Raw genomic sequence first — 104,838 nt, 5'->3', positions numbered from 1 at the left:
TCCGGAACCAGTGATTGGTTCCGGATTGTCCTACAGCAGAAGGATCGGTCAATGGATCCTTAACTGATCAGCATTGCACCGAGCAGCGGGCCTGCGATGCTGGAGACCGCATAGACCGCCGAGATATACCCCTGATACTTGCCCACCTCCCGTGGCGGAATACAGTCGGCGATGACGGTGAAGGCGAGCGCGATCAGCCCCCCGCCCCCCAACCCTCGCAGCACGCGGGCGGCCAGCAGGGTCGGCAGATCCTGGGCCAGGGCGCAGGCCACGGATCCAGCCAGAAACAGGCCGATACCGATGTTGAGCATGCGTACTCGGCCGAACATGTCGCTCAACTTGCCATAGATGGGCAGGGCCGCAGTGGCCGCCAGTAGATAGGCGGTCACGACCCAGGTGAGGGCGGCACCGGCGTTCAGCTCAACCCCTATGATGGGCAAGGGCGTGGTGACGATGCTCTTTTCCAGTGAGCCCAGGGCGATCACCAGGGCCACGCTCGAGAAGACGGTTTTGGGGGACATAGGCAGGCTCGCTCATGTGAGATATCGGCACAGGGGGTGCAAGACACATTATTGTCTCATAAATCATTAGCCGATGGTCAAAACCACTGCCAACCATGATGAAGGTCGCGACATCTGCGCGCCGGATCTGCTAGGGTAAGTCTTTGCCGAAGAGGACGCCCCCCATGCCCCACTCATCCCCCTGCGATCATCACCAGAGTGAACAGCCCCGATTCGACGAGTACGACGCCCTGATCTTCGACATGGATGGCCCCCTGGTGGACTCCATGCCTCTGCACCTGGATGCCTGGGAAATCACCAGTGCCGAGTTCGGCCTGCCGTTTGATCGGGCACAGCTCAACGAGTACGGCGGCATCCCCACCCGCAAGATAGTGACCATGCTGGCAGAGCAGCACGGGATGACCATCGACGTGGAAGCCTTTGCCCGGCGCAAGGTCGCCCTCTACCTGGCACGGATCGACGACGTCCGGGTGTTTCCCGCCATGTGGGAGCTGGTCAGGCAGTACCACGGCAAGGTGCCCATGGGCATAGGCACCGGCTCAACCCGGGAACATGCTGCGTACATCCTGCGTCAGACCGGGCTCGATGCCTTCATCTCCGTGCTGGTGAGTGCCGATGATGTGGTCAATCACAAGCCCCACCCGGACACCTTCCTGAAAGTGGCCGAACAGCTCGGCGCCAACCCGGCCAACTGCCTGGTGTTTGAAGACACCCGGATAGGCATTCAGGCGGGCAAGGCCGCCGGCATGACCACCTTGCTGGCCACCGAAGGGACGCTGCAACGGGTGTGAGCGGTGCGGGCCCATCCTAACCGACGGGCCCGCACCAGCTTACTCGGCCTCATTCTCCCCCTCCTTCCCACCTGCCGGTACCGGGCCGTCCGGCCGCTCAAATCCCAGATCTGACATGCAGTTGTCAAATTCCGACTCCCCCGGTTTGCCATGCTCCTTGCAGTTCTCAAACGCCGCTTTCATCTCGACCGACAGCTCGTGCGGAGGCTTGGGCGGGGTACGGCTGCCCTGATCGCCCGCTGCGGCGGTCAGAGTAGTGAGGGAAAACAGCAAAGGCAGAACAATCTTCATGGCATGACTCCAAAACGGGTGGCATACACCGGCACGGTGCGGCGATGGCCCACGGCAGCGGGCGGCATCATGCTAGCGAATCGCCGCGAACTGATGGGTCAAGGGGAGGTAAAGAGGGTGTCAGGTCGGCGTAAATCCATAAAAAAACGCCCCAGGCGGGGCGTTGTTTTCATGGCGGCCATTACATGGCGTTGGTGGATTCGAAGATCTTGTCGGCCGACGCTTCGACGAAGCCAGGGTAGAGCACGCCGTCGGCCTGCGGGTAGCGCAGGGCAAACTCGTAGAAGCAGCTCGGGATGGTGCGCACGCCGTCGCTGAAGGGCACCTCGGCCTTGTCTGCCATGGTGGAGGATTGCTCCAGCATCACCTCGGGATCGCCCTTCACCTCGCCGCCAACGGTGTTGAGCACGAAGCCTGCCGCCTTGAGCGCCGCATTCACCTGCTGGATGGTGTCGAAGTCCTTCAGGCGGTTGATGTTGACGGTGAAGTGGTTGGCACGATAACCCCAGGCGGCCATCCAGGCGGCATACTCGCTCTCTGCCAGCAGGGTCTGGTAGTCGGTGTGAGAGACCTGCCAGGGCACGCCGGCGTAGAGGAAAGCCGGGGTGTCGGTGAGGTGATCGGGTACCTGATCCACCAGCTTGTGGATGATGGCCTGGGCACCTTCGGAGAGCTCTTCCACCTTCAGCTCGCTGATGAACACCTTGGGCGCATCAGGATCTTTATGCTCGAAGTGTTTGGCATAGAGCTTCTTGGCCTTGAACACATACTCGCCCTTCTCTTCGTACCCCAGGGCACGGAAATGGGCCGCCAGTTTCTCGAGACCGAGCTTGGGCAGGTTGTAGGTCCGAAACGCCACGTGATCGTTGATGATGGGGGCACCGCCGCCCAGCAGTTGATGAACCTTGTGAGCACTGGGGGTGACCTGAATGTAGTTGTCCCACAGATGGCCAAACAGGGTGTCGATATCCTTTTGCATCTCTCTTTCCTTTGATTGCGGGTACAGACAGGGGCACCTGTTCAGTGCCCCTCTTTTATTTTCTTGATATCAGAAGGTCAGACCGGGAGACAGCTGATCCGGCATAGCAGCCTTGCTGTCTTCGACGGAGGCGACCGGGTAAGCACAGTAGTCGGCGGCGTAGTAGGCGCTCGCCCTGTGGTTGCCGGAGGCACCGATGCCGCCGAAGGGGGCGGCACTGGAGGCGCCGGTGATGGGCTTGTTCCAGTTGACGATACCGGCACGGATCCGCTTGAAGAAGTGGTTCCAGTCCGCTTCGTTGTCACCGAGCAGACCGGCCGAGAGACCGAAACTGGTGGCGTTCGCCTTCTCGATGGCCACATCGAAGTCGTCGTAGCGAATGAGCTGCAGCAGCGGGCCGAAGTACTCTTCATCCGGCAGCGCGCTGACCGCGGTCACGTCTATGATGCCCGGGGAGACAAAGCCGGTGCCCACTTCCAGGTGCTTGAGGGCAAGCAGGCTTTCACCACCTAGGCGCTGCAGGTTGGCTTGCGCCTCGACCATGCCGAGTGCGGCCTTCTCGCTGATCATGGCGCCCATGAACGGCTGCTCGGCGGCGTCATAGAGGCCGACCTTGATCTGGCCGACCACCTCCACCAGGCGCTTGACCAGGGCATCGCCCCGCTCGCCGCGCTCGACAAACAGACGGCGCGAGCAGGTGCAACGCTGGCCGGAGGTAATGAAGGCGGACTGCACGATGGCATGGACGGCGCCGTCGATGTCGCTCACATCTTTCACGATCAGCGGGTTGTTGCCACCCATCTCCAGTGCCAGGATCTTGCCCGGCTGGCCGGCAAACTGCTGATGCAGGAAGTGGCCGGTACGGGAGGAGCCGGTGAAGAAGAGGCCGTCGATGTCCGGGTTGCCGGCCAGCGCCTTGCCGGTGTCGACCTCCCCCTGCACCAGGTTGAGCACCCCCTTGGGCAGCCCCGCCTCCTGCCACACCTTGACCATGGCTTCAGCCACCATGGGGGTCAGCTCGGAAGGCTTGAACACGACCGCATTGCCGGCGATGAGCGCCGGCACAATGTGGGCGTTGGGCAGGTGGCCCGGGAAGTTGTAGGGGCCGAACACGGCCACGACGCCATGGGGCTTGTGGCGCACGAACGCCTTGGCGCCCGGCATGGGGTTTTCCACCGTGCCGGTACGCTCGTCATGGGCGCGGATGGAGATGGCAATCTTGCCCTGCATGGCCGCCACTTCGGTGCGGGTCTCCCACAGCGGCTTGCCGGTTTCACGGGCGATGGTCAGGGCCAGCGCCTCCTTGTGCTCGCCGAGCAGGTCGGCATAGCGGCGCACGATGGCAAGGCGCTCTTCAAGGGCCAGATCGGACCAATGGTAGAAGGCCGTGCGGGCCGCCTTGACGGCCGCATCCACCTGGGACTGGCTTGCCGCCTCACCACGCCAGATCACCTCGTTTTTGGCCGGGTCGATGGATTCGAACGGCTTGCCTTCACCGGCCAGCCACTGGCCATCGATAAACTGGACTAAAGACATCATCAATTCACTCCCTGTGGGTACGCAGGCCGCTTCGGCAGCCTGTCTCAATGCTGTGCTGCGGGGCGGGTCAATCCAGATCGACGACGCGCACCATGTCGCCATTTTCCACCTTGAGGGCGGCCGCCATCTTGGGCGGAATGATGGCTTCGTGCTTGTCCAGATCGACCCGGATGTTGCCGTAGCAGGCGCGGTATTGCTCGAACCTGGCGTTGCAGATGAGGTAGGTATGGCCGCCGATGGGCTCACCCACCAGCACCGCCAGCTTCTGGCTGCGGCGCACGCTGCGAATGTTCTTCACCTCGCATTCGACGGTGGGGCCGGCGTCGAAGATATCGACATAACCGCGATTCACGAACCCCTCATCCTGCAGCATCTTGAGGGCAGGCCGGGTCTTTTCGTGGGTCTTGCCGATGACGGCGCGCGCCTCGTTGCTCAGCAGATTGACGTAGATGGGGTACTTGGGCATCAGCTCGGCGATGAAGCGCTTCTTGCCGATGCCGGTGAGATAGTCGACGGTGGGAAAATCCATCGAGAAGAAATGTTTTTGCAGCCACTCGTAGAAGGGGCTGTGGCCGTTGCCATCGGAGACACCACGCATCTCGGCAAAGACGGTACTGTCAAACAGCTCGGGGTGTTCGGCCATGAACAGGAAACGGTGCTTGGAGAGCAGACGGCCGTTGAGCCCCTCGCGGGCGCATTCACGCAGAAACAGGGTGCAGAGCTCGGAATTGCCGGTGTAGTCGTTGGAGAGGGTGAGGGTTTCCACGACATTGTAGATGCCGAGCTTGGGAGAGGAGTGCACCACCTTGCCGATGTGATAGTTGTAGAACGCCTGGGACAGGCCGACCGCCGCGTCGATGGCGCAGGTACCGACCATCTCACCGGTCTCCAGATCCTCGGCCACGAAGAAATAGAGGCACTCGCCCTTGCCGGCGGGCTTGTCCAGGAAGGTCTGGGTCGAGGCATCGATCTTGCGTTGCAGCAGCTCGTCGTTGACCGGCAAGGATGTCATGCCGGTGCCGGATTCGATGGCACAGGTCTTGAGGCCGGCGAAGTCGCGCTGCTCGATAGGACGGATAACCAACATAAATGACAACTCCCTTTCATTGACGACAGGTGGGGTCCCGGCTCCTGCCGGGAGGGCTCCCCACCTCAATTTGGATCAGGCGTTGACCACCTGAGCGACAGCTTTCTCGAACCGGGCCAGCCCTTCCTTGATGTCCGCTTCCGGGATCACCAGGGAGGGAGCAAAACGCACCACGTTGGTACCGGCAACCAGCGCCATCAGACCCTGATCGATGGAGGCCAGCAGGAAGTCGCGGGAGCGGCCCTTGAAGTCATCGTTGAGCACGGCGCCCAGCAGCAGGCCCTTGCCGCGCACTTCGCTGAAGCAGTGGTACTTGGCGTTGATGGCTTCCAGCCCTTCGCGGAACAGCTGCTCGCGCTGCTTGATGCCGCTCAGCACTGCCGGGGTGTTGACCACGTCAATCACCGCCTCGGCCACGGCACACGCCAGCGGGTTGCCGCCGTAGGTGGAGCCGTGAGTGCCCACTTTCAGGTGGGAGGCGATCTCGGTGGTGGTCAGCATGGCCCCGATGGGGAAGCCGCCGCCCAGCGCCTTGGCGCTGGTGAGGATGTCCGGGGTGATGCCCAGGCCCATATAGGCAAACAGCTCGCCGGTTCGACCGACACCGGATTGCACCTCGTCATAAACCAGCAGGGCGTTGTGCTTGTCGCACAACTCGCGCACACCCTTGGCAAACTCGTCGGTGGGGCTGATGATGCCACCCTCGCCCTGCAGCGGCTCCATCACCACGGCGCAGGTGTTGTCGGAGATGACGGCAGCCAGCTCCTCCAGGTTGTTGTAGGCGACGTGGGTGATGTCGGCAGGCTTGGGACCGAAGCCATCGGAGTAGGCAGCCTGGCCGCCGACGCTGACGGTAAAGAAGGTACGGCCGTGGAAGCCCTGGTGGAAGGCGATGATCTGGGTCTTGTGGGCTCCGAACTTCTCGATGGCGTAGCGGCGGGCCAGCTTGAGGGCCGCTTCGTTTGCTTCGGCACCGGAGTTGCAAAAATAGACCTTCTCGGCGAAGGTGGCGGCGACCAGTTTCTTGGCCAGGCGCAGGGCCGGCTCGTTGGTCATCACGTTGGAGAGGTGCCACAGCTTCTCACCCTGGGATTTCAGGGCCTCGACCAGTTTGGGATGGCAATGGCCCAGGCCATTGACCGCGATCCCGCCCGCGAAATCCACATACTCGCGGCCTTCCTGATCCCAGACACGTGACCCCTCGCCGCGCACCGGGATGATTTTGGCCGGCGCATAGTTGGGAACCATCACTTCATCAAACACTTCACGTGTCACTGCCAACAACTCTGACATATTGCTCTCCTGCTATCTCGCGGCAGAATAATCCACCGCCCAAAAGTTAAATCCGTGTAAACGTGGCGGAATTATCACAGAAAAAAAGTAAAAAGTCTGTAACTTAACCGCCTATAAGGAACAATGTTCGATTGCCTTTGAGATTTTAGGCAACCGCATTGCATAACGGCTCAGGGGGTGTTGGCAAGAGATAATTTGGACAGGGAGGAGGGTGAATAAAGTCTCAGTGAAATTTTTTTTTGCCTCATGACGGTTTTGAGACAGACATCGCAATTTTTTCAGGAAACGGCCAAAAAGTTGGCCAGCAACTGGTGCCCCTGTTCGCTCAGAATACTCTCCGGATGGAACTGCACTCCCTCCAGCGCCAGCGTTTTATGCCGCAGCCCCATGATCTCGTCCTGGCTGCCGTCGGCATGTTCGCTCCAGGCGGTGACCTCGAAACAGTCGGGCAGCGACGCCGCCTCCACCACCAGTGAATGATAGCGGGTCACCCGCAGCGGGTTGTTGAGCCCCTTGAACACCCCCTCCCCTTTGTGACGGATGAGAGATGTCTTGCCGTGCATCACCTGACGGGCACGCACCACCCGGGCACCAAAGGCCTGTGCCAGCGACTGATGGCCGAGACAGACGCCGAGGATGGGGATCTCGCCGGCAAAACGGGAGATGGCGGCCAAAGAGATGCCCGCCTCGTTTGGCGTGCAGGGGCCGGGAGAGATCACCAGATAGCGGGGTGCAAGCAGGGCTATCTCCTCCAGGCTCAGCTCATCGTTGCGCCTGACCACCACCTCTTGCCCCAGGGCGCCGAAGTATTGCACCAGGTTCCAGGTAAAGGAGTCGTAGTTGTCGATGAGTAGCAGCATGCAAACACCCTGGGAATAAGACAGAGACGGTGATCGGACAACCCGTTGCGAGGACGGGCAGACAAACGCCGCGCATTCTGGCATGTCTCTTTGCGTTAATAAACCGGCGATCACCTCACCTGCTGTGCAGTCTGTCCGCTCTTCAATGGCGATCCGGGCCTGTCGACCCCACCCGGCGGTGGGCCTGTCCCCGACCGGGCAGCATCAGCCGCTCCATGTCAGGATGGCAAGGTAAAAGAGACGGGAGGCGACCGGGAAAAGAGCACAGGACGTGACAGGCAGATGGGAAGGAGTCACCTTGGCAAGGGCTGGCAACGGACCTCAGCGGTCCAGATAGCGGCCCTGTTCCAGTTCCCGTTCCCGCTGGCACTCGGCCAGATAGATGGCAGCCGCGATGGCCGGGGTCTTGTGGTGCTTGTCGATGGCGTTGGAGACCATCAACTGCAAGGTATTGAGGCTCTTGGCCTTGCGAAACTTGCGCAGCCAGTGACCCTTGTCACCCAACTCTTCACTCAGGGTTTGTGATTCGACAGACATGCGTTCTCTTGGGGCAAAGCCCGTGTTTGACATTGGGGAGGTTGCGACAAACCGGAAGGTGTAAAACAAAGAAAGCCAGGCATCCACCCAGCTCTCTTCTACTACACCTTCCCAGTATGTCAGGCTCGAGGAACGAAGCCGACGACATCATATACGCTGATCAGGGTTTTTTCAGCCCTTTCACGCGCCTTTTGTGCGCCAGCCGCCAAAATGGCCTGCAGATGGGCCTCATCCTGACGCAGCTCGCGGAAGCGCGCCTGGATGGGTTCCAGCAAGGCGACCACGGCATCGGCCGTTTCACTCTTGAGGTGGCCGTACATCTTGCCTTCGAAGTGCTGCTCCAGCTCCGGGATAGAGCGGCCGGTCACACCGGACATCAGGGTCAGCAGATTGGAGACCCCCGGCTTGTTTTCGGGATCAAAACGCACCACGGCCGGCTCGTCGGAGTCGGTCATCGCCCGCTTGATCTTCTTGACGATCTGCTTGGGATCTTCCAGCAAGCCGATGAAGTTGGCCTCGTTGTCGTCGGACTTGGACATCTTCTTGGTCGGGTCCTGCAGGCTCATCACCCGGGCCCCTTCGGTCGGAATGAAGGGTTCCGGCAGGGTGAAGACTTCGCCATAGAGGTTGTTGAAGCGGGTGCAAATGTCGCGGGTCAGCTCCAGATGCTGCTTCTGGTCATTGCCAACCGGCACCTGATTGGCCTGATAAAGCAGAATGTCGGCCGCCATCAGCACCGGATAACCGAACAGGCCGACGTTGACGTTGTTCTCGAAACGGGCGGACTTGTCCTTGAACTGGGTCATGCGCGACAGCTCGCCCATCTGGGTGTAGCAGTTCAGGATCCAGCCGAGCTCGGCGTGCTGGGGCACGTGGGACTGGATGAAGACGGTGCTCTTGGCCGGGTCGATGCCCACCGCCAGATAGAGGGCGGCTGCGTCGAGGCACGCCTTGCGCAAGGCGGCCGGATCCTGGCGGGTGGTGATGGCGTGCAGATCGACGATGCAATAGAGGCAGTCGAAGTCATCCTGCATGCTGACCCACTGACGCAGGGCGCCCATGTAGTTGCCGATGGTCAGCTGGCCCGAGGGTTGGGCACCGCTCAATACGATTGGTTTAGTCATCAGAGTAGTAATCCTTGTTATCCGCCAGCCCGATCTGTATCAGACCAGCAGGGCGTCGAGTTCGGCAAACTGCTCGCAAACCCAGTCGGGGCGGGAGTCTGCGATAGGGCGGCCATAGTTGTAGCCATAGGTGAGCCCCACCACCTTCATGCCGGCGGCCTGGGCGGCCAGCACGTCATTTTCGGAATCCCCCACCATCAGGGTGCGGGACGGGCTGACACCCAGCTCGTGGCAGGCGTGCAACAGCGGCTCCGGGCTCGGTTTCTTGACGGGTACGCAGTTGCCCCCGAGCCAGAGTGCGAAACAGTCGCTGATGCCGAGGGCCTCCAGAATGGGCTGCACGAAGTGACTCGGTTTGTTGGTCACCACGGCCTGCTGGTAACCCAGCCCCTGCAGACGGCGCAGGCTCCGGGCCACTCCGTCATACATGGCCAGGCCTTCCAGCAGACAGGCCTGATAGTGACGGTCGAACAGGGGACGGGCCTTGGCAAACTGCTCCGGGGCGTCGCGGTAATCGAGAGCCCGCTGGATCAGCTTGTCGGCGCCGTTGCCGACCCAGGTACGCACCACGGACTCGTCGGCCTCGGCCAACCCCAGCTCCGCCAAGGTACGGTTGACCGCCAGCGCCAGTTGCGGGGCGCTGTCAATCAGCGTGCCATCCAGATCGAACAGCACCAGGTCAAAGGGGCGATCAGTGACGGACATGGGCAAGCTCCGCGCGCATCTGGTCGATCACCGCCTTGTAATCCGGCTTGCCGAAGATGGCAGAGCCCGCCACGAACATGTCGGCACCCGCCTCGGCAATCTCGCGAATGTTGTCGACCTTGACCCCGCCATCGATTTCCAGGCGAATGTCGCGGCCGCTCTCGTCGATCAGGCGGCGCACCTGGCGCAGCTTGTCGAGGGTGCCGGGGATGAAGCTCTGACCGCCAAAGCCCGGATTGACCGACATCAGCAGGATCACGTCCAGCTTGTCCATCACGTACTCCAGGCAGGTGAGCGGGGTCGCGGGGTTCAGCACCAGACCGGCCTGGCAACCCTGCTCCTTGATGAGGCCCAGGGTGCGATCCACGTGATCGGAGGCTTCCGGGTGGAAGGTGATCAAGCTGGCACCGGCCTTGGCAAAATCAGGCACGATGCGATCCACCGGCTTGACCATCAGGTGCACGTCGATGAGCGCTTCGATGCCGTAATCGCGCAGCGCCTGACAGACCATGGGGCCTATGGTCAGGTTGGGGACATAATGGTTGTCCATCACATCGAAATGGACCACGTCGGCCCCGGCGGCCAGCACCTTGGCCACATCCTCACCCAGACGGGCAAAGTCGGCGGAGAGGATAGAGGGGGCAATCAGAAAGTCTTTCATCAGCGTCATCCATTGGCAGCGTGGCAGAAAAAACGGCGCAATTTTATCGCAAAAGGGCGATGAAAACGACCCGCATCTACAGAACACGCCGCTCCGGCACCATGGCTGGCACACGATGCCAGGCGCGGCTCACGGAATACCAGCGGCAGCATCAGAAATGACAACGGCCCCCTCAGGGACCGTTGTTCACTCAGCCGACGGCAACCAGCTCCGCCTCACCGGGATAATAGCCCTGTTCGGGCTCGATGCCGGGCGGATAGAGCGCCAGCAGCTCGGCCACCTTGTTGCGACCACCGCCGTTACGGCTGATGGTACGCTTGACCAGGATTTCGTCGAGCCGGGCGCCGCGATAGAGTTCGCGGGTCAACTCGATGTCATGGTTGCTGATGAGCACGGGCACCCCTTTATGGGCGGCGGTGTGGCGAGCCAGCCTGGCCAGCAGCGCCTGATCGTCCAGGGTGAAACCGCCTGCCGAATAGGTGGTAAAACTCGCCGTGGTGGAGAGGGGGGCATAGGGCGGATCGCAGTAGATCACCCAGTCTTCCTCTGCACGGGCCATGGCGTCGGCATAGCTTTCGCAGATGAACGTCGCCTTCTGCGCCTTCTCGGCAAACGCCCACAGCTCTTTCTCCGGGAAGTAGGGCTTCTTGTAGGAACCGAAGGGAACGTTGAATCCCCCCTTCTTGTTGTAACGGCACAAGCCGTTGAAACCATGGCGATTCAAAAACAGGAACAACTGAGCCCGTTCAAAACCGGCCGCGGTCTGGTTGAACTGGGTACGGAGCCGATAATAGGCGGTCTTGTGGTTGTGCTCGGCCACGAACAGCTTGCGGGCCTCGCTGATGAAGCTGTCCGGCTGCTGCTTGAGGTGGTTGTAGAGGCCAATGAGATCCGGATTGATGTCGTTGAGCACATAGGCGTCGTAATCCGTGTTGAGAAACACGGATCCCGCCCCGACGAAGGGCTCCAGCAACACACGCCCGGCCGGCAAACGCTCGGCGATCTCTTCGACCAGGGAGTATTTTCCCCCGGCCCATTTTAAAAACGCGCGTGTTTTTTTCATGGAAGTCCGGTGTTGACAAGGCTATGCCCAAAAAAGGGGGTGATTCTACCCCCTTCATCGGGTGGCTGGCTATTGCTTCAATTCTTTTTGTATCTGGGCGAATGACTTGGGCCAGGGTTGTCCCTTGAGCAAGGCAGGCGACAGCTTGCGAATGGCCGCCTTGGCCTGGGCACTGCTGGCGTAGTCTCCCTGCACCACTACATACCAGGGACTGCCACGGAAACGGGTCTTGTAAACCCACACCTTGCCCGCCAAGCCATGCTCGGCCACAAAGCTGTCTACCGCCTTGGTGTTGCTCGCCCCCATCAACTGGATGCTGTAGTGATTCTTCGGCTTCTTGTTGAGAGTCGCCACCGGCGTCAACGCCACCTTGGCCGCTGGGGCCGCGACCAGCGCTGTCTGCGCGCCACTGGCCGGTTGAGCCTCTGTCCGGGCCGGGACACTGTTCGGGGCCGGATTCTTGACCTGGGCCGTCGTTCCGGTCGGGACCGCACGGGAACCGCTCCCCACCAGCTCATCCACCACGTCCGTGGGCAAGGCGCCGCTGACGTTCGGCTGGTTCATCAATTTCTCGACCACTTCGTCGGAGATGACGACCCGGCGCCCCTCATAGTTGGTTGACTCCGTGGTGACCGTCTCGCTCTCGACCTTCTTGGGCAAGGGCTTGGCATCGGACTGCCAATCGCGGGCAACCTGATTCCCTGACGGGATGGCAGCGGCGCCACTGTTCGCCTGAGTACCCAAAGCCCCGCTCGCCGCACCGACGTTCACAGGATCGCTTGAGACGGGATCGGGCAACGCCATCCCCTGGGACGGAGCCTGGGCGGGGTCCTGGCCTGCACTGTCGAACAGGGGCAGATAGCTCAGGGCCAGCAACCCGCCCGCCACCAGGGCAAGCACGATCGCTATCTTCTTGACGGGCAACTCGGCCTGACGTTTCTTGGGCCTTCTGTCGGTCATGGTATCCTCCAGTAACTGCATGATGGCTGACGGATGTCCGCCCGCCCCATTCAGGATCTCTTCCACTTTCGGCTTGGGCAAGAGGGCAGTCGGGATCTTGAGCTCTTTGGCCTTCTCATACAAGAAGATACGTTGCTCAGGAGCGCTCAGTGGCGCGACTTCCAGCTCGAGGGCTGGCATGGCTCGTCCCTTGAGGAGCGCCTTCTGGTTGCGACACCAGGCGTCATCACCCGAGAGCAGGATGGCCAGTTTATGAGGAGATGCCAGGGTATCGTTGTGACGACAGAGCGCCCACAACTCCCCCACTAGCTCGGCAGGCAAGGTATCGGCACGTTCGATGATGAGCAGCAGTCTGGCAGGCTTGTCACCCACCATGCGAAAGAAGCTGTCCGCCAGGGCATCCTGCGCGTTGAACAGGGGACGTGCCACCACCTGCTGCAACAGCAACTGGCGCACATCCGCCATCTTCATGGACGGGCTGCCGATGAGGCTGGCCACCCGCACCGCATCGGGCAGTTGGGCAAGCAGCGACTCGCACAGTGTGCCACGGCCACTGCCTGGCTTGCCGGAGAGAAAAACAAAGGGGTGGTTGAACTCGATCAGGTGCAGCAGCCGGTCAACCAACTGCCGCTGAGAAGGCAGTTTGAGCAATTTATTAGTGGTCACGACCAGACTCGATCACCGCCATCAATTGCTCGTCTGTCACATCGGCCACGACCTGGGCCTGTCCGATCCCGATCGGCAGCACCAGCCTCAGTTTGCCTTCCAGCACCTTCTTGTCACGGCGCATATGGCGAATGAAGGCGGCAAAATCCATATCGGACGGTGCCTTGACCGGCAAATCGGCGGCCAACAGCAGATCGCGGATTCGTGCCACCTCTTGCGCCGTCATGTCGCCACGGGCCAGGGCCGTCTCGGCCGCCAGCATGGTTCCCGCCGCCACGGCTTCACCGTGCAGCCAGTTGCCGTAACCCTTCTCCGCCTCGATGGCATGGCCGAAGGTATGTCCCAGGTTCAGCAAGGCGCGCACGCCGTGCTCGGTCTCGTCCTGACCGACCACATCGGCCTTGATCTCGCAGCAGCGGCGAATGGCATAGGATAGTGCATCACCGTCGAGGCGCTGCAGGCGGGTCATGTTGGTTTCAAGCCAGGAGAAGAAGGCGGCATCCCAGATGATGCCGTATTTGATCACCTCGGCCATGCCGGCGGCAAATTCCCGGGCAGGCAGGGTCTTGAGGCAGTCGGTATCGATGATCACATGCTTGGGCTGATAGAAGGCACCCACCATGTTCTTGCCGAGGGGATGGTTGACGGCGGTCTTGCCGCCGACGGAAGAGTCAACCTGGGAGAGCAGCGTGGTAGGCACCTGAATAAACGGAATGCCTCGCTGGTAGCTTGCCGCAGCAAAGCCGACAACATCGCCTATCACACCGCCCCCCAGAGCGATCAGAGTGGTATCACGACCATGGCTGGTTTCCAGCAGAGCAGACATGATCCGCTCGAAGGTCGCCAGGGTTTTGTAGGCCTCGCCATCGGGCAGGATCAGGTGTTCCACCTGAAAACCGGACAGCAACTGAATGATCTGTTCAAGATACAGGGGCGCGACCACGGTATTGGTCACTATCATGACCCGCTTGCCCTTGATCGTCTGCGCCAGTACCTCGGGGCGTTGCAGCAGACCGGCAGCTATCTCTATCGGGTAGCTGCGTTCACCCAGTTCGACCTTCAACCTTTCCATGGACGTCCTCTAATGAATTACATACCAATCAACTTGACGATTTGATTAGCGACAACTTTGGCACTCTGGTCATCCGTCTGGATGACAAAATCGGCAACCTCTTCGTACAGGGCGTTGCGCTCTTGCGCAAGACGCTCAAGCACTTCACGGGGCGGCTCTTCGGTTTGCAGCAAGGGACGACGCTTGTCTCTCTGGGTTCGCGCCAATTGCTTTTCAATGGTGGTTTCGAGGTAGACCACGATGCCGCGTGCGGAGAGTTTGTTGCGGGTTTCACGGCTCTTGATGGCACCGCCACCCGTTGCCAGCACGATACCCTGCTGTTCGGCGAGCTCACCGATCACCTTCTCTTCGCGGATCCGGAAACCTTCTTCGCCTTCAACATCGAACACCCAGCCGATATCGGCACCACTGCGGCGCTCAATCTCATGATCTGAGTCGAAAAACTCCATGTGCAGTTGTTCTGCCAGATGTCTACCTATGGTGCTCTTGCCCGCACCCATGGGACCTATCAGGAAAATATTGCGTTTCTCAGCCATGTCTTTTCGTTAGTAATTACAAACTGTATGGCCCCGGTAAACACTCGACCGGGGTACCTATGAACCTTATCTTGCGTTGGATCAGGAGGGGGATTATCTCAGTAGAAACCAGGACTGGCAACCGCAGCCCTTACGCCCCAGCCTCATCGGGGCGTAAGGTTATATGTGTTTTACTCTCACAAGTAAAGTTTTCAGAGGGCGTCGGTCACTATCCTCGGGGTCACGAAGATCAGCAGTTCACGCTTCTTGTTTTCACTGGTGGTTTTCTTGAACAGATAGCCCAACCCGGGGATATCCCCCAGCAGCGGCACCTTGCTGACATCGCTCTTGATGGTCTGTTGATAGATGCCGCCAAGCACCAGAGTTTCACCGTTGTTGACCAACACCTGGGTGGTGATGGACTGGGCGTTGATGGACACCGCATCCCCGGTCCCGGTCGGCACGGTTTCCCCCTTGGTATCCTGAGTCACGGTCAAGTCCAGGATCACCCTGTTGTCCGGGGTGATCTGCGGCGTGACCTTGAGGCTCAGCACCGCCTTCTTGAAGGTGACCGAGGTCGCCCCGCTGGAAGAGGACTCCACATAGGGGATCTCGGTCCCCTGCTCGATCAGGGCCGGCTTCTGGTTGGCCGTGGTGACACGCGGACTGGCGATGATCTCGGCCTTGCTCTCCTTTTCCAGCGCTGAGAGTTCAAGATCCAAAAGGGTGCCATTGGCAAGACGGGCAACCTGGAACGCCAGCGTGCCGGCCGCGTTGGTCACCGGCAGGTTAACGTTGAGTCTGTCTTCTACGTTGGGGCGAGTGATGGTGGAACTGCCATCATTGTTTCCGGCGCCATCATTACCCTCTATGGTGCCCGAGGTGCCGTTGCCATGACCGTCTGTCTTGGTCACCCCCCAGCGCACCCCCAGAGCCTCATCGAAGCCATCATCAATGGTCACCATGCGCGCCTCGATCACCACCTGCTTGACCGGGATATCGAGGATATCCAGCATCCGCTTGACGTTGCTGATGACATCCGCCGTGTCCTTGACCACCAGCACGTTGGTACGTTCATCCACGCTGACCGCCCCTCTGGGGGAGAGCAGCTTGGTACTCTCGGAGGAGAGCAGGGCCGCCACTTCCGATGCCTTGGCATAGTTGATCTGCAGATACTCGGTGTAGAGGGGAGCGAGATCCGCCACCTGGTTGCGGCTCTCCATCTGCTGTTTCTCGCGAGCGGCAATCTCGTCCGCCGGCGCCACCAGCAGGATGTTGTTGTCCAGCCGTTTGTCCAGCCCTCTGACCTTGAGGATGATGTCCAGCGCCTGCTCCCAGGGCACGCCATCGAGACGCAGCGTGATGTTGCCGGAGACCGAGTCCGTGGTCACCAGATTCAGATTGTTGAAATCGGCGATGATCTGCAACACGGTACGAACAGGAATATCCTGGAAGTTCAATGAGATGGGCTTGCCTTGGTACTGCTTCGCCGCCGTGGTGGCCACCCGTTTTTTCACCTCGATGATGAACATCTTGTCGGCCTGATCGTAACGGTAGTCAAACTGGCCGTTCACCGAGAGCTCGAACAGGGTGTCATTGCCCTGGCGGAACACCTCCACCTGGGAGACCGGGGTAGCAAAGTCCTGCACATTGATGAGGTTGAGCTGATCATCAGGCACCCGGGTACCGTGGAACTTGGCCAGCACTTTCTGACCACGGCTGCTGACATCCACCGCCGCCGAACTGTTGTCCAGCGTCACGAGGAACTCCCCCTGCCCTTCCTTGCCACGACGAAAATCCACGCCCTTGACCGAGTTGAAGTAGGCGCCACCCATGTTTGCCTGAGACACGGACAACACCGGCTTGCCGGGGGCAACGGGCGAAGGAGCCACAGTAGGCGTAGAAGCCATGGCAGGCTGAGCCTGATACTGGGACTGGTTCTGGGCAACTCGCTGGGTGTCAATCAATGCAGACTGAGTCACCGGCTGGCTTCTGACGAGCGCAGACTGGCTGGCTGCAACAGGCGCCGCCGAGGAAGCGACCGGCTGCCCTGCCTTGTCTCCCAGCGCCACCAGCAATTTATTGCCCTGCTGATGGACCTGATAGGGGGTGAGCTGATCGAGGGCGATCTTGATGTCGAGCCCCTGCCCCTTCCCCTCCACCAGGAGGTTGTTCACCCCTTGCTGCTTGATGGGCAGGGGATTGACCGTCAGGGCACCGATGGCCCCGGGTACGTGCAGCAGAAGCTGATTGGGTTCATAGGTCAACCTGTCCGTAAAACCGCTGACCGGTTCGCTGAAGCTGAGCTCCAGCAGGAGTTGATCGGCCAGCAGGGGATTCACCTTGACCTCCTGCAACGCGGGTACTGCCCACACCTGAGTGCATCCGCCCAGCCACAGCAGCGCCACACCGGTCATCCTTCTTATTGTTGTTCTCATCTCTGCTCATCCCTGATCATAGTTTTGCGTCGAGATTGGCCATGGCCAGCTGGGTTTCTCGGGTGACCCAGCATCCTTTGCCATCCGGTACCGTCTCCATCAAGTCAACATGCGTGTTCGTTATCTTGATGACCCTGCCCTGATCCAGCCCCATGTGCTGATTGAGCCCGACGCGCACGGCTTGCCCGTCCGGGGTTTTGATCAATGCCCACAACTGCCCCTGCTTGCCGATGGAGCCTTTCATGCTCAGGCTGGCAAGCGAGTAGCGTTCCAGCACCTCCTTTTCCCGATTGGCCACTATCTGGGCACAGTCCGGCTTGGCCTTGGCGTCCAGCCTGGAACTGGTTTCCGGCTGGGGTGCAATGAACGGACTGCGCTGATCGCTGCGTTGATAGACCATGGGAGAGAAGGGCTTTATCTCCGGCAAAGGTTCGATCGGTACCGGCTTTCTGGCCTTGGTCTGTTTGACATACTCATCCATGTCCTCCTGTCCCCCACAGGCCGTCAACAGCAGCGCCGACAAGAGAAGTACGCCCGCTCTCATGCTCATGGCTTTTTCTCCACGGTTTTGCCGTTGTACTTGTAGGTCTTGGCCTGCATGGACATACCGATCAGCTCACCCCCCTTCCCCTGGCTGAGCTGGAAAGAATCCAGGATCACGATGCGGGGCAGGGCAGCCATGTCCGCCGTGAACTTGCCAAGTTCGTGATAGGTGCCCACGACCTCGATGCGCATGGGCAGCTCGGTGGAGAACTCGTGTTTCACCTCTGGCTCCCAGTTGATCCTGTTCAATGTCAAACCGTTGTCGGTGGCAATGAAGCTGATGTCATCCAGCAAACCGGCGACTTCGTGGGTGTTGGGCAGCTGCTTGAGCTGGGTGTCGACCAGATGTTCCAGCTGGACCATCTGCTTTCTGTATGCTTCCAGGTTCGCGGCCAGCATGGCCTTGCTCTCGAATTGTCCCTTGAGCTCGGTCTCTTTTGCGGCTTCACGACCCAGGGCCGCCAGGGAATTGGCAATCACGTAGTAATAGAGTGCCCCGCCAAGCAGAGCACAGCAGAAGAAGACAAAGATGCCCTTGGCGATCGGCGGCCAGCGGGCAATGTCATTGAGATCCAGGTCGTTGAGTTGTTGCAGGTTCATTTTTGCCCCTTAGCCACGTTGGGTAGCGCCGTGGCAATCTGGAACATCATGGAGAACTGGCTCAGGGCGATGGGGGCCACCTCGGCCGTGAAAATGGTGCTGAGCTGGGATTGTGTCAGCCAGCCGGAACCGTCGATTCGGCGCATCATGCTGGCAACCCTGCCATAGGCTTCGGTCTTTCCCTTCACGTCTATCTTGTTGTTTTGCAGAGCAAGGCTATCAAGATACACCCCGTTGGGGACCAGCACCGGCAGCTGATTGAACAGACGCACAGGGATGTTGCGGCGCATCTGCAACTGCTCGATGAGTTGCATGCGGTCAATCAACTCCTTGCGCCGCTCCTTGAGAAGCCTGATCTCCCCAAGCTGGGTGTCCAGGGTTGCCATCTCCTGCTGCAACCGCTGATTGCGCTGCTGCTGGTAACCGATCTGCTGCTGCACCAGCCAGTCTGCGGCAAAGGCGATGGCTGCCGTCCCCGCCAGGAACAGACCGAACAGGATGCCGAATTGTTTCTTCTGACGCTGCGCCCGAGCCTGCCGCCAGGGCAGAAGGTTTATATTTGACATGGTGTGAAGCTCCTCAGTGCCAGCCCGAGCGCCGTCATGTACTTGGCCCCATGAGTCAGCCCCCCCTCTCCCTGCGGCTTGCCAAAGAGTGCAAAGGGATCGGGGTGCAGCACCTCGCAGTTGAGCTCGCTGCCGATTTGTCCGGCCAGCCCCGGCAGCAGGCTCCCCCCTCCGGTCAGCACCAGCCTGGAGAGCTCCTTGTTCCCCGAGGAGCTGCAAAACAGCTGCACGTTGCGCCGTATCTGCAACACCAGGGTGCTGAGGTGAGGCAACAGGACATCCACCTCATGATCCGCAGGCAAGGAGCCCTGGAGCTTGGCCAGTTCCGCCTCTTCCATACTCATGCTGTAAAAAGAGGCCAATGCCTGGCTGTATTGATCACCACCAAAATTCTGCAACCGGGAATAGATGACCTGGCCCCGTAGCAGGGCGGCGAAAGTCAGGGCGCTGGCACCGATGTCGACGATGCCAACCGGTTTCTCCGAGGTTTGCAGGTCGGGCAAGCAAGCCAGCACGGCGCGTCCGAGCGCATGGGCCCCCACATCCACCACCATGGTCGTCATGCCTGCCTCCGTCAGGGCACTGACCCGGCCACTGACGCTCTCGGTCCGCGCGGCACTGAGCAGGACCTCCTGACGCCCGTTGTCGCTCGCCATGCCGAGGATTTCAAAATCCAGGCTCACTTCGTCGAGGGGAAAGGGGATGAGCTGCTCTGCCTCCAGGTGAACCTGGTTCTCCAGCTCGTTCTCGTTGATGTTGGTATCGACCTGAATGATCTTGGTGATGACGTTGGAACCGGTCACGGCCGTGGCCACGTTCTGGCAATCCCCTTGCACGAGCCGCTTGAGCGACTTGAGGGACTGACTGACCCGTTCAATGTCCTGAAGTTGATAGTCGACCAGCGTTCCTCTTGGCATGGGGATCTCGGCAACCGAACCGAGGTGCACCTTGCCGGGACGTCCGCTGATGGTGACGGCCTTGATGGTTTGACTGCCAAAATCAATGCCCGCCATGGAGACGAGGGATCCCTTACTTAATAGCCCAAACATATACACATCCATGCGTTATTGGGTTTTCGGACTTATTGTAGGACAGCGCGTCATGATGTGACGGCTTAACTCAATATAATGCTCTATCTATCAATGTCATAAAGTTTGTGTCAAAAGTTGACGCCCCTCTCCTTTCGGCCTTGATTGCGGCCCCCTTGGTAATTGTGCCCTGGAGTGCTACCCTCCCGCCTCTTCTCGGGGTCGCCTGTTTGCGGACAGGAAAACCTCGAATCCGCGAGGGTAAAAAGGCTATACTCTGCGCCCGTTGGCTAATTTTAAGACGATTGGTAGTTCTTCCATGCTGAAATGGCTCGTTCGCCTGTTTATTGTCATGATGCTGGGTGCTGTGCTGGGCGTTGCCAGCCTCATCGGCATCTACTTCTACATCAAGCCCCAGTTGCCGGACGTCAGCGCCCTGCGCGATGTCAAACTGGCTACCCCCATGAAGGTCTACAGCCGGGACGGGGAATTGATCTCCCAGTTTGGCGAAATTCGTCGCATCCCCCTGCGGCTGGACGAAATTCCCCAGTCCATGATCGATGCCGTACTCGCCACCGAAGATGCCCGCTTCTATGAGCACCCGGGCATAGACCCCATCGGCATCATCCGTGCCGCCACCGTCTGGGCCGTCTCCGGCCAGGCGCGTCAGGGCGCCAGTACCATTACCCAGCAGGTGGCCCGCAACTTCTTCCTGAGCAACGAGAAGACCCTGGTACGCAAGATCAAGGAAGTGTTCCTCGCCTGGCGCATCGAGCAGAACCTCTCCAAGGACGAGATCCTCACCCTCTATCTCAACAAGATCCCCCTCGGCTACCGGGCATTCGGGGTCGGCGCGGCCGCCCAGGTCTACTTCGGCAAGGAGGTCAAGGATCTGACCCTGGACGAGATCGCCATCATCGCGGGTCTCCCCAAGGCCCCCTCCATGCTGAACCCGATCCGCTCCCCGGAGCGCGCCTTCGCTCGCCGCAACGTGGTACTGGGTCGCATGCTGGAAACCGGCAAGATCACCCAGGCTCAGTATGACGAAGCCTCCAAGATGCCGGTCAAGGCCCGTTTTCACGGTGCCGAAACTACGCTGAACGCCCCCCATCTGAGCGAGATGGTGCGCCAGAAGATGGTGGAGCAGTTTGGTGAAGATGCCTACACCATGGGGCTGCACGTCTACACCACCGTCACCGCCAAGCGTCAGCGCGCCGCCCATCAGGCGCTGCTGGACGGTGTCTTCGACTACGACACCCGCCACGGCTACCGTGGCCCGACCGCCTTGCTGTGGAAAGCCGGTGAAACGGCCTGGGACTACGAGCAGATCATGGCCCATCTGGCCAAGCAGCCGACCTATCAGCCCCTGATGGCCGCCGTGGTCACCCAGCTCGGCGACAAGAGCGCCACCCTGGTGCTCAAGAATGGCAAACAGGCCGAACTGGGCTGGAATGGCATCAAGTGGGCGCGTGCCTTCATCACCGACGATCGCCAGGGCTTTGCCCCGAAATCGGCGCGGGATGTACTCAAAGTCGGCGCCCAGATCTGGGTCAGGGAGAAAGGGGAAGAGTTACTGCTCTCCCAGATCCCCGACGTCAACGCCGCCCTGGTGGCCATGAACCCGCAAGACGGCGCCATCGAGGCCCTGGTCGGCGGCTTCAGCTTCGAGCTCTCCAAGTTCAACCGGGTCGATCAGGCCCGTCGTCAGGTCGGCTCCAACATCAAACCGTTCCTCTATGCCACCGCGCTGGAGCAGGGCTATACCCTGGCGTCCCTCATCAACGATGCACCGATCAACCAGTGGGATCCTGCCAAGGGCCCCATGTGGCAGCCCAAGAACTCGCCCGCCATCTATGAAGGGCCGACCACCTTGCGCCTCGGCCTTGCCAAGTCCAAGAACGTGATGTCGGTCCGGCTGATGCGCGCCATCGGGCTGGATACCTATATCGACGGCCTGACCCGCTTCGGCTTCGCCCGTGATCACATTTCCGCCAACGAATCCCTGGCGCTGGGTGCGGCGGAGTTTACCCCGCTGGAAGTGGTGCGCGGCTACTCGGTGCTGGCCAATGGCGGCTTCCAGGTCACCCCCTACTTCATCACCGAGGTGACCGACAGCTTCGGCACCCCCCTGTTTGAGGCCAACCCGGCCGCCGCCTGCCGCGACTGCGGCGTGCTGGCCGCCGCCGGTCTCGACAGCGCGGATGCCTATGCCAATACCACGGCAGACTGGAAGGCCCAGTGCCCCATCGATCCTGTCGTGCCCAACAACATGGCACCGCAGACCATCAGTGCCCAGAGCGCCTTCCTCATCACCGACACCCTGACCACCGCCATCTGGGGTGGCAATGGCTGGCGTGGTACCGGCTGGCGGGCAGCCCGTGACCTCAAGCGTCACGACATCTCGGGCAAGACGGGGACCACCAACGAATCCCGGGATGCCTGGTTCTCCGGCTATACCCCAAATCTGGTGGCCACCTCCTGGATCGGTTTTGACAACCACCAGCGCGGTCTGGGCCGGGCCGAGTTTGGCGGTGGTGCCGCCCAGCCCATCTGGATTGACTTCATGAAGACGGCTCTGCAACAGGTGCCCGAGCGCAAGATGCCGGTCCCCGAAGGGATCATGCAGGTCCGCATCGATCGTGAAACCGGTCTGCTGACCAATCGCGCCGATGGCAGTACCACGGAGGAGTTCTTCAAAGAGGGCACAGAGCCCACCCGCTACGCGAGCCAGATCTCCGATGGCAACCAGGTGTATGGCGGTGACGATGCGACCACAGACGGTCCCGTCTCCACCGACGACATCTTCTAGGTCCCCCTGGAAACAACAAAAACCGGCGCCCAGGCGCCGGTTTTTGTTTCGGGATGACGAGCGGGCTGCGTCAGCCCAGCAGGGCTTTCATCAGACTCGAGATGCGGGCCGCCAGCTCATTGAAGCAGGGGCGGCGAACCGAGTAGTGACGATAGAGCAGGGAGATGGTGCGCCCCGGCACGGGGTTGATTACCGGACGATAGCTGACGCCCCCCTCCTCCGGGTTGGCGGGCACGGCGAGCCTGGGCACCAGCGTCATGCCGCTGCCGGCGGCGACCATGTTGCGCAAGGTCTCCAGACTGGTGCCCTTGAAGCGCTGATCCTCACCGATGCCCGCGGCAAAACAGAAACCCATCGCCTGATCCCGCAGGCAGTGACCGTCGGCCAGCATCAGCAATTTCTTGCCCTTGAGATTGTGCAGGGGCACCGCCTTGGCGCTCGCCTCCGGGTGATGCTGAGGCACGGCCAGCCACATGGGCTCCTGATAGAGGGGGATGGCGCCAAACCCCTCCATCCCTTCCAGCTCCGCCAGCACGAGGCAATCCAGCTCCCCCTCCTCCAGCCGTTTGAGCAGCACTTGGGTCTGATCTTCGTAGAGGTAGAACTCCAGCTTGGGGAAGTGTTCACGCAGATCCTGGATGATGTGGGGCAGCAGGTAGGGGCCCACGGTGGGAATGAAACCGATGTGGATCTCGCCGGACATGGGCTCGGCGAAGTGCTGGCCTATGCTCTTGAGCTCTCGCGCCTCTTTGAGCACCTTGCGCGCCTGACGGGCCATGGCATCGCCGGCGGGCGTGAACAGCACCTTGCGGGAGGTGCGCTCGATGAGGATCACTCCCAGTTCATCTTCCAGCTTGCGCAGCTGGCCACTCAGGGTCGGCTGGCTGACAAAGCAGCGCTCCGCTGCCTTGCGAAAGTGTTTCTCCTCTTCCAGCGCTACCAGATATTCGAGATCGCGAAGGTTCATAGGTACTGCATCCTGCCGTTCAATGAGGCCGATAGCATGCACAAGAACAGTGCGGGGGACAAGGGAGGCGCGCAGACGGGTCTGCCCTCTCCCTCTCCTTTGACAAGCCGCAGGCGATGGGCGAGAGACTCACCCCATCAGAGAGGTGATGTGATCCGCGAACGCCGCTGGCTCTCCCAGATAGGAGGAGACAGGCAGCTCAACGACGCGCTCCCCTTGCATCAATCCCAGGGTCGGGAACCCCTGCCCGCCGAGGCGGCGCAGCCACGCCTGGCTTGTGGCCAGATGGCCCACAAGATCGACCCGACCAAAGGCCAGGGCGAATGCTTCCGGTGTCAGCCCCTGCTCCCGCGCGAGCGCCGCCAGCCGTGTCGGGGAACCGACCCATTCCCCATCCCGGTAGTGGGTTTCCTGGATGCGGTGCAACAAGGCAAGGCCGTCGCCGCCAAGCTCGCTCACCGCCAGAACGGCGCGTATGGGCGGCTCGGAGTCGAGGAGCAGTGACTCGTTGAGCAGAAGCTCGTTGAAGTAGCGCTCACCAAAGCGCTGTCCGGTGAGGGCGTGGATGCGCTCGTCATGGGGGCGCACATAGTCCCGCAGGGGCTGTCCCATGGCCTGGCGCCTGGTGCCCATCCAGAGGCCCCCCCCATGCAGTTCGATGCGAAGGCCCGGGATCTCGGCAGCGGCTTTCAGCAGGGGGGCGGCGCCATAGCACCAGCCACAGAGGGGGTCATAGACATAATGGAGGGTTGTTTGCGCTTCGTTCATCATCATTCTCGCTTCAATGCTGGATAAAAAACCGGGCCCTCGGGCCCGGAAAAAAACACAGGGATGTAGGCGTCAGGGAGTTACCACTTCATCTCGCCGGTATTGACCTTGGCACCGATGGCCAGGCCATCATCGACCGGCAGGGAGGGGTAAACCTTCTTCAGCGCTTCAATCAGCTGGCCGGAGTGCTTGGTCTTGGCCAGCGCTTGCTCAAAGCGCTGCACGTAGTCACGGGTGAAGGTCACGGCTTCGGTACCCTTGGGCGCAGTCCCCAGGAAGTGACCCGGCACCACGCGCTCAGGTTTCAGCGCCAGCAGATTGTTCAGCGCCTTGACCCAGTGGCTGCGAGCGGCCTTGGACTGGCTGTCCGCCATCCAGACGTGTACACCGCTGTAGACCGGCACACCACCAAAGGCCGTCTTGATGGAAGGGGCCCAGAGGTAAGCATTCGGGGTGTTCATCTCTTTGATGTCAATCTTCTCGCCATCCAGCGTCAGGTGGCTGGCCGTCATCACTTGCGGCACGGTCAGGCTCTTGGGTGCATCCTTGCCCAGGATCGGGCCCCAGTAGCTCAGCTTGGCATCCTTGGTCTGCTTGATATGGTCGACCACATGCTGGTCGGCCAGCACCTTGACATCCGGGAACGCAGCCATGACGGGTTCCAGACCGAAGTAGAAGTCGGGGTCACCGGCACTGATATAGACAGTGGTCAGCTTCTTGCCGCTCTTCTTGATCATGTCCACCAGCGCCTGACCATGTTGCACATCGAACTGGGCATCGATCAGGATGGCCTCTTTGTCACCGGTTACCAGTGAGGAGGAGACGGGGAAGATGGCCTTCTCGCCGGGGTTGTAGACGGTCACGGTCAGGGGGGCCGCCAGGGCGGAACCCGTCATCAGGAGGCTGGTCAGGGTCAGGGTACGCAGTGTGTTGTTCATCAGATAACGCTCATCGGTGTGGATTAATGGAATGAGCGCAGTTTATTGCATCACCATCGATACAAATACCGCATAATAGGCGCATCACTGTTGCACAAATCGAGCATATAGGGGCACAAGATGGATAGGCTGACCGCATTGCGGGTCTTTGTCTGCGTAGTGGAACAGGGCAGCCTAAGCGGCGCCGGGGAGAAACTGGAGATGTCCCGTGCCATGGTGTCGCGCTACCTGGCCGAGCTGGAACGCTGGATGGGGGCCAGATTGCTGCACCGCACCACCCGCCGGCTGAGCCTGACCGGGCCAGGAGAAGAGGCGCTGAACCGGGCCAGAGCCATGCTGGCCCTGGGGGAAGAGATGGAACACCTGGCCATCCGCCATGACGAGGCCCCCAAGGGGCAACTGCGCATCACCTGCAGCTACTCTCTCTCCGAAGCCCTGCTGGTCGGGGCGGCGAACGACTACCTGGCCCGTTACCCCGGCACGGCGATCGACATCCTGCTGCTGGACCGGACAGTCAATCTGGTGGAGGAGCGAATCGATCTCGCCCTGCGCATCACCAACGACCTCGATCCCAACCTGGTGGCCCGCAGGCTCGGCACCTGCCACTCGGTGGTGTGCGCCAGTCCCGCCTACCTGGCCCGCCATGCTCCGCCGCAGCAGGTGCAGGATCTGGCACTGCACAACTGCCTCACCTACACCTATTTCGGCAAGAGCCTGTGGGAGTTTCTGGGGCCCGATGGTCCCGAATCCGTCCCGGTGAGCGGCAACCTCAGCGCCAACATCTCCAACCTGCTGCTGGCCGCCACCCTGGAAGGGGCGGGGATCAGCCTGCAACCCGCCTACTCGGTTCACCCCCATCTGGCAAGCGGCGCCCTGGTCCCCCTGCTCACCCCGTGGCAGCCCAAGCGCCTCGGCGTCTATGCCGTTTATGGCACCCGCAAACAGATGTCCCCCCTGCTGCGCAGCTTCCTCGACTTTCTCGTGGAGCGGATGGCGGACGATCCCCTGTGGCAGGAAGCCCCTCCCTCTCTCTGATCCCTGCGAGCCGCACAAAAAAGGGGCCTCGCGGCCCCTCTTTGCTCCATCCTGTGCCGGTCAGGCTTCGAAACCGAATGCCTTGACCGGGGTCTCTCCCTCCTCGGCCTCCTGATCCTCCAGATAGATGTCGTGATAGGCGGCATAGATGGAGTAGTTGATGGCAGGCAGCACCACCAGCAGGCCCACCAGCATCAGGAGTGCGCCAAAGAAGATCAGCACGGCCCCGAGCAGCCCCCACCAGAGGAAGGGCCACATGTTGCGCAGACATCCCTTGAAGCTGAGCCTGGCTGCCTGCCAGACCCCGACCTGATGGAAGAGGATAAGGGCGGGGGCGAAGGTGATGGCCATCAGCACGGGAACGAACAGTGCCAATCCCACCAGGGCGCAGACGAGGAAGCCCTGTGCCTGCTCCGGGGTCAGCGCCAGGGAGCCCGGATCCGCGGACAACAGGCCGGTGAGTCCCCACTGGTGCAGCAGGAACACGCAGATCATCAGGATCCCCATGATGAGGCCGAGCACCATCAGGCCCCCCAGCATCAAGGGGGTCAACCGATGGCGGAAACCGGCAAAGAAGTCGCCAAACTGCAGCGCCTCCCCATGGTGCCCCCGCCGCGCCACCGCCACCCAGCCAGCCCCCCACACCATGTAGAGCAACTGGGAGATCAAGCCCCCCGCCGGCAGCTGATCCAGCACGATGCCCACCACAAACCAGAGCACTATCATGGCCACGCTGGCACCCATCCCCTTGTTGAAGATGTCGAATCCGGTGCGGATCCAGATCCAGCCCTGTCCTATGCCATGGCGTTTGGGTTCGTGGCGCAGGGCCCTGTCACTGTTCATCATTGACCTCGTCGAAAAATAGGGGCGAAGCGGCGTCTCCTCAGGGCACGCTCACCGTGACCATGATGGTGCCGGTGTAGGGACCGGTGCGTACTACCTGGCCCGGCAGCCGGGTCGGGTAGAGCCTCACCTTGTAGTCGGTGACCTGGGTCGCCGCCGAGTAGGGTACCGCGATGGCGGTATCGAATGGAATAGGGGTCAGGGCCCCTGTCCGGCCATGCCCACCGCGACCCGGCCTGGCTGGTGGTGAAGCTGTTGTCGCTCGCGAGCGCCCCCAAGATGCGGTAGCGCAGCGGCCCATGCTCAGGCTGGCAAGGTCGAAGGGAAGGCGGGCACCCGCAACCAGAGCATTCACCTCGCTGCAATGGCGTGTCCGTTGCGTCTTTCTGGGCCGCAGCCGACGAGTTTATCGGCCACGGTTGACGGACAGCACCGCCAGAATGTGGCATCATCTCCCCCCTCTTGCTTTCCCCCTGATCCGATGGAGCCATCATGCGCCGCCTCTTCTTTCTTCTCCTGCTGCTCGGCAGCCCTGCGCTTCACGCCGAACCGGGGTTTATCAGCCGCCTGCTCAACCACCCGGTGCCGGGGGGCGTGGCCGTGGTACCACTGGGAAGCGGGGCCAAGGCGCCCGCAGTGCGCTATCAGGACAAGCCTGTGCTGGTGGTACAGGAAGACGGGAAGACGTGGATCGCCATCGTCGGCATCCCGCTCAAGAGCGCGCCCGGCCCCCATCAGGTGACCACCAGCGATGGCCGCACCTTGAGTTTCAAAGTCGGCACCAAGCACTACCGTGAGCAGCACATCAAGCTCAAGAACAGCCGCCAGGTCAATCCGCTGGCCGAAGACATGACCCGCATCAACCGGGAGCTTGCCGAACAGACCCGCGCCTACCAGACCTTCAGCCCGGCTCAGCCGAGCAACCTGCTGTTTGACAAGCCGGTCCAGGGCCCGCTCTCCAGCCCCTTCGGGCTGCGCCGCTTCTTCAACGGCGAGGAGCGCAACCCCCACTCCGGCCTCGACTTCGCGGTCGGAGCCGGCACTCCCATCAAGGCACCAGCCGCTGGCAAGGTCATCCTCATCGGCAACTACTTCTTCAACGGCAATACGGTGTTCGTCGACCACGGCCAGGGCCTCATCAGCATGTTCTGTCACATGTCGAAGGTGGACGTGAAGCTGGGCCAGAGCCTGCCCCGCGGCGGCATCGTCGGCCGGGTCGGCGCCACCGGCCGCGCCACCGGTCCCCACATGCACTGGAACGTCAGCCTCAACGACGCCCGCGTCGACCCCGCCATCTTTATCGGCGCCTTCAAGCCCTGAGGCCGGCGACCTGCCGCCCACAGGCAGGGGCACTCAAAATGAAAAAGGCAGCCGAGGCTGCCTTTTTCATGGACGCATGACCACATCTCAGGCAGCGCTGTGCTGGCGCCCCTCCCTGTTCATCGCCCGCCACATCACCAGGACCAGCAGAGTGCTGCAAGTGGGCAGCGCCAGCCAGACACCGGCCACTCCCCACAGGGAGGAGAAGCCCCACAGGAAACCGCCGATCAGCACCAACTTGCCGCCGGTGAGCAGGGAAGCGATGCGGGCCCGGTTGATGGCCTGGAAATAGGTGGCCCCCACCAGCAGCAAGCCTTCCATGGGCAGCCCCCAGAAGTAGAGCCAGATACCGAGGGTCGCCACCGGCAACAGGGCAGCATTGTCCCCCGCAAACAGATAAACCACTGCCTCCGGCCACAGATACAGCGGGATCATCCCGCACAGTGCCACCGCCATGGTCACTCCCAATGCCAGGTTGCGTACCCGCAGCACCCGTGCCCAGTTGCCCGCCCCGGCATTGAAGCTGGCGATAGGCTGGATGCCCATGGCGATCCCCTCGAAGATGAGATAGAAGAAGGCCTCGCTGTAGCTGATGACCCCATAGGCGGCCACGTGCAGCGAAGTACCCACCGAGAGCAGCGCCTTGTTGTGCAGCGCCAGCACCACCGAGAGGTAGAGGTACATCAGAAAACTCGACACCCCGAGTCGCAATGTCTCCCCCATCAGCCGCCAGTCGGGCACCAGGGTATCCCAGCGAATGCGCAACTGGCTACGGGGGGTGAAGAAGTGCCACAGGCACAGGCCCCCGGTGACCGCCTGGGAGAGCATGGTCGCGATGGCGGCCCCCGCCAGCCCCCAGGGGATCACCGCCATCAGCAGGTAGTCGAGCAGCACGTTGAGCACGCCGCCCCCCACCAGGATCCAGGTGGTGAGGCCGGGTCGCCCGTCGTTGCGCAGCAGGGCGGTAAAGGCCATGGAGAGCACCGCGAACACCCCGAGCCAGGCGTACCACTGCAGATAGGCGAAGCCTGCGTCGAAGATGACCCCCTGCGCCCCCATCCAGACAAGCATGGCCTTGCCGTAACGAATGCCAATGAAGGCGAGCAGCGCGGAGGCGATGAGCACCATCACCAGGGCATTGCCGACGATGTGGCGCGCCCTGGCCTGCTCCCCCTTGCCCAGATAGAAGGAGGCCAGCGACGAGGATCCCATGCCGATCAGGGCCCCCACCGCGTAGAGCACGGCGCAGATGGGGTACGCCAGCATCATGCCGGCCAGCCCGTCCTGGCCCAGGATATGGCCGACGAAGATGCCGTCTATGGTGACATAGATGCCGGTGACCAGCATGGCGGCCACCGTGGGGGTGACGTAACGCAAGAAGAGGCGGGAAAGGGGGGCCGTGCCCAGATCGACGGAGGACATAAATTGCTCAATGAAGGGGAACGGCCAGAATAATAGCCAAACAAGACCCGGATCACCCGTTATTTGTGCCGTGGATCATTCATCTTGAGGGCTTTACCCGCCCCGGCCCCTGCTTTAGGCTAGGGCGACTTCTCCTGAACGGAAACGTGCGCCATGTTGCAACGCCTGCTCTGTCTGATGCTCTGTCTCAGCCTGTTCCCCTTCTCCGCTGTCCAGGCCGATGATGCCATCACTCAGGTAGAGGAGCTGCTGCAAAGCGTCCCCAAGACGGATACCCCGGAAAACCAGCAACTGCGGGAGAGCTACCAGCAGGCGCTGCAATATGCCCGGGATGCCCAGCGCTACCGGGAACAGGGCAAGGCCTACCAGCAGATCCTCATCGACTACCCCAAGGAGTCCGCCCGTCTCAAGGAGGGGCTGCACAACTATCAGCCCCAGTCCCGCCCGTCCCTCTCCTCCCTCAAGGAGGATGCCCTTCGCCAGGCCATCAGCCTGAGCAGCAACCGCCAGCTCAACCTGCGCAAGGAGCGTCAGGCGGTGACCGACAGCCTCAACCAGCTTGAGAGCACGGGGCAGGAATATCACCTGCGGGTCGACGAGTTGCGCAAGCAGTTGCTCCAGACCCGCTCCCTGCTCGATCGCCTGAGCTTCAGCAACGAGTCGGACAGGTTGCAGGAGGCCCAGCAACTGGCCACCCGACTCAAAGAGCAGAGCCTCTCCGACCGGATCCAGATGCTGGAGCTGGAGCAGCTCTCCGCCCAGCAGCGCAACGATCTGGGCAAGCTCAAGCTGCAGGAGCTCAACCTCGCCATCACCGACGAGGATGAGTGGCAGACCAGTCTGCTTGCCCAGCAGAACCAGCTGCGCCGGGACAAGACCGAGCAGGCCCTGGCCGAGAGCGAACGCCTGCGCCGCCAGCTCACCTCTGACCTCCCCCTCTTGCAGGAGCAACAGCAGCAAAACCAGGCCCTCTCCCTCCAACTGGGGGCTCTCGAGGACCAGATTGAACGGGTGCAGGACGAGCAACGGGGGGTGGACACCTCCCTCTCCGGGCTCAACGAGCTGGTCAATTCGGTGCGCGAACAGCTGGAGTGGTTGCAGATAAGCAACGCCTACGGCGAGAACCTGCGCAGCAAGCTGGCCGATCTGCCCGCCTACTTCCCGCTGGAGCGGCTGGAGTCCGCCATCGTCAAGGCGCGCATGGCCAAATACCAGTACGAGACCGAGCAGGATGCCCTGAAGGATCCGGTGCAACTGCGCAACAGCCTGCTCAGTGGAGACGACATCACCCTGGACAGGGCCCAGCGCGCCGTGCTGGATAACCTGCTCAAGGCGAGGCGACAACTGCTGACCCGGCTCAACGATGCCTCCGACACCCTCATTCAGGAGCAGACCCGCCTCAAGCTGCTCTACAGCCGCCAGAACAGCAAGATCGACGAGATCCGCGAACTCAGCGCCAGCCATCTGTTCTGGATGCCGGACGTGCGCCCCCTGAGCCCGGCGGTGCTGCTCGGCGTCCCGGCCGCCCTCGGCCTTGCCTTCAACCCGGCCAACTGGCTGCAACTGCCCAGGGCCATCGCCGAGAACAACCCCCTGAGCCTGACCCTGGCTGGCCTCGGGCTGCTGGGGCTGGCCTGGTGCTGGTTGAAACTGGCCCGCCACCTCCTTCAATACAGCCACTACATTGCCCCGCGCATCGGCAAGGTAACCCAGGACAAGTTCAGCCTCACCAGCCGGTTGCTGGTGCGCTCCGTGCTCGCCGCCCTGCCGCTGCCCGCCATGGTGCTCATGGTGCACGGCCTGCTGGACGGCGCCTGGCAATATCCCTTCGCGGTGGCGGTGGCCCGGGGCCTGGGTGAAATCTGGTTCCTGCTGCTGGCCCTGCTGGTGGCGCGCCACCTCACTCTGGAGAAGGGGATCCTCATCCTCCACTTCCGCTGGCAGAAGGAGCGGGTGCAGCGAGTATGGGGACAATTTCGTACCTTGCTGCTGGTGCTGATCCCGAGCTTCTTCGTGCAGGGCATGGCGAGCAGCTATCAGGAGCACGCCTTCTACGACTCCCTGGGACGCCTCGCCTTCATCATCGGGGCCCTCTGGCTGCTGCTCTTCTTTGCCCGCCTCAACCGGGAAAAACTGCCCCTCACCTGGGGTCAGGCAGACATGACCAAGCCCCATCTGCTGCACCACTTCATCTGGAACAGCCTGATGCTGGCCCCGCTGCTGGCGGTGCTGGGCGCCCTGTTCGGCTACTTCTACACCTCCCGCACCCTGCTGCGCCAGCTGGAGCTGAGCCTGCTGGCGGGGCTCGGCTGCCTGCTCGTCTACTATCTGGCCCACCGCTGGATGCTGATCCAGCGCCGCCGACTCGCCTTCGATCGCGCCAAGCAGAAGCGGGCCGAGATCCTGGCGCAGCGGGAGCGGGAAGAGGACGATCTCAGCTCCGAGATCCCCGATGTGGTGGAGGAGCCCGAGCTGGATCTGGATACCATCAGCGCTCAGTCCCTCGGCCTGGTGCGCACCCTGCTGATGCTGGGCTTCACCATGCTGGTGGTGGTGCAATGGTCGGATCTCAACTCGGCATTCAGCTTCCTCAGCAGCATCGAGGTGTGGCAGGTGAGCAGCAAGGTGGCCGGCATCGAGCAGCTCTCCGCCATCACCCTGCAGGATCTGATGCTGACCGTCTTCGCCTTCATCCTGACGGTGGTCACCGCCCGCAACCTGCCAGGGTTGATGGAGCTCACCCTGCTCCAGCATCTGAGCCTCTCCCCAGGCACCGGCTTCGCCCTCACCACGGTGAGCAAGTACCTGGTACTGCTGATTGGCGCCCTCACCGGCTTCTCCATGCTCGGCATCGACTGGTCCAAAACCCAGTGGCTGGTGGCAGCACTCTCCGTGGGGCTGGGCTTCGGGTTGCAGGAGATCTTCGCCAACTTCGTCTCCGGCCTCATCATCCTGTTCGAAAAACCGATCCGCCTGGGTGACACCGTCACCATCCGGGATCTCACCGGCACCGTCACCAAGATCAAAACCCGCGCCACCACCATAGTGGACTGGGACAGGAAAGAGATCATCGTCCCCAACAAGGCCTTCATCACCGAGCAGTTCATCAACTGGTCCCTGTCCGATGCCATCACCCGGGTCCGCTTGCGCATTCGCATCGGCCTGACCCAGAATCCCAAGCAGGTACAGCAACTGCTGGAGCAGAGCGTGCGCGAGTCCACCCTGGTGCTGGATACGCCCGCCCCGGAGGTGTTCCTCATCGAGTTCACCGACTCGGCCCTCATCTACGAGATCCGGCTCTACGTCAACAACATGGATCACCGGATGCCCATTACACACGAGGTGCATTCCCTGATCCTGGAGAAACTCGGCCAGGTCGGCATGCATCTGCCACATCAGCAGATCGACATCCGGATGAGCCGGGGATGAAGCCCCCAAAGACGACAACAGGAGCCATCATGCAGATCATTGCCCATCGCGGTGCCAGCGGCCTGGCCCCGGAGAATACCCTCAAGGCGATGAGCCTGGCGCTGGATCTGGGTGCCAAAGCCATCGAGCTGGACGTGCAGTGGGCCGACGGAGAGCTCTGGGTCTTCCACGACCGGCGACTGGAGCGCTGCACCAACGGCCAGGGTGTGCTGACCGGGCAATCCCGGGAGTACCTGGCGAGCCTGGATGCGGGGGACGAGGAGCGGATCCCGACCCTGTGGCAGGTGATGGCACTGGTGGCGGGGCGCTGCGAACTGCACATCGAGCTAAAGGGCGCCCACACCGCCGAGCCGGTGGCCGCCCTGACCAGGCGGGCCGAGGCCGAGCTTGGCTTTACCCAGGCGCACTGGATCGTTTCCTCCTTTCATCATCCCGAGCTGTTACGCTTCAAGGGACTGCGACCGGAAATCAGGATCGGCGCCCTCACGGCCAGCCTGCCCCTCGACGGCGCCGCCTTCGCCGAGACGCTGGGGGCCTGGTCACTTAACTGCGACGTGGATTTCGTCGACGAGACCCTGGTGGCGGATGCCCATCGCCGGGGGCTCAAGATCCTGGTCTATACAGTCGACGAAGTGAGTGATGGGATCGCCCTCGCCAGCATGGGTGTCGATGGCATCTTCACCAACCGGCCAGATCGATTCAGCTGAGTATCGGCGCGCCCTGGCAGGCCACAAGGAGGTGAAAAGAATTGAAAAAATGCGGTGCACCGGGATACATAAAGTCCATAGCCAGCCGATACAGAGTTGGCTCATAACAATAACAAACACCATGGATCTCTGACTGACGCTCACAAGGATGTAAACATGAACCTATCCATCAAGAACAAGCTGGTCCTCTCCATCGGGGCCATCATTCTGGTCATCACCGGCCTGCAGGTCTGGTACAACACCTCCCAGTTGCGCAGTGAAACCCAGCGGCTGATCTGGAGCTTCATCGACGACAGCTCGGTCGCCAACGTCAAGGGGATCTCCCGCTGGCTCGACGCCCGCATCAATCTCGTCACCGCCACCAAGGAAGCCTTCGCCAAGGAAGACGAGCCCCTCAGCCACCTGGCCCAGTCCATGAATGCGGGCAACTTCGATCTCGTCTACGTGGGCACCAAGGATGGCCGGATGATCCAGAGCAAGCCGACCGATCTGCCGGCCGGCTATGATCCGCGCCAGCGCCCCTGGTACAAGGACGCCATGGCCGCCGGCAAGCTCGCCATCACGGCCCCCTATGCCGACATCACCACCGGCCAGCTCATCATCACCATCGCCGAGCCCTTCAGTCGCGGCAACACCGACGGCGTCATCGCCGGTGACGTCTCCATCGACGGTCTGGTGAAAGACGTGCTCGCCATGAACTCGGAAGGCACCTATGCCATTCTGGTGGACAGCAACGGCACCATCATCGCCCACCCGGACAAGGATCTGACCCTCAAACCCGCCACCGCCATCTCCCCGGAACTGACGGCAGCCAAGGTCAACGAGCTGGCCCATGACAACACCATCTCCGAGATGGATATCAGCGGCAAGGCGAGCGTATTCGACCTCACCGAGATCCCCAACACCAACTGGTATTTCGGCATCGTGGTGGATGAAGCAGTCGCCTACCAGTCCGTCTCCCGCATGGTCACCTCCGACCTTATTCAGGGATTGCTGACCATCCTCATCGTGGCGGGCTTCTCCTATGTCGCCATCAACGGCTCCCTGGCGCCGCGGAAAACCCTGGGCGAGGCGATTGTCGATCTCTCCCGCGGCAACGGCGATCTCACCCGTCGCATCAAAATCGAGCGTGAAGACGAGGTCGGTACCGTCGCCAAGCACGTCAACACCTTCATCGAGCGCATCCACGTCATGGTGCAGGACATCTCCAACTCCTCCACCCAGCTCAACCAGCAGGCCAGGTCTTCCCACGACATGGCGGAGAAATCCAACCAGGGGCTGGCCCGCCAGCAAAACGAGATCTCCCAGATTGCGACCGCAGTGCACGAGATGTCCGCCACCGCCGTCGAAGTGGCCAGCAATGCCGAGCAGACCGCGGAAGCGGCCCGCAGCTCCTCCAGCAGTTGCGAGCACGGCAAGCAGGTGATTGCCCGCAACCAGCGCTCCATCACGGATCTCGCCACCCAGGTCAAGCAGGCCTCCGGCATCATTCAGGAACTGGAGAAGAACGCCCAGGAGATCAACACCATCCTCTCCACCATCCAGGGCATCGCCGAGCAGACCAACCTGCTGGCGCTCAACGCCGCCATCGAGGCCGCCCGGGCTGGCGAGCAGGGACGCGGCTTTGCCGTGGTGGCCGACGAGGTGCGGGTGCTTTCCCAGCGCACCCACAGCTCCACCGTCGAGATCCGCAGCATGATCGAGACCCTGCAGCGCAACACCCAGGGCGCCGTCAGTACCATGCACGAGGGTCAGTTGCTGGCCCAGAACAGCGTGGAAGATGCCAACGATGCGACCCAGGCGCTGGAGCAGATCACCACCTCCATCAACCAGATCTCCGACATGGCGACCCAGATCTCCAGCGCCGCCGAGGAACAGCGTGCCGTCACCGACGAGGTGAGCCGCAACATCCAGGCGGTCAAGGATGTCTCGGACGAGCTGGCAGTGGATGCGGACAGCTCCCGCAATCTGTCGGCCCAGCTTAAAAATATTTCAGGTGAATTGAATAATCAGGTCGGCATGTTCCGCATCTGATCGACCATGGGAAGAAAGGGGTCGTTCAGGCCCCTTTTTTTTATAAACCCTTTTTGTTTCAACGGTTATAATCCCCTTTCGAGACCCTAAACCCTGTGATCGACATCTCCTTTTGCCCATGTGTGGGAGACGGGCCCAGTCTGTCATGGCTATATTCGCATTACTTTTTTGATGCCTAATCTCGATATGTCATCGTGATAATAGTTATCATTAAACTGTTTTGATAAAAAACTTAAAAACTTTATGGGTAATACCCAAAAAGAGAGGCATTTCTCATTTTTTTGAAAGAAAACTACGTATAATCTTGGAGTTAAAATCACCAGAGTAGCGAGTACGGCTGATCCAGATCACTGATGGATGGCGATAATGACGGCATTTTCATCCAAGGAATGGGGTGGTTGTAATAAAAATCACCGTTGCCAAGCACTAAAACAAAGCAGTTTGACTTGCATCAAGCCTGAATTTTTTTCATAGAGCAAAATCGTGCCCAGCAAATCTATCCCTAAGGAGGCAGATGTGGATATTATCAAGACCGATGTTGCCATCATCGGTGCCGGTGGCGGTGGCCTGCGTGCCGCAATCGCCATTGCAGAAGCCCACCCGGAGCTGGAAATCGCCCTGATTTCCAAGGTCTATCCGATGCGCAGCCACACAGTGGCCGCCGAAGGTGGCGCCGCAGGCGTCGTCCGCGATGACGACTCCCCGGAAAACCACTTCAACGACACCGTCTCCGGTGGTGACTGGTTGTGTGAGCAGGACGTAGTCGAGTACTTCGTCAACAACGCCACCAACGAGATGATCCAGCTGGAGCACTGGGGTTGCCCCTGGAGCCGCAAACCGGACGGCAAGGCCAACGTGCGCCGTTTCGGCGGGATGAAGATCCCCCGCACCTGGTTCGCCGCCGACAAGTCCGGCTTCCACATCCTGCACACCCTGTTCCAGACCTCCATCAAGTACCCGACCATCAAGCGCTTCGACGAGCACTTCTGTCTGGATCTCATCGTGGAAGATGGCCGTGTCCAGGGTGTCGTCACCTTTGACATCCAGAACGGCATCACCCGCTTCATCCAGGCCAAGTCCGTGGTGCTGGCCACCGGCGGCGCAGGTCGTGTCTATCGCTACAACACCAACGGTGGCATCGTCACCGGTGACGGCATGGCCCTGGCCTACCGCCACGGCGTACCGCTGCGGGACATGGAGTTCGTCCAGTATCACCCGACCGGTCTGCCGGGCACCGGCATCCTGATGACCGAAGGTTGTCGTGGTGAGGGTGGCATCCTGCTGAACAAGGATGGCTATCGCTACCTGCAAGATTACGGTCTGGGCCCGGAAACCCCCGTCGGCCAGCCGAAGAACAAGCACATGGAGCTGGGTCCGCGCGACCGTCTCTCCCAGGCCTTCTGGCAGGAGCAGCAAAAAGGCCGCGTTATCCAGGGCCCCATGGGCGACGTGGTTCACCTCGACCTGCGCCACCTTGGCGAGAAGTACCTGAAAGAGCGTCTGCCCTTCATTTGCGAACTGGCCAAGGCCTATGTGGGTGTGGATCCGGTGAAAGAGCCGATTCCGGTACGTCCGACCGCCCACTACACCATGGGTGGCATCGAAACCGACGGCAAGTGCGCCACTCGTCTGGCCGGTCTCTATGCCGCTGGCGAATGTGCCTCCGTCGGTCTGCACGGCGCCAACCGTCTGGGTTCCAACTCCCTGTCCGAGATCGTGGTTTTCGGCAAGGTGGCCGGTGAGCAGGCAGCCGAGTTTGCCGCCACCCAGCAACACGGCAACACCCAGGCGCTGGTCGCCAAGGCCGAGGCGCTCATCAAGCAGCACCTCTCCCTGCTGGACATCGACGGCACCGAAAACCCGGCGGATATCCGCAACGAACTGGGCATGTCCATGGAAGCTGGTGTCGGTATCTACCGTACCGAAGAGCTGATGCAGGGCACCATCGACAAGATCAACGAGCTGAAAGCCCGTTACAAGAAGATCAAGATCAACGACAAGTCCTCGGTCTTCAACACCGACCTGCTGTACGCCATCGAGCTGGGCTACATGCTGGACGTGGCGGAAGCCATGGCGCACTCCGCCATCAACCGCAAAGAGTCCCGCGGTTCCCACCAGCGTCTGGACGGTTACGAGGAGCGCGATGACGTCAACTTCCTCAAGCACACTCTCTCCTTCTACAACGGCGAAGGGGCCCCGACCATCGACTATTCCGATGTGAAGATCACTAAATCCCAACCGGCCAAGCGCGTGTACGGTTCCGAGGGTGAGAAACAAGACGAGGCTAAGAAGAATGGCTGAGATGATCGAAATTGAAATCCTGCGCTACCGTCCCGAGCAGGATAACGAGCCCTGGATGCAGACCTTCCAGGTGCCCTACCTCAAAGAGATGTCCCTGCTGGATGCGCTGCAATACATCAAGGATCATCTGGACTCTACCCTGAGCTTCCGCTGGTCCTGCCGGATGGCGATCTGCGGCTCCTGCGGCATGATGGTCAACGGCATTCCGAAACTCGGTTGCAAGACCTTCCTGCGGGATTACCTGCCGGGCAAGATGACTATCGAGCCGCTCAACAACTTCCCCATCGAGTGCGATCTGGTGGTCGACATGTCCGACTTCATCGAGAAGCTGGAGAGCATCAAGCCCTACATCATCCCGTCCGAGCCGCGCAGCCTGTGCGACGGCGAGTACACCCAGACGCCGGCTGACATGGCGAAGTATCACCAGTTCTCCATGTGCATCAACTGCGGTCTGTGCTACGCGGCCTGCCCGCAATATGGCATCAACAAGAAGTTCACCGGTCCGGCGGCCCTGGCACTGGCCTATCGCTACAACGCCGACAACCGCGACAGCGCGTCCAGGGAGCGGATGAAGATCATCAGCCAGGACGAGGGCGTCTGGGGTTGCACCTTCGTGGGCTACTGCTCCGAAGTGTGCCCGAAAGGCGTGGATCCGGCCGCCGCCATCCAGCTTGGCAAGGTCGAGAGCGCCAAGGACTACATGATCGCCATGTTCAAGCCGGACTGAGACCAGGAGTGAGACCATGAACAACACTGAGAGCAAACGTAAGCCTTACGTGCGCGAGATGAAAAAAGACTGGTGGCTGAAGAATGCCTTCTACACCGGTTACATGATCCGCGAAGGCACCAGCATCTTCGTCTCCATCTACGCCGTCGTGCTGATGTGGGGTCTGCTGCGGCTGGTACAGGGTCAGGAGGCATTCAACGGCTGGCTGGAATCCCTGCAGAGCCCCATTGCCATCCTGTTCCACGTCATCGCCCTGGCAGCCTGCCTGTTCCACGCCAAGACCTGGTTCGCCCTGGCACCGAAAGCCATGCGCATCTTCCGTGGCGAAGACCTGGTGCCGGAGAAGCCGATCGTCATCGCCCAGTATGTGGCGCTGGCGGCGGTATCCCTGCTTGTCCTGATCATCGTGGCCTGAGGAGAAAACCATAAGACGTTCTGACGAACCCGGTTATTGGTGTCTGTTTGGTACCGGGCTCTCACTCAGAAACGTTGGCCACGATCACTCAATCATGATTTGAGGAAAAAATATGAGACGTTCTGACGAGCCAATTTACTGGGGTCTGTTTGGTGCGGGTGGCATGGTGGTTGCCATGCTGCTGCCGGTCATTGTCCTCATCACAGGTCTGCTGGTGCCCATGGGCATCATGGACGTGGAGACCATGAGCTACGAGCGCGTGCTGGCATTCGCCAGCTCCTGGTGGGGTGCCTGCATCCTGCTGGTGATCATCGCCCTGCCCATCTGGCACGGCATGCACCGCATCTACCACGGCCTGCATGATCTGGGGATCCACACCACCAAGCTGCACCACTATGTGTTCTATGGCTTCGCCTTCCTGGTGTCCGCCATCACCGTCGGCCTGCTGATGGTGCTGGTGCTCCAGTAAGCACATCCTGACTGCATGACAAACCGGGCCCAGTGCCCGGTTTTTTTATGACCATCTTCCGCGGTTCATCTCCATCCGGCAGCTGGCCTGCACGCTCGTTCGGCATCCGTCACCAGAGTCGCGGTGCCGGTTCACGACCGTTTTCCGCGTAGTAGAGCGACGGCAGAAACTGCGCCAGATAGCTGAACTCGCTGTAGCAGTGGCGCATCAGGTTGAAACCTACCTCGTCCGGCACCTCGTCAAACGGATTGGCGCAGGCCTTGCCCAGCAGAAAACGACTGCGCAGCACACAGCCATAGGGGGTATCGCGCGCCAGGTGCAGCATCTCGCCATCCAGTGGCGCCCCCTGCTCATCCAGCGCCACCTCGTCGCCAAAGCCGATACGGGCGCAGATGGCGGCAGAGAGAGCCTGCGTCTCCCGCGCCTCGTGTAGAGATTGCGGGGCGAACACCTCTTCGGCACCGTGGAACTTGAGGCGAGCTGCCACCGGCGGCAGCTCGGCAAGCCACTCCACCGCCTCTATGCTGGCTCCCACGAAGCGCTCCCCTTTTTTCCAGTGATGATCCCAGCCCCGGTGCTCGACATGATCGTGGGGGTGCCACCACCTGATGTGCTGGGTCGTCTCGAAGAAGGTGAACCACCAATCCAGCATGCGCCCCTTGCAGCCGTGCAGATCGGTGCGGATGGCGACCGTCAGCAGGCCGTCGGTGCTGCGGGTCAGACCCATTTCCAGGCGAAGGGGTTGCGGACTGAGCAACTCATTGATGTCATTGACGCCCCAGGGGGCAAACAGGGCAGAAGGATGCATGATATGACTCCCATAAATTTAGGAAACGATGCTCGTTTCCTAAATTACGCTATGCCTGTATGCTTAGTCTGTCAATGCTTTCCAGGAGCCCATATGTCGCACCAGAACGATGAAGAAACACGCTCACGAGGCCGTCCGGTCACCCCAGAAGCCGACCTTCGCGCCGCCCTCGCCGAGGCGACGCTGACCTTGTTGCTCAAGGGGGGCTACAGCGCTGCGACCGTGGATGCGGTGGCCAAAGAGGCGGGGGTTGCCAAGAAGACCCTCTACCGCTTCGCCGCCAATCGCGACGAGCTGGTGGCGCAGGCGGTGCGCAGCTGGACCGATGCCTTCCAGCCGGCCTTCGAGCAGGATGCCGCTCATCCAGGCGCGCTGGGGGAGATGCTGGTGCTGGGCTTGCAGACCATAGCGGGACAGGTGCTGAGCGCACCGGCGGTGGGCATGTTCCGGCTGCTGCAGCATGAGTTCGCGGGGCGCGATGCCCTGCTGGCGGCCTATCAGGAGAACGGTATTGCCCGCGGCAGGGCGACGCTGGCGGCGTGGCTACAGCGCCAGCAGCAACTGGGCTGGCTGCGGGAGCTGGACACCGCCCAGACCAGCGATCTGCTGCTGGCGATGACCATGGCGGAGCCGCTGCGCCAGATGGCGCTCGGCTTGCTGGCGCCGGGCAGCGACATTCGCGCGCGCATCACCGCGGCCGTTGCGCTGGTGCTGCCCGGCTTGATGCGAGGGTAGGCGTCCTTCCTCAGCGTGCCACCTCCTGCCATTGAGCCAACAAGGGAGCAGGAACGTTGCCATAACGCAGCAGCGGGGTCTGGTGCCACTCCGCCAGCTTCTGGATGGCCTTGCCCAGATCCTGGGCCAGGCTCTGGGTGATCCTGACCCCTTGCTCCAGATAGAGGCTCTTGACCTCGAACACCCCCTCCTTGCGATGGGCCTTGGCGTCCATCCTGCCCACCAGCTTGCCGCGATGCAGCAACGGCAGCACGAAATAACCGTACTGGCGCTTGGGGGCCGGGGTATAGCACTCGATGCGATAGTCAAAGCCAAACAACTCGCTGGCCCGCTTGCGATCCCACACCAGCGGGTCAAAGGGCGAGAGCACGGCGGTGTGGCTCGCCTTGAGGGAGCCCGCCTGGGCCCGGACCAGTTCATCGGCCAGGGAGGCGTGAACGAAGGCTCCGTGCTGCCACCCCTCCACTCGTACCGGCAACAGCTCCCCCTCGTCCGCCAGCTGGTGGAGCAGGGCGTCGTATTTCCCCCGTTTAAGGCGATAGTAATCCGCCACCCAGCCGGTCTTGACCAGCCCCAGCGCCCGGCAACTGGCTCGCACCATGTCCCGCCGGGCGAGATCAGGACTCGGCAGATCCCGCTCGTCATTCCACTCCGGCATGACCCGCTCGGCGAGATCGTAGACCCGCTGGAAATTGCGCCGCTCGCGCACCATCAGCTGACCTGCGGTAAACAGCACCTCCAGGTGGCGCTTTTCGGGCTTCCAGTCCCACCAGCCGTTGCCCTTGCCCCCCTTGCGCTCGAAGTCTGCCGCCCGCACCGGGCCATCCTGGCGAATGCGCTCCACTATCTGCGCGATCTCGCCGCCGTGGGTCTTGAGCCACTGGGCGGAGAACTTCCAGCCCATGGCGGCGGGATCCAGCATGCGATGGCGCAGCAGCCGGTAATCTTCCCGGGGGACGAAACAGGCCTCGTGGGCCCAGTATTCGAAGAGGTCACCATCAGCCAGCAGTTGTTCCAGCCAGCGCGGATCGTAATGGCCGAGACGGCTGAACAGCACCAGATAGGGGCTGCGGGCCACCACGGAGATGGTGTCTATCTGCAGCAACGCCATGCGTCTGATGCAGGCAAGCAGATCGGCGGGGGTTGCTCTGGCGCGGCGCGGGGTCAGCAGCCCCTGAGCCGCCAGTTGCAGGTGGCAAGCGTCTTGCAATGAGAGGTGGGGGATCAACATGGAGATAGGGGCATCCGTTCCTGGGGTTCAGGCCACCAGCATGCCCAACTCATGGCCAAATGAAAACGCCCGGCTCAGGGTTTGGTGAACACCGCCACATCCGCATGAGGAAACTCGACCTCTGCCTGCCAGCGGACCGCCAGGGCACGGAATGAGGCCTCGGCGAAGAAGACGATATGGGTGGGATCGTGGCGATAGCGCCAGGTCTTGAAGCGATCGTCCCCCAGTACCCGCTGGGTCTGCAACACCAGCACCCCGCCGGGCTTGAGGCAGCCCCAGAGCGTGTCCAGCACGGCGCGGGGGGTGGCGATGTGCTCTATCACCTCGGTGCTGGTGATGAAGTCGTATTGCCTTGTCAGGCACTCTGGGTCGTCGGCATAGAACTTGTCGTAGCCCGCCATCTCGAAGCCCGCCTCCCGCCCCATGGCGATGAGGGCAGGCCCGGGGCCGCAGCCAAAATCGAGGCCGCTGGCAGGAGGCGACACCCGGGCCAGCACCTCGCCAAAGGCACGCATCAGAAAGGCCCGGTAGCGGGGATCGTCCACCCGGTTGTCGTGCCCGTCATAGACCGCCTTCTCGGCCCCCTCGTCCAGGTGGTCCGCCTCGTCCATCCAGACCAGCTCGCACGCCAGGCAGCGGTAATAGCCCTTGCCCGCCACCGGCAGGGCATGGTGCCGAGGGGAGAGACACAGGGGACAGTGAACAGGGGATGACATGGCAGCTCCTCGGGTGGCGACAGCGGGGCAGATTGCCTGCCACGCCCGCTGCTGGCAACTGTTTTGTCTGGAGCCCCCATCGACCCCCGTTCACCCCCCGCCAGTTTTTTTCGTCTTTTTTTGCGACTTAAGGGTTTCTTAAGTTTGCCCTTTTACTCTCATCCCATCGCAAGAGAAGGAGCCAACCATGACCATCGAGATCCAAGCCCCCTACCGGTTGATCCTGGCCGAATCCCCGCAGCAGGTCATGGCGCTGCAAACCTATATCCAGGCCGCCTATACCCTCGAGTTCAACGCCCGCATTCCCCATTTCCTGCCCTGCCTGCTCGGGCTCTACCGGGCAGATGGCGTGCTGGTCGGTGCCTGCGGCCTTAACCAGGCCTGCCATGGCGAGCACGAGCAACCGCTCTATCTGGAGCAATATCTGGAGCAGCCTGTCGAGGCCGCCATCGAGACCCGTCTCGGGGTCCGTCCGGCCCGCCACCGCATCATCGAAGTGGGCAATCTTGCCTGCAGCGAACCGGGTCACGCCCGCCTGATGTTTGCCGCGCTGTGCCGTCTGCTGTGTGACAACGCCCTGGACTACGTGGTGTTCACCGGCACCGCCAAGCTGCGCAACAGCTTTACCCGCCTGCGTCTCAACCCGGTGGAGCTGGCCCCCGCCCAGGCCCATCAGGTGGGGGAGGATGCCAGCGCCTGGGGCGAATACTACCGCTGCCAGCCCAAGGTGATGGCAGGCGACATCAACCAGGGGCGCGAGGTGCTCGCACAGAGCAGCCTGCTGCTCAACCTGCTGGGGCCCATGCCCCGCCTTTTTAACCATGCCGACATCGACAGGAGGTGCGCGCAATGACGCTGTTCGACACCATCGCCCACCATGCCAGCCAGACCCCGCACCAGCCTGCGCTGCTAGGCAGCCAGGGTGAGCTGGATTACCAGAGCCTGTGGCAGCAGATCCAGCAACTGGCAGGCGTGCTGCAAGGGGCCGGCATCCGCCGCCTGGCCCTGCAACTCGACAACGGCCTGCCCTGGGCACTGATCGATCTCGCCTGCACCTGGGCCGGCATCGTGGTCATCCCGGTTCCCCACTTCTTCAGTCCGGCGCAGCAGACGTGGCTGCTTGAAAGCAGCGGAGCAGACGCCCTGGTCGGCCCGGAGCACCAGGGGTGGCAAGCCGCCTCACCCCTCGTGCTCATGGCAGGCAGGCCCGATGAGCAGGCCGTGCCCCTGTGGCGCCGCATCCCGGCCCGCCTCCCCGAGCTGCCTGCGGGCACCGCCAAGATCACCTATACCTCGGGCACCACGGGGCAACCCAAGGGCGTCTGCCTGTCGCTGGAACAGATGACGGCGGTCTGCGGATCCCTTGCCCTGCGGGTGGCCCCTGCCCGGGTTGAGAAACACCTGACCCTGCTGCCCCTCACCACCTTGCTGGAGAACCTGACCGGCTTGTATGTACCGCTGCTGACCGGCGCCTGCAGCCGCATCCCCTCCCTGGGGGAACTCGGCTTCTCGGGCTCCAGCAAGCTGGATCCTGCGGCCCTGGCCCAGGCACTGCTGCGCTGGCCCAGCCACAGCCTGGTGCTGGTCCCCGAGTTGCTGCGCCTGCTGCTGGCCCTGTGCCTCAATACCCCTGCCCTGGCAACACAGCTCGGCACCCTGCGCTTCGTCGCCGTGGGCGGCGGCAAGGTCGCCCCCGAACTCATCGCTCACGCCCGTGCGGCGGGGCTGCCGGTCTATGAGGGATACGGTCTCTCCGAATGCGGCTCCGTGGTCGCCCTGAACGGCCCCCACGGGGATCGTCCCGGCAGCGTCGGCCTGCCCCTGCCCCACTGCCAGGTGTCGATCGCCGCAGACGGCGAAGTCATGGTCAGCGGCAGCGCCATGCTGGGCTACCTGGGGGAAGAGGGCGAGACGGGCAGCCAGATCGCCACAGGGGATCTGGGTCGGATCGACGAGGAGGGCTATCTCCATATCACGGGGCGCAAGAAGAACGTGCAGATCACCGCCTTTGGCCGCAACTTCTCCCCGGAGTGGGTGGAAGCCCAGGCCCAGCTCTGCCCGGCCATCGCCCGCATCGTCATCTTCGGTGATGGTCAGCCCGCCAACGTGGCCCTTATCCAGCCGCTGCCGGGCAGCCAGTCCCAATTGCCAGAGCAGATTGCCCGGCTCAACCAGCAGTTGCCCGATTACGCCCGCATCCATCACTGGTTGCCGGTCGCCCTGGATCAGCTCCCTGGCCTGCTGACGGCCAACGGGCGCCCCCGTCGCAACGAGATTTATCACCATTTTTCCCGGCAGATCAGCCAATGCCTCACAGGAGAGACCTCATGAGCTTCTACCAGACCCTGCAACAAGCCACCGCCTGCGAGCGCGAACGCCTGTTCAACGCCCCCATCATCGAGGCCTGCCGCCGCGGCGACATCAGCCGTGACACCTACCTCGCCTTCCTGGCACAGGCCTACTACCACGTGCGCCACACGGTGCCGCTCCTGATGGCCACCGGCGGCAAACTGGGGCAGGAGTACGAATGGGTGCGTGGCGCCATCAGGGAGTACATTGACGAGGAGTACGGCCATCAGGAGTGGATCCTGAACGACATCCGTGCCTGCGGCGGTGATGCCGAGGCGGTGCGCCACGGCCAGCCGGGCCTGCCCATCGAGCTGATGGTGGCCTTCCTCTACGACCAGATCCAGCGCGGCAATCCCATGGGCTTCTTCGGCATGGTGCAGGTGCTGGAAGGCACCAGCGTCGCCATCGCCCTGACCGTCGCCGACCAGCTCAAGAGCGGTCTGGGTCTGCCGCCCCAGGCCATGAGCTACCTGAGCTCCCACGGGGCCCTGGACCAGGAGCACCTCAAGTTCTTCGAATCCCTGATGAACCGGGTGGAAGATGCTGCCGATCAGGCCGCCATCATTCACGCCGCCAAGGTGGTCTACCGCCTCTATGGCGACATGCTCTATCAGCTCACGGGATCCTGCCAATGAAGCTTGAAGGCAAACGCATACTGCTGACTGGCGCCAGTGGCGGCATTGGTGAAGCCCTGGCCCATGAACTGGCGGCCCAGGGTGCCCATCTGCTGCTGCACGGTCGTCGGGCCAGCGCCCTGGAGCGCCTGCGCCGGGAGCTGCCTCATCCGGATCGCCACCAGACGGTGACGGCCGATCTCGGCTCTCCCCATGAGCGGGCGCAGCTGCTGCAACATCCGGCCCTGGACGAGGGGCTGGACGTGCTCATCAACAGTGCGGGCTGCAACCAGTTCGCCTGGCTGGAAGATCAGAGCAGCGAGCAGGTGACACGCCAGTTGCTGCTCAACGTCGAGGCGCCCATCCAGCTCACCCGGGCCCTGCTGCCCCGGCTGCGCAAGCCCGCCATCATCATGAACATCGGCTCCAGCCTCGGGGCCATCGGTTTTGCCGGCTACAGCGTCTATTGCGCCAGCAAGTTCGCCATGCGCGGCTTCAGCGAGTCCCTGGGGCGGGAGCTGGAGGGAACCGGCATCAAGGTGCTGCACTTTGCCCCCCGCGCCACCCGCACCCACCTCAACTCCGAGGCGGCCTATGCCATGAATGCCGAGCTCGGCACCCGGACCGACAGCCCACAGGACGTGGCCGAGGAGGCCGTCATCGCCCTGTGCAACGAGACACGCCGCCGCTGGCTCGGCTGGCCGGAAAAGCTCTTTGTGCGGCTCAACGGCCTGCTGCCCGCCTTGGTGGACATGGCCCTGGCCAAGCAGCGCCCGATCATCGAGCGCCACGCCCGCCGCACCGCCTCCCCAGCCCCCGATCACAGGAGCGATCCCGCCTGTGCGACAAACGAGAAGGAACATTGAGATGAAGCACACCACTTTCCGTCCCCGATTTGGTCACGGCCCCCTGTTGCTCGCCCTGGGAGGCCTGCTGGCAAGCGGTCTGGCCCAGGCCGCCGATGCCCTGCCCACCATTCAGCAGGAGTGGGCCCACTGCCAGTACCAGCAGACCGGAAAAGCCAAGGAGAGCTGCCTGGAGAGCCTGAGTGCCAAGGCCGATGAGGCGAGCGCCAAGGAGGCATTTCGCACCGATCTGCTGATCTGGTCCGCCATCGTCAAGAGCACCTGGGCGGGGGCCAAGGGCGGCCTCGGCGCCCTTGGCCTGGTGAAGGAGGCCAAGGCCAAGCTCGAGATCGCCATCAAGCAGGATCCCAAGGCGCTGGAAGGCTCGGCCTACACCAGCCTGGGATCCCTCTACTACCAGGTACCCGGCTGGCCGGTGGGTTTTGGAGACGACGAGAAGGCGGAGAAGCTGCTCAAGCAAGCGCTGGCCATCAATCCCAACGGCATCGACCCCAACTTCTTCTACGGCGACTTCCTGCTGGATCAGGGTGACAAGGCACAGGCGAAGGTCTATCTGGACAAGGCCCTGGCCGCCCCGGCCCGCCCTGGCCGCGAGGTGGCGGACGAGGGCCGCAGAATGGAAATTCGCGAGCGTCTCGCCAAGCTGTAAACACAAGCAGCACAGTGTGCTATTTCAACTCTGCCCACCAGCTTGCATACTGGTGGGCAGTGTCGTTTGAGGGAGAGAACAATGCGGATCCTGTTGGTGGAAGATGATGTGATGCTGGGAGACGGCATGGTGGATGCCCTGCGCAGCAGCGGCTACACGGTGGACTGGCTCCAGCAGGGGATGCCGGCCCTCTCGGCGCTCAAGAGCGAGGAGTTTGCCGCCCTTGTCCTGGATCTCAACCTGCCGGACATCGACGGCATCAGCCTGCTGCGCAAGTTGCGCCGGGAAGGGCAGACCCTGCCCGTGCTCATCCTGACCGCCCGTGATGCCCTGGACGACCGGGTACTGGGGCTGGATGCAGGCTCCGACGACTACATGGTCAAACCCTTCGCCCTGCAGGAGCTCAACGCCCGGCTGCGCGCCCTGGTGCGGCGCAGCAAGGGGCAGGCCCAGGCGGTGCTGGAGTACGGGGAGCTGCAGCTCTTCCCCGCGTCACAACAGGTCACCTATCGGGGCGAGCCGGTCAAGCTCACCCCCCACGAGTACAAGCTGTTGCAGGAGCTCATCACCCAGAGCGGCCGGGTATTGAGCCGGGATCAACTGCAACAGAGCCTCTACGGCTGGGACGAGGGGGCAGAGAGCAACGCGGTGGAGGTGCACATTCACCATCTGCGCAAGAAATTCTTCCCCGAGCTCATCCGCAACATTCGCGGCGTCGGTTACATCGTGCCCCAGCTCGACGTCCAGGGCGCAAGAGGAGCCTCAGCCCCATGAGCCGTGTCCGTTCCATCCGCCGTTTCCTGCTCTCCGGCATCCTGGCCCTGGTCAGCCTCAGCCTCGCCATCAGCGGCCTTATCGGCTACCTGCAGGCCAACCACGAAATGGAAGAGCTGTTTGATGCCCGTCTCGCCCAGTCCGCCCGCATCACCAACCAGTTGCTCAGCCGCTATCTCAAGCAGAGCGGCGAGCTGCCGCGCAACGGCACCGTGTACCAGGAGTGGGTGCAGGCCGTCCCCGAGACGCCCCACATCGAGAAGGGCGGCTTCTTCCCGTTCGGTCAGGACAACGAGTTCACCCCCTATGGCCATGAATTCGAACACAACCTCTACTTCCAGTTGCTGAGCGAGCAGGGCGCCGTGCTGCTGCGCTCGCCCAATGCCCCGGCCCAACCGTTGACCACCCTGGAGCGGGGCTTCAACAGCGAGACCAAGGATCACCACGAGTGGCGCACCTTTACCCTCTACAACGAAGGTGAACAGACCTGGCTCATCGTGGCGGAGCGGGATGACGAACGCAGCGAGCTGGCCAGCAAGATGGCCACCCTCACCATGCTGCCCCTCTTCATCACCCTGCCCTTCCTGCTCGGTCTGCTGTGGTGGCTGATCACCCGGGGGCTGTCACCGCTGCACCAGCTGGCGCAAGCCATCGGCGAGCGTCATCCCGCCAACCTGAGCCCCCTCAATCTTGCCATCAAGGCCGAGGAGCTGACGCCGCTGGTGGGGGAGATCAACCGGCTGATGCACGCCCTCGCTGACACCCTGGATCGGGAGAAACAGTTCACCAACGAGGCCGCCCACGAGCTGCGCACGCCCCTCGCGGTGCTGCGCATCCACAGCGAGAACGCCATGACGGCCGAGGATGATCAGAGCCGGGAGCAGGCCCTGCGCAAGATGCTCTTGGCCCTCGATCGCAGCGACCGGCTGATCCGCCAGTTGCTGACCCAGGCCCGCATCGACAACCAGCAGAGCCCGGCCCTCACCGCCCTCCCCCTGTTCCCCCTGTTGCAGGGCACCCTGGCGACCCTGGCCCCCATCGCCCTGAAAAAGGATCAGCAGCTGTCCCTGGAGGGCGCCGAACAGGTGCAGGTAATGGGACAGGCAATGTTGCTGGAGCTGATGTTCGGCAACCTCATCGACAATGCGCTGCGCTACACCCAGGTGGGCGGCGAAGTCGCCGTGGTGGTGAGCCAGGTGGGCAACCGGATCCGGGTGGATGTGCGGGACAACGGCCCCGGCATCCCCACCGCCGCCCTCTCCCGGCTGTGCGAGCGCTTCTTCCGGGTCAATCCCCAGCAGGGGGATGGCGTGGGCCTTGGCATGGCCATCGTCTCGCGCATCGCCCAGCTTCACGGAGCGGATCTCGACATCCACAATCGACCTGAAGGGGGGCTCGAAGTGAGCGTGCTGCTGCCCGCCTCGCGCCAGGCATGAGGGGTCAGCCTTTGCGCACGCCATGAAAAACGGGGGCCAGGCCCCCGTTTTTCATGGCTGCACCACCCTAGTCGCAGGTGGGCTGTACCGTGAAGGTCCGGCTCGAATCCACCGGTCCCAGCTCCGCCAGCAGACGGCGCCCCAGCAGCACCGGGTAGATCATCTTGCTGCGATCCCGCAGGGTGAACCACTCCTTGTAGACCTGGTCCCCGACGCAGACGGACATGGTCACCGTCGGGCGCTGCTCCATGCCGCCCGCCCCGCGCACCGTCACGCTGCGCTCCACAGGTCGCTCCACGCTCCGGCGCACCACCTTGTCGGTATTGGCATCGGTCAGCACCAGGTTGAAGCGCACCCAGGGCTTGCCATCCTTCTTGAAATGCTTCAGGTCGCGGGCATCCAGCGACGAAGTGAGGGCACCGGTATCGAGCTTCATCTTGACCGCCACTCCGTAGGGCATCAGCACCCCCTTCTCGATCCAACCATAGCTGGTCTGGGCCGCCATCGCGCTGCCGCACAGCGCCCACATCATGGCCGCCGCCACCATTCTCTTGCCCATCTTGCTCTCTCGCCTTGTCAGTCTTGCGCCCAGATGTATCACAGCCAACTGCCGGGTCAACCGGATTCTGGCGCGCAGGGGAGTCGGCTCTGGACGTGGTGCCAACAGGCGACAATCCATGCCGGGCACGGCGCGTGAGTGGGGAATGCAGCAGGAAAACGAGGGGATAACAGGGTGCTGGATGACGCTGGCGGCCATCCTCAGGTTGTGACGCCAAAGGCTACCACAGCGGTGCGTGAATTATCAGTCTTGTTCTGACGGGATTTTTGCCTACACTGCTGTAAACCGGAGGGCCTGAAAACCACCGGTTTTTTTGCGCCTGCCGAAAAGTTGCCACTGCAAAGTGAGCTCTCACACAAGGCTCAATAAGGAATTCGCAATGCGTATCGAAGAAGACTTGAAGCTCGGTTTCAAGGATGTCCTGTTTCGCCCCAAGCGCTCTACTCTCAAGAGCCGTTCCCAAGTCAGCCTGACCCGCCAGTTCACCTTCAAGCACACCCAGACCCAATGGCAGGGCGTGCCCGTCATCGCCGCCAACATGGATACCGTCGGCAGCTTCGCCATGGCGCGTACCCTGGCCAGCTTCGAGATGATGACGGCGGTGCACAAGCACTACAGCCTTGCGCAGTGGCAAACCTTCGTCAATGAGACCGACCCGGCCCTGCTGGGCCACGTAATGGTCTCCACCGGCACCTCGGAGGAGGACTTCACCAAGACCCGCCAGATCCTCGCGATGTCCAGCGCCCTGCGCTTCATCTGCGTGGACGTGGCCAACGGCTACTCCCAGCACTTCGTCGAGTTTTTGCGCAAGATCCGCGAGGCCTGCCCGAACCACGTCATCCTGGCGGGCAACGTGGTGACCGGCGAGATGGTGGAGGAGCTGATCCTCTCCGGCGCCGACATCGTCAAGGTGGGCATAGGCCCGGGCTCGGTCTGCACCACCCGGGTCAAGACCGGGGTCGGCTACCCGCAGCTCTCCGCCATCATCGAGTGTGCCGATGCGGCCCACGGCCTGGGTGGCCAGATCGTCGGTGACGGCGGCTGCACCTGCCCGGGGGATGTGGCCAAGGCATTTGGCGGCGGCGCCGACTTCGTGATGCTGGGGGGCATGCTGGCCGCTCACGAAGAGTGCGGCGGTGAAATCGTCGAGGTCGATGGCGAGCCCTTCATGAAGTTCTACGGCATGAGCTCGGCCAGCGCCATGGACAAGCACGCTGGCGGCGTCGCCGAGTATCGCGCCTCCGAAGGCAAAACCGTGCTGCTGCCCTACCGCGGCCCGGTGGAGAACACGGTGCGCGACATCCTGGGCGGGGTGCGATCCACCTGCACCTATGTGGGTGCCAGCCAGTTGAAAGAGCTCACCAAACGCACCACCTTCATCCGGGTGCGCGAGCAGGAGAACAACGTCTACGGCAAGGAGTAAGTTCCTCCTTCGGCCCCGAGCCGACCGTTAGAAGCCAGCCAACCGGTGTGCTACCCTGCGCACCGGTTTTTTTGCATCTGGGACCCTGCGCCATGACAAGCCCTCTCCCCCCCTTCGACTGGGACATCTTCTGCTGTGTCGTCGACAACTTCGGTGACATCGGCGTCACCTGGCGACTCGCCCGCCAGCTCAAACAGGAAGGCGCGCTCCCGGCGCAGAAGAGTGAGGTGCAAGTGCGGCTCTGGGTGGACGATCTGGCTAGCTTCGCCCGCATCTGCCCGGCGCTCGACCCCGCACAGGACGGTCAGTGGGTCGATGGCATCTATGTCCAGCACTGGCACGAGCGCCTCCCCGCCGACATGACACCGGCCAGGGTGGTCATCGAGGCGTTTGCCTGCGAGCTGCCTGCCCTCTTTATCGAACGCATGGCCGAGCAGACCACCCCCCCCTGCTGGATCAACCTCGAATACCTCTCGGCCGAGAGCTGGGTCGAGGATTGCCATGGCCTCGCCTCGCCCCAGCAGGTCGGCAGCCGGCGCCTCGACAAGTACTTCTTCTTCCCGGGTTTCACCGCCAGAACCGGCGGCCTCTTGTGCGAGCACGGCCTCATCGTCGAGCGCGAGCGCTGGCAACAGGATGTAGCGGGACTGGCCGCCTACTGGGCCAGCCTCGGCCTGCCACCCCAACGAGAAGACGAGCTGCGGGTCAGCCTCTTTACCTACGAGAGCGAGGCGCTCAGGAGCCTGGTCGAGGGCTGGCGCCAGAGCGTCACCCCCGTCACCCTGCTGCTGCCGCTGGGGCGCTCCCTCGACGACGTGCTCATCGGCGCAGGGCTGGCAGAGGCCATTCCCGGTGCCCGGGCCGGAGATCTGCTCCAGGCGGGCAACCTCACCATCAAGCTGCTGCCGATGACCGATCAGAGGGGCTACGATCGCCTGCTGTGGAGCTGCGATCTCAACCTGGTGCGCGGGGAGGACTCCTTCGTGCGGGCCCAGTGGGCGGGGCGCCCCTTCCTCTGGCACATCTACCAGCAGGAAGAGGATGCCCACATGGTCAAGCTGGACGGTTTTCTCGACCACTACCTCTCCCCCTTGCCAGCGCCGGCCGGTCAGTGGCTGCGCCGCTTCAACCATGCCCTCAACCGGGGGGAACACACCGGTGAACTCTGGGCACAATGGCCGCAATACGCAGCCATATGGCAGCAACATGGGCGCACCTGGCCACAGAGGCTGCTGGCGGACGGAGATCTCGTCACGAGGTTGGTGAAATTTTTAGAAAGCCGTATATAATCTGGCAGTTTTTATCCGTCCGTTTCACGAACAGGAATTTTTTACATGAAAACCGCACAGGAAATCCGCGCTGGTAACGTAGTCATGATCGGCACCGAGCCGATGGTGGTCCAGAAGGCTGAATTCAACAAATCCGGCCGTAACTCCGCCGTGGTCAAGATGAAGCTGAAGGGTCTGCTGAACGGCAGCGCCACCGAGACCGTCTTCAAGGCCGACGACAAGCTGGAAGTCGTTCAGCTGGAGCGTAAAGAGTGCACCTACTCCTACTACTCCGACCCGCTGTATGTCTTCATGGACACCGAGTACAACCAGTACGACGTCGAGAAAGACAACCTGGGTGATGCCCTGAACTACCTGGTAGACGGCATGGAAGACCTCTGCGAAGTGACTTTCTACAACGAGAAAGCCATCTCCGTAGAACTGCCGACCACCATCGTGCGTGAAGTCGAGTACACCGAGCCGGCCGCCCGTGGCGACACCTCCGGTAAAGTGACCAAGCCTGCCCGCCTGAAGGGCACCTCCTACGAGCTGGCCGTTGCCGCCTTCGTGGAGATCGGTGACAAGATCGAAATCGACACTCGTACCGGTGAATTCAAGCGTCGCGTCAACTAAGTTGACCCCTTGATGTGATTGCAAAAAAAGCGAGCCAAGGCTCGCTTTTTTATTGGCTGGCACCTCACGGCCGGCCTGATGAGAAGCCGTGCCCCTAGCGGCGATGGGCCAGTGCCCGCACCAGCCTGTCCCCCACCCCCTGTACCAGTTGCACCAGCAGCAGCAACATGACCACGGTCCCTGCCATCACCTTGTCATCAAAGCGCTGGTAGCCATAGCGGATCGCCAGATCCCCGAGCCCGCCACCACCGACCACCCCTGCCATGGAGGAGAAGCCAATGAGCATCACCACCGTCAGGGTGAGTCCGGCCAGCAGCGCCGGCAAGGCCTCGGGCAGCAGCGCCTTGACGACCACGTGCCAGCCGCTGCCCCCCATGGCCAGCACGGCTTCGACGCGCCCCTTATCCACCTCATCGAGGGCGCTCTCCACCACCCGGGCAAAGAAGGGGAAGGCCCCCAGGGTAATGGGAACGATGGCGGCGGTGCTGCCCAGTGAGGTGCCGACCACCAGCCGGGTCAGGGGGATCAGGGCGATCAGGAGCACCACGAAGGGGAGCGACCGCCCGATGTTGATACCGATCCCCAGCACCATGTTGAGACGGGGCAAGGGCAGCACGCCCCCGGGACGGGTCACCACCAGCAGCACCCCGGTCGGCAGCCCCAGCAACAGGGTGAACACGGCCGCCACTCCCACCATGTAGAGCGTTTCGAGCGACCCCTGATACATCAGTTCGAGCAAGGCATCGACACTCAGGCGACTCTGCATAAACGCACCTCCTCTGTGACTCCGTGACGCGCCATGAAACGCCGCAGGATCTCGGGATCCGGCAACAAGGCCTGCCGCACGCGGGAGTCGGGGTTGGCCAGCAGGGTGCCCAGAGCGCCGCTTTCCACCAGCTGACCCCGTTCAAGCAATGCCGCGTGATCGCAGATGGCCCTGACCACCTCCAGCTCGTGGGTGATGAGCACTATGGTGATCCCGAGGCGGCGGTTGATGTCGGCAAGCAGCGCCAGCACCGACTCCGTGGTCTCCGGATCCAGGGCACTGGTCGCCTCGTCACAGAGCAAGTGGCGCGGATTGGCGGCCAGGGCGCGGGCGATGCCCACTCGTTGCTTCTGCCCCCCCGACAACTGGGAGGGGAAGGCGCGACGGTGCTCGCCAAGCCCCACCAATTCCAACAGCTCGCTGACCCGGGCTGCCCGCTCCCGGCGCGCCACTCCGGCGATTTCCAGCGGGACCGCCACGTTCTCCTCCACGCTGCGGGCGTGCAGCAGATTGAAGTGCTGGAAAATCATGCCGGTCCCCTGACGGTGGCGGCGCAAGGCCGCCCCCTCCAGGGCCGTGATGTCGCGGCCATCGAACAGGATGCGGCCCCGGCTTGGCCGTTCCAGCAGATTGAGGCAACGAATGAGCGTGCTCTTGCCCGCGCCGCTGCGCCCGAGAATGCCGTAGATGGCCCCATCCGGAATCTCGAGCGACACCCCCTCCAGAGCGGGTTGCCCGTGCCCCGGGTACTGCTTGCCGAGCCCCTCCAGCACTATCATGACTGCCGCCCGGCCACCGGAATCACCGACCCCTTGTAGCTCTTGCGAATGAAGTCGGCGATCGCCCTGGACTCCAGATCCCGCGCCAACTGGCGGATCCGCGGATCATCCTTGAGCGCCGGGGTGGTCACCAGGATGTTGGCGTAGGGATTGTTCTGGGCGCTCTCCAGCCCCAGGGCATCGCGAGCAGGCTCCAGCCCCGCCTCCAGGGCATAGTTGCCATTGATCACCGCCAGATCCACGTCGTCGAGGGAGCGCGGCAGCTGCGGCGCCTCGATCTCCAGGATCCTGAGCGCCTTGGGGTTGGTGGCGATGTCGTGCACCGTCGCCAGATCCCGCGCCGGATCTTCATGACCGGCCTTGAGGGTGATGAGCCCCTCGTGCTGCAACAGATAGAGGGCCCGGCTCAGGTTGGTGACATTGTTGGGCAGGGCTATCACCGCCTTTTCCGGTACCTCCCTCAGGTGCTTGAACTTCTTCGAATAGATGCCAAGAGGCTCCACGTGTACGGTCGCGGCCACCACCAGCTCGGTGCCGAGCGCCTTCTCCTGATCCCGCAGGTAAGGGACGTGCTGGAAGTAGTTGGCATCCACATCACCCGCCACCAACAGGGCATTGGCATTGATGCCGCCGCTGAGCTCGATCACCTGCAGATCCAGCGAAGGGTCCTGGCGTTTCACCTCGCCGAGGATATCCGCATGGGGCAGTGGATCCGCGGCAACCCGCAGCGCCTGGGCTGCCTGGGCGGAGAGAGAGAGTCCGAGGGCCAATACCAGGCCGCTCAGGGAAAACAGTCCGTGCTTGTTCATCTTGTGCTCCTTGCCATGCAATCAATGGGTGGTTTCGCCGACCGCCAGCGCCCGGGGCGCCGGCAACAGATCGGCATGGTGGCGCAATGCCACATCAGGGTGAGAACGCAGCCGCCCCTTGAGGTAGTTCCAGCCCACCTCCCGCAGCAGCGGATTGTGCGGGTCGGTGGCAGGCCCCCTGGCTTCACGGGCCAGTGCCTCGGGCAGCGGATAGACGGGCACCACTGCGTCGAGCTGGGCCCCTAGGAAGAAGGCGATGGAGAGACGCTCCTGCCCCGGCGCCGACGGCACCACCCGGTGCACGGTCGCCCGCAGGTAGCCGTTGCTGGCGAGCTCCAGCAGCTCACCGATGTTGACCACGAAGGTGCCGGGGAGCGGGAGCGCATCGATCCAGTGATCCGGCGCCACCTCCACCTGCAGGCCGGGCTGGTCATCCTGCAGCAGGAAGCTCAGGAAGCCCGAATCCTTGTGGGGACCGACCCCCTGGGTGGCGCCCCGCTCACCGGGATAGCGGATCAGCTTGATATGTTCGTTGGGACGCTCTCCGTGCAGGGCATCGAAGGCATCTGGCGACAGTGCGAGCGCCTCGGCAAAAGCCCCGAGCAGGGTACGGGACATGCGAGTCATCTGCCCACGCCAGCGCGTCAGCACGGGTTGCAGTGTCGGCAGCGCCTCCGGCCACTGATTCGGCCCCTGCAACCGCCACCAGGGCGGATCGCCCGCCGCGCGCGGCAAGGCTGGGCGATCGGCACCGATATCAAACTGCTCTCGCCAGTCGGGTTGACCCCGGGTCAGCTCCGCCCCCGGTCGGTTGTAGCCACGAAAATGGGGAGAGTGGATCATGGCGACCTGCTGCTTGGCCGCCAGAGGCAGCGCAAAGAAGGCCCGCGACAGCTGCTGCACCTCCTGCTGCAGCTCGGGATCGATGCCGTGGCCGGTCAGGTAGAAAAATCCCGTCTCTCTCGCGGCATCGCGCAACGATGCCAGAAAATCGGCCCGGGCGTCGGGCGAGGCATCCAGCTGCCTCAGGTCGAGGATGGGCAAGTGAACCAAGGTGCTCATGGCGATAACGCTCCCTGTCGATGGAAAGTGAGGGTGAATCTCTCGTTCTGACGAGACAGGGGGGGAGAATTCTCCGCCTGCGGCCAGTGACGACATGCCCCGGCCCCCTGTCTGCCTGCCCTTACTGAACCATGTATGGGTCACAGGATGGAACAATCAAAACCGGGAATGCTTTGCCATTTGGAACAATCCCGGCCCCGTGTCCGGCCCGCCGGTCAGACCCTCTTCGCCACCGCCGATGCCGATGTGCCCCCTTGCCCTAAAGAAACCCCCGGCGAGGCCGCTATGAGGGAGTGCTGGAGGATCCCCCATGACATTTCGCCCCTATCTGCTGCTGACCCTGCTTGCTTTTGCCGCCCACGGCGCCGGGCAGGCACCGTCAGGCGCCGCCCCGGATCCAGCCCCCCTGGTTCCCCCCGACTACTGGCAGAGCAGCGACTGGCAGGGAATACCCGACAGCACCAGGGTGGACAAGCAACAGGTACTGTTTGCCAAGCACGACAGCGACAACTACGTGGGTCTGGTCATCCTGCTGCCCGACTGGCAGCGCAGCGGCCAGCTGTGGCAACTGACCCGGGAGCTGGGGCGCCTCGGTTTCGATACCCTGCTGCTGCTCCCCTCGCCGCAGCAGACCGAGCTCGACCCCGCCGCCGAGAAGAAACAGCAGGTCATCGACGATTTTCGCAAGCAGTTTGCCTCCCGCATCAGCAAGCTGGGGGATGCCAAGCTGCAGGAGGGGGGCTTCAAGCTGCTGCTGGCCCAGGGTACCAGCGCCGCCTGGGCCGCCAACCTCATCGCCAGCGAACAGTTGCCCGCCCCCGATGCCCTGGTGCTGCTCGACGGCTTCTTCCCCAACCAGCTGAGCAACCAGACCCTCGCCAAGCAGATAGCCCAGGGCAGCATCCCTACCCTGGATCTCTATCAGGAGGAGGGAGGACGCTGGCCCCTGCTGGCGGCCGAAGCCCGCAGAAGCGAGAGCCGCCGCAGCCACAAGCTCAACTACCGCCCCTATGCCCTGATGGATCTGGAGGAGACGCCGGGGCGCATCCAGGGCTGGCTGACGCACCTGGGCTGGATCTGAGTCCCTCCGAGGCACAGCCACCCGCCTTTACCTTCCCCATCGGACTTGGCCCGATGCCACCGCGCTGGTCAGCCGCCCTCCATGTTTGGCATCATGTCCGAACCAATGGCAGGAGGCTTCATGCAGCAAATCGTGTTTCTCGACAGCGACACCCTGGACACCGGCATCAATCTGCGCCGCCCCGATTTTCCCCATCACTGGCAAAGCTACCCGACCACGGCACCGGATCAGGTGGTGGAGCGGCTCAAGTGCGCCAGCATCGCCATCATCAACAAGGTGCGCATCGGGGCCGATGAACTGGCCCAGCTGCCCGAACTGCGCCTGATCGCCCTGGCCGCCACCGGCAGCGACAACCTGGATCTGGAGGCGTGCCGCGCCGCCAATGTCGCCGTGTGCAATATCCGCAACTACTCGGGCCCTTCCGTCCCCGAGCACGCCATGGCCCTGATGCTCGCCCTGTCGCGCAACCTGTTCGCCTGGCGCCAGTCCCTGCTGGAGTGGCGCTGGCAACAAAGCGGCCAGTTCTGCTTCTTCGACCACCCCATCACGGATCTGCATGGCAAGCGCCTCGGGATCATCGGCAAGGGAACCCTGGGACAGGCACTGGGACAGCGGGCCAGCGCCATCGGGATGGAGGTTTACTATGCCCAGAGCCAGGTCGGCTCCCCGGGGGATGACGACAGGCTGCCCCTGGATGCCCTGCTGCAAAGTTCGGATGTGATCAGCCTGCACTGCCCGCTCACCCCCTACACCCGCCATCTCATCGGGGAGCGGGAGCTGGCCCTGATGAAACCGGGCGCCCTGCTCATCAACGTGGGCCGTGGCGGCCTGGTGGACGAGCAGGCGCTGCTCGAAGCCCTCGGCAACGGCCGTCTGGGCGGCGCCGGTTTCGATGTGGCGAGTGTCGAGCCGCCGCCTCCGGATCACCCTCTGATGCAGGCCCTGCGTTACCCCAATTTCATCCTGACTCCCCACGTGGCCTGGGCCAGCGAAGAGTCGATGCAGCGCCTCGCGGATCAGCTCATCGACAACATCAACGCCTTCTCCCTTGGCAGGCGCCAGCACCGGCTGGTGTAAGAGGCCGCTCGCCGCCCCTCACGGGCCGGCAGCTGGATCAAAAAAGGGGCCAAAGGCCCCTTTTTGTCGGTCAGCTTGCCGCGGCATCAGTCGTCATGCCATCTGTGCTTGCGGTGCTTTTTGTGTTTCTTGTGGTGCTTGTGATAGCGCCTGTCATCGTAATAGCGATCGCCGCGGCTCTCATGACCATCCCCGGTCCTGGCTCCGATGGCGGAGCCACCGGCACCACCGATGCCGGCGCCGATCAGCTGGCCCGTGCTGCCACCGACGCTCTTGCCGATGGCAGCCCCGCCCAGGGCACCAACGGCGCCGCCGAGCGCAGCTTCGTTCTTGTTGCCTCTATTGGCCGTGGCCGCACCACCGGCCGCGCCCCCCAGGGCTGCCCCCACCAGGGCGCCGGTGTCGCCACCCAGCTCCTTGCCGATCATGGTGCCCGCCACCCCGCCGGCTCCGCCGCCGAGAATGGTATTGAGGGTCTCGGATGCCTGCACCTGTCCTGTGCCCAACAGCAACGCCCCCAGCAGCGCCAGTGCGCTCATGCCAAACGGTTTCATTTTCATGGGGTACTCCTGTCAAACCTGATGATTGATTATTTTTCCCTACACTATACAAAGCCCCCTGACCTGCGCCACTGCCGCAAGGGGCACCTCACGGCCAGCCCTCCCTGTCTCCGGTTCGCGACACAATGCAAGAAAGCAGGCTAACCACCTGAAACCACATCAAAAAAAAAGGTCACACGAGAAATCATCCCCGTCATGACCCTTTTCTAGGCCCAAAGGCCCTTTTTTGCAGCGATCACCGTCAGACAGATACTGTCACAACCTCCCCGTCAACGGGCGACGACGCCGCCAGATGCCAGCAATCCCGCCCCTGGTGCTTGCTCTCGTACAGGCAGGCATCCGCCCGCTCGAGCAGCGTCAGGGCATCATCCGGATAGCGCGCTCCGCCGGCGCTCAGGGTGATGGCATCCGCGAATTCCCGCCATTTCAGGGCCTTCACCCGACCGAGCAGGTGGGTCAGGCGACATTCCACCTCCGCCTGCTCCCAGGGCAGCAAGGCCGCAAATTCATCGCCCCCGATGCGGTAGACCCGCTCATCCCCCAGGGTTCTCGCCATGATGGTGGCTACCCGAAACAGCACCGCATCCCCCACACCGTGTCCCCAGCTGTCGTTGACGCGCTTGAAGTTGTCCACATCGAACAGCACCAGCCAGTAGGGTGTCCCCGCCTGCTCCAGCCCGGCCCGCTGCTGATCGAAGGCCCTCCGGTTCAGGATGCCGGTGAGAGGGTCGTGGAGCAGGGCATCCTGCCCTTGCAGCAGGCTGTTTCGCACCTGTTCTATCTCCCCCAGGCTGCCGTGCACGAACCAGGTTCGCTGACGCTGCTGGATCTCCTTTCGCGCCTCATCCCGGATGAGGCCGCTGAGCGAGCCCTGCACAAGCGCCTGCTCCTGGCGAAAGATCCGCATCAGAAAGCACAGGCTGCACAGCCAGATGCAGAGCAGCGCCAGGGCGGGCAGCACCACCATCAGCAGGGTGTCTTGCAGGTTTTCATGAAAATGGGAGGGGGGGAGATAGACGTTGAGATCCCACTCCATCCCCTCCAGAGCGTGTTGCAGGTGGCGACCGGCCCAGAACCCGTCCAGCCCAGCCGCCTGCGTCTCCCGCTCGAGATGGGGCGGCAACAGCGACAAATTGTGCCCCACCACCAGCTTGCCGCCCTTGCGCTCGGTGATGTAGAGGGCCACCGGGTCCTCACCCACCGCCCGGTGCAACGCCCCCTGCAAGGCGCTGAACGACATGTCCACCATCAGCAGCCCAAGCAGTTGCCCCTCATCATCCTTGACCCGCTTGATGAGGGTCAGTACCTCTCCGGCCAAATCGAACGCCGGGTAGGGACCGAACCAGACGAGATCATCACCCTCGCCGGACAGGGTCTGGTACCAGGGCCGCGCCTGTGCCCGGTAGCCCTCCGGTTGCTGCCAGTCGGGATAGCTGTCGAGCCGATGGGTGCGCGCGTTGTAGAAATAGAGGAAGTGGGCGTCGTACTTGAACTGATGGGCAATGGCCCAGATGGGATTGATGGCCGATGCCCCGGCAGCGATGGCCTGCTTGTCCAGGGACGCCTCCAGTACGCCAAGCTGGCGGCGGTTGTCCTGCGCCATGTCCTGGAGCAGGGTGGCGTCGAGGGCGGCCAGCATGTGACCGTAACCCGCCACCGTCTTGTCGATGCTGCTCAGGTAGCTGGCTGCCGCCAGCAACAGGGTGGCGATCAGCACCAGCCCTCCCAGGAGAAACGACAGCGGAGTCAGTATGTAATAGCGTTCCTTGATCAGCGCCGCCGTCATGTCAATCTCTATAAAATGTCATATTGGATGAATTTTATAGATTAAAAATCTGCAAAAGATATTGATTGAAGTCATTAACATCCACTGCTAATGATAAAAAAGATATCAAGGTGTCTCACGGCCATATTCACATCCGTCATGTGAATATCCATAAAAAGTAGAAACAGTCATTACTCCTCGTTGACGGTTTATTGCCCGCAAGGTGCTATAGTCGATGACTCGAGAAATCGGAGCCAGATGACCTTTGTCGGCAACGCTGGCGGTGATGATTCATCAACCAAGGAGATGTTATGAGCAGTCCGTTTATCGAACAGATCAAAGCACGTCGTACCATCTATGCCCTGGGCAACCGGGTGACCCACTCCGAGGCCCAGCTGACCGCCCTCATCAAGGATGCCGTCAAGCACAGCCCCTCTTCGTTCAACTCCCAGAGTTCCCGTGCCGTCATCCTGTTCGGCGAGCAGCACCACAAGCTGTGGGACATCGTCAAGGCGGAGCTCAAGAAGATAGTGCCGCCGGAGGCCTATCCCCAGAGTGAAGCCAAGATCAACGGCAGCTTCCGCGCCGGGGCTGGCACCGTGCTCTTCTTCGAAGACACCGCCGTCATCGAGGATCTTCAGCAGAAGTTCGCTCTCTATGCCGACAACTTCCCCATCTGGTCCGAACATGCCACCGGGATCGCCCAGTTCGCGGTCTGGACCACCCTGGCCCAGGAGGGCATCGGCGCCTCCCTGCAACACTACAACCCGCTCATCGACGATGCGGTCCGCAAGGAGTGGGACCTGCCCGCCAGCTGGCTGCTCCGTGCCCAGATGCCTTTTGGCAGCATAGAGCAACCTGCCGGCGACAAGACCTTCATCGACGACGACGTGCGTTTCCGGGTCTTCAAGTAAGCCTTCACGCCCCCTCCACCAGGGGGCGTTTTCATCTCGCACTCGTTCACCCTTGTCACGTGCCAGCCATACTCTGAGCAAACCCTCTCTTGTCAGGAGGTCCCCATGGGGGACATCGCACGCCAACGTACCTCATGCACATTGACGCCCTTGTCCGCTCTGTTGTGTGTCGCCGCCCTGGTACTGCTGTTCTCGCTGATCGGCATCTTCACCCGCCCCCCCAACCTGCTGGCGGCCTTCTGGCCTGCCAATGCGGTCATGCTCGGCTGCATGGTGCGCTATCCACGCCTGGCCACACCGGCGGGCTGGGCCGGCGGCATACTGGGCTTTTTTCTCGCCGCCCTCTTCACCGGTGAGCCCCTGTTCAAAACCATCCTGCTGACCTGCGGCAACCTGGCCGGCATCGGCGTCGGGTATCTGCTGATGCATCGGCTCGCGCCTGCCGACAAGCTCCTCAGGCGCCCCACCTCCCTCGTGCTCCTGCTGCGAAACACCCTGGCCGCCTCCCTCGCTGCCGGCGTGGTCGGCGCCATCATCAATCCCATCCTGTCTCTGGGCCCCCCGCTCTACGGGCTGGGCTTCTGGTTTGCCAGCGAGCTGGTGAACTACATGACCATACTGCCGGTGCTCCTGACACTGCCTCCCCATGACAGCGTGCCCCCCTGGCGCACCCTCCTCTACCGCACCGAGTTCTCCTGGACCGGATTGATGCCGTTGCTGAGCCTGGTGGCCTCCCTGCTGCTCACCCTGCTCATCGAGGGGCCGGGATCCATCGCCTTCCCGGTACCGGCACTGCTCTGGTGCGCCGTCACCTACTCCGTCTTCGCCACCAGCCTGCTGACCCTGGGTTACAGCACCCTGATCCTGATCGCCCTCTCAAACGGCCATCTCGTCATCAATCACGATGTCCAGACCCAGTACTGGATGTTCTCCGTCCGGATAGGGGTCATGCTGATCGCTCTCACCCCCCTGACCGCCGCCAGCATCATGGCGGCCCGCAACAGCCTGCTGCGGGAGATGAAACACCTGGCCCACCACGATCACCTGACCGGTGCGCTGAACCGGGCCGGCTTCTGGTCGGCCGCCAATGAACTGCTCCAGCACCTCACGGTGCAGCGCTACCCTGTGGCGATCTGCATGCTGGACATCGATCATTTCAAACGCATCAATGATCGTCACGGTCACGAAGAGGGGGACAACCAGTTGAGCGGCTTCGCGGCCCGGGTGCGTGACCAGCTTCGACCGGGGGACCTCTTCTGTCGCCTGGGGGGAGAGGAATTCGTGGCCATCTTGCCCGGCCTCAGCGAGGAGCAGGCCATGGCGGTGGCCGAGCGGCTGCGAAAAATCGTCGCGCAGCCAGGGGAAGAAAATGGAGCCGAGCCCGCCGTCTGCATCACGGTCAGCATCGGTATCGCCTCCCAGAGAGAGGGCCCCTTCAATCTGGACGAGCTGCTCTCTCGCGCCGATCAGGCGCTCTATCTGGCCAAGCACAATGGCCGCAACCGGGTGGAACGCTACTCGCCTGAGCAGGCTTCCCCCAGCGCCGGGCAATCTTGCGGCACCTGAATGGCGTGGCTCTTGTCGTCATCATCCGGCCTCTGCCGGCTGCGGGGCGGGCAGATGAAGATGGAGCCCGTCCGATGCCACCTCGATCTCGATCCCGCGCCAGTCCCGCAGCCAGCCCTTGAGCCTGTCGTCATACCGCCTTGTTCCCCCCATCTGCACCACCTGGCAACCCGCCTGCAGGGCGCTGGCGATGCCCGCTGGCGCATCCTCGAACACCAGGCAATCGGCCGGAGCCAGTCCCAACCGGCTGGCAGCCAGCAAATAAGGCTCGGGATCCGGCTTGCCCCGTACCACATCCCCGGCGCACACCAGGAGACGGGGCAGCGGCAATCCGGCGTGCAGCAGCCGGTGCTCTGCCACCCTCCGGCTTGCGGAGGTCACCAGCGCCCAGCGCGTCGGCGGCAGCTGTTCGAGCCGTCGCCGGGCACCGTCCAGGGGCATCGGCGCCGCAGCGTATGCCATCTCCAGATCGTCGAGCAGGGCCACCTCCACCGCCATGTCCAGCTGGGGAGCCAGGGCCCCTATCACCTCCCGTGAGCGCACGCCGTGACACATGGCGAGCACGGGAGCGGGATCCAGCCCATGGTGCTGACACCAGCGCCGCCACACGACTTCCACGTCGCCGGTGGAGTGGACCAGGGTCCCGTCCATGTCCAGCAGCAGGGACGCGGCCCTCACGCGCACCGCGCTCACAGGGCTCTCCCCGCCAGCGCATCGGCGAAGACCTGCCGCTGGGCAGCGGCCTCGTAACAGGCGAGCGCCTGCTCCGCATTGCTGGCCCACACCGGCAAGGGGGCGACAACAAACCCCTGCTGCAACAGGCTGGTCAGCAGCTCCCCGGTCTCCGGTGCGGCCAGCGGCTGAGCCATCACCAGGCTCCCCTTGATCAAGAACAGATAGCGTTCGCTCGACATGACATGACTCCTTGTGGCTGAACAGCGGGCAAGCAGGCCCGTTTCGAGACCATTAGAACAAGGAGATTAGATAATTTATAATCAATAAATCTCCACATTGGATAACCAAATGGAATGAGATTCGACCTGAGACAATTGCAGGCCTTCGTCATGCTGGCCGAGAGTGCCAACTACCGGGAGGCGGCCAGCCGGCTTTTTGTGACGCAACCGGCCCTGACCAAGCAGATCCAGGGGCTGGAGCAGGCCCTCGGCAGCACCCTGTTCAACCGGGGCCGCCACGGGGCCGAGCTGACCGCCATCGGCCTCCAGTTGCTGCCCCAGGCCAGGGCTCTGGTGGATCACGGCAAGGGATTCGAGCAGCATGCCCTGGCGCTGGCAAGCGGTGCCGCCGGACGCCTCAACATCGGGTTCGGGCTCTCCAGCTTCGCACTGGCCCCCTCCCTGGTGGCCCGTTTCAAACAGCAGGCCCCCGACGTGCTGGTTCACCTGCGGGACACCACGTCCGCCATACAGCAGGAGCACTTGCTGGCGGGTCGGCTGCAACTGGGCTTCATGCGACGGCCTGATGCGCCACAACTGAGGGAACACAGGTTGCTGACGGACAGACTGGTCCTGGCCGTCCCCACCCGGGTGGCAGGGCCGGACTTCGACCTGGAGCGGGCGCTGATCCGCGATCCCTTGCTGCAGATGGTGGGCCATCGCTGCCCGGGTCTCAGCCAGCAGATCGCCCGCTTTCTCGGCGCCAACCGGCTGACCGGTCTCATCCAGGAGGCGGAAGACATCCAGACCCTGGTCGCCCTGGTGGCCGCCGGTATCGGCAACGCCATCCTGCCGCGCAGCGTGGGGTTCATCGCGGGCAAAGATGTTACCCTCTACCCCCTCTCCGGCCCCTGGTCGGAATGGGAAATCAGCCTGGTGTGGAACCCGGAATTTGCCGATCCCATCCGGGATCGCTTTCTGGCCCTGGTCAGGGCGGCATATCCGCAGAGCCACAGCCTCTGAGAGGAGCGCAGCCCGAACCGGAATCCTGAAGTACATAACGGCTGGCTAATGGCCACACCACTGCCGCTCGCAGGGGATGCCGTCTCCTTCCCCATCCATCTTGGTATTGGGGCAATTTTGCAAAAACCAGGTCGCCTCCTCGCAGGAAGTCATCTGGGAGCAATGCTGACGGCCATCGCACTGACGAACAAAAGTCGGAACCTGAACCGTACTGTTCGAAGTACTGTCCTCCTGGCTAAAAGAGGGAAAGGATGGAAGTGAGGCAAACTCGGCCGAGAAGCGGGAATAGAGGGAGAACAACCCCGCCAGCACCAATAGGGGGATTAACTTGCCACCCCAGCTCCCCTTGCGACGAGGAGCATGATACTCCCGGGTTCTATATGTGGTGGCGTGTGGTGCCCGAGGGCTCAAATCCTCCCTGCTCCCACGATCCGGCATGGATGGCATAGGTCCGCCAGCCAGCGAGAGCGGGCGGTCGGGAAAGAACACTTGTACGGCACAAGGCTTGCCATCCTTGCTGCTCCCGATCAGATAGGAAACCTTTTCCCCCACCTCCGGCGGCCTGCCATCGAATTGCAGGGTGGTGATGTGAACAAAAAGATCGGCACCGCCCTGCTCCTGCTTGATGAACCCGAAACCGCGTTGTGAATTCCAGCTCGCGATCCTGCCCTGATAACGCATGTCCTCATCCTTGTGGCCAGTACGGTTCCACTCATGTTGCCCGAAATTGGTTCGGTTTCAACAGAGCATTGGCATGAAAAATGAGTGGATTAGATACGAGTGGTCAGAGCAGCTCCGCGACCTTGATGATCTCGGCAATGCGACCGAGCATGCGCAGGGAAGCCTGGTGTTCTGCGGCATCCGCCGCCGCGCAGGCATCCTCCAGGATGGTGATGGCGTAGTCCCGATCGTGGCCATCTCGCACCGCCCCCTGAATGGCCCAGCTGGTGCTCACGCCGCACACATAGAGATGCTCGATGCGATTGGCCCGTAGCGCGGGCTCCAGCGCCGTGCCGTAGAAGGGGCTGACCCTGGGTTTGGTCAGCACCAGATCCCCGGGTTGTACATCGAGATCCGGGTGAAAGTCGGTGCCGCTGTCCGCCAGGGAGAGGGCCCCGAACTGCCGGGCACGGCCAAACATGGGGGAACCCCTGGGTTGCAGCAGATAGCCCTCGTCAAACCCCACCTTGATGAGCACCACCAGCCAGCCGTGAGCGCGGGCATGAGCCAGCGCCTGATTGGCGTGCACAATGGCGTTCTGCTCGATCACCTGGGCCGCCGAGGCGGCGATGCGCCCGTCCGGGTGGGCGATGTCGTTGATGAAATCGATCACCAGCAATGCCTTGTTCATGGTGTGCTCCCCCCTTGCCTGAGGCCGTTTTGCCCCTGCGCCGCCTGGATCACTCCTCGCGGCCATATAAAAAACCGGCTGGCACCATCACACGGATTGATATGCCACCCGATTGGCACCTGGCAGTGCCACGCACTGCCTCATACCAGCCCAAGCGCATAGCGTAGCGCCATCTCCTTGAGGGGGCCCGCCTTGTCCGCCAGATTCAGCGCCAGGTTGCGGGCAAGCCTGAGGGGGCCTATCTCGTTGCTGAAGACCCCGTAGAAGAGATCCATCCCCGACTGCATCAGCAGGTTGTCAGGGCGGCGTCGCCCCTCGTAACGCCCGGCCAGCGCCAGCTCATACCACTGTGCCCCCGCCTTGCCGAGCAACCCGGCCCAGCAGGCCACGTCCTTGAAACCGAGGTTGACCCCCTGCCCCGCCAGCGGGTTGATGGTGTGGGCCGCATCCCCGAGCAGCACCACTCGCCCGGCGTGATAGTCGTTGGCGTGGCGGCGCACCAAGGGGAAGCTCCCCTTGGCCGTCACGGTGAAACCGCCAAGGCGGCTGGGGAAGTGGCGGCGCACCTCGACGGCCAGGGCCTCGTTGCTCATGGCGGCCAGTGCCCGGATGCGGGCCGGGCTGTCATACCAGACCAGGGAGCCATGGCGGCCCGGCAGCGGCAGGAAGGCGCGCGGGCCGCTCGGGGTGAACTGCTGCCAGGTGATGTCTTCCTGGGCAAAATCGGTGTCGATGTTGATCAGCATGCAGTGCTGGCGGTACTCGAAACGCGACACCCCGATGCCGGCCAGTCGCCGGGTGTGGGATTCGGCACCATCGCAGGCCAGCACCCAGCGCGCCTGCAGCTCGGTGCCGTCATCCAGGGTCAGCACGGCGTCATCCGCACTCTGGCGCAGACTCGTCACCGCCGCCGGGGTATGGGTCTGGATGGTCGGGAAATCCTCCATCCTTTTCAGCAGGGCGAGCTGGATCAGCCGGTTCTCGATGATGTAGCCGAGCTGGGGCAGCCCGAGATCCACCGCGTCGAAGCGGGTAGCGAAGCCGTCCAGCTCCCAGGTCTCCAGCCGGCGATAGGGGCACAGCCGCATCTGCTGCAGATATTGCCAGGCACCGGCCCGGGTCAGCAGCGCCACCGAGGCCTGACTGATGGCGGAAACCCGCAGATCCAGCGGCTGCTCGGGGGCATAGGGCTCGGGCAACCGGGTCTCGATGACCCGTACCGAGAGCCCCTCTGCCGCCAGCAGGCAGGCGGTGGCGGCGCCCACCATGCCAGCGCCGACGATGGCGATATCACACTGTTCCATAACTTGATTCCTGCAAGGAGTCCCCGCGATGAGGGGCAAGGGCCGAACCGAATGGGGCATGATAACGCAAGGAGGCGGCAGAAACAGTGAGGGGGATGCGCAATTGCCGACGACAAGCCGGCCCTGATGGCGGCGGGCGGCCCCAGACTGGTCAGCACCGGGATTGCGGAGTAAAATGGCCGGTCCTTTGACCCTGCCGATTTCAAAACCAGTCACGAGAAGCAATGAGCAAGAAACTTCATATCAAGACCTGGGGCTGCCAGATGAACGAGTACGACTCGTCCAAGATGGCGGACCTGCTGGATGCCAGCAATGGCTACACGCTTACCGAGGAGCCGGAAGAGGCAGATGTGCTGCTGCTCAACACCTGTTCCATCCGCGAGAAGGCCCAGGAGAAGGTGTTCCACCAGCTCGGTCGCTGGAAGAAGCTCAAGGCGAAAAAACCGGGGCTGGTGATCGGGGTGGGCGGCTGCGTCGCCTCCCAGGAAGGGGAGAACCTGCGCAGCCGGGCGCCCTATGTGGACATCGTCTTCGGACCCCAGACCCTGCACCGCCTGCCGACCATGATCAAGCAGGTGCAGGAGGGGCGCGGTGCCCAGGTGGACATCGCCTTCCCCGAGATCGAGAAGTTCGACAACCTGCCCGAACCCCGTGCCGAGGGGGCGACCGCCTTCGTTTCCATCATGGAAGGCTGCTCCAAGTACTGCTCCTTCTGCGTGGTGCCCTACACCCGTGGCGAGGAGGTGAGCCGGCCGCTGGATGACGTGCTCTATGAAATCGCCCAGCTCGCCCAGCAAGGGGTGCGCGAAGTGAACCTGCTCGGCCAGAACGTCAACGCCTACCGGGGGCCGACCTTCGACGGGGAGGTCTGCACCTTCGCCGAACTGCTGCGCCTGGTGGCTGCCATCGACGGCATCGACCGCATTCGCTACACCACCAGCCACCCGGTCGAGTTCACCGACGACATCATCGAGGTCTATCGTGATACCCCCGAGGTGGTCAGCTTCCTGCACTTGCCCATCCAGAGCGGCTCGGATCGCATCCTGACCATGATGAAGCGCCCGCACACCGTGCTGGAGTACAAGTCCAAGATCCGCCGCCTGCGCGCCGTGCGTCCCGACATCACCATGAGCTCCGACTTCATCGTCGGCTTCCCGAACGAGACGGACGAAGACTTCGAGGCCACCATGAAACTCATCGAGGAGATCAACTTCGACATGAGCTTCAGCTTCATCTACAGCCCGCGCCCCGGCACCCCGGCCGCAGACCTGCCCGATGACGTCGACATGGAAGTGAAGAAGGCCCGCCTGACTCGACTGCAAAACCGCATCAATCACCAGTCCATGCTCATCGGCCGCGCCATGCTGGGCTCGGTGCAGCGCATCCTGGTGGAGGGGCCCTCCAAGATGGATCCCATGCAGCTCAGTGGCCGCACCGAGAACAACCGGGTGGTCAACTTCGAGGGGCCGCACCGCCTCATCGGCGGCTTCGCCGACGTGGAGATCACCGACGTACGCCCCTACTCCCTGCGCGGCAGCTTCATCCGCGGCGAGGACGAAATGAACCTGCGCATCGCCACGGCCCCGAGCGAGATCCTCGCCCGTCGTCCTGACAACGTGCCCGATGATCTGGGCGTTGCGGCCTTCAGACCCCATTGATGACTCTCTCCCCCGCACCCTGGCGGGGGAACAACCGATAAGAGGACACCTTGAGCCGACACATCTCCACCCTGAATCTGCACCTTGAACCCGCCGACAACCAGCGCCTCGCCAGCCTGTGCGGACCCTTTGACGACAACCTCAAGCAGCTGGAGCGACGTCTCGGCATCGAGATAAGCTACCGGGACAACCACTTCCAAGTGATCGGCAAGCAGGCCCAGGTGGAGGCGGCTGCCGTCATCCTCAAGCACCTCTATGTGGAAACCCAGCCCCTCAAGGGGAGCAAGGTGAGCGACATCACCCCCGAGATGGTGCACCTGGCGGTGCAGGAGTCCCGCGTGCTGGAGCAGGACGACGAACCCGCCCCTTCCCTGCCGTATGGCAAGGAGGTCACGGTCAAGACCAAGCGCGGTCTCATCAAGCCCCGCAGCCCGAACCAGGCCCAGTACATCGCCAATATCGTGCGCCACGACATCAGCTTCGGCATCGGGCCCGCCGGGACCGGCAAGACCTATCTCGCCGTGGCCGCCGCCGTGGATGCCCTGGAGCGCCAGGAGATCCGCCGCATCCTGCTGACCCGCCCGGCGGTGGAAGCCGGTGAGAAGCTCGGCTTCCTGCCCGGCGATCTTTCCCAGAAGGTGGACCCCTACCTGCGCCCCCTCTACGACGCCCTGTTCGAGATGCTGGGCTTCGAGCGGGTGGAGAAGCTGATGGAGCGCAACGTCATCGAGGTGGCGCCGCTCGCCTACATGCGAGGCAGAACCTTGAATGACGCCTTTATCATCCTGGACGAGGCCCAGAACACCACCACGGAACAGATGAAGATGTTCCTGACCCGCATCGGCTTCAACTCCAAGGCGGTGGTGACCGGCGACATCACCCAGGTGGACCTGCCCCGCAGCACCAAATCCGGTCTGCGCCACGCCCTGGAGGTGTTGCAGGGGGTCGATGGCCTCTCCTTCAACTTCTTCGAGTCCAAGGACGTGGTGCGTCATCCCGTGGTGGCCCGCATCGTGCAGGCCTACGAGGCATTCGATGCCCAGCAGGCGGCCGAGAAGAGCGCAGCCACTCCCCGCAACGAAAACACCAGCAAAGAGAGTGCCCAATGAGCGTGACCCTGGATCTGCAACTGGCCTGCGCCAGCCCGGACGGCCTGCCGACCGAGGCCCAGCTACAAGGCTGGCTCGACGGCACCATTCTGGGCTTCCAGCCCGAGGCCGAGGTGACGGTGCGCCTGGTGGACGAGGCGGAGAGCCGCGAGCTCAACCACACCTATCGTGGCAAGGACAAGCCCACCAACGTGCTCTCCTTCCCCTTCGAGGCGCCACCGGGTCTCGAGCTGCCCCTGCTCGGGGATCTGGTGATCTGCCGCCAGGTGGTCGAGGCCGAAGCCGTCGAACAGGGCAAGCCCCTGATGGCCCACTGGGCTCACATGGTTGTGCATGGCAGTCTGCATCTGCTAGGTTATGACCATATCGAGGACGAGGAAGCCGAGGAGATGGAGCAGCTCGAGCGCGACATCATGCAGGAACTGGGCTTCGCCGATCCTTATCTGAACGACGAAGAGTAACGAACCGGATGGTCATCGTCTTGAAACAGCCGATGCCCATCCTCATATAGCCACAACGATTTCAAGTGTGTTCATACGAGTAACCAAGAGAGAAAATGACCGACGATCACCCTAGTACCGGCTCGCCGAAGAAAACCTGGCTCGACAAACTCAGCCAACTCTTCCAGGGCGAGCCAAAAGACCGCAACGATCTGGTAGAGGTCATCGCCGATGCCGAAGAGCGGGACCTCATCGATCAGGACACCAAGGACATGATCGAGGGCGTGCTCGAAATTGCCGAGCTGCGCGTGCGTGACATCATGATCCCCCGCTCCCAGATGGTGACCATCGAGAAGTCCCAGCCGGTGGACGAGTTCCTGCCGGTCATCATCGAATCCGGCCACTCCCGCTTCCCGGTGATCAACGAAGACAAGGATCACGTGGAGGGCATCTTGCTCGCCAAGGATCTGCTGCCGTTCGGTTTTGGCGGCCAGCATGCCAGCGAACCGCTCCAGCTGGAGAAGATCCTGCGTCCCACGGTGATCGTGCCGGAGAGCAAGCGGGTCGATCGCCTGCTCAAGGAGTTCCGGGAAGAGCGCTACCACATGGCCATCGTGGTGGACGAATTTGGCGGTGTCTCTGGCCTCGTGACCATCGAGGACATTCTGGAGCTCATCGTCGGCGAGATTGACGACGAGTTCGACGACATCGAGGACGAGCCGGAAGAGATCCGCCGCATCAGCAAGCGGGTCTTCTCGGTGAGCGCGCTGACAGAGATCGAGGACTTCAACGACTTCTTCGGCACCCAGTTCAGCGATGAAGAGGTGGACACCGTCGGCGGTCTGGTGATGCACGCCTTCAGCCACCTGCCCAAGAAGGGGGAAGAGATCGAACTCGACGGCTACCTGTTCAAGGTGATGCACGCCGATCGCCGTCGCCTGCAACAGTTGCAGGTGAAGATCCCCGAGCATCATGCGGCGGCGCAGCCGGAGTCCTGATCCCGCCCAGCACCACGCACATCCCGCGCCCCTCTCGTCAGGGGCGCTTTTTTTACCTCTCTCCCGCCGCGCGACCGCCCCTGGGCCCACGCCGACCGCGAGGCTCGCCGTTGACCCGGTTTGCGGTTAAGATGTCGGCCATTGTGTTTCCATTCAGTCCAATTCGAGCCCCGATCCCCCGTGAAATCGAAACTCCTGACCAGCCTGTTTGCCATTGCCAGCGGCGCCATCGCCGTGCTGGCCTTCTCCCCTTTCGGCTACTGGCCCCTGGTGATCCCCTCCCTGCTCGGCCTTTACGCCCTGCTGGACAAGGCCACCCCCAAACAGGCAGCCTGGCGCGGCTTCGGCTACGCCATGGGTCTGTTCCTGCCCGGGCAGTGGTGGATCCACGTCAGTATGACGGAGTTTGGCGGCATTCCGCTGCCAGCCGCCTTCGTGCTGCTGGCCGGGCTCTGCGCCTATCTCTCCCTCTACCCGACCCTGGCTTGCTGGCTCTTCGCCCGCTTCTTTGCCGGCCGCCACTGGAGCCGCTGGCTGCTCGCCTTCCCGGCGCTCTGGCTGATGGCCGACTGGCTGCGGGGCTGGGTGATGACAGGCTACCCCTGGCTCTGGTTCGGCTACACTCACATAGACGGCCCCCTCAAGGGCTTCGCTCCCCTTCTCGGGGTGCAGGGCATCACCCTCGCCCTGCTGCTCACCGCCTCCGCCCTCTGGCTGGTATGGCAACACCGCAAGCCGGCCTGGCTGCTGCTCCCCGTCGCCCTGGTGGGCGCCGCCCAGGGGCTGATGCAGCTCAACTGGGTGACCCGGGGTGAACCGGTCAAGGTCGCGCTGGTGCAGGGCAACATCGAGCAGTCCCTCAAGTGGGATCCGGAGGCCCTGGTACCGACCGTGCGCAAGTATCAGGATCTCAGCCGCGAGAACCAGGATGCCGACATCATCGTCTGGCCGGAGTCCGCCATCCCGGCCATCGAGAAGGAGATGGGTACCTATCTGGAGAGCCTGGACAAGGCGATGAAGGTGAACGACACCGGCCTGCTGGCGGGGATCATCCATTACGATCTGAAACAGCAGCGCTTCTTCAATACCGTGCTCGGCATGGGGGTACAGGATGCTGAGGGCAAGGAGTCCTACTACTACGAGCACAAGAACCGCTACTACAAGTACCACCTGCTGCCCATCGGCGAGTTCGTGCCCTTTGAAGATCTGCTGCGTCCCATCGCCCCCTTCTTCAACCTCCCCATGTCCTCCTTCAGCCGGGGTGACGAGGTGCAGCCGAACCTGATCGCCAAGGGGCTCAAGTTTGCAGCCGCCATCTGTTACGAGATCATCTTCCCGGACGAGGTGCGCCGCAACGTGCAGCCGGATACCGACTTTCTGCTGACCGTCTCCAACGACGCCTGGTTCGGCACCAGCATCGGCCCCTGGCAGCACATGGAGATCGCCCGCATGCGCGCCCTCGAGCTGGCCCGCCCGCTGCTGCGCGACACCAACACCGGCATCACCATCGTCACCGAGATAGACGGCAGCATCATCGCCCAGATCCCGCAGTTCGAGGCTGGAGTATTGCGTGCCGAGGTACGCCCCGCCCACGGCCAGACCCCCTATCTGCGTTTTGGCAGCTGGCCCATGTATGGCCTGGCCGCCGCCCTGCTGGGGCTGGCCCTGTGGCTGCGCCCCCGCGCCCACCCCTGGGCGCGCACGCTCTGAGCATGTTAAGAACATAAAAAGAGGCGCCCATGGGCGCCTCTTCTCTGTATGGCAGTCTGCCGCCAGCTCAGAACCTGTTCACGATCTGTAACGAGAGGTCGTCAACAAGGTGAAGAGCAGCGCAGGAACCGGAGCGTATAGATATACGTGAGGATTCCGAGCAGCACATGAGCCTTGATCACGGCCTCGCAGCAAGAGCGTGGATTGGTTCTCAGGGTGACAGCGGCTCACGGTGATACTCATCGGCCCCACACTCGGGGCAGGTGCCAAGCTGCTCGGGGTGCAGCACGGTATGGCGCCACTCGCAGTGATCGCACACCAATACTCCGAGCCCCACCCAGTCCCCCGCCCGGTAGACCCCCTTGTGTTCCAGCTCGTCCGCCAACTCCTGCCACTCCACCTGGGTGCGGTCGGTCACGTCTGCCAGCCAGGACCAGGCGGTGTCCTTGAGCGCCAGCATGAAGGCCGACTCCTCCACCTGATCATCCTTGCGCCCTTCGTCATAGTTGCCCAGATCCCGCTTCACATACTCGGCGATCAGCGCCAGCTCGTCCTGGGTCAGATCCCCGGCCGCCTCCAGATAGGCCTGCACCTTGGCGATCATCCGGTTGAGGCGCTCTCCCTGAAACGCTTCCGTCTCTTCCCACTGCTTCTTGAGCTGGGTGATAAAGGCTTCATACCCTTGTCGACGTTTGTCCATGGCCATCACTCCTCTGCTGAATCCCGATCGAGCCAGACCCTGACCTCGGGCTCGGCGGATACGGGCGGCGGTTGCCATTCTCACTTCGTTGCGACTCTCGCGGCTCTTGCGGCTCTGCAAATCCTCGCGGGTACCGGACCTGGCCCGAGACCGGGCGGATGCTGGCGGTTGTTGCCGCCGCAGGATATGGGTATTCTATCGGGATTTCCCAGCCGTTTTATCTATTCATTTCACAGATCCGGATGTCACCAATGCAAGAGCAATACGTTCCCCAATCCATAGAACCAGCAGTGCAGAAGCACTGGGATGCCAAGAAAACCTTCAAGGCGGTGGAGAAAGTAGACAAGGAAAAGTTCTACTGCCTCTCCATGTTCCCCTATCCGTCTGGTCGTCTGCACATGGGGCACGTTCGCAACTACACCATAGGTGATGTGATCTCCCGTTATCAACGGCTCAATGGCAAGAACGTGCTGCAACCCATCGGTTGGGACGCCTTCGGCCTGCCGGCGGAAAACGCCGCCATCAAGAACAACACGGCACCGGCCCCCTGGACCTACGAAAACATCGAATACATGAAGAACCAGCTGAAGATGCTGGGTCTGGGTTATGACTGGGATCGGGAGCTGGCCACCTGCAAGCCGGACTACTACCGCTGGGAGCAGTGGTTCTTCACCAAGCTCTACGAGAAGGGTCTGGTCTACAAGAAGACCTCTTCCGTCAACTGGTGCCCGAACGACATGACGGTGCTGGCCAACGAGCAGGTAGTGGACAACTGCTGCTGGCGCTGTGATACCCCGGTGGAACAGAAAGAGATCCCCCAGTGGTTCATCAAGATCACCGACTACGCCGAAGAGCTGCTGAACGACATCGACAATCTGGAAGGCTGGCCGGAAATGGTCAAGACCATGCAGCGCAACTGGATTGGCCGCTCCGAAGGGGTCAACATCAGCTTCAATATCGACGGTCAGGCCGAGCACCTCGAGGTCTACACCACCCGTCCGGACACCTTCATGGGTGTGACCTATGTGGGCATCGCCGCCGGTCACCCGCTGGCGCTGCAAGCAGCCCAGAACAATCCGGAGCTGGCCGCCTTCATCGAAGAGTGCAAGAACACCAAGGTGGCCGAAGCTGAACTGGCCACCATGGAGAAGAAGGGCATGGCCACCGGCCTCTACGCCATTCACCCGCTGGATGGCCGCAAGGTGCCCGTCTGGGTCGCCAACTTCGTGCTGATGAACTACGGCACCGGCGCCGTGATGGCGGTACCGGGTCACGACCTGCGTGACCACGAATTCGCCACCAAGTACGGCCTCGAGATCAAGCCTGTCATCAAGCCGGTTGATGGTGACGTCGACGTGAGCGAAGCGGCTTATACCGAGAAGGGCGTGCTGTTCAACTCCGGCGAGTTCGACGGCCTCGACTTCCAGGGTGCCTTCGATGCCATCGCCAACAAGCTGGAAGGGCTCGGCAAGGGCAAGCGCACCGTCAACTACCGTCTGCGCGACTGGGGGGTTTCCCGTCAGCGCTACTGGGGCGCACCCATCCCCATGCTGACCCTGGCGGACGGTACCGTGGTGCCGACCCCGGAAGATCAACTGCCGGTCCTGCTGCCGGAAGACGTGGTGATGGACGGCATCCAGAGCCCCATCAAGGCCGACGCCGAGTGGGCCAAGACCACCTACAACGGCCAGGAAGCGTTCCGGGAAACTGACACTTTTGACACCTTTATGGAGTCCTCCTGGTACTACGCCCGCTACTGCTCCCCGGACTACGACAAGGGCATGCTGGATCCGGCGGCCGCCAACCACTGGCTGCCGGTGGATCAATACATCGGCGGCATCGAGCACGCCTGTATGCACCTGCTCTATGCCCGCTTCTTCCACAAGCTGCTGCGTGATGCGGGCCTCGTGAACAGCGACGAGCCGTTCAAGCGCCTGCTCTGCCAGGGCATGGTGCTGGCCGACGCCTTCTACTACAAGGATGAGAAGGGCGGCAACGTCTGGGTCAGCCCCCTCGACGTCAAGGTGGAACGTGATGACAAGGGCCGCATCACCAAGGCGGTCGACCTCGAAGGCCGTGAAGTGATGCACTCCGGCATGACCAAGATGTCCAAGTCCAAGAACAACGGCATCGACCCGCAACTGATGGTGGAGCGTTACGGCGCCGATACCGTCCGTCTGTTCATGATGTTCGCCTCTCCGGCCGAGATGACCCTGGAGTGGTCCGACTCCGGCGTAGAGGGTGCCCAGCGCTTCCTGCGTCGCCTGTGGCGCATCACCTTCGAGCACGTATCCGGTGGCGACGTTGCCGCACTGGACGTCGCCGCCCTCACCAGCGACCAGAAAGCCGTGCGCCGCGAGCTGCACAAGACCATCGCCAAGGTGAGCGACGACGTGGGTCGCCGTCAGACTTTCAACACCGCCATCGCTGCCATCATGGAGCTGATGAACAACCTGGCCAAACTGGGCAGCGACGCTCAGGATCGCGCCCTGATGCAGGAAGCGCTGGAAGCGGTCGTGGTCATGCTCTACCCCATCACCCCGCACATCGGCTTCGAGCTGTGGAAGATGCTGGGCAAGGAAGGGGACATCGATGTCGCGGCCTGGCCGGTGGCTGACGAAGCGGCCATGGTCGAGACCGAGAAGCTGGTGGTGGTGCAGATCAACGGCAAGATGCGTGGCAAGCTCACCGTCCCGGCCGAGATCAGCCAGGCCGACGTCGAGAAGCTGGCCATGGCCGATGCGTCCGTACAGAAGTTCACCGACGGTCTGACCGTGCGCAAGGTTGTGTACGTGCCGGGCAAACTGCTCAACATCGTGGCCAACTGATGACGCCTCCCCTGGCGGCGGTCGACGGTCCGGGCCAGGGGCTGACGACACACGGATGATGACGGCGGGCCCTGCGCCCGCCGCTCTTCCCTTCATGCAAAGAGGATTTTTTATGGGCACCATCTTCACGCGCTGGATGGCCATCGTGCTGGCAGGACTGCTGCTGCAGGCCTGCGGTTTTCAGATGCGGGGCACCGCCATTCCCCCCGAGCTGATGACCATGAAAGTGGTCGGTGACAACAAGAGCGACTTCTACCGACTGGTCACAACTCGTCTCAAGGCCGCTGGCGTGCAGCTCGCCGACAAGGAGGGCATCCCGGTGCTGACCCTGGCCGGGGTTCGTAGCCGCAGCCAGGTCGCCTCCGTCGACTCCATCGGCCAGGACCGCGAATACCTGCTGAGTTACAGCACCCAGTTCACCGTGGTCATGCCGGGCAAACCGACCCAGGTCTTCCCCATCACCTTCAACCGCAGCTTCCTGAACAAGCCGGATGCGGCACTCGCCTCCTCCCGCGAGCAGGAGCAGCTCGGCAAGGAGATGCAGGAGCAGGCCGCCAACCTGGTTATTCGCCAGCTCAGTCAGGTCAAGTTCTGATGCGCGTATCTTGATGAGAGGGTGTTGATGAGAGTCTATCCCGAGCAGTTTGCGGATCATCTCAAGGCAGGGCTCAAGCCCTGCTATCTCATTTTTGGGGACGAGCCCCTGCTCAAACTGGAAGCTGTCGACGCCGTGCGTCAGGTGGCACGCAAACAGGGCTTCGATGAACGCCACAGCTTCGTGGTGGAACAGGGGCTGGACTGGAACCAGGTCTACGATGCCTGCCAGGCCATGAGCCTGTTCTCGGCCCGCCAGATCATCGAGCTGGAGCTGCCCGCCAAGATCGACAAGGATCTCGCCGCCCGCATCAGCGACATTGGCAAGCAGCTCCACCCCGACCTGCTGCTGGTGCTCTCGGGCCCCCGCCTCAACCAGGCCCAGATGAAGGCGGCCTGGTTCGACAAGCTGAGCCAGAGCGGCACCTATGTGCCGGTCAACCACCCCGAGCCCCGCTTCTTTCCGCGCTGGATGAGCGCCCGTTTTCAGCGCTTCGGCCTCAAGGCACTGCCGGATGCGGTCAACTTCATGTGCCACGCCTACGAGGGCAACCTGCTGGCCGCGAGCCAGGAGATCGAGAAGCTGACCCTGCTCTCCCCGCCCCAGCCCATCAGCGTCGCCTATCTGCAGGAGACCATCATCCGCCACGCCCACTTCACCCCCTTCCAGCTCGTCGATACCCTGCTGGAAGGAAAGGTGAACCGGGCCCAGCGCATCCTGCTGGCCCTGCGCGCCGAGGGCACCGAACCCGGCATGCTGGCCTGGACCCTGTGCCGCGAACTGGAGCAGCTCACCGAGCTGGCGCTGGCCGCCCGCGCCGGACAGCCCCTGGTGGAACATTTCAGCCGCTTGCGCATCTGGCAGAGCCGTCAGCAGCTCATCCAGCAGGCGCTGACCCGGCTTCCCTTCCCCAAGATCCGGCAACTCTGGCAACTGATGGCCCGGCTGGACCATGCCCAACGCCATTTCGACACCGAGCAGGCCTGGCTGATGCTGCAAACCATCGCCCTCGGCTTTCGTGACGGTACCCCGCTCCCCCTGCTGGAGACGGAATCATGCTGACACCGCCCATCGGGATCCTCGGCGGCACCTTCGATCCCATTCACATCGGCCACCTGAGGCCCGCCATCGAGGCCCGGGACGCCCTGGGTCTGGCCGAGGTGCGCCTGCTCCCGAACCATATCCCGCCCCACCGGGCCAATCCGCTCTGCTCCAGCGAGCAGCGACTCGCCATGGTCCGGCTCGCTGCGGCGGACAACCCGGGATTCGTGGTGGATGAGCGGGAGCTCAGGCGCGACACTCCCTCCTGGACCATCGACACCCTTGTCGAGTTGAGGAGCGAGCTGCCGGACACCCCGCTCTGCTTTTTGATGGGGATGGATTCCCTGCTCGGCCTGCCGGGCTGGCACCGCTGGCAGGAGCTGCTCGATTACGCCCACCTGGTGGTGAGCTGCCGCCCAGGCTGGCAACCGGATTATCCCGTCCAGGTGGCCGAGCTGCTGGCCCGCCACCAGACCCGGGACATTCGGGCTCTCCATCGCCAGCGCCACGGTCATGTCTGGCTTTGTGACAATCTGCCGGTCGAGCTGTCGGCCACACGCCTGCGTGCCCTGCTCGCGGCAGGCCAGGATCCCAAATACCTGCTGCCCAACCCGGTCGCCGACTATATCCGGCGCCACGGGCTCTACCGCTCATCGGCAACGCAGTAAACGGCGCCACGCAGGCGGGTCAGCCGACACGTCCGGGCGCACCGGGCCCGGCCCTGACTATTGCCAGGCCGGGTTGCACACTATAGTGATCGTCAAGGGGCCCCTCCCCCACGGGACGGCGCCCCCGGCGATGCTCCCTTTGCCAGGCTGGGAAACGGGAGTGACCATGATATAATCCGCCGCCCTCTGGCGCCGGAAGATAGGAGAAGACATTGCAAGGCCAAGAATTGCTCGCCTTTATCGTCGACAAGATCGATGACATGAAAGGCCGCGACATCATTACCCTCGATGTGCGCGGCAAATCCAGCATCACGGACACCATGATCATCTGCTCCGGCAACTCCAATCGTCACGTCAGTGCCATCGCCCACAACCTCGCCAGCGAGGCCCGTCATGCGGGGCTCGACCTGCTGAGCGTGGAAGGGGAACTCACCGGTGAGTGGGTGCTGGTGGACATGGGGTCGGTCATCGTCCACGTGATGCAGGATGAGTACCGCGACTTCTACCAGCTGGAAAAACTCTGGAGCGGCGCCGCCCAGGTCAATTCGCAATAAAGGGCGACAGCGTAACCAAAGATGAAGATCCAGTTGATTGCCGTGGGCACCAAGATGCCTGCCTGGGTAGAGCATGGCTTCGAAGAGTACCGTCGCCGCTTCCCCAAAGACATGCCGTTCGAGCTGGTCGAGATCGGCGCAGGCAAGCGCGGCAAGAATGCAGACATTCCCCGCATCCTGCAAAAGGAAGGGGAAGCCATGCTGGCCGCCGCCGGCCGCTCCCGCATCGTGACCCTGGACATTCCGGGCAAGCCCTGGACCACGGAGCAGCTCGCCGTGCAACTGGAAGCCTGGAAGCTGGATGGCCGGGATGTGGCGCTGCTGGTGGGTGGCCCGGAGGGGCTCTCCCCCGAGTGCAAGGCTGCCGCGGAACAGAGCTGGTCGCTCTCACCCCTGACCCTGCCCCATCCCCTGGTGCGGGTGCTGGTGGCCGAGAGCCTCTACCGCGCCTGGAGCATCACCACCAATCACCCTTATCACAGAGAGTGACCCATGCCGACCCTGAGCATGCATTTCTCCTCTCTCACCCGCACGTCAGCCACAAGGTAACGGCATGCTGAAGAATCGCATTGAAATGCGCGATCACAGTGCCGAGGGACGTCTGTTCTTCCGGCGCACCCTGGTCGCCTACATCGGCATGGTCACCCTCATGCTGGTGCTGCTGGCTAACCTCTACTACCTGCAAGTAGAGTCTTACGAAACTTATCAGACACGATCCAACGACAACCGCATCCGTGTGGTGCCGGTGGCGCCGCCCCGTGGCCTCATCTACGACGCCAACGGTGTCCTGCTGGCGGAAAACCGCCCTGTCTACAGCCTGGAGATCGTCCCCGAAGAGACCGAGAACCTGGAGAAGACCGCGGACGACCTCATCACCCTGCTGGCCCTGCCGGAGGGGACCAAGGAGAAGTTCCTGGCCGAGGTCAAACGTCAGCGCCGCTTCAAGCCCGTGCCCCTGTTCGAGAAGCTGACCGAATACCAGGTCGCCCTCTTCTCGGTCAACCAGCACAACTACCCGGGGGCCAGCATCGAGGCCTACCTCAAGCGCTACTACCCGTTCGGCGATACCCTGACCCATGCCCTGGGCTACGTGGCCAAGATCAACACCCGTGACGTGGAGCGCCTCGAGAAGGAGGAGAAGCTCGCCAACTATGCCGCCACCAAGGACATCGGCAAACAGGGGGTGGAGAAGTACTACGAGGATCAGCTGCACGGCGTGGCGGGTTATCAGGAGGTCGAGGTGAACAACCGCGGCCGGGTGGTGCGCACCCTGAAATTCCAGCCCCCCGAGCCCGGCAAGGACATCTACCTCAACATCGACATCCGCCTGCAGTTGAAGGCACAGGAGCTGCTGGCCGGCCGCCGGGGCGCCATCGTGATGATGGAACCCAACACCGGCGCCATCCTGGCCATGGAGTCGAGCCCGAGCTACGACCCCAACCTGTTCGTGACCGGCATCTCCAGCGCCAACTACTCGGCGCTGCTCAACGATCCCGCCCGGCCGCTGGTGAACCGAACCACCCAGGGCATCTATGCCCCCGCCTCCACCGTCAAGCCCATGATGGCGGTGATGGGGCTCAACGAGGGGGCGATCACTCCCAATTACCGCTACTTCGGCGGGCCCAGCTTCTCCATCCCGGGCACCACCAAGAAGTTCCGGGACTGGCGCCGCTGGGGCCACGGCTGGCTCGACGTCTATCGCGCCATCGAAGTGTCTGCGGACACTTATTTCTACGATCTCGCCTACCGGGTCGGCATCGACAAGATCAACAGCTACATGACCAAGTTCGGCTTCGGCCAGTACAGCGGCGTGGACCTCTATGAAGAGACCCGGGGCGTCATGCCCTCCCGGGACTGGAAGATGGCCCGCTGGCGTCAACCCTGGTACCAGGGGGACACCATCTCCATCGGCATCGGCCAGGGCTACTGGAGCGCCACCCCGATCCAGCTCGCCAAGGCCATCAGCATCCTGACCCAGAACGGTCACGACGTGACGCCGCACCTGCTCAAGAGCACCGCCTCCTCCGATGGCGTGGTCAACGCCCCCATCAACCCGAACGTGGCCATCGCCGCCAAGAGCGATACCTACTGGCAGGTGGCCAAGGACGGCATGTGGCGCGTCATCAACGGCCACGAAGGGACGGGGCGCCGCGCCTTCGCCAATACCCCCTACAAGGCGGCGGGCAAGTCCGGCACCGCCCAGGTGGTGGGCCTCAAGGAGAACCAGGTCTACAACGCGGCCACCACCAAGGTGGAGCACCGCGACAACGCCCTGTTCGTCGCCTTCGCCCCCTTCGAGGCACCCAAGGCGGTCGTCGCCCTGGTGCTGGAGAACGCCGGGGGCGGCAGCGCCATGGCGGCACCGGTCGCCCGCCACATGCTGGATGCCTATCTGCTCCCGCCGGAACCCCAGTTGCCACCGGCACCGGAAAAGCCGTCCCAACCGAGTGAGGTCGTTTCCCAATGAGTAATTCTGCCCGCCAGCAGAGCATCTGGTACAAGCTGCACATCGACCTGCCGCTGCTGCTCGGCCTGCTGACCCTGATGGCCCTCTCCATGGTGGTGCTCTACTCCGCCTCGGGCCAGGATCTCGACTCCATCGTGCGCCAGCTGGTGCGCGGCGCCCTGGCCTTCGGTCTGATGATCGGCATGGCCCAGCTGCCGCCCTCCCTCTATGCCCGCTGGTCGGTGCCCCTGTTTGCGGTGGTGGTGCTGCTGCTCATCGCGGTGGACGTGTTCGGCCATATCGGCAAGGGGGCCCAGCGCTGGCTCGATCTCGGCTTCATGAAGTTCCAACCCTCCGAGGTGATGAAACTCTCCATGCCCATCATGGTGGCCGCCTGGCTCAGCCGGCACTCCCTGCCGCCAAAGTTCAGCCATGTGATGATCGCCCTGGTGATGGTGCTGCTGCCCACCCTGCTGATCGCGGCCCAACCCGATCTCGGCACCTCCATCCTGGTGGCCGCTTCCGGCTTCTTCGTCATCTTCCTGGCGGGGATCAGCTGGTGGCTCATCGGGCTCGCGGTCTTGCTCATCTGCGCCTTCATGCCGGTTCTCTGGTTCTTCCTGATGCACGACTACCAGCGCCAGCGGGTGCTGATGCTGCTGGACCCGGAGAAGGACCCCCTCGGTCGCGGCTATCACATCATCCAGTCCAAGATTGCGATCGGCTCCGGCGGCGTGTTTGGCAAGGGGTGGCTGCAAGGCACCCAGTCCCAGCTCGAATTCCTGCCAGAGCGCCACACCGACTTCATCTTCGCCGTCTTCAGCGAGGAGTTCGGTCTGGTGGGAGTGGCCCTCTTGCTGGTCATCTACCTCTACATCATCAGCCGCTGCCTGTTTATCTCCATGCAGGCCCAGAACAGCTTCGAACGCCTGCTGGGGGGCGCCCTGACCCTGACCTTCTTCGTCTATGTGTTCGTCAACATGGGCATGGTAAGCGGCATCCTGCCGGTGGTAGGGGTTCCCCTGCCACTGGTGAGCTACGGCGGTACCTCCATGGTGACCCTGATGGCGGGCTTCGGCGTTCTGATGTCCATCCAGACCCACAGGCGGCTGCTCGCCTGATGCGGCTCGGCTGGCTGGCTCTATCTCTGTGCACCCTGACGGCGGGTGCTGCCGTCTCGCCGGCCCGGCTCAGCCTGCTTGCCGAGCAGCAGCAGGTGCCGCTGGCAGAGTTGCAGGCCGCCGCCGCCCAGGCCAGCCTGCGCCAGGAGGTGCTGGACACCATCCGCCGCCCCTGGGAAGCCAAGCCCTGGCACCGCTACAGGCCGCTGTTCATCACCCCGGAGCGCATCCGGGACGGAGTGGGATTCTGGCAGCGCCATGCCGCCACCCTGGCACGGGCCGAGCAGACCTACCAGGTCCCCGCCTCCCTCATCGTCGCCATCATCGGCATCGAGACCTTTTACGGTCGACAGATGGGGCGCCACCCGGTGCTCGACAGCCTTTACACCCTGGGATTCCACTACCCCGAACGGGCGGATTTCTTCGCCAAGGAGTTTGCCCAGCTGGTGCTGCTTGCCCGGGAAGAGAAGTGGCCGCTCACCACCCTCAAGGGCTCCTATGCCGGTGCCATGGGCATGGGCCAGTTCATGCCCTCCAGCTACCGCCACTACGCGGTCGACTTCGACGGAGACGGCAAGCGGGATCTCTTCGCCAACCCGGCAGATGCCATCGGCAGCGTGGCCAACTACTTCGCCCTGCACCACTGGCGCTGGGGCGAGCCGGTGGTGGAGCCCGCCTTGATCGGATTGGCGCCAGTAGGTACCCTGCTTGCACCCGAGCCCGAGCTCAGACACCGCTGGGCAGAGCTGGCCGCTGCGGGCATTGAAGTCGCCACACCGCCGTCACCCGAGACGCCGGTAAAACTGCTGGCGATGGAGCAGGCCGAAGGACCGGAATACTGGGTCGCGCGCCACAATTTTTACGTGATCACCCGCTACAATCGCAGCCCTCTCTATGCGATGGCGGTGCATCAACTCAGTCAAGCAATCCAGGACGCTTATGCATTACAGCCACAAACTTCTTCCCCTCAGCCTGACCTTGTTGCTGGCCGCCTGTAGCAGCCAACCCGAACCCCAGCCGCTGCCGCCAGAGCCCGTCCCCCAGGAGAAGCCCCAGGTCATCGAGATCCCCCAGGCGACCGGCGCCATTCCCCGCCCCGAACCCATGAGCGAGAGCGGCAACCGGGACTACTGGATTGGCAAGCAGAAGTTTGAGGTGTGGCGCGACATCAAGCACTACAGCGAGGAAGGCACTGCCAGCTGGCTCTCCCGGGATCTGGACGGCAACAAGACTGCCAACGGCGACGTGCAGGACAGCACCCTGTTCAGCGCCGCCCACCGCAACCTGCCCCTGCCAAGCTACGTGCGGGTCACCAATCTGGACAACGGTCTGGAGACCATAGTACGCGTCAATGATCGCGGTCCCTTCGGCAGCGATCGCCTCATCGATCTCTCCCACGCCGCCGCCGCGCAGCTGGAGATGGTGGAAGGGGGTGAGGCCCGGGTGCGCCTCGAACTCATTACCGATCAGCCGGATCAGATGGTAGAGATGGTGCCCATGACCCCGATGACGCCCATGGAGCCTGCGGCGCCAGCCGCCAATTCCTTCGTGAACGAGGCGCCGGCCCCCACGGCACCGGCCAAGGCCGCCCCTGCTCCTGCTCCTGCCGCCACGGCGACCACCACCGTCTCCCCTCCCAAGGCCGGTGCGACCCAGGGCAAGATGATCCAGGTGCTTGCCAGCGGCTCGCAGGCGCGGGCCGAGGCCATGGGCAAGGTGATGACCCAGCGCTATGGCGTGCCGTACCAGGTGGTGGCGCACGGCGCCGTCTTCCGCGTCCTGCTCGGGCCCGTGGCCAGCGACAAGCAGGCCCCCCTGCTCGAGCAGATACGCCAGGGCGGGTTGGAGCAGGCCTTCATCGTGCCCTGATACCCGCCCCGACCTCGCGCCGGGATACGACGCGAGGTCGGGGACCATCCCATAAAATCCCGTCCAGGTCGCATCTCGGACTATGACCGACACGCACATCTGGTATAGTGGGGCCCGCTTTTTTTCAACTTGGGTACATCCCATCCAGGCACCAGGAATTTCAAGATGTCCAAATTTGCCCGCTCCGTTATTCTGGCCTCCCTGTTAAGCGCCACCGCTCAGGCCAACCAGCCTGTTCCGACCCCGGATTCGGCCCTGCCGAGTGCCCAGCCGGTCCCCACTTTGAACAGCGCCCCCATGGTGGTGCCTGCCGCGCCCGAGATCTCCGCCAAGGCCCACATCCTGATCGACTACTTCTCCGGCCAGGTGCTGGCCGAGCAGAACGCCGACGAGCGTCTGCCCCCCGCCAGCCTGACCAAGATGATGACCTCCTACATCGTCGGCGACGAGCTGCACAAGGGGAACATCAAGGGCACCGACATGGTGACCATCAGCCAGAACGCCTGGTCCAAGAACTACTCCGACTCCTCCAAGATGTTCATCGAGGTGGGCAAGCAGGTCTCCGTCGATGATCTCAACAAGGGCATCATCATCCAGTCCGGCAACGACGCCTGTGTCGCCATGGCCGAGCACCTGGCGGGCAGCACCGACTCCTTTGCCAGCCTGATGAACGCCTGGGCCGCCAAGCTCGGCATGAAGGACTCCCAGTTCAAGAACCCCCACGGCCTGGATGAAGAGGGCCACTACAGTACCGCCCGCGACATGGCCCGCCTGGGTCAGGCCCTGATCCACGATCAGCCGGAGGAGTACAAGATCTACTCCCAGAAGTCCTTCGTGTTCAACGGCATCACCCAGCACAACCGCAACCGCCTGCTGTGGGACCAATCCCTGCAGGTTGACGGCATCAAGACAGGTCACGTCAGCCAGGTCGGCTACAACCTGGTCTCTTCCGCCACCAACAACGAAGGCATGCGCCTGATCGCCGTGGTCATGGGGGCCAACAGCGAGGCCTCCCGCGCTGCCGAGAGCAAGAAGCTGCTCACCTACGGCTTCCGCTTCTTCCAGAGCCTGACCCCCTACAAGGCGGGCACCGAACTGGTCACCCAGAAGATCTGGATGGGCGACAAGCCGGAAGTGAAGCTGGGGGTCGACAAGGACGTCTCCGTGCTGGTCACCCGTGGCCAGGGCAACAACCTCAAGGCGGACTTCCAGCTGGAGAGCGAGCTGAAGGCGCCCCTGGCCAAGGGCCAGCGCGTCGGCACCGTGTACCTCAAGCAAGGGGACAAGGAGATCAAGCAGGTTCCCCTGGTTGCCCTGGAAGAGGTGCAGGAAGGTGGCCTGATAAGCCGCCTGTGGGATTACCTGGTGATGCTGGTCTCCAGCTGGTTCAAGTAACAGACCCTTCCTCAAGCAGCGGCGCCAACAGGCGCCGCTGCTGTCTTTTGCGGTCTGTCCAGTCAATAACCCTGTAATCTGCAGGTTCCGCCGACTGACGATTTGTGGTAAAAAGCAGCATTTCCACGTCTTGCCGCACCGCCGGGTCTTGATCCCGAGGCGGCTCATGCCCATATAGACTGGGAACTGTCCCCTGGGGGCAGATGAGGGGACCGTTTCGGCGGCCCTCAAAGACGTAAAGATGACGTCGCGTCCCGGCGACCCAGAAAGGTGAAGTAGATGAATACCAAGTTTGATGAACTGCTGGAGTTCCCCTGCAAGTTCCCGTTCAAGGTGCTTGGCGTGGCCGATCCCGCCCTGCCCGACATGGTGGTGGAAGTGCTGCAGCAGCACGCCCCCGGCACCTACAGCCCGACCGTTCAGCCGAGCTCCAAGGGCAACTATCACTCGGTACGGGTGACGGTCACCGCCCAGAGCAAGGAACACATCGAGGCCATGTATACCGCCCTTGGCAAGATCGAGCTGGTTCGTTACGTCCTGTAAGTTGCCTCTCTCGCCCCGCCACCGGGGCGACTGATTATTTGCCGCCCGGTCGCAGCGGCGACCGTACCGACACCGCGCCGCCAGTGAGGAAAGATGTCACTCGAAACGCCCGCCGAGCCACAACCGTCAGCCGGCCAACTGCTCGTCAGACAGCTGGGCCGTCGCCCCTACCAGCCGGTGTGGGACGCCATGAAGGCGTTCACCGACAATCGCACCCCCGACACCCCGGACGAGTTCTGGGTAGTGGAGCATGACCCCGTCTACACCCAGGGCCAGGCCGGCAAGGCCGAACACCTGCTCGCCCCGGGCAACATCCCGGTGGTGCAGAGTGATCGCGGCGGCCAGGTGACCTATCACGGCCCGGGCCAGCTGGTGCTCTACGTGCTGGTGGATGTGCGCCGCAGCAAGCTCTCTGTACGGGAGCTGGTGACCTGCCTCGAAACCGCCATCATCAACACGCTCGCCAAAAGCAATATCGAGGCCTACGCCAAGGCCGATGCCCCGGGCGTCTACGTGAAGAGCGATCTGGGTATGGAAGCCAAACTGGCGTCCCTGGGTTTGCGCATTCGCAAGGGGTGCTCGTTCCACGGGTTGGCCCTCAACGTCAACATGGACATGACTCCCTTCCTGCGCATCAATCCGTGCGGCTATGCGGGCATGGCCATGACCCAGACCAGCGCCCTGGGCGGCCCGCAGAGCGTCGCCGAGGCACAGTCCCTGCTGGTGACGGAGCTGGCCCGCCTGATTGGCTACCAAGAGATCACGAATACCGAAGAGGCGGCATGAGCAACCCCATGCCCCGTGGTCACGAGGGAGCCGCAAGGCCCCTGGTGACCGTCAACCAGACAATAACAAACACCGAGAGTGAATCATGAGCAAACCCGTTCGTATGGAGCCGGGCGTCAAGCTGCGCGATGGCGACAAGATGGCCCTGATCCCGGTGAAATTCATGCCGGATCCCAACGAGGAAGTGCTGCGCAAGCCGGAGTGGATGCGGATCAAGCTGCCGCCGTCGAGCCAGAAGATCGAGCACATCAAGAGCACCCTGCGCAAAAACAAGCTGCACTCTGTGTGTGAAGAGGCTTCCTGCCCCAACCTGGCGGAGTGCTTCAACCACGGCACCGCGACCTTCATGATCATGGGCGCCATCTGTACCCGCCGATGCCCCTTCTGCGACGTGGCCCACGGCCGTCCGTTGCCGCTGGATCCGGAGGAACCGAAGAAGCTGGCACTCACCATCAAGGAGATGAACCTCAAGTACGTGGTGATCACCTCGGTGGACCGCGACGATCTGCGGGACGGCGGTGCCCAGCACTTCGCCGACTGCATCCGCGAGATCCGCGAGCACAGCCCCCAGACCCGCATCGAGATCCTGACCCCGGACTTCCGTGGCCGGATGGAGCAGGCGCTGGAGGTGTTCCGCGAGACCCCGCCTGACGTCTTCAACCACAACCTGGAAACCGCCCCGCGCATGTACCGGGTTGCCCGTCCGGGTGCCGACTACAAGTGGTCCCTGGAGCTGCTGCGCCGCATCAAGGAGATGCACCCCCACGTGCCGACCAAGTCCGGTCTGATGATGGGCCTTGGCGAGACCAACGAGGAGATCGTCGAGGTACTCAAGGATCTGCGCGAGCACGGCGTCAACATGCTGACCCTGGGCCAGTATCTGCAACCGAGCCGCCACCACCTGCCGGTGAAGCGTTATGTGCCGCCCGCAGAGTTCGACGAACTCAAGGATGTGGCCATGGAGCTCGGCTTCAGCCACGCCGCCTGCGGTCCCTTCGTGCGTTCCTCCTACCACGCAGACCTGCAAGCCAAGGGGGAAGAGGTCAAATAAGCCTCTTTTCCTGCTGGCAGAAAAAAGAGCGCCCCTGGGCGCTCTTTTTTTATCGCCGTCACCTCGCAGGCAGCGGTTGTCCCTTTGTGATTGGCGCCGTTCTGGCGTAACGTGGCCACTCCCCTTCTCTGGAGTGCTGTGCCGGATGCCGACTCTCACCGTTCACCTGATCCCCCTGCGTGACGCAGACTTTCCCGCCTATCGCGACTACTTCATCGAGGATTACGCCCAGGATCTTGCCAGCAACCACGGGATGGCGCTGCCTGACGCCCACCGTCAGGCCGACGCCTCGTTGCAGCAGCTCCTGCCACTGGGTGTCGCCACCCCGGGTCATCACCTGCTCGCCATGGTACCTGAAGCCTCGAACGCGCCGGGCGAGCCTCTGGGCTATCTCTGGCACGCCATCGACGCCGCCGCCGGCACCACCTTCATCTACGACTTCTATGTGACACCGCCCCATCGTGGTCGCGGCCTCGGCAAGGCAGCCATGGCCGCCCTGGAAGCGCAGCTCGCCCCCCTAGGCATCCACCAGATCAAGCTGAGGGTGGCCCATGACAACCCGAGGGCACTGGCGCTCTATCAGGCGCTGGGCTTCACCATCACCGGCTACAACATGGCAAAGCGTCTGGATTGAGCACCTTCATTGGGCCACCACCCGGCCCATGGCTCAGAGCGAGATGCCGGAAAAAGACATGAAGCCGAGGGACATCAGCCCGGCCACGATGAAGGTAATGCCGATCCCCCGCAGCCCCTCGGGCACATCCGAATACTTCATCTTCTGGCGCAACCCCGCAATGGCGACGATGGCCAGCAGCCAGCCCAGCCCTGAGCCCGCCCCGTAGACCACGGATTCGATGAAGTCGTAATCCCGCTGGGCCATGAACATCACCCCGCCGAAGATGGCGCAGTGCACCGTCAGCAGCGGCAGATAGATACCGAGCGCGTGATGGAGCGCTGGGAAATGTTTGTCGAGCACCATCTCCATCACCTGCACCAGCGCCGCCAGCACCCCGATGTAGACGATGAAATCGAGAAAGCCCAGATCAAACTCCCCGAGGAAGGTACTCTCGGGACGCAGGATATGGCGGTAGATCAGGTTGTTGAGGGGAATGGCTATCACCATGACCACCAGCACCGTCATGCCCAAACCGAAGGCGGTGTTGATGTTCTTGGAAACGGCCAGGAAGGTGCACATGCCAAGGAAGAAGGCCAGCGCCAGGTTTTCCACAAAAATCGACTGGATGAAGAGATTGACGTAATAGTCCATGAATGAGTTCACCACTTGGTTGCAATAAGAGCACGTCCGCGCCCGGCCAACGGCCAGTCGCGAAGATGACGTCACGGATGACGTTTACAGAGAGAGCTGGCGCAGCACCCAGAATGACCACGGCAGCCGCCAGACTGCCGAGCAGCCCGGTCAGCGGTACTCAATGACGGGGATCAAACGGGCAGGCGCCCGGCTGGTGAACCTAGTCGCCCTGGCAGAAGCGATATTGCAGGTGGTGGCAGCGAAGCCGCCGTGTGTGCAGAGCGCCGAAGTAGTCGGGCCGCTGCCTGAGATAGATGAGAGGCAGGAAAAACAGCAGGCCGCAGAGCAGGCCGAGGATCTCGTGCTGGAACCAGGCCAGCAGCACCTCATAGAGCTCGGCTTGAGCGGCCCCTTCCAACCGTCGACCCTGCTCGAAGCTGAGCCGCCACTGGCCGCCCGGCGGCAGGCTGACGTTGTCGGCAAGCCCCGGGTTCGCTGGCTCATGGAACAGCATCGGCCGCTCCTGCCCTTGCGTCTCCATTCCCTTAGTTGCAACGACCCCTGCCGCCGCCGCAGCGGCAAGCCAGAGAAGGCAGGCGATGGCAAGCACCATCGGCCATGACGAGGGGCGGCGAGAGGATGACAAGGGGGCTGTCCGTCAAGAAAAATTACAGGTGGAATATATCACAATACCGTCACTTATTGCATTTTCCACCATGAGATATTAACAGGAGCGATATTAAACACCGCCCCATTCCCTAAAACCGGCAAGGTTGCACCACCTTGAGAAAGCGACTTGCATCTTCCTCAAGGTGAGGGCTTAGCCCTGCTCGAAGGCCGGGTGATAGCGCACTTCACCACTGGGCATGTCAGCGCCGAACGAGCGGGCCATGAAGTACTCGGGCGGCACGCCGGGCAGCGTCAACCCCGGCTCGGACACGAAACCAAAACGGCCGTAGAAGCCGGGATCCCCCAGCACCACGCAGCCGGCCGCTCCCATCCCCTTGAGCTCGGCCAGACCCGCGTCCATCAGCCGTGACCCCAGCCCCCTGCCCTGAAGCGCAGGAGAGACCGAAATGGGGCCAAGGCCATACCAGTGCGGGCTGCCATCGCTGATGGTGACCGGCGAGAAGCAGAGGTGGCCGACCACCCGCCCCGCCTGCTCCGCCACCAGCGACAGGCTGAGTGCCCCGGCCTGGCGCAAGGCGCGCACGATCAGCTGTTCGTTGTGATCGGTATGGGGGGCATTGAGGAACGCGGCCACGGTCAGCGCTTCAATGGCGTCGTGATCGGCGCCCGTTTCAGGTCGAATGAGAATATTCATAAGGTTTTCTCCATTTGTTATCTTGCAATGGATGGCCTGATCAGACTGTCTGCAGGCAGCAGATCACATAGCCATAGCAGCCCAGGTATTGGCGGTGGATGGCCACTTCCCGGCTCAGATCCTGCCAGGCTGGGCTATCCCCCAGCTCGGCACGGTGGCGCGCCAGATTGCGCTCGATGGGATCCAGATAGTTGTCCCAGGCCCTTTGCGGTAACGGGGTGTGCCACAGGCAGCGATAACCCGCCTCCTGCACCGTTTTGAGCAGGCCCGCCAGGGTCTGCATGGTGGGATAATCCCGCTGCCAGAACGCCAGTGCCTCCTCTGGCGGCGTGTCCGTCAGCCACACCAGGTCGCTCAGCACCAGGCAGGCAGCAGGGCCGGCAAGGTACGACCGCCATGTCTGCAAGGCGTTGGCCACCCCGATGGTGTAGGCGCTCCCCTCGGCCCAGATGAGATCGGCGGGGGCCAGGTCTGCCGGCAGCGCCGCCATGTTGGCGCACAGGGTAGTGACCTGACTCAGCCCCGCCGCACTGGCGCTACGGGCCACGGCGGCCAGCGCCTCCTCGTCCAGATCGATGGCTACGATGGTGGCGTCCGTCACCTGTGCCAGCGCCAGGGTGGCGGCGCCGCGCCCACAGCCCATGTCGAGGATCCGGCGAGGCTGGCTGGGCAGCGCGGCAAATTGCTGCTGGGTGAAGAGGCTATCGCCCGGCCCCCAATAGCTCATGCCATCCAGCAGCAGCTTGAAATCCCGGATGTAGCGCTCATGTTCATTCATGTCTTTGCTGAGCCACTGCAGGTGGTAACGCTCTTTTTCACTGAATCCCTGCTTCATCACCCAGGCAAAGTAAGCCTGCGGGGCTTGATGCTGCAGTTGCCGCTGCCAGGCCTTGAACTCGTCGCCGGAGTGCGCACGCAAACCGGCGAGATCCGCCAGCAGATCCCGGGCGCGTTGCATCCGCGCCAGCTCTTCATCCAGCTCCCTGACCCGGGCTTCCAGCGTTGCCTGCTCCAGCTCGCCCGCCAGACAGGCGAGGCACTGCTTGAGGCTGAGGCCACCCGCCTGCAGAGCCTGTACCATCCGCAGCCGCTGCAGATCGTCATCGTCGTAGTGGCGATAGCCGTTGGCGCTCCTCGTGCCCGCAATCACCCCCAGCTTCTCGTAATAGAGCAGGGTGGAGCGGGCCAGGCCGCAGCGCCGGGCCAGTTCGGATATTTTCATGACAACCACTCGCTGAGGGGTCCGTGACCCGATGAAGGGAAGCTTAAACTGTGAAGCAATAGACGGGTCAACGACAACATCCGGGTTAACACCATAAAAAAACGGCCACCCTGAGGTGGCCGTCATAGGCAGCAAAAGAAACTCACGAACGTCAGAGGCCGGCGGCCTCCAGATGCTCCACCAGCAGCTGCACGCTGCGGTTGCCGCGCCACTCGTTGACGTCGAGCCGGTAGACCAGCCGCACCCGCTTCACCGAAGCATCGGGCCAGCGCTGCAAGTCGACGCCAAAGGCGATGGCATCCACCGCGTGGCCGGAATCCGTGGTCAGCATCATCTTGAGGTGCTTCTCCCCCACCAGCCGCTGCTGCACCAGCACGAATTCCCCGTCAAACAGCGGCTCGGGGAAGGCCTGACCCCAGGGGCCGGAGGCGCGAATAAGCTCCGCCAGCTCGAGGGTGAGCTCGTCCGGCAGCAGCTCGCCATCGGTGAGCAGCACCCCGGTCAAGAGCTCAGGGGTCACCAGCTCGCCGATGACCGCCTCGAAGGCCCGGCCGAAGGCCTCGATATTGGCCTTGGGCAGGGTCAACCCGGCCGCCATGGCGTGGCCGCCAAACTTGCCCATCAAGCCGGGGTGGCGGGTATCGAGCAGTTCCAGCGCATCGCGCAGGTGCACCCCCGGGATGGAGCGCCCGGAGCCCTTGAGCTCGGTCTCGCTGCTCTCGGCAAAGGCGATGACCGGGCGGTAGTACTTCTCCTTCACCTTGGAGGCCACCAGCCCCACCACCCCCTGATGCCACTCGTCCCGGTGCAGCACGATACCCGACGGCACCTCGCCGTCACGAAAACGGATCTGCTCCAGGGTGGCGAGCGCCTCCTGCTGCATCCCCTGCTCGATCTCCTTGCGCTCCTGGTTGAGGCTGTCCATTTCGGAGGCGAACTGGCGCGCCAGGTTGATGTCGTCACAGAGCAGACAGGCGACCCCGAGGGACATGTCATCGAGCCGGCCCACCGCGTTGAGGCGCGGCCCCAGCGCAAAGCCGAGATCGGCAGCGCACAGGCGACGACCGTCGCGGCCCGACACATCCACCAGCGCCTGGATGCCGGGGCGACAACGGCCGGCCCGGATCCGCTGCAACCCCTGATGAACCAGGATGCGGTTGTTGCCATCGAGCGCCACCACGTCGGCCACGGTGCCGAGGGCCACCAGATCCAGGTAATCCGCCACGTTGGGGGCGCGCAGCCCCTGGCGCTCATACCAGCCGCTCTGGCGCAGATGGGTGTTGAGGGCCGCCATCAGATAGAAGGCGACCCCGACCCCGGCCAGGGACTTGGAGGGGAAGTCGCAGCCATGCTGGTTGGGGTTCACTATCGCGTCGGCGTCAGGCAGCTCCTGACCCGGCAAATGGTGATCGGTAACCAGTACCTGCATGCCTGCCGCCTTGGCCGCCGCCACCCCGGCGATGCTGGAGATCCCGTTGTCCACCGTGATCAGGAACTCGGCGCCGCGGGCCACCGCCAGCTCGACGATCTCCGGGGTGAGGCCATAACCGAACTCGAATCGGTTGGGCACCAGAAAATCGATGTGGTGCCCCCCCATGGCGCGCAAGGCCAGCACGCACAGGGCCGAGCTGGTGGCGCCGTCGCAGTCGAAGTCACCGACGATGAGAATGCGTTTTTGCGCCGTCAGCGCCTCGGCCAGCAGCGGCACCGCCTGCGCCATGCCGAACAGACGCTGGGGCGGCAGCAGCTGGTTGGCGCTGCGCTCCAGCAGGGCAGGGTCTTCGACCCCGCGGCTGGCGAAGATCTGGCGAAGCAGCGGGTGCAGGGTGGCGGGCAGATGGGAATCATCAACTCGCGGACGACGACGGATTTGCAGGGGCATTGATGTGATCCAGTATCTTGAGCAGTTGTTCGGGGCTCTGGTAACCGCGCACCAGGTCGCCATTGGGCAGGACCCAGCTCGGTGACGCCTTGATCCCGAGCCACTGGCTCAGGCCGATATGATGGGCAAGGATCGCATTACAGCCGCTCTCAGGCAAACGATCGCTGAAGTTGAGTTCGCGCAGCAGCCCGGGATCGCACCAGCTAGCCTGATCCGAGGCGGCGACAGGTGCAGGCAGCAGTTCGCTCACGCTCCTCGCCTGCAAGCGGGGCAACTCCTCCAGCGCGATGCGGCAAGGACCGCAGGCGAGATCGGTAAACAGGGTGAGGCGGTGGCGTTCAGGGGTGGCCTTGAGCCAGAGCCGGGCCTCCCCTATCTGGGAGAGCGCCAGCCTGCGTTGCTGCTGCTGGCTGAGCCGGGTGAGGTTTCTCATGTCGTGGGCCAGATCCAGCATGGAGCCCTGCAGCACATAGTCTCCCCTGGCATCGCTGTAGAGCAGTCCCTGGGCCGTGCCCAGCAGATAGAGGCCCGGCATGGGGGTCTCGTCCACCAGGTAGACCTGCACACCGAGGCGCTGCTCTATGGTCTGTTTCAACACATGGGGGTCCATCCCCGCGCTGGCCGCAAAAGCGCACAGCAGCATCATTCCCAGCAGTAAATATCGCATCAGCTCATTCACTTGGCATGATTGAAGGGTCTCATAAGGTAACCCAGACAATTCCCTCTCCCAAAGACCTTAATTAGTGATCGATTAATAACGTCCGCAAGAAAAAATCACGGGATGACAGGTTGCCAATCGGGCTTGAGCCCCGCAAGCTAATCAGGACGACGGGAGACATCTTTAGTCATCCCTCTGTTTTGCTGATGTTTTATTATTCAAATCGACGTGCGCTCAGGTGGCACGTTGTCCATTTCTAGGGGGAAAAATGAGTCTTATTCAAGAGTTCAAGGCCTTTGCATCCAGGGGCAATGTGATCGACATGGCGGTCGGTATCATCATAGGTGCCGCCTTTGGCAAGATTGTCTCCTCCTTCGTGGGAGACGTGATCATGCCCCCCATCGGGCTGATCCTGGGGGGCGTGGATTTCAGCGATCTCGCCGTGACCCTGAAGGCCGCCGAAGGGGATGCCCCTGCCGTGGTCATCGCCTACGGCAAGTTCATCCAGACCTGTATCGACTTCCTGATCATCTCCTTCGCCATCTTCATGGGGCTCAAGGCCATCAACACCCTGAAGAAGAAGCAGGAAGAGGAAGCCGCTGCCCCGGCCGGCCCCACCAAGGATCAGGAGCTGCTGACCGAGATCCGCGACTTGCTGAAATCCCAGCAGGGGAAATAACCGTTTCCTCCCTGTCGTGTGCTGAAAAAAAAACCGCCTTCGGGCGGTTTTTTGTTGCAAGGCCGATGAGGCGATCAGGCTCTGGGGTGGTGCTGGCCGTGCAGTGCCTTGAGCCGCTCGTTGGCCACGTGGGTATAGATCTGGGTGGTGGAGAGATCCGCGTGGCCCAGCAGCATCTGCACCACCCGCAAGTCGGCGCCGTGATTGAGCAGGTGGGTGGCGAAGGCGTGACGCAGGGTGTGGGGGGAGAGTTCCCCCCTGATGCCGGCTCTCAGGGCATAGAGCTTGATGCGGTGCCAGAAGGTCTGGCGGGTCATCATCCGGGCCCGCTTGGAGGGGAACACCACGTCCGAGCTGGTGCCACCCAGCAGCAGGGTGCGCCCCTCCCGGTAGTAGCGCTCCAGCCAATGCACCGCCTCTTCCCCCATGGGGACCAGGCGCTCCTTGTTGCCCTTGCCCACCACCCGCACCAGCCCCTGGCGCAGGCTGACGTGTTCGGCGGTCAGCCCCACCAGCTCGGACACCCGCAGCCCGGTGGCGTAGAGCAGCTCGAGCATTGCCTTGTCCCGCAGCTCCAGCGGATCGTCCACCAGGGGCGCTTGCAGCAGCGCCTCCACCTCGGCTTCGCTCAGATCCGATGGCAGCTTTTTGGGGAGCTTTGGCCCCTCCAGCAGCACGGTGGGATCGTCGCTGCGCAGCTTCTCGCGATTGAGATACTGGTAGAAGCGGCGCAGGGCCGAGAGGAAACGGGCCGTACTGCTGGCCGCGAACTGATGGTCCACCCGCCAGGCGAGGTAGTGCTGGATGTCGTCCAGCCCCGCCAGCAGCAGGGAACCGCCTTGCTCATCGAGCCAGAGGGCAAATTTTTCCAGGTCGGTGCGATAGGAGCTGACCGTGTTGTCGGAAAGCCCCCGCTCCAGCCAGAGGGCGTCGAGAAACGGCTCGATCAGGGGATGGGATTCTGCTTTGCTCATGGTGCGCCGCGCTCAGGGAAACAGGTCGCCATTGTAACGTGCCGACCCACCCGGGCCGCAAGGCAAGGCTGCACATCCCCTCAGGCGGTGAAGAGCCCGGCGCAATCTGCTAGACTAGCGCCCTCCCCCCGGGCGCCGCTGTGCCGGTCACGCCCCTTGCCGACTGCGATCAAGAGAAGAGCGATGAAGATAGGTTTGTTTTATGGCTCCACCACCTGCTACACCGAGATGGCCGCCGAGAAGATCCGCGCCCTCATCGGCCCCGAGCTGGTCGATCTCCACAACATCAAGGATGTGCCCCTCGCCCGCATGCAGGAGTACGACATCCTGATCCTGGGCATCTCCACCTGGGACTTCGGCGAGCTGCAGGAGGACTGGGAATCCCGCTGGGAAGACATCGCCGACCTGCATCTGGAGGGACGCATCATCGCCCTGTTTGGCATGGGCGATCAGCTTGGCTATGGGGAGTGGTATCAGGATGCCCTCGGCCTGCTGCACGATCAGCTGGTCCCCAAGGGGGTCAAGCTGGTGGGCTACTGGCCCAACGAGGGGTACGAGTTTGACGCCTCCAAGGCGCTCATCGACGATGGCCGCCACTTCGTCGGGCTGGCCCTCGATGACGCCAACCAGTACGACCAGACCGAGTCCCGCATCGAGCAGTGGGTCGACCAGATCCTGAGCGAGATCCACGAACTGCTCTGACCCTGGCCGTCTGGATGTTCGACGACGCCAGCCAATGGACGACCAGACCGACCCCGTATCGAGCAGTGGGTCGACCAGATCCTGAGCGAGATCCACGAACTGCTCTGATCCTGGCCGCCTGGATGTTCAACGACGCCGGCCAATGGGCGACCAGATCGACCCCGTATCGAGCAGTGGGTCAACCTCATATAAAACGAGCGCCATGAGCGGCGCCAACCTCCCCTGCCGGTAGCCTGCGCTCGGGCTGCCGGGCGCATAAATCGCACCGATTTTCTCGTTTGGTATCATCGGCTGACGCTATAGCGACTTTTTGCTTCTGGTCTGCAACAATGAGGTCGACACCCCATAACAACACAACGCCGGGTGTCGGAAGCAAACGGACAGACCAGAAAAGGATATTCTATGACTTCATTCTCCCTGTTGGCCCCCGCCATCGCCCGCGACGTGCTCGATCACGCGCTGGCGCTGGGTGCCGATTTCGCCGAGCTGTTTGTGGAGCGCAAGCGCCGCAGCCAGCTCAGCCTGCTCTCCAGCCAGATAGAGAACATCAGCGGTGGTCTCGACTTCGGTATCGGCGTTCGCCTGTGCTACGGCCACAAGGTGCTCTACGGCTACACCAACCTGGCCGATCGCAACGAGCTCTTGCGCATCGTTACCCTGCTGGCGGCCAAGGACAGGCGTGACCCCGTGGTCACCGCCACTGCCTTTGACTTCACCCGCCTGACCGACCGCAACCCGATCGCTCTGCCGCTGTCGGCCGACAAGCTGCTGGAGCAGAAGATCGCCTACCTGCATGCCATGGACGCTGCGGCCCGCGCCGAGAGCGACAAGGTGAGCCAGTTCTCGGGCAACGTGCTCGGCTGGGAGCAGGAGGTGGAGATCTTCAACAGCGAAGGGGTGCAGGTGAGCGATCGCCGCCACTACAACCGCATCATGGCCCAGACCATCGCCCTGGACGGGGGCGAGCAGAGTGTAGGCTATGAAGCCCCCGGTGCCATGAAGGGATGGGAGCATGCCGAGAGCATCGATCCCCGCGAGCTGGCTCTCACCGCCACCCGCCAGGCACTGGTGAAGCTGGGCGCCGCCCCCTGCCCGAGCGGCAAGCTGCCGGTCATCATGGAGAGCGGCTTTGGCGGCGTCATCTTCCACGAGGCCTGTGGTCACCTGCTGGAGACCACCTCGGTGGCCAAGAAGGCATCCGTGTTCCACGACAAGATGGGCCAACTCATCGCCAACCCCGCGGTCAGCGCGGTGGACGAGGGCTTGCAGGGCAACGCCTGGGGCTCCATCAACGTCGATGACGAGGGGATGGCGACCCAGCACACCCAGCTCATCAAGGACGGCGTGCTGACCGGCTTCCTGGTGGACAGAATGGGGGCCCTTCGCACCGGCTACGCCCGCACCGGTTCCGGGCGCCGGGAATCCTACAAGTTCGCCCCCGCCTCCCGCATGCGCAACACCTATATCGAACCGGGCAACTACAGCCTCGACGACATGCTGGCAACCGTGGAGCACGGTATCTATGCCAAGCGGATGGGGGGGGGCTCTGTGCAGCCCGGTACCGGCGAGTTCAATTTCAACGTGCAGGAGGCCTACCTCATCGAGGGGGGCAGGATCACCCGGCCCCTAAAGTCGGCCACCCTGATCGGCACCGGCCCGCAGGTATTGAAGGAGATCTCCATGGTGGGGCGCGATCTGGCCCTCTCCGCCGGCATGTGCGGCTCGGTCTCCGGATCCATTCCCGCCTCGGTCGGCCAGCCGCCGCTCAAGGTTGACAATATCCTGGTCGGAGGGAACGCCTGATGAGCCAACTCGACATGAACCAACTGCTTGCCCGTCTGCTGGAGCAGGTCGCCGATCTGGGTGCCGAGGCAGACGTCATCGCCAATCAGGAGAAGGCCTTCTCCCTCAAGGCCGACAAGGGCGAACTCAGTGAATACAAGGTCACCAGCAGCCAGCAAATCGGCATTCGCCTCATCAAGGAAGGCCGGGTCGGCATCGCCTATTCCGAGTCCCTCGACGCGTCGGCCCTGGACGCCATGGTGCAGGATGCGCTCGATGCGAGCCGCTTCGCCAAGGTGGACCCGGATCAGCGCATCACAGTGCAGCAGAGCAGGCTCATCACCGACTGCGCCGAGATACATCAGACCGACACCACGGCGGTGGAAGAGAAGATCGCCCTGACCCTGCGCCTCGAGTCCGACATGCTGGCCCTGCCGGACGTGACCGGCGCCCCCTACAACGGCTTCTTCGAGGGGGAGAGCCGCCTCTGGCTTGCCAACAGCCAGGGCAGCATCTGTGAACATCAGGAATTCAGCGTCGGCTGCCACAGCTCCGCTCTCATCGAGCGGGAGGGCCGCCAGTCCATGCACTACCAGGGACAGTACGCACGGCGCTTCGACAAATTGGAGAGCCAGCCTCTCATCCGCCAGATCCACGCCGTGGCCGATGGCCTGCTGATGGGTGAGGCGGTGCCAAGCGGTCGCTACAGCGTCATCTTCAGCACCCACTGCTTTGCCAGCCTGTTTGGCTGCTTCCAGTCCGCCCTGTCTGGCAAGTGGGCCCAGCAGGGGATCAACCCCTGGCGCGACAAGCTGGGCCAAAGCGTGGCTTCTCGCTGGCTCACCCTGGAGAGCCGTGCCTATATGCCGGGGGGCATGAAGATCAAGGCGTTTGACGGCGAAGGGGCCGCCACTTCGGATCTCCTGCTCATCGGCGAGGGGGAGCTCAAGACCCTGCTGCACAACAGCGCCACCGCCCGCCACTTCGGCGTGACGAGCAACGGTGCAGCCGCCCGCAGTGCCCGCAGTGCCCTGGACGTGGCCCCTCGTCACCTGGTGTTCGGGCTCGGCCCCCACGGCGAGGCCGAGGTACAAAGCGGTGAGTACCTGGAGCTGGTCAAGCTGGACGGCCTGCACTCTGGGGCCGATGCGGTGAGCGGCGACTTCTCGTTCGGCGCCTCCGGCTTCCTCTGCCGCAATGGCGAGCGCGTGGCGCCGGTACGCGGCATCACGGTGGCGGGCAACTTCTATCGTCTGCTCGGGGAACTGGAAGCGGTCGGCAACCAGCTGCACCACGACGATGGCAAGGACTTCTATGCCCCGCTGATCCGCTTTGGCGGGCTCAGCATTGCCGGCAAATAAGAGGGGGAGCCTTACTCGGCTCTTCCCCCTTCAAGCGGCGCCATAAGGCGCCGCTTTTTTTATCCATGGCGCCCCCCGACAGCCACTTCTAACCTCAAAGAGCCACCGACCGCGTTGGCCGGGAACTCTGGAGAATACGACGATGGACAACACCCTGGTCTGGGCCGACATTCCGACACGGGATCTGGATCGCGCCATGGACTTCTACTCGGCCCTGCTCGATGTGCAGGTCACCCCCATCCAGGAAGAGACCATGCGCTTTGCCATGCTGCGCCACGACGGCAGCAACGCGGCGGCCTGTCTCGGCCCCATGGACAAATATCACCAGCCCGGCGGTGCCGGTCCCCTCATCTATCTCTCCCTCGGTGACAGGTTGCAGGAGGCGGAGCTGCTGGTCCCACGGCTCGGCGGGCGGGTGCTGGAGCCTCTGCACAGCATCGGCAGTGGTCATGGGTCCAGGGTCATCATCGAGGATACCGAAGGCAACTGGCTGGCCCTCTATGCCCCACCAGCAAGCTGACGTCCGGATACGCACAAACAACAACGGCGACCTGATGGTCGCCGTTGTTGTTTAACTGCACTTGCCGGCCATTACGCCTCTGGATTGAGGCGGGTCGGGATGCCGGTACGCTGTTCCAGCACCTGCTTGACCACGTTGGAATCGCTGTCAGCGTGGGCGATGAAGCGGGTGGTCGCCGGGGTCATGGGCAGCGGCACGGAGGCGGTGGAGTTGAACTCTTCCTCGGTGCGCGACAGCGGCTCGTGCACTTCCATGTAGCGACCGCCATCCGGCTCGACCGTGGTCTTGACCGGCTGGTTGACGAACTGGACGCGGGTGCCGACCGGCACGTGATCGAACAGGTACTTGATGTCGTCGGCGCGCAGGCGCACGCAGCCGCTGCTCACCCGCAGACCGATGCCGAAGGTGGCGTTGGTGCCGTGGATGGCGTACAGGTTGCCGATGTAGAGCGCGTGCAGGCCCATGGGGTTGTCCGGGCCGGCCGGCCAGACCGCGGGCAGGGTCTTGCCCTGGGCGGCGTAGCGGCGACGGATATTCTCGGTCGGGGTCCAGGTCGGGTTGGCACGCTTGCGCTCAACCTTGGTGATCCAGTTCTCAGGGGTGTTGACCCCGAGCTGGCCGATGCCGATGGGCAGCACATGCACCACGTTCTTGCCCTTCGGGTAGTAATAGAGACGCATCTCGGCCACGTTGATGACGATCCCTTCGCGGGGAGCGTTGGGCAGGATCAGCTGATGGGGAATGATCAGAGTACTGCCCGCCTTGGGCAGGTAGGGGTCGACGCCCGGGTTGGCTTCCATGATGTTGGTCAGACCCAGCTGGAAGTCGGAGGCGATCTGCTCCAGCGGACGGTTGTCTGCGGGCACCACGTATTCCTGGTTCTCACCGATCAGGCGGCTGTTGGCTGCAGGCAGCTGGTATTCAACGGCGGCGGCCTGCTGGCTGACCAGCGCCAGCGTACATAAAAGAGCCGAAGCGGCAATGCGAAGGGGATTCATAAAATTCCTGTATGGTTTCCTGTTCCTGTGGGCCTTTGCCCTGCTCATCATCGGTCTCTTGTGGGCCCGTCACCGGGGACCAACAACCGAGCGCGCATTCTTTCCCGAGCAGGGCAAAATTTCAACTTGGAGATGGTCTTTTTCGCCGAAAAGATCCATTTCACTGCCAACTCGGGGGCATCTTTCACCCCTTGCACTCTAGCAACCCCAGTCTGAGCGTAAAATGAACATGGCGCAGACATGCCAAGGCCGTCCCAAATTGCATGACGAGGCGGTCACGAGTACAATCTCGCACCCCGTATATCCGGAGTATCGAGTCACCTCCTGCTCCGATGTGCCCCCATCGGATGGCCGTGCGTCGAAGACGGTTGCTCCACCGATGAACCCACACGACGCCATCAGGTGGCGCCGTCCTGATTTGCAATCAGAACGCAACATAACATACCGCCATAAATTCAGTCACTTACAACAATCTTCAAATTGATATCCATGGAACTATACACAATGCTAGTATGAGACTGCGTTGAGTATTAGGGGCTTCTCATGAGCGATTTGATCGATGTGTTGAGTAAATTTTCTGTACATGACTTGGCTAGAATCCCCCGGTGTCAGAATAGTTGTCGCCTAATCTGAATAATCTAAATGTGAAGACCGGGGGCGGATAAAGAGTGTCGAATGGCTCGTTATTCAAGTGAGCGCAAGGCTGCTTTGCTCAAGAAGCTGCTGCCGCCCATCAATATGTCGGTGGCCGAGTTGGCTCGGCAGGAAAACATCAGCGAGGTCACTCTGTATAATTGGCGCAAACACGCCAAAGACGGAGGGTCTCCTGTGCCCGGGGACAACAAACTGACCGATGAATGGCCCGCCGAGGCCAAGTTCGCCGTCGTGCTGGAAACCGCTGCGCTTTCCGAGATTGAACTCAGTGAGTACTGCCGCCGTAA

General features: G+C 62.7%; 102 protein-coding genes and 1 pseudogene. 53 read left to right on the top strand and 50 right to left on the bottom strand.

Translation table 11 applies throughout. From position 1 onward, the window contains the following. Window positions 1-77: 77 nt before the first annotated feature. Window positions 78-521, bottom strand: a pseudogene (locus PG887_RS04085) (MFS transporter); the annotation flags it as partial. A gap of 164 nt (window positions 522-685) precedes the next feature. Here PG887_RS04085 and PG887_RS04080 point away from each other — a divergent pair. Beyond that, window positions 686-1,312, top strand: coding sequence for an HAD family hydrolase (locus PG887_RS04080; protein WP_270821223.1), 627 nt, complete (start codon window positions 686-688; stop codon window positions 1,310-1,312). A gap of 39 nt (window positions 1,313-1,351) precedes the next feature. On the opposite strand, the gene PG887_RS04075 is transcribed toward PG887_RS04080, so the two are convergent. The 19 genes from PG887_RS04075 to tapM all read right to left on the bottom strand — a co-directional run bounded on the left by PG887_RS04075 (window position 1,352) and on the right by tapM (window position 19,860). After that, entirely contained in the window at window positions 1,352-1,603 is a 252-nt protein-coding gene (locus PG887_RS04075; protein ID WP_010673837.1) for a hypothetical protein, read from the bottom strand. A 181-nt stretch (window positions 1,604-1,784) separates the two neighbouring features. Further along, window positions 1,785-2,582: a DUF1338 domain-containing protein gene (locus PG887_RS04070; RefSeq protein ID WP_270821222.1), complete on the bottom strand. Its 798-nt coding sequence runs from the start codon at window positions 2,580-2,582 to the stop codon at window positions 1,785-1,787. Window positions 2,583-2,651: 69 nt separating this feature from the next. Beyond that, window positions 2,652-4,121 (bottom strand): succinylglutamate-semialdehyde dehydrogenase, encoded by a 1,470-nt coding sequence (gene astD, locus PG887_RS04065; protein WP_270821221.1) that lies wholly within the window; start codon window positions 4,119-4,121, stop codon window positions 2,652-2,654. A 67-nt stretch (window positions 4,122-4,188) separates the two neighbouring features. Further along, complete coding sequence (gene astA, locus PG887_RS04060; protein WP_010673834.1) at window positions 4,189-5,208, bottom strand: arginine N-succinyltransferase; 1,020 nt, start codon at window positions 5,206-5,208, stop codon at window positions 4,189-4,191. Window positions 5,209-5,283: 75 nt separating this feature from the next. Beyond that, window positions 5,284-6,501 carry an aspartate aminotransferase family protein gene (locus tag PG887_RS04055; RefSeq protein ID WP_039039586.1) on the bottom strand — a complete coding sequence of 406 codons (1,218 nt, stop codon included), beginning with the start codon at window positions 6,499-6,501 and terminating at the stop codon, window positions 5,284-5,286. Between the two features lie 278 nt (window positions 6,502-6,779). After that, entirely contained in the window at window positions 6,780-7,361 is a 582-nt protein-coding gene (locus PG887_RS04050; protein ID WP_143237209.1) for an aminodeoxychorismate synthase component II, read from the bottom strand. Between the two features lie 321 nt (window positions 7,362-7,682). Further along, window positions 7,683-7,898: a hypothetical protein gene (locus PG887_RS04045; RefSeq protein WP_010673831.1), complete on the bottom strand. Its 216-nt coding sequence runs from the start codon at window positions 7,896-7,898 to the stop codon at window positions 7,683-7,685. Window positions 7,899-8,017: 119 nt separating this feature from the next. Continuing rightward, window positions 8,018-9,022 (bottom strand): tryptophan--tRNA ligase, encoded by a 1,005-nt coding sequence (trpS, locus tag PG887_RS04040; protein WP_010673830.1) that lies wholly within the window; start codon window positions 9,020-9,022, stop codon window positions 8,018-8,020. 39 nt (window positions 9,023-9,061) lie between these two features. Further along, window positions 9,062-9,727 (bottom strand): phosphoglycolate phosphatase, encoded by a 666-nt coding sequence (locus tag PG887_RS04035; protein WP_270821220.1) that lies wholly within the window; start codon window positions 9,725-9,727, stop codon window positions 9,062-9,064. Further along, the gene (gene rpe / locus PG887_RS04030) at window positions 9,714-10,388 is read right to left on the bottom strand and encodes a ribulose-phosphate 3-epimerase (RefSeq protein ID WP_128271843.1); all 675 of its coding nucleotides are present in this window, start codon (window positions 10,386-10,388) and stop codon (window positions 9,714-9,716) included. The genes PG887_RS04035 and rpe overlap by 14 nt, the downstream gene beginning before the upstream one ends. Window positions 10,389-10,578: 190 nt before the next feature. Further along, window positions 10,579-11,451 (bottom strand): Dam family site-specific DNA-(adenine-N6)-methyltransferase, encoded by an 873-nt coding sequence (locus tag PG887_RS04025; RefSeq protein ID WP_029314124.1) that lies wholly within the window; start codon window positions 11,449-11,451, stop codon window positions 10,579-10,581. Between the two features lie 69 nt (window positions 11,452-11,520). After that, window positions 11,521-13,077 (bottom strand): SPOR domain-containing protein, encoded by a 1,557-nt coding sequence (locus PG887_RS04020; RefSeq protein ID WP_270821219.1) that lies wholly within the window; start codon window positions 13,075-13,077, stop codon window positions 11,521-11,523. Continuing rightward, the gene (aroB, locus tag PG887_RS04015; protein ID WP_270821218.1) at window positions 13,067-14,149 is read right to left on the bottom strand and encodes a 3-dehydroquinate synthase; all 1,083 of its coding nucleotides are present in this window, start codon (window positions 14,147-14,149) and stop codon (window positions 13,067-13,069) included. The genes PG887_RS04020 and aroB overlap by 11 nt, the downstream gene beginning before the upstream one ends. Before the next feature lie 17 nt (window positions 14,150-14,166). Next, on the bottom strand, window positions 14,167-14,685 hold the full coding sequence (gene aroK, locus PG887_RS04010; RefSeq protein ID WP_010673824.1) for a shikimate kinase AroK: 519 nt from the start codon (window positions 14,683-14,685) through the stop codon (window positions 14,167-14,169). Window positions 14,686-14,876: 191 nt separating this feature from the next. Continuing rightward, complete coding sequence (locus PG887_RS04005; RefSeq protein WP_052814886.1) at window positions 14,877-17,102, bottom strand: type IV pilus secretin PilQ; 2,226 nt, start codon at window positions 17,100-17,102, stop codon at window positions 14,877-14,879. A gap of 16 nt (window positions 17,103-17,118) precedes the next feature. Then, on the bottom strand, window positions 17,119-17,646 hold the full coding sequence (locus tag PG887_RS04000) for a pilus assembly protein PilP (protein ID WP_039039609.1): 528 nt from the start codon (window positions 17,644-17,646) through the stop codon (window positions 17,119-17,121). Window positions 17,647-17,648: 2 nt separating this feature from the next. After that, on the bottom strand, window positions 17,649-18,245 hold the full coding sequence (tapO, locus tag PG887_RS03995; RefSeq protein ID WP_041212566.1) for a PilO family type IV pilus biogenesis protein TapO: 597 nt from the start codon (window positions 18,243-18,245) through the stop codon (window positions 17,649-17,651). Then, a complete protein-coding gene (gene tapN, locus PG887_RS03990) occupies window positions 18,242-18,811 on the bottom strand; it encodes a PilN family type IV pilus biogenesis protein TapN (RefSeq protein WP_039039579.1) in 570 nt (189 codons plus the stop codon). Before tapN ends, tapO begins: the two co-directional genes overlap by 4 nt. Continuing rightward, on the bottom strand, window positions 18,799-19,860 hold the full coding sequence (tapM, locus tag PG887_RS03985; RefSeq protein WP_069652138.1) for a PilM family type IVa pilus assembly protein TapM: 1,062 nt from the start codon (window positions 19,858-19,860) through the stop codon (window positions 18,799-18,801). The genes tapN and tapM overlap by 13 nt, the downstream gene beginning before the upstream one ends. Window positions 19,861-20,158: 298 nt before the next feature. On the opposite strand from tapM, the gene PG887_RS03980 reads away from it, so the two are divergent. Then, on the top strand, window positions 20,159-22,648 hold the full coding sequence (locus PG887_RS03980) for a penicillin-binding protein 1A (protein ID WP_270821217.1): 2,490 nt from the start codon (window positions 20,159-20,161) through the stop codon (window positions 22,646-22,648). Window positions 22,649-22,718: 70 nt separating this feature from the next. Here the strand turns inward: PG887_RS03980 and oxyR are convergent, their stop codons facing one another. From oxyR to PG887_RS03965, 3 genes are all read right to left on the bottom strand, one after another. Further along, entirely contained in the window at window positions 22,719-23,615 is an 897-nt protein-coding gene (gene oxyR, locus PG887_RS03975; RefSeq protein WP_010673817.1) for a DNA-binding transcriptional regulator OxyR, read from the bottom strand. Between the two features lie 129 nt (window positions 23,616-23,744). Further along, complete coding sequence (locus PG887_RS03970) at window positions 23,745-24,389, bottom strand: DsbA family protein (protein WP_151027645.1); 645 nt, start codon at window positions 24,387-24,389, stop codon at window positions 23,745-23,747. A gap of 74 nt (window positions 24,390-24,463) precedes the next feature. Then, the gene (locus PG887_RS03965; protein WP_270821216.1) at window positions 24,464-25,321 is read right to left on the bottom strand and encodes a Vmh family MBL fold metallo-hydrolase; all 858 of its coding nucleotides are present in this window, start codon (window positions 25,319-25,321) and stop codon (window positions 24,464-24,466) included. Window positions 25,322-25,441: 120 nt separating this feature from the next. On the opposite strand from PG887_RS03965, the gene PG887_RS03960 reads away from it, so the two are divergent. Beyond that, window positions 25,442-26,356 (top strand): LysR family transcriptional regulator, encoded by a 915-nt coding sequence (locus tag PG887_RS03960; protein ID WP_069652134.1) that lies wholly within the window; start codon window positions 25,442-25,444, stop codon window positions 26,354-26,356. Window positions 26,357-26,416: 60 nt separating this feature from the next. Here the strand turns inward: PG887_RS03960 and PG887_RS03955 are convergent, their stop codons facing one another. Next, complete coding sequence (locus PG887_RS03955) at window positions 26,417-27,199, bottom strand: BPSS1780 family membrane protein (protein WP_045525644.1); 783 nt, start codon at window positions 27,197-27,199, stop codon at window positions 26,417-26,419. Window positions 27,200-27,239: 40 nt separating this feature from the next. Then, a complete protein-coding gene (locus tag PG887_RS03950) occupies window positions 27,240-27,554 on the bottom strand; it encodes a hypothetical protein (RefSeq protein WP_191967241.1) in 315 nt (104 codons plus the stop codon). Window positions 27,555-27,691: 137 nt separating this feature from the next. Between PG887_RS03950 and PG887_RS03945 the strand changes: the two genes are divergently transcribed. Next, entirely contained in the window at window positions 27,692-28,519 is an 828-nt protein-coding gene (locus tag PG887_RS03945; RefSeq protein WP_010673811.1) for a M23 family metallopeptidase, read from the top strand. 87 nt (window positions 28,520-28,606) lie between these two features. Here the strand turns inward: PG887_RS03945 and PG887_RS03940 are convergent, their stop codons facing one another. After that, window positions 28,607-29,941: an MATE family efflux transporter gene (locus PG887_RS03940; RefSeq protein WP_201968665.1), complete on the bottom strand. Its 1,335-nt coding sequence runs from the start codon at window positions 29,939-29,941 to the stop codon at window positions 28,607-28,609. A 153-nt stretch (window positions 29,942-30,094) separates the two neighbouring features. On the opposite strand from PG887_RS03940, the gene mscM reads away from it, so the two are divergent. The 7 genes from mscM to frdD all read left to right on the top strand — a co-directional run bounded on the left by mscM (window position 30,095) and on the right by frdD (window position 40,023). Then, window positions 30,095-33,370 (top strand): miniconductance mechanosensitive channel MscM, encoded by a 3,276-nt coding sequence (gene mscM / locus PG887_RS03935; protein ID WP_010673809.1) that lies wholly within the window; start codon window positions 30,095-30,097, stop codon window positions 33,368-33,370. A gap of 29 nt (window positions 33,371-33,399) precedes the next feature. Beyond that, window positions 33,400-34,077 (top strand): glycerophosphodiester phosphodiesterase, encoded by a 678-nt coding sequence (locus PG887_RS03930; protein WP_270821215.1) that lies wholly within the window; start codon window positions 33,400-33,402, stop codon window positions 34,075-34,077. Between the two features lie 156 nt (window positions 34,078-34,233). Continuing rightward, complete coding sequence (locus tag PG887_RS03925; RefSeq protein WP_270821214.1) at window positions 34,234-36,111, top strand: methyl-accepting chemotaxis protein; 1,878 nt, start codon at window positions 34,234-34,236, stop codon at window positions 36,109-36,111. A 516-nt stretch (window positions 36,112-36,627) separates the two neighbouring features. Continuing rightward, window positions 36,628-38,412: a fumarate reductase (quinol) flavoprotein subunit gene (gene frdA, locus PG887_RS03920; protein WP_270821213.1), complete on the top strand. Its 1,785-nt coding sequence runs from the start codon at window positions 36,628-36,630 to the stop codon at window positions 38,410-38,412. Continuing rightward, a complete protein-coding gene (locus PG887_RS03915) occupies window positions 38,405-39,139 on the top strand; it encodes a succinate dehydrogenase/fumarate reductase iron-sulfur subunit (RefSeq protein WP_270821212.1) in 735 nt (244 codons plus the stop codon). Before frdA ends, PG887_RS03915 begins: the two co-directional genes overlap by 8 nt. A gap of 16 nt (window positions 39,140-39,155) precedes the next feature. Next, window positions 39,156-39,554 carry a hypothetical protein gene (locus PG887_RS03910; RefSeq protein ID WP_010673804.1) on the top strand — a complete coding sequence of 133 codons (399 nt, stop codon included), beginning with the start codon at window positions 39,156-39,158 and terminating at the stop codon, window positions 39,552-39,554. A 112-nt stretch (window positions 39,555-39,666) separates the two neighbouring features. Continuing rightward, window positions 39,667-40,023 (top strand): fumarate reductase subunit FrdD, encoded by a 357-nt coding sequence (gene frdD / locus PG887_RS03905; RefSeq protein ID WP_025326128.1) that lies wholly within the window; start codon window positions 39,667-39,669, stop codon window positions 40,021-40,023. Between the two features lie 109 nt (window positions 40,024-40,132). Here the strand turns inward: frdD and PG887_RS03900 are convergent, their stop codons facing one another. Next, window positions 40,133-40,831: a DAPG hydrolase family protein gene (locus tag PG887_RS03900; RefSeq protein WP_124814410.1), complete on the bottom strand. Its 699-nt coding sequence runs from the start codon at window positions 40,829-40,831 to the stop codon at window positions 40,133-40,135. Between the two features lie 93 nt (window positions 40,832-40,924). Here PG887_RS03900 and PG887_RS03895 point away from each other — a divergent pair, with 93 nt between their 5' ends. Next, a complete protein-coding gene (locus tag PG887_RS03895; protein WP_160837051.1) occupies window positions 40,925-41,566 on the top strand; it encodes a TetR/AcrR family transcriptional regulator in 642 nt (213 codons plus the stop codon). Between the two features lie 10 nt (window positions 41,567-41,576). On the opposite strand, the gene PG887_RS03890 is transcribed toward PG887_RS03895, so the two are convergent. Together PG887_RS03890 and PG887_RS03885 are read right to left on the bottom strand one after the other, a co-directional pair. After that, complete coding sequence (locus PG887_RS03890; protein ID WP_270821210.1) at window positions 41,577-42,797, bottom strand: winged helix-turn-helix domain-containing protein; 1,221 nt, start codon at window positions 42,795-42,797, stop codon at window positions 41,577-41,579. Window positions 42,798-42,871: 74 nt separating this feature from the next. Further along, the gene (locus tag PG887_RS03885) at window positions 42,872-43,513 is read right to left on the bottom strand and encodes a class I SAM-dependent methyltransferase (RefSeq protein WP_214002503.1); all 642 of its coding nucleotides are present in this window, start codon (window positions 43,511-43,513) and stop codon (window positions 42,872-42,874) included. A gap of 187 nt (window positions 43,514-43,700) precedes the next feature. On the opposite strand from PG887_RS03885, the gene PG887_RS03880 reads away from it, so the two are divergent. The 7 genes from PG887_RS03880 (at window position 43,701) to PG887_RS03850 (ending at window position 50,201) form a co-directional block, all read left to right on the top strand. Next, window positions 43,701-44,366, top strand: a complete 666-nt coding sequence (locus PG887_RS03880) for a thermostable hemolysin (RefSeq protein WP_042014526.1) — start codon at window positions 43,701-43,703, stop codon at window positions 44,364-44,366. Further along, window positions 44,363-45,844 (top strand): AMP-binding protein, encoded by a 1,482-nt coding sequence (locus tag PG887_RS03875; RefSeq protein ID WP_270821209.1) that lies wholly within the window; start codon window positions 44,363-44,365, stop codon window positions 45,842-45,844. The genes PG887_RS03880 and PG887_RS03875 overlap by 4 nt, the downstream gene beginning before the upstream one ends. Further along, window positions 45,841-46,497 (top strand): TenA family transcriptional regulator, encoded by a 657-nt coding sequence (locus tag PG887_RS03870; RefSeq protein ID WP_039039563.1) that lies wholly within the window; start codon window positions 45,841-45,843, stop codon window positions 46,495-46,497. Before PG887_RS03875 ends, PG887_RS03870 begins: the two co-directional genes overlap by 4 nt. Then, window positions 46,494-47,342 (top strand): SDR family oxidoreductase, encoded by an 849-nt coding sequence (locus PG887_RS03865; RefSeq protein WP_039039562.1) that lies wholly within the window; start codon window positions 46,494-46,496, stop codon window positions 47,340-47,342. Before PG887_RS03870 ends, PG887_RS03865 begins: the two co-directional genes overlap by 4 nt. A 1-nt stretch (window position 47,343) precedes the next feature. Then, window positions 47,344-47,991, top strand: a complete 648-nt coding sequence (locus tag PG887_RS03860; protein ID WP_201932381.1) for a tetratricopeptide repeat protein — start codon at window positions 47,344-47,346, stop codon at window positions 47,989-47,991. An 81-nt stretch (window positions 47,992-48,072) separates the two neighbouring features. Next, window positions 48,073-48,765: a response regulator gene (locus PG887_RS03855; protein ID WP_041215642.1), complete on the top strand. Its 693-nt coding sequence runs from the start codon at window positions 48,073-48,075 to the stop codon at window positions 48,763-48,765. Continuing rightward, window positions 48,762-50,201 (top strand): ATP-binding protein, encoded by a 1,440-nt coding sequence (locus PG887_RS03850; protein WP_270821208.1) that lies wholly within the window; start codon window positions 48,762-48,764, stop codon window positions 50,199-50,201. The genes PG887_RS03855 and PG887_RS03850 overlap by 4 nt, the downstream gene beginning before the upstream one ends. A 67-nt stretch (window positions 50,202-50,268) precedes the next feature. Here PG887_RS03850 and rloA3 read toward each other — a convergent pair whose 3' ends face one another. Beyond that, window positions 50,269-50,748 (bottom strand): retropepsin-like aspartic peptidase RloA3, encoded by a 480-nt coding sequence (rloA3, locus tag PG887_RS03845; protein WP_041201491.1) that lies wholly within the window; start codon window positions 50,746-50,748, stop codon window positions 50,269-50,271. A gap of 391 nt (window positions 50,749-51,139) precedes the next feature. On the opposite strand from rloA3, the gene PG887_RS03840 reads away from it, so the two are divergent. The 3 genes from PG887_RS03840 to efp all read left to right on the top strand — a co-directional run bounded on the left by PG887_RS03840 (window position 51,140) and on the right by efp (window position 54,084). After that, complete coding sequence (locus PG887_RS03840) at window positions 51,140-52,183, top strand: GMP reductase (protein WP_039041089.1); 1,044 nt, start codon at window positions 51,140-51,142, stop codon at window positions 52,181-52,183. Between the two features lie 92 nt (window positions 52,184-52,275). After that, window positions 52,276-53,472, top strand: a complete 1,197-nt coding sequence (earP, locus tag PG887_RS03835) for an elongation factor P maturation arginine rhamnosyltransferase EarP (protein WP_270821206.1) — start codon at window positions 52,276-52,278, stop codon at window positions 53,470-53,472. A gap of 45 nt (window positions 53,473-53,517) precedes the next feature. Next, window positions 53,518-54,084: an elongation factor P gene (efp, locus tag PG887_RS03830; protein WP_010673788.1), complete on the top strand. Its 567-nt coding sequence runs from the start codon at window positions 53,518-53,520 to the stop codon at window positions 54,082-54,084. 94 nt (window positions 54,085-54,178) lie between these two features. Here efp and PG887_RS03825 read toward each other — a convergent pair whose 3' ends face one another. From PG887_RS03825 to PG887_RS03810, 4 genes are read right to left on the bottom strand one after another with little or no spacing between them, the layout of a single operon-like run. Next, window positions 54,179-54,850, bottom strand: a complete 672-nt coding sequence (locus PG887_RS03825) for a methionine ABC transporter permease (protein ID WP_010673787.1) — start codon at window positions 54,848-54,850, stop codon at window positions 54,179-54,181. Beyond that, window positions 54,835-55,629, bottom strand: coding sequence for a methionine ABC transporter ATP-binding protein (locus tag PG887_RS03820; protein WP_010673786.1), 795 nt, complete (start codon window positions 55,627-55,629; stop codon window positions 54,835-54,837). The genes PG887_RS03825 and PG887_RS03820 overlap by 16 nt, the downstream gene beginning before the upstream one ends. Continuing rightward, window positions 55,626-56,438 (bottom strand): MetQ/NlpA family ABC transporter substrate-binding protein, encoded by an 813-nt coding sequence (locus PG887_RS03815; RefSeq protein ID WP_042014517.1) that lies wholly within the window; start codon window positions 56,436-56,438, stop codon window positions 55,626-55,628. Before PG887_RS03815 ends, PG887_RS03820 begins: the two co-directional genes overlap by 4 nt. A gap of 21 nt (window positions 56,439-56,459) precedes the next feature. Then, window positions 56,460-57,500 carry an isopenicillin N synthase family dioxygenase gene (locus PG887_RS03810; protein ID WP_039041093.1) on the bottom strand — a complete coding sequence of 347 codons (1,041 nt, stop codon included), beginning with the start codon at window positions 57,498-57,500 and terminating at the stop codon, window positions 56,460-56,462. Window positions 57,501-57,810: 310 nt separating this feature from the next. Between PG887_RS03810 and PG887_RS03805 the strand changes: the two genes are divergently transcribed. Together PG887_RS03805 and PG887_RS03800 are read left to right on the top strand one after the other, a co-directional pair. Continuing rightward, window positions 57,811-58,581 carry a DUF3530 family protein gene (locus PG887_RS03805; protein WP_039041094.1) on the top strand — a complete coding sequence of 257 codons (771 nt, stop codon included), beginning with the start codon at window positions 57,811-57,813 and terminating at the stop codon, window positions 58,579-58,581. 120 nt (window positions 58,582-58,701) lie between these two features. Continuing rightward, window positions 58,702-59,658, top strand: a complete 957-nt coding sequence (locus tag PG887_RS03800; protein WP_270821205.1) for a D-2-hydroxyacid dehydrogenase — start codon at window positions 58,702-58,704, stop codon at window positions 59,656-59,658. A gap of 86 nt (window positions 59,659-59,744) precedes the next feature. Here PG887_RS03800 and PG887_RS03795 read toward each other — a convergent pair whose 3' ends face one another. Further along, window positions 59,745-60,218, bottom strand: a complete 474-nt coding sequence (locus tag PG887_RS03795) for a YMGG-like glycine zipper-containing protein (protein ID WP_039041096.1) — start codon at window positions 60,216-60,218, stop codon at window positions 59,745-59,747. A 241-nt stretch (window positions 60,219-60,459) separates the two neighbouring features. Then, complete coding sequence (locus tag PG887_RS03790; RefSeq protein WP_270821204.1) at window positions 60,460-62,004, bottom strand: sensor domain-containing diguanylate cyclase; 1,545 nt, start codon at window positions 62,002-62,004, stop codon at window positions 60,460-60,462. 290 nt (window positions 62,005-62,294) lie between these two features. Here PG887_RS03790 and PG887_RS03785 point away from each other — a divergent pair, with 290 nt between their 5' ends. Next, window positions 62,295-62,897 (top strand): nitroreductase family protein, encoded by a 603-nt coding sequence (locus PG887_RS03785; RefSeq protein WP_010673779.1) that lies wholly within the window; start codon window positions 62,295-62,297, stop codon window positions 62,895-62,897. A gap of 105 nt (window positions 62,898-63,002) precedes the next feature. Next, window positions 63,003-64,463, top strand: a complete 1,461-nt coding sequence (locus PG887_RS03780; protein ID WP_270821203.1) for a sensor domain-containing diguanylate cyclase — start codon at window positions 63,003-63,005, stop codon at window positions 64,461-64,463. A gap of 21 nt (window positions 64,464-64,484) precedes the next feature. Here PG887_RS03780 and PG887_RS03775 read toward each other — a convergent pair whose 3' ends face one another. Together PG887_RS03775 and PG887_RS03770 are read right to left on the bottom strand one after the other, a co-directional pair. Beyond that, complete coding sequence (locus PG887_RS03775) at window positions 64,485-65,156, bottom strand: HAD-IA family hydrolase (protein WP_270821202.1); 672 nt, start codon at window positions 65,154-65,156, stop codon at window positions 64,485-64,487. After that, window positions 65,153-65,377 (bottom strand): hypothetical protein, encoded by a 225-nt coding sequence (locus tag PG887_RS03770; protein ID WP_010673776.1) that lies wholly within the window; start codon window positions 65,375-65,377, stop codon window positions 65,153-65,155. Before PG887_RS03770 ends, PG887_RS03775 begins: the two co-directional genes overlap by 4 nt. Window positions 65,378-65,491: 114 nt before the next feature. On the opposite strand from PG887_RS03770, the gene PG887_RS03765 reads away from it, so the two are divergent. Beyond that, window positions 65,492-66,379 carry a LysR family transcriptional regulator gene (locus PG887_RS03765; protein WP_270821201.1) on the top strand — a complete coding sequence of 296 codons (888 nt, stop codon included), beginning with the start codon at window positions 65,492-65,494 and terminating at the stop codon, window positions 66,377-66,379. A gap of 45 nt (window positions 66,380-66,424) precedes the next feature. On the opposite strand, the gene PG887_RS03760 is transcribed toward PG887_RS03765, so the two are convergent. The 3 genes from PG887_RS03760 to PG887_RS03750 form a co-directional block, all read right to left on the bottom strand. Beyond that, entirely contained in the window at window positions 66,425-67,060 is a 636-nt protein-coding gene (locus PG887_RS03760) for a cold shock domain-containing protein (protein WP_069652118.1), read from the bottom strand. Between the two features lie 103 nt (window positions 67,061-67,163). Next, window positions 67,164-67,730 carry a cysteine hydrolase family protein gene (locus PG887_RS03755; protein WP_043153192.1) on the bottom strand — a complete coding sequence of 189 codons (567 nt, stop codon included), beginning with the start codon at window positions 67,728-67,730 and terminating at the stop codon, window positions 67,164-67,166. Between the two features lie 140 nt (window positions 67,731-67,870). Beyond that, a complete protein-coding gene (locus tag PG887_RS03750; RefSeq protein ID WP_270821200.1) occupies window positions 67,871-69,034 on the bottom strand; it encodes an FAD-dependent monooxygenase in 1,164 nt (387 codons plus the stop codon). 224 nt (window positions 69,035-69,258) lie between these two features. Here PG887_RS03750 and miaB point away from each other — a divergent pair, with 224 nt between their 5' ends. From miaB to lnt, 5 genes are all read left to right on the top strand, one after another. Continuing rightward, on the top strand, window positions 69,259-70,692 hold the full coding sequence (gene miaB / locus PG887_RS03745; protein WP_270821199.1) for a tRNA (N6-isopentenyl adenosine(37)-C2)-methylthiotransferase MiaB: 1,434 nt from the start codon (window positions 69,259-69,261) through the stop codon (window positions 70,690-70,692). A gap of 50 nt (window positions 70,693-70,742) precedes the next feature. Then, window positions 70,743-71,801, top strand: coding sequence for a PhoH family protein (locus PG887_RS03740; RefSeq protein WP_010673771.1), 1,059 nt, complete (start codon window positions 70,743-70,745; stop codon window positions 71,799-71,801). Continuing rightward, on the top strand, window positions 71,798-72,262 hold the full coding sequence (gene ybeY, locus PG887_RS03735; protein WP_039041101.1) for an rRNA maturation RNase YbeY: 465 nt from the start codon (window positions 71,798-71,800) through the stop codon (window positions 72,260-72,262). The genes PG887_RS03740 and ybeY overlap by 4 nt, the downstream gene beginning before the upstream one ends. A gap of 95 nt (window positions 72,263-72,357) precedes the next feature. Beyond that, window positions 72,358-73,239, top strand: coding sequence for a CNNM family magnesium/cobalt transport protein CorC (gene corC, locus PG887_RS03730; RefSeq protein WP_010673769.1), 882 nt, complete (start codon window positions 72,358-72,360; stop codon window positions 73,237-73,239). Window positions 73,240-73,419: 180 nt separating this feature from the next. Further along, window positions 73,420-74,949, top strand: a complete 1,530-nt coding sequence (gene lnt / locus PG887_RS03725) for an apolipoprotein N-acyltransferase (RefSeq protein ID WP_270821198.1) — start codon at window positions 73,420-73,422, stop codon at window positions 74,947-74,949. 211 nt (window positions 74,950-75,160) lie between these two features. Here the strand turns inward: lnt and PG887_RS03720 are convergent, their stop codons facing one another. Next, window positions 75,161-75,649 (bottom strand): zinc ribbon-containing protein, encoded by a 489-nt coding sequence (locus tag PG887_RS03720; protein WP_270821197.1) that lies wholly within the window; start codon window positions 75,647-75,649, stop codon window positions 75,161-75,163. Between the two features lie 251 nt (window positions 75,650-75,900). Here PG887_RS03720 and leuS point away from each other — a divergent pair, with 251 nt between their 5' ends. The 15 genes from leuS to PG887_RS03645 all read left to right on the top strand — a co-directional run bounded on the left by leuS (window position 75,901) and on the right by PG887_RS03645 (window position 91,180). Further along, the gene (gene leuS / locus PG887_RS03715; protein WP_270821196.1) at window positions 75,901-78,477 is read left to right on the top strand and encodes a leucine--tRNA ligase; all 2,577 of its coding nucleotides are present in this window, start codon (window positions 75,901-75,903) and stop codon (window positions 78,475-78,477) included. A 112-nt stretch (window positions 78,478-78,589) separates the two neighbouring features. Beyond that, a complete protein-coding gene (locus PG887_RS03710) occupies window positions 78,590-79,072 on the top strand; it encodes an LPS-assembly lipoprotein LptE (RefSeq protein ID WP_010673765.1) in 483 nt (160 codons plus the stop codon). 27 nt (window positions 79,073-79,099) lie between these two features. After that, window positions 79,100-80,134, top strand: a complete 1,035-nt coding sequence (gene holA / locus PG887_RS03705) for a DNA polymerase III subunit delta (RefSeq protein WP_270821195.1) — start codon at window positions 79,100-79,102, stop codon at window positions 80,132-80,134. Next, window positions 80,128-80,781 carry a nicotinate-nucleotide adenylyltransferase gene (gene nadD / locus PG887_RS03700; RefSeq protein ID WP_270821194.1) on the top strand — a complete coding sequence of 218 codons (654 nt, stop codon included), beginning with the start codon at window positions 80,128-80,130 and terminating at the stop codon, window positions 80,779-80,781. The genes holA and nadD overlap by 7 nt, the downstream gene beginning before the upstream one ends. Before the next feature lie 212 nt (window positions 80,782-80,993). Then, window positions 80,994-81,335: a ribosome silencing factor gene (rsfS, locus tag PG887_RS03695; RefSeq protein ID WP_010673762.1), complete on the top strand. Its 342-nt coding sequence runs from the start codon at window positions 80,994-80,996 to the stop codon at window positions 81,333-81,335. A 21-nt stretch (window positions 81,336-81,356) separates the two neighbouring features. Continuing rightward, window positions 81,357-81,824 carry a 23S rRNA (pseudouridine(1915)-N(3))-methyltransferase RlmH gene (gene rlmH, locus PG887_RS03690; RefSeq protein ID WP_005298242.1) on the top strand — a complete coding sequence of 156 codons (468 nt, stop codon included), beginning with the start codon at window positions 81,357-81,359 and terminating at the stop codon, window positions 81,822-81,824. A 64-nt stretch (window positions 81,825-81,888) separates the two neighbouring features. After that, the gene (mrdA, locus tag PG887_RS03685) at window positions 81,889-83,802 is read left to right on the top strand and encodes a penicillin-binding protein 2 (protein WP_010673761.1); all 1,914 of its coding nucleotides are present in this window, start codon (window positions 81,889-81,891) and stop codon (window positions 83,800-83,802) included. Beyond that, complete coding sequence (gene rodA, locus PG887_RS03680; protein ID WP_010673760.1) at window positions 83,799-84,902, top strand: rod shape-determining protein RodA; 1,104 nt, start codon at window positions 83,799-83,801, stop codon at window positions 84,900-84,902. Before mrdA ends, rodA begins: the two co-directional genes overlap by 4 nt. Then, window positions 84,902-85,900, top strand: a complete 999-nt coding sequence (gene mltB, locus PG887_RS03675) for a lytic murein transglycosylase B (protein ID WP_201889896.1) — start codon at window positions 84,902-84,904, stop codon at window positions 85,898-85,900. Before rodA ends, mltB begins: the two co-directional genes overlap by 1 nt. After that, window positions 85,842-86,771, top strand: a complete 930-nt coding sequence (locus tag PG887_RS03670) for a septal ring lytic transglycosylase RlpA family protein (protein ID WP_201889897.1) — start codon at window positions 85,842-85,844, stop codon at window positions 86,769-86,771. Before mltB ends, PG887_RS03670 begins: the two co-directional genes overlap by 59 nt. A 165-nt stretch (window positions 86,772-86,936) precedes the next feature. Beyond that, the gene (locus PG887_RS03665) at window positions 86,937-88,166 is read left to right on the top strand and encodes a D-alanyl-D-alanine carboxypeptidase family protein (RefSeq protein WP_104455449.1); all 1,230 of its coding nucleotides are present in this window, start codon (window positions 86,937-86,939) and stop codon (window positions 88,164-88,166) included. Between the two features lie 279 nt (window positions 88,167-88,445). Beyond that, entirely contained in the window at window positions 88,446-88,709 is a 264-nt protein-coding gene (ybeD, locus tag PG887_RS03660; protein WP_010673756.1) for a DUF493 family protein YbeD, read from the top strand. A gap of 93 nt (window positions 88,710-88,802) precedes the next feature. Next, window positions 88,803-89,495: a lipoyl(octanoyl) transferase LipB gene (lipB, locus tag PG887_RS03655; RefSeq protein WP_010673755.1), complete on the top strand. Its 693-nt coding sequence runs from the start codon at window positions 88,803-88,805 to the stop codon at window positions 89,493-89,495. An 85-nt stretch (window positions 89,496-89,580) separates the two neighbouring features. After that, on the top strand, window positions 89,581-90,546 hold the full coding sequence (gene lipA / locus PG887_RS03650; protein ID WP_109111910.1) for a lipoyl synthase: 966 nt from the start codon (window positions 89,581-89,583) through the stop codon (window positions 90,544-90,546). Between the two features lie 145 nt (window positions 90,547-90,691). Then, complete coding sequence (locus tag PG887_RS03645) at window positions 90,692-91,180, top strand: GNAT family N-acetyltransferase (protein ID WP_201889899.1); 489 nt, start codon at window positions 90,692-90,694, stop codon at window positions 91,178-91,180. Window positions 91,181-91,213: 33 nt separating this feature from the next. Here PG887_RS03645 and nqrE read toward each other — a convergent pair whose 3' ends face one another. The 6 genes from nqrE to PG887_RS03615 form a co-directional block, all read right to left on the bottom strand. Beyond that, window positions 91,214-91,813, bottom strand: coding sequence for an NADH:ubiquinone reductase (Na(+)-transporting) subunit E (gene nqrE, locus PG887_RS03640; RefSeq protein ID WP_010673752.1), 600 nt, complete (start codon window positions 91,811-91,813; stop codon window positions 91,214-91,216). A 202-nt stretch (window positions 91,814-92,015) separates the two neighbouring features. Continuing rightward, on the bottom strand, window positions 92,016-92,309 hold the full coding sequence (locus PG887_RS03635; protein WP_113977477.1) for a hypothetical protein: 294 nt from the start codon (window positions 92,307-92,309) through the stop codon (window positions 92,016-92,018). Between the two features lie 306 nt (window positions 92,310-92,615). Beyond that, window positions 92,616-93,119, bottom strand: coding sequence for a GNAT family N-acetyltransferase (locus PG887_RS03630; protein WP_113977476.1), 504 nt, complete (start codon window positions 93,117-93,119; stop codon window positions 92,616-92,618). Between the two features lie 40 nt (window positions 93,120-93,159). Further along, window positions 93,160-94,341 (bottom strand): MerR family transcriptional regulator, encoded by a 1,182-nt coding sequence (locus PG887_RS03625; RefSeq protein WP_270821193.1) that lies wholly within the window; start codon window positions 94,339-94,341, stop codon window positions 93,160-93,162. 151 nt (window positions 94,342-94,492) lie between these two features. Beyond that, window positions 94,493-96,223, bottom strand: a complete 1,731-nt coding sequence (gene recJ / locus PG887_RS03620) for a single-stranded-DNA-specific exonuclease RecJ (protein ID WP_104452440.1) — start codon at window positions 96,221-96,223, stop codon at window positions 94,493-94,495. Further along, the gene (locus PG887_RS03615; protein WP_270821192.1) at window positions 96,189-96,890 is read right to left on the bottom strand and encodes a disulfide isomerase DsbC N-terminal domain-containing protein; all 702 of its coding nucleotides are present in this window, start codon (window positions 96,888-96,890) and stop codon (window positions 96,189-96,191) included. The genes recJ and PG887_RS03615 overlap by 35 nt, the downstream gene beginning before the upstream one ends. Window positions 96,891-97,149: 259 nt before the next feature. Between PG887_RS03615 and mscL the strand changes: the two genes are divergently transcribed. Continuing rightward, window positions 97,150-97,560 carry a large-conductance mechanosensitive channel protein MscL gene (mscL, locus tag PG887_RS03610; protein WP_010673746.1) on the top strand — a complete coding sequence of 137 codons (411 nt, stop codon included), beginning with the start codon at window positions 97,150-97,152 and terminating at the stop codon, window positions 97,558-97,560. A gap of 74 nt (window positions 97,561-97,634) precedes the next feature. On the opposite strand, the gene xerD is transcribed toward mscL, so the two are convergent. Further along, complete coding sequence (gene xerD, locus PG887_RS03605) at window positions 97,635-98,534, bottom strand: site-specific tyrosine recombinase XerD (protein ID WP_042014490.1); 900 nt, start codon at window positions 98,532-98,534, stop codon at window positions 97,635-97,637. A 183-nt stretch (window positions 98,535-98,717) separates the two neighbouring features. Here xerD and fldB point away from each other — a divergent pair, with 183 nt between their 5' ends. The 4 genes from fldB to PG887_RS03585 all read left to right on the top strand — a co-directional run bounded on the left by fldB (window position 98,718) and on the right by PG887_RS03585 (window position 102,899). After that, entirely contained in the window at window positions 98,718-99,236 is a 519-nt protein-coding gene (gene fldB / locus PG887_RS03600; RefSeq protein ID WP_041212516.1) for a flavodoxin FldB, read from the top strand. Window positions 99,237-99,638: 402 nt separating this feature from the next. Next, window positions 99,639-101,039 (top strand): TldD/PmbA family protein, encoded by a 1,401-nt coding sequence (locus tag PG887_RS03595; protein ID WP_041212515.1) that lies wholly within the window; start codon window positions 99,639-99,641, stop codon window positions 101,037-101,039. Beyond that, window positions 101,039-102,379: a TldD/PmbA family protein gene (locus tag PG887_RS03590; RefSeq protein WP_201889903.1), complete on the top strand. Its 1,341-nt coding sequence runs from the start codon at window positions 101,039-101,041 to the stop codon at window positions 102,377-102,379. The genes PG887_RS03595 and PG887_RS03590 overlap by 1 nt, the downstream gene beginning before the upstream one ends. 142 nt (window positions 102,380-102,521) lie before the next feature. Continuing rightward, window positions 102,522-102,899 carry a VOC family protein gene (locus PG887_RS03585; RefSeq protein WP_010673739.1) on the top strand — a complete coding sequence of 126 codons (378 nt, stop codon included), beginning with the start codon at window positions 102,522-102,524 and terminating at the stop codon, window positions 102,897-102,899. A 71-nt stretch (window positions 102,900-102,970) separates the two neighbouring features. Here the strand turns inward: PG887_RS03585 and PG887_RS03580 are convergent, their stop codons facing one another. Further along, on the bottom strand, window positions 102,971-103,897 hold the full coding sequence (locus tag PG887_RS03580; RefSeq protein ID WP_041212511.1) for a L,D-transpeptidase family protein: 927 nt from the start codon (window positions 103,895-103,897) through the stop codon (window positions 102,971-102,973). A 675-nt stretch (window positions 103,898-104,572) separates the two neighbouring features. On the opposite strand from PG887_RS03580, the gene PG887_RS03575 reads away from it, so the two are divergent. Then, the coding region (locus PG887_RS03575; protein WP_270821191.1) for a transposase at window positions 104,573-104,838 on the top strand (266 nt) is incomplete at its 3' end.

This window comes from Aeromonas sp. QDB14 (assembly GCF_027707845.1).
In the GTDB taxonomy this organism is placed as follows: domain Bacteria; phylum Pseudomonadota; class Gammaproteobacteria; order Enterobacterales; family Aeromonadaceae; genus Aeromonas; species Aeromonas caviae.
Note: the sequence above shows the minus strand (reverse complement) of the source record. Positions and strands in the feature narration are given on the sequence as shown.

What these genes read in the sequence shown, in the direction of transcription:
- PG887_RS03820 (WP_010673786.1), bottom strand. Translation starts at nt 55,629, where the DNA reads ATGATAGTGCTGGAGGGGCTCGGCAAGCAGTACCCGGGGCACGGGCAA.
- PG887_RS03765 (WP_270821201.1), top strand. Translation starts at nt 65,492, where the DNA reads ATGAGATTCGACCTGAGACAATTGCAGGCCTTCGTCATGCTGGCCGAG.
- PG887_RS03980 (WP_270821217.1), top strand. Translation starts at nt 20,159, where the DNA reads ATGCTGAAATGGCTCGTTCGCCTGTTTATTGTCATGATGCTGGGTGCT.
- fldB (WP_041212516.1), top strand. Translation starts at nt 98,718, where the DNA reads ATGAAGATAGGTTTGTTTTATGGCTCCACCACCTGCTACACCGAGATG.
- PG887_RS03750 (WP_270821200.1), bottom strand. Translation starts at nt 69,034, where the DNA reads ATGGAACAGTGTGATATCGCCATCGTCGGCGCTGGCATGGTGGGCGCC.
- PG887_RS03635 (WP_113977477.1), bottom strand. Translation starts at nt 92,309, where the DNA reads ATGCTGTTCCATGAGCCAGCGAACCCGGGGCTTGCCGACAACGTCAGC.
- PG887_RS03665 (WP_104455449.1), top strand. Translation starts at nt 86,937, where the DNA reads ATGTCCAAATTTGCCCGCTCCGTTATTCTGGCCTCCCTGTTAAGCGCC.
- PG887_RS04005 (WP_052814886.1), bottom strand. Translation starts at nt 17,102, where the DNA reads ATGAGAACAACAATAAGAAGGATGACCGGTGTGGCGCTGCTGTGGCTG.
- PG887_RS03630 (WP_113977476.1), bottom strand. Translation starts at nt 93,119, where the DNA reads ATGAATATTCTCATTCGACCTGAAACGGGCGCCGATCACGACGCCATT.
- corC (WP_010673769.1), top strand. Translation starts at nt 72,358, where the DNA reads ATGACCGACGATCACCCTAGTACCGGCTCGCCGAAGAAAACCTGGCTC.
- PG887_RS03590 (WP_201889903.1), top strand. Translation starts at nt 101,039, where the DNA reads ATGAGCCAACTCGACATGAACCAACTGCTTGCCCGTCTGCTGGAGCAG.
- PG887_RS03880 (WP_042014526.1), top strand. Translation starts at nt 43,701, where the DNA reads ATGACCATCGAGATCCAAGCCCCCTACCGGTTGATCCTGGCCGAATCC.
- lipA (WP_109111910.1), top strand. Translation starts at nt 89,581, where the DNA reads ATGAGCAAACCCGTTCGTATGGAGCCGGGCGTCAAGCTGCGCGATGGC.
- recJ (WP_104452440.1), bottom strand. Translation starts at nt 96,223, where the DNA reads ATGCCCCTGCAAATCCGTCGTCGTCCGCGAGTTGATGATTCCCATCTG.
- PG887_RS03900 (WP_124814410.1), bottom strand. Translation starts at nt 40,831, where the DNA reads ATGCATCCTTCTGCCCTGTTTGCCCCCTGGGGCGTCAATGACATCAAT.
- PG887_RS03625 (WP_270821193.1), bottom strand. Translation starts at nt 94,341, where the DNA reads ATGAAAATATCCGAACTGGCCCGGCGCTGCGGCCTGGCCCGCTCCACC.
- PG887_RS03805 (WP_039041094.1), top strand. Translation starts at nt 57,811, where the DNA reads ATGACATTTCGCCCCTATCTGCTGCTGACCCTGCTTGCTTTTGCCGCC.
- PG887_RS03915 (WP_270821212.1), top strand. Translation starts at nt 38,405, where the DNA reads ATGGCTGAGATGATCGAAATTGAAATCCTGCGCTACCGTCCCGAGCAG.
- trpS (WP_010673830.1), bottom strand. Translation starts at nt 9,022, where the DNA reads ATGACTAAACCAATCGTATTGAGCGGTGCCCAACCCTCGGGCCAGCTG.
- rpe (WP_128271843.1), bottom strand. Translation starts at nt 10,388, where the DNA reads ATGAAAGACTTTCTGATTGCCCCCTCTATCCTCTCCGCCGACTTTGCC.
- PG887_RS03815 (WP_042014517.1), bottom strand. Translation starts at nt 56,438, where the DNA reads ATGAACAAGCACGGACTGTTTTCCCTGAGCGGCCTGGTATTGGCCCTC.
- PG887_RS04035 (WP_270821220.1), bottom strand. Translation starts at nt 9,727, where the DNA reads ATGTCCGTCACTGATCGCCCCTTTGACCTGGTGCTGTTCGATCTGGAT.
- PG887_RS03930 (WP_270821215.1), top strand. Translation starts at nt 33,400, where the DNA reads ATGCAGATCATTGCCCATCGCGGTGCCAGCGGCCTGGCCCCGGAGAAT.
- rlmH (WP_005298242.1), top strand. Translation starts at nt 81,357, where the DNA reads ATGAAGATCCAGTTGATTGCCGTGGGCACCAAGATGCCTGCCTGGGTA.
- PG887_RS03810 (WP_039041093.1), bottom strand. Translation starts at nt 57,500, where the DNA reads ATGAGCACCTTGGTTCACTTGCCCATCCTCGACCTGAGGCAGCTGGAT.
- PG887_RS03945 (WP_010673811.1), top strand. Translation starts at nt 27,692, where the DNA reads ATGCGCCGCCTCTTCTTTCTTCTCCTGCTGCTCGGCAGCCCTGCGCTT.
- PG887_RS03645 (WP_201889899.1), top strand. Translation starts at nt 90,692, where the DNA reads ATGCCGACTCTCACCGTTCACCTGATCCCCCTGCGTGACGCAGACTTT.
- PG887_RS04075 (WP_010673837.1), bottom strand. Translation starts at nt 1,603, where the DNA reads ATGAAGATTGTTCTGCCTTTGCTGTTTTCCCTCACTACTCTGACCGCC.
- PG887_RS03615 (WP_270821192.1), bottom strand. Translation starts at nt 96,890, where the DNA reads ATGCGATATTTACTGCTGGGAATGATGCTGCTGTGCGCTTTTGCGGCC.
- PG887_RS03955 (WP_045525644.1), bottom strand. Translation starts at nt 27,199, where the DNA reads ATGAACAGTGACAGGGCCCTGCGCCACGAACCCAAACGCCATGGCATA.
- PG887_RS03580 (WP_041212511.1), bottom strand. Translation starts at nt 103,897, where the DNA reads ATGAATCCCCTTCGCATTGCCGCTTCGGCTCTTTTATGTACGCTGGCG.
- frdD (WP_025326128.1), top strand. Translation starts at nt 39,667, where the DNA reads ATGAGACGTTCTGACGAGCCAATTTACTGGGGTCTGTTTGGTGCGGGT.
- aroB (WP_270821218.1), bottom strand. Translation starts at nt 14,149, where the DNA reads ATGGAAAGGTTGAAGGTCGAACTGGGTGAACGCAGCTACCCGATAGAG.
- PG887_RS03825 (WP_010673787.1), bottom strand. Translation starts at nt 54,850, where the DNA reads ATGCAGAGTCGCCTGAGTGTCGATGCCTTGCTCGAACTGATGTATCAG.
- rodA (WP_010673760.1), top strand. Translation starts at nt 83,799, where the DNA reads ATGAGTAATTCTGCCCGCCAGCAGAGCATCTGGTACAAGCTGCACATC.
- PG887_RS03925 (WP_270821214.1), top strand. Translation starts at nt 34,234, where the DNA reads ATGAACCTATCCATCAAGAACAAGCTGGTCCTCTCCATCGGGGCCATC.
- PG887_RS03850 (WP_270821208.1), top strand. Translation starts at nt 48,762, where the DNA reads ATGAGCCGTGTCCGTTCCATCCGCCGTTTCCTGCTCTCCGGCATCCTG.
- nqrE (WP_010673752.1), bottom strand. Translation starts at nt 91,813, where the DNA reads ATGGACTATTACGTCAATCTCTTCATCCAGTCGATTTTTGTGGAAAAC.
- PG887_RS04070 (WP_270821222.1), bottom strand. Translation starts at nt 2,582, where the DNA reads ATGCAAAAGGATATCGACACCCTGTTTGGCCATCTGTGGGACAACTAC.
- PG887_RS04055 (WP_039039586.1), bottom strand. Translation starts at nt 6,501, where the DNA reads ATGTCAGAGTTGTTGGCAGTGACACGTGAAGTGTTTGATGAAGTGATG.
- PG887_RS04080 (WP_270821223.1), top strand. Translation starts at nt 686, where the DNA reads ATGCCCCACTCATCCCCCTGCGATCATCACCAGAGTGAACAGCCCCGA.
- astD (WP_270821221.1), bottom strand. Translation starts at nt 4,121, where the DNA reads ATGATGTCTTTAGTCCAGTTTATCGATGGCCAGTGGCTGGCCGGTGAA.
- PG887_RS03885 (WP_214002503.1), bottom strand. Translation starts at nt 43,513, where the DNA reads ATGTCATCCCCTGTTCACTGTCCCCTGTGTCTCTCCCCTCGGCACCAT.
- PG887_RS03970 (WP_151027645.1), bottom strand. Translation starts at nt 24,389, where the DNA reads ATGATGATGAACGAAGCGCAAACAACCCTCCATTATGTCTATGACCCC.
- PG887_RS04045 (WP_010673831.1), bottom strand. Translation starts at nt 7,898, where the DNA reads ATGTCTGTCGAATCACAAACCCTGAGTGAAGAGTTGGGTGACAAGGGT.
- PG887_RS03710 (WP_010673765.1), top strand. Translation starts at nt 78,590, where the DNA reads ATGGGCACCATCTTCACGCGCTGGATGGCCATCGTGCTGGCAGGACTG.
- PG887_RS03770 (WP_010673776.1), bottom strand. Translation starts at nt 65,377, where the DNA reads ATGTCGAGCGAACGCTATCTGTTCTTGATCAAGGGGAGCCTGGTGATG.
- oxyR (WP_010673817.1), bottom strand. Translation starts at nt 23,615, where the DNA reads ATGAACCTTCGCGATCTCGAATATCTGGTAGCGCTGGAAGAGGAGAAA.
- PG887_RS03800 (WP_270821205.1), top strand. Translation starts at nt 58,702, where the DNA reads ATGCAGCAAATCGTGTTTCTCGACAGCGACACCCTGGACACCGGCATC.
- PG887_RS03785 (WP_010673779.1), top strand. Translation starts at nt 62,295, where the DNA reads ATGAGCAGTCCGTTTATCGAACAGATCAAAGCACGTCGTACCATCTAT.
- earP (WP_270821206.1), top strand. Translation starts at nt 52,276, where the DNA reads ATGACAAGCCCTCTCCCCCCCTTCGACTGGGACATCTTCTGCTGTGTC.
- nadD (WP_270821194.1), top strand. Translation starts at nt 80,128, where the DNA reads ATGCTGACACCGCCCATCGGGATCCTCGGCGGCACCTTCGATCCCATT.
- PG887_RS03790 (WP_270821204.1), bottom strand. Translation starts at nt 62,004, where the DNA reads ATGACGGCGGCGCTGATCAAGGAACGCTATTACATACTGACTCCGCTG.
- lipB (WP_010673755.1), top strand. Translation starts at nt 88,803, where the DNA reads ATGTCACTCGAAACGCCCGCCGAGCCACAACCGTCAGCCGGCCAACTG.
- holA (WP_270821195.1), top strand. Translation starts at nt 79,100, where the DNA reads ATGAGAGTCTATCCCGAGCAGTTTGCGGATCATCTCAAGGCAGGGCTC.
- tapM (WP_069652138.1), bottom strand. Translation starts at nt 19,860, where the DNA reads ATGTTTGGGCTATTAAGTAAGGGATCCCTCGTCTCCATGGCGGGCATT.
- PG887_RS03960 (WP_069652134.1), top strand. Translation starts at nt 25,442, where the DNA reads ATGGATAGGCTGACCGCATTGCGGGTCTTTGTCTGCGTAGTGGAACAG.
- mscL (WP_010673746.1), top strand. Translation starts at nt 97,150, where the DNA reads ATGAGTCTTATTCAAGAGTTCAAGGCCTTTGCATCCAGGGGCAATGTG.
- PG887_RS03865 (WP_039039562.1), top strand. Translation starts at nt 46,494, where the DNA reads ATGAAGCTTGAAGGCAAACGCATACTGCTGACTGGCGCCAGTGGCGGC.
- miaB (WP_270821199.1), top strand. Translation starts at nt 69,259, where the DNA reads ATGAGCAAGAAACTTCATATCAAGACCTGGGGCTGCCAGATGAACGAG.
- PG887_RS03890 (WP_270821210.1), bottom strand. Translation starts at nt 42,797, where the DNA reads ATGTTGATCCCCCACCTCTCATTGCAAGACGCTTGCCACCTGCAACTG.
- PG887_RS03595 (WP_041212515.1), top strand. Translation starts at nt 99,639, where the DNA reads ATGACTTCATTCTCCCTGTTGGCCCCCGCCATCGCCCGCGACGTGCTC.
- PG887_RS03910 (WP_010673804.1), top strand. Translation starts at nt 39,156, where the DNA reads ATGAACAACACTGAGAGCAAACGTAAGCCTTACGTGCGCGAGATGAAA.
- PG887_RS03895 (WP_160837051.1), top strand. Translation starts at nt 40,925, where the DNA reads ATGTCGCACCAGAACGATGAAGAAACACGCTCACGAGGCCGTCCGGTC.
- astA (WP_010673834.1), bottom strand. Translation starts at nt 5,208, where the DNA reads ATGTTGGTTATCCGTCCTATCGAGCAGCGCGACTTCGCCGGCCTCAAG.
- PG887_RS03755 (WP_043153192.1), bottom strand. Translation starts at nt 67,730, where the DNA reads ATGAACAAGGCATTGCTGGTGATCGATTTCATCAACGACATCGCCCAC.
- PG887_RS03760 (WP_069652118.1), bottom strand. Translation starts at nt 67,060, where the DNA reads ATGCGTTATCAGGGCAGGATCGCGAGCTGGAATTCACAACGCGGTTTC.
- leuS (WP_270821196.1), top strand. Translation starts at nt 75,901, where the DNA reads ATGCAAGAGCAATACGTTCCCCAATCCATAGAACCAGCAGTGCAGAAG.
- PG887_RS03875 (WP_270821209.1), top strand. Translation starts at nt 44,363, where the DNA reads ATGACGCTGTTCGACACCATCGCCCACCATGCCAGCCAGACCCCGCAC.
- ybeD (WP_010673756.1), top strand. Translation starts at nt 88,446, where the DNA reads ATGAATACCAAGTTTGATGAACTGCTGGAGTTCCCCTGCAAGTTCCCG.
- efp (WP_010673788.1), top strand. Translation starts at nt 53,518, where the DNA reads ATGAAAACCGCACAGGAAATCCGCGCTGGTAACGTAGTCATGATCGGC.
- aroK (WP_010673824.1), bottom strand. Translation starts at nt 14,685, where the DNA reads ATGGCTGAGAAACGCAATATTTTCCTGATAGGTCCCATGGGTGCGGGC.
- tapN (WP_039039579.1), bottom strand. Translation starts at nt 18,811, where the DNA reads ATGTCAAATATAAACCTTCTGCCCTGGCGGCAGGCTCGGGCGCAGCGT.
- PG887_RS04000 (WP_039039609.1), bottom strand. Translation starts at nt 17,646, where the DNA reads ATGAGAGCGGGCGTACTTCTCTTGTCGGCGCTGCTGTTGACGGCCTGT.
- ybeY (WP_039041101.1), top strand. Translation starts at nt 71,798, where the DNA reads ATGAGCGTGACCCTGGATCTGCAACTGGCCTGCGCCAGCCCGGACGGC.
- PG887_RS03940 (WP_201968665.1), bottom strand. Translation starts at nt 29,941, where the DNA reads ATGTCCTCCGTCGATCTGGGCACGGCCCCCCTTTCCCGCCTCTTCTTG.
- mscM (WP_010673809.1), top strand. Translation starts at nt 30,095, where the DNA reads ATGTTGCAACGCCTGCTCTGTCTGATGCTCTGTCTCAGCCTGTTCCCC.
- rloA3 (WP_041201491.1), bottom strand. Translation starts at nt 50,748, where the DNA reads ATGGTGGCGGCGGCCATGATGTGGGCGCTGTGCGGCAGCGCGATGGCG.
- PG887_RS03870 (WP_039039563.1), top strand. Translation starts at nt 45,841, where the DNA reads ATGAGCTTCTACCAGACCCTGCAACAAGCCACCGCCTGCGAGCGCGAA.
- PG887_RS04050 (WP_143237209.1), bottom strand. Translation starts at nt 7,361, where the DNA reads ATGCTGCTACTCATCGACAACTACGACTCCTTTACCTGGAACCTGGTG.
- PG887_RS04025 (WP_029314124.1), bottom strand. Translation starts at nt 11,451, where the DNA reads ATGAAAAAAACACGCGCGTTTTTAAAATGGGCCGGGGGAAAATACTCC.
- PG887_RS03670 (WP_201889897.1), top strand. Translation starts at nt 85,842, where the DNA reads ATGCATTACAGCCACAAACTTCTTCCCCTCAGCCTGACCTTGTTGCTG.
- PG887_RS03585 (WP_010673739.1), top strand. Translation starts at nt 102,522, where the DNA reads ATGGACAACACCCTGGTCTGGGCCGACATTCCGACACGGGATCTGGAT.
- PG887_RS03860 (WP_201932381.1), top strand. Translation starts at nt 47,344, where the DNA reads ATGAAGCACACCACTTTCCGTCCCCGATTTGGTCACGGCCCCCTGTTG.
- PG887_RS03965 (WP_270821216.1), bottom strand. Translation starts at nt 25,321, where the DNA reads ATGAACAACACACTGCGTACCCTGACCCTGACCAGCCTCCTGATGACG.
- PG887_RS03795 (WP_039041096.1), bottom strand. Translation starts at nt 60,218, where the DNA reads ATGAAAATGAAACCGTTTGGCATGAGCGCACTGGCGCTGCTGGGGGCG.
- xerD (WP_042014490.1), bottom strand. Translation starts at nt 98,534, where the DNA reads ATGAGCAAAGCAGAATCCCATCCCCTGATCGAGCCGTTTCTCGACGCC.
- mltB (WP_201889896.1), top strand. Translation starts at nt 84,902, where the DNA reads ATGCGGCTCGGCTGGCTGGCTCTATCTCTGTGCACCCTGACGGCGGGT.
- tapO (WP_041212566.1), bottom strand. Translation starts at nt 18,245, where the DNA reads ATGAACCTGCAACAACTCAACGACCTGGATCTCAATGACATTGCCCGC.
- PG887_RS03840 (WP_039041089.1), top strand. Translation starts at nt 51,140, where the DNA reads ATGCGTATCGAAGAAGACTTGAAGCTCGGTTTCAAGGATGTCCTGTTT.
- PG887_RS03720 (WP_270821197.1), bottom strand. Translation starts at nt 75,649, where the DNA reads ATGGACAAACGTCGACAAGGGTATGAAGCCTTTATCACCCAGCTCAAG.
- mrdA (WP_010673761.1), top strand. Translation starts at nt 81,889, where the DNA reads ATGCTGAAGAATCGCATTGAAATGCGCGATCACAGTGCCGAGGGACGT.
- PG887_RS03855 (WP_041215642.1), top strand. Translation starts at nt 48,073, where the DNA reads ATGCGGATCCTGTTGGTGGAAGATGATGTGATGCTGGGAGACGGCATG.
- PG887_RS03780 (WP_270821203.1), top strand. Translation starts at nt 63,003, where the DNA reads ATGGGGGACATCGCACGCCAACGTACCTCATGCACATTGACGCCCTTG.